The organism is Acidovorax sp. FG48 (assembly GCF_057809085.1).
This window is the reverse complement of record NZ_JBMDJH010000011.1, coordinates 57,672-156,143: the sequence shown is the minus strand read 5'-3', so window position 1 is coordinate 156,143 and position 98,472 is coordinate 57,672. Positions and strand designations below refer to the sequence as shown.

115 protein-coding genes and 2 tRNA genes (1 of these 117 cut by a window edge) are annotated in these 98,472 nt (G+C 63.4%); 73 read left to right on the top strand and 44 right to left on the bottom strand.

Features of this window, described 5'->3' with window-relative positions:
* Positions 1-187: 187 nt before the first annotated feature.
* From ACODSU_RS16745 to ACODSU_RS16705, 9 genes are all read right to left on the bottom strand, one after another.
* Positions 188-619: a hypothetical protein gene (locus ACODSU_RS16745; protein ID WP_488843346.1), complete on the bottom strand. Its 432-nt coding sequence runs from the start codon at positions 617-619 to the stop codon at positions 188-190.
* Between the two features lie 135 nt (positions 620-754).
* Positions 755-1,204 carry a single-stranded DNA-binding protein gene (gene ssb, locus ACODSU_RS16740; RefSeq protein WP_488843344.1) on the bottom strand — a complete coding sequence of 150 codons (450 nt, stop codon included), beginning with the start codon at positions 1,202-1,204 and terminating at the stop codon, positions 755-757.
* A gap of 50 nt (positions 1,205-1,254) precedes the next feature.
* Complete coding sequence (locus ACODSU_RS16735) at positions 1,255-1,872, bottom strand: YqaJ viral recombinase family protein (protein WP_488843342.1); 618 nt, start codon at positions 1,870-1,872, stop codon at positions 1,255-1,257.
* Positions 1,869-2,378, bottom strand: a complete 510-nt coding sequence (locus ACODSU_RS16730) for a hypothetical protein (RefSeq protein WP_488843340.1) — start codon at positions 2,376-2,378, stop codon at positions 1,869-1,871. The genes ACODSU_RS16735 and ACODSU_RS16730 overlap by 4 nt, the downstream gene beginning before the upstream one ends.
* A 121-nt stretch (positions 2,379-2,499) precedes the next feature.
* A complete protein-coding gene (locus tag ACODSU_RS16725) occupies positions 2,500-2,772 on the bottom strand; it encodes a hypothetical protein (protein ID WP_488843338.1) in 273 nt (90 codons plus the stop codon).
* On the bottom strand, positions 2,769-3,056 hold the full coding sequence (locus tag ACODSU_RS16720; RefSeq protein ID WP_488843336.1) for a hypothetical protein: 288 nt from the start codon (positions 3,054-3,056) through the stop codon (positions 2,769-2,771). The genes ACODSU_RS16725 and ACODSU_RS16720 overlap by 4 nt, the downstream gene beginning before the upstream one ends.
* 321 nt (positions 3,057-3,377) lie before the next feature.
* The gene (locus ACODSU_RS16715) at positions 3,378-3,626 is read right to left on the bottom strand and encodes a hypothetical protein (RefSeq protein ID WP_488843334.1); all 249 of its coding nucleotides are present in this window, start codon (positions 3,624-3,626) and stop codon (positions 3,378-3,380) included.
* Positions 3,627-3,927: 301 nt separating this feature from the next.
* Entirely contained in the window at positions 3,928-4,233 is a 306-nt protein-coding gene (locus ACODSU_RS16710; protein ID WP_488843332.1) for a hypothetical protein, read from the bottom strand.
* A 587-nt stretch (positions 4,234-4,820) separates the two neighbouring features.
* A complete protein-coding gene (locus tag ACODSU_RS16705) occupies positions 4,821-5,117 on the bottom strand; it encodes a hypothetical protein (protein WP_488843330.1) in 297 nt (98 codons plus the stop codon).
* 254 nt (positions 5,118-5,371) lie between these two features.
* Between ACODSU_RS16705 and ACODSU_RS16700 the strand changes: the two genes are divergently transcribed.
* Both ACODSU_RS16700 and ACODSU_RS16695 read left to right on the top strand, forming a co-directional pair.
* Positions 5,372-5,545 (top strand): hypothetical protein, encoded by a 174-nt coding sequence (locus tag ACODSU_RS16700; RefSeq protein ID WP_488843328.1) that lies wholly within the window; start codon positions 5,372-5,374, stop codon positions 5,543-5,545.
* 1 nt (position 5,546) lies between these two features.
* A complete protein-coding gene (locus ACODSU_RS16695; RefSeq protein WP_488843326.1) occupies positions 5,547-5,942 on the top strand; it encodes a type II toxin-antitoxin system death-on-curing family toxin in 396 nt (131 codons plus the stop codon).
* A gap of 73 nt (positions 5,943-6,015) precedes the next feature.
* Here the strand turns inward: ACODSU_RS16695 and ACODSU_RS16690 are convergent, their stop codons facing one another.
* Positions 6,016-6,822, bottom strand: a complete 807-nt coding sequence (locus ACODSU_RS16690) for a hypothetical protein (protein ID WP_488843324.1) — start codon at positions 6,820-6,822, stop codon at positions 6,016-6,018.
* Positions 6,823-6,831: 9 nt separating this feature from the next.
* Complete coding sequence (locus tag ACODSU_RS16685; protein WP_488843322.1) at positions 6,832-7,524, bottom strand: S24 family peptidase; 693 nt, start codon at positions 7,522-7,524, stop codon at positions 6,832-6,834.
* A 71-nt stretch (positions 7,525-7,595) separates the two neighbouring features.
* On the opposite strand from ACODSU_RS16685, the gene ACODSU_RS16680 reads away from it, so the two are divergent.
* The 31 genes from ACODSU_RS16680 (at position 7,596) to ACODSU_RS16530 (ending at position 23,902) form a co-directional block, all read left to right on the top strand.
* A complete protein-coding gene (locus ACODSU_RS16680; RefSeq protein ID WP_488843320.1) occupies positions 7,596-7,808 on the top strand; it encodes a hypothetical protein in 213 nt (70 codons plus the stop codon).
* Positions 7,809-7,841: 33 nt separating this feature from the next.
* The gene (locus ACODSU_RS16675; protein WP_488843318.1) at positions 7,842-8,072 is read left to right on the top strand and encodes a hypothetical protein; all 231 of its coding nucleotides are present in this window, start codon (positions 7,842-7,844) and stop codon (positions 8,070-8,072) included.
* Positions 8,073-8,116: 44 nt separating this feature from the next.
* Entirely contained in the window at positions 8,117-8,317 is a 201-nt protein-coding gene (locus ACODSU_RS16670; protein ID WP_488843316.1) for a hypothetical protein, read from the top strand.
* Between the two features lie 27 nt (positions 8,318-8,344).
* Entirely contained in the window at positions 8,345-8,530 is a 186-nt protein-coding gene (locus ACODSU_RS16665; protein ID WP_488843314.1) for a hypothetical protein, read from the top strand.
* Positions 8,531-8,623: 93 nt separating this feature from the next.
* The gene (locus ACODSU_RS16660; RefSeq protein ID WP_488843312.1) at positions 8,624-8,833 is read left to right on the top strand and encodes a helix-turn-helix domain-containing protein; all 210 of its coding nucleotides are present in this window, start codon (positions 8,624-8,626) and stop codon (positions 8,831-8,833) included.
* Between the two features lie 51 nt (positions 8,834-8,884).
* Positions 8,885-9,649 (top strand): hypothetical protein, encoded by a 765-nt coding sequence (locus ACODSU_RS16655; RefSeq protein ID WP_488843310.1) that lies wholly within the window; start codon positions 8,885-8,887, stop codon positions 9,647-9,649.
* A complete protein-coding gene (locus ACODSU_RS16650) occupies positions 9,636-10,295 on the top strand; it encodes a DUF6475 domain-containing protein (protein WP_488843308.1) in 660 nt (219 codons plus the stop codon). The genes ACODSU_RS16655 and ACODSU_RS16650 overlap by 14 nt, the downstream gene beginning before the upstream one ends.
* A gap of 310 nt (positions 10,296-10,605) precedes the next feature.
* On the top strand, positions 10,606-10,896 hold the full coding sequence (locus tag ACODSU_RS16645) for a hypothetical protein (RefSeq protein WP_488843306.1): 291 nt from the start codon (positions 10,606-10,608) through the stop codon (positions 10,894-10,896).
* Positions 10,893-11,153, top strand: a complete 261-nt coding sequence (locus ACODSU_RS16640; RefSeq protein ID WP_488843304.1) for a hypothetical protein — start codon at positions 10,893-10,895, stop codon at positions 11,151-11,153. Before ACODSU_RS16645 ends, ACODSU_RS16640 begins: the two co-directional genes overlap by 4 nt.
* Positions 11,150-11,377 carry a hypothetical protein gene (locus tag ACODSU_RS16635; RefSeq protein WP_488843302.1) on the top strand — a complete coding sequence of 76 codons (228 nt, stop codon included), beginning with the start codon at positions 11,150-11,152 and terminating at the stop codon, positions 11,375-11,377. The genes ACODSU_RS16640 and ACODSU_RS16635 overlap by 4 nt, the downstream gene beginning before the upstream one ends.
* Positions 11,370-11,786 (top strand): recombination protein NinB, encoded by a 417-nt coding sequence (locus ACODSU_RS16630; RefSeq protein WP_488843300.1) that lies wholly within the window; start codon positions 11,370-11,372, stop codon positions 11,784-11,786. The genes ACODSU_RS16635 and ACODSU_RS16630 overlap by 8 nt, the downstream gene beginning before the upstream one ends.
* Before the next feature lie 127 nt (positions 11,787-11,913).
* On the top strand, positions 11,914-12,483 hold the full coding sequence (locus ACODSU_RS16625) for a recombination protein NinG (RefSeq protein ID WP_488843361.1): 570 nt from the start codon (positions 11,914-11,916) through the stop codon (positions 12,481-12,483).
* Positions 12,480-12,797 carry a hypothetical protein gene (locus tag ACODSU_RS16620; protein ID WP_488843298.1) on the top strand — a complete coding sequence of 106 codons (318 nt, stop codon included), beginning with the start codon at positions 12,480-12,482 and terminating at the stop codon, positions 12,795-12,797. Before ACODSU_RS16625 ends, ACODSU_RS16620 begins: the two co-directional genes overlap by 4 nt.
* 15 nt (positions 12,798-12,812) lie before the next feature.
* Positions 12,813-13,193 carry a hypothetical protein gene (locus ACODSU_RS16615; protein WP_488843296.1) on the top strand — a complete coding sequence of 127 codons (381 nt, stop codon included), beginning with the start codon at positions 12,813-12,815 and terminating at the stop codon, positions 13,191-13,193.
* 147 nt (positions 13,194-13,340) lie between these two features.
* Positions 13,341-13,445 (top strand) — tRNA-OTHER (locus tag ACODSU_RS16610).
* Between the two features lie 189 nt (positions 13,446-13,634).
* The gene (locus tag ACODSU_RS16605; protein ID WP_488843294.1) at positions 13,635-13,901 is read left to right on the top strand and encodes a hypothetical protein; all 267 of its coding nucleotides are present in this window, start codon (positions 13,635-13,637) and stop codon (positions 13,899-13,901) included.
* A complete protein-coding gene (locus ACODSU_RS16600) occupies positions 13,898-14,212 on the top strand; it encodes an HNH endonuclease (protein ID WP_488843292.1) in 315 nt (104 codons plus the stop codon). The genes ACODSU_RS16605 and ACODSU_RS16600 overlap by 4 nt, the downstream gene beginning before the upstream one ends.
* 101 nt (positions 14,213-14,313) lie before the next feature.
* Positions 14,314-14,625: a hypothetical protein gene (locus ACODSU_RS16595; RefSeq protein WP_488843290.1), complete on the top strand. Its 312-nt coding sequence runs from the start codon at positions 14,314-14,316 to the stop codon at positions 14,623-14,625.
* Positions 14,622-16,289 (top strand): terminase large subunit, encoded by a 1,668-nt coding sequence (locus ACODSU_RS16590; RefSeq protein ID WP_488843288.1) that lies wholly within the window; start codon positions 14,622-14,624, stop codon positions 16,287-16,289. Before ACODSU_RS16595 ends, ACODSU_RS16590 begins: the two co-directional genes overlap by 4 nt.
* Positions 16,289-17,557: a phage portal protein gene (locus ACODSU_RS16585; protein ID WP_488843286.1), complete on the top strand. Its 1,269-nt coding sequence runs from the start codon at positions 16,289-16,291 to the stop codon at positions 17,555-17,557. Before ACODSU_RS16590 ends, ACODSU_RS16585 begins: the two co-directional genes overlap by 1 nt.
* Positions 17,554-18,312, top strand: coding sequence for a head maturation protease, ClpP-related (locus ACODSU_RS16580; RefSeq protein ID WP_488843284.1), 759 nt, complete (start codon positions 17,554-17,556; stop codon positions 18,310-18,312). Before ACODSU_RS16585 ends, ACODSU_RS16580 begins: the two co-directional genes overlap by 4 nt.
* A gap of 84 nt (positions 18,313-18,396) precedes the next feature.
* Complete coding sequence (locus tag ACODSU_RS16575; RefSeq protein ID WP_488843282.1) at positions 18,397-19,611, top strand: phage major capsid protein; 1,215 nt, start codon at positions 18,397-18,399, stop codon at positions 19,609-19,611.
* A gap of 85 nt (positions 19,612-19,696) precedes the next feature.
* Entirely contained in the window at positions 19,697-19,867 is a 171-nt protein-coding gene (locus ACODSU_RS16570; RefSeq protein ID WP_488843281.1) for a hypothetical protein, read from the top strand.
* Positions 19,867-20,346, top strand: a complete 480-nt coding sequence (locus ACODSU_RS16565) for a head-tail connector protein (protein ID WP_488843279.1) — start codon at positions 19,867-19,869, stop codon at positions 20,344-20,346. The genes ACODSU_RS16570 and ACODSU_RS16565 overlap by 1 nt, the downstream gene beginning before the upstream one ends.
* Positions 20,346-20,663: a phage head closure protein gene (locus tag ACODSU_RS16560; protein ID WP_488843277.1), complete on the top strand. Its 318-nt coding sequence runs from the start codon at positions 20,346-20,348 to the stop codon at positions 20,661-20,663. The genes ACODSU_RS16565 and ACODSU_RS16560 overlap by 1 nt, the downstream gene beginning before the upstream one ends.
* A 7-nt stretch (positions 20,664-20,670) precedes the next feature.
* A complete protein-coding gene (locus ACODSU_RS16555) occupies positions 20,671-21,096 on the top strand; it encodes an HK97-gp10 family putative phage morphogenesis protein (RefSeq protein WP_488843275.1) in 426 nt (141 codons plus the stop codon).
* Entirely contained in the window at positions 21,093-21,446 is a 354-nt protein-coding gene (gene gp17, locus ACODSU_RS16550; RefSeq protein WP_488843273.1) for a tail completion protein gp17, read from the top strand. The genes ACODSU_RS16555 and gp17 overlap by 4 nt, the downstream gene beginning before the upstream one ends.
* 98 nt (positions 21,447-21,544) lie before the next feature.
* Positions 21,545-22,258, top strand: coding sequence for an NUMOD3 domain-containing DNA-binding protein (locus tag ACODSU_RS16545; RefSeq protein WP_488843271.1), 714 nt, complete (start codon positions 21,545-21,547; stop codon positions 22,256-22,258).
* 157 nt (positions 22,259-22,415) lie between these two features.
* Positions 22,416-23,057, top strand: a complete 642-nt coding sequence (locus tag ACODSU_RS16540) for a phage tail tube protein (protein WP_488843269.1) — start codon at positions 22,416-22,418, stop codon at positions 23,055-23,057.
* 141 nt (positions 23,058-23,198) lie between these two features.
* Positions 23,199-23,582, top strand: coding sequence for a phage tail assembly chaperone (locus tag ACODSU_RS16535; RefSeq protein WP_488843267.1), 384 nt, complete (start codon positions 23,199-23,201; stop codon positions 23,580-23,582).
* Entirely contained in the window at positions 23,579-23,902 is a 324-nt protein-coding gene (locus ACODSU_RS16530; protein ID WP_488843359.1) for a DUF1799 domain-containing protein, read from the top strand. Before ACODSU_RS16535 ends, ACODSU_RS16530 begins: the two co-directional genes overlap by 4 nt.
* Here the strand turns inward: ACODSU_RS16530 and ACODSU_RS16525 are convergent.
* Positions 23,899-24,159: an Arc family DNA-binding protein gene (locus ACODSU_RS16525; protein WP_488843265.1), complete on the bottom strand. Its 261-nt coding sequence runs from the start codon at positions 24,157-24,159 to the stop codon at positions 23,899-23,901. The two genes, ACODSU_RS16530 and ACODSU_RS16525, sit on opposite strands and share 4 nt — an antisense overlap.
* Before the next feature lie 97 nt (positions 24,160-24,256).
* Between ACODSU_RS16525 and ACODSU_RS16520 the strand changes: the two genes are divergently transcribed.
* The 13 genes from ACODSU_RS16520 to ACODSU_RS16460 all read left to right on the top strand — a co-directional run bounded on the left by ACODSU_RS16520 (position 24,257) and on the right by ACODSU_RS16460 (position 37,324).
* Positions 24,257-24,445 carry an Arc family DNA-binding protein gene (locus ACODSU_RS16520; protein WP_488843263.1) on the top strand — a complete coding sequence of 63 codons (189 nt, stop codon included), beginning with the start codon at positions 24,257-24,259 and terminating at the stop codon, positions 24,443-24,445.
* Positions 24,429-25,634 (top strand): BRO-N domain-containing protein, encoded by a 1,206-nt coding sequence (locus ACODSU_RS16515; protein WP_488843261.1) that lies wholly within the window; start codon positions 24,429-24,431, stop codon positions 25,632-25,634. The genes ACODSU_RS16520 and ACODSU_RS16515 overlap by 17 nt, the downstream gene beginning before the upstream one ends.
* Complete coding sequence (locus ACODSU_RS16510; protein ID WP_488843259.1) at positions 25,631-26,140, top strand: HNH endonuclease signature motif containing protein; 510 nt, start codon at positions 25,631-25,633, stop codon at positions 26,138-26,140. The genes ACODSU_RS16515 and ACODSU_RS16510 overlap by 4 nt, the downstream gene beginning before the upstream one ends.
* Before the next feature lie 29 nt (positions 26,141-26,169).
* On the top strand, positions 26,170-26,523 hold the full coding sequence (locus ACODSU_RS16505; RefSeq protein ID WP_488843257.1) for a hypothetical protein: 354 nt from the start codon (positions 26,170-26,172) through the stop codon (positions 26,521-26,523).
* Between the two features lie 87 nt (positions 26,524-26,610).
* Positions 26,611-32,607: a phage tail length tape measure family protein gene (locus ACODSU_RS16500; RefSeq protein ID WP_488843255.1), complete on the top strand. Its 5,997-nt coding sequence runs from the start codon at positions 26,611-26,613 to the stop codon at positions 32,605-32,607.
* Positions 32,604-33,533 (top strand): hypothetical protein, encoded by a 930-nt coding sequence (locus ACODSU_RS16495; RefSeq protein WP_488843253.1) that lies wholly within the window; start codon positions 32,604-32,606, stop codon positions 33,531-33,533. Before ACODSU_RS16500 ends, ACODSU_RS16495 begins: the two co-directional genes overlap by 4 nt.
* Positions 33,534-35,030 (top strand): glycine-rich domain-containing protein, encoded by a 1,497-nt coding sequence (locus ACODSU_RS16490; RefSeq protein ID WP_488843251.1) that lies wholly within the window; start codon positions 33,534-33,536, stop codon positions 35,028-35,030. It abuts the gene before it with no gap.
* Between the two features lies 1 nt (position 35,031).
* Complete coding sequence (locus ACODSU_RS16485) at positions 35,032-35,433, top strand: hypothetical protein (protein WP_488843249.1); 402 nt, start codon at positions 35,032-35,034, stop codon at positions 35,431-35,433.
* Positions 35,430-35,891: a hypothetical protein gene (locus ACODSU_RS16480; protein WP_488843247.1), complete on the top strand. Its 462-nt coding sequence runs from the start codon at positions 35,430-35,432 to the stop codon at positions 35,889-35,891. Before ACODSU_RS16485 ends, ACODSU_RS16480 begins: the two co-directional genes overlap by 4 nt.
* Positions 35,891-36,211 (top strand): hypothetical protein, encoded by a 321-nt coding sequence (locus tag ACODSU_RS16475; RefSeq protein ID WP_488843246.1) that lies wholly within the window; start codon positions 35,891-35,893, stop codon positions 36,209-36,211. The genes ACODSU_RS16480 and ACODSU_RS16475 overlap by 1 nt, the downstream gene beginning before the upstream one ends.
* Complete coding sequence (locus tag ACODSU_RS16470; RefSeq protein WP_488843244.1) at positions 36,208-36,678, top strand: lysozyme; 471 nt, start codon at positions 36,208-36,210, stop codon at positions 36,676-36,678. The genes ACODSU_RS16475 and ACODSU_RS16470 overlap by 4 nt, the downstream gene beginning before the upstream one ends.
* Positions 36,675-36,890: a hypothetical protein gene (locus tag ACODSU_RS16465; protein ID WP_488843242.1), complete on the top strand. Its 216-nt coding sequence runs from the start codon at positions 36,675-36,677 to the stop codon at positions 36,888-36,890. Before ACODSU_RS16470 ends, ACODSU_RS16465 begins: the two co-directional genes overlap by 4 nt.
* Positions 36,890-37,324 (top strand): hypothetical protein, encoded by a 435-nt coding sequence (locus ACODSU_RS16460; RefSeq protein WP_488843240.1) that lies wholly within the window; start codon positions 36,890-36,892, stop codon positions 37,322-37,324. The genes ACODSU_RS16465 and ACODSU_RS16460 overlap by 1 nt, the downstream gene beginning before the upstream one ends.
* Positions 37,325-37,435: 111 nt before the next feature.
* Here ACODSU_RS16460 and ACODSU_RS16455 read toward each other — a convergent pair.
* A tRNA-Leu gene (locus tag ACODSU_RS16455) sits at positions 37,436-37,520 on the bottom strand.
* 39 nt (positions 37,521-37,559) lie between these two features.
* Here ACODSU_RS16455 and cysM point away from each other — a divergent pair.
* The 4 genes from cysM to ACODSU_RS16435 all read left to right on the top strand — a co-directional run bounded on the left by cysM (position 37,560) and on the right by ACODSU_RS16435 (position 40,481).
* Positions 37,560-38,462 (top strand): cysteine synthase CysM, encoded by a 903-nt coding sequence (cysM, locus tag ACODSU_RS16450; protein WP_488843238.1) that lies wholly within the window; start codon positions 37,560-37,562, stop codon positions 38,460-38,462.
* Positions 38,463-38,586: 124 nt separating this feature from the next.
* Complete coding sequence (locus tag ACODSU_RS16445; protein WP_488843236.1) at positions 38,587-39,171, top strand: NUDIX domain-containing protein; 585 nt, start codon at positions 38,587-38,589, stop codon at positions 39,169-39,171.
* 5 nt (positions 39,172-39,176) lie between these two features.
* A complete protein-coding gene (locus tag ACODSU_RS16440; RefSeq protein WP_015015339.1) occupies positions 39,177-39,404 on the top strand; it encodes a sulfurtransferase TusA family protein in 228 nt (75 codons plus the stop codon).
* A 108-nt stretch (positions 39,405-39,512) separates the two neighbouring features.
* Entirely contained in the window at positions 39,513-40,481 is a 969-nt protein-coding gene (locus ACODSU_RS16435) for an IS1595 family transposase (RefSeq protein ID WP_488843234.1), read from the top strand.
* 88 nt (positions 40,482-40,569) lie between these two features.
* Here ACODSU_RS16435 and galU read toward each other — a convergent pair whose 3' ends face one another.
* Together galU and ACODSU_RS16425 are read right to left on the bottom strand one after the other, a co-directional pair.
* Positions 40,570-41,457 carry a UTP--glucose-1-phosphate uridylyltransferase GalU gene (gene galU, locus ACODSU_RS16430; RefSeq protein ID WP_309822619.1) on the bottom strand — a complete coding sequence of 296 codons (888 nt, stop codon included), beginning with the start codon at positions 41,455-41,457 and terminating at the stop codon, positions 40,570-40,572.
* A 127-nt stretch (positions 41,458-41,584) separates the two neighbouring features.
* A complete protein-coding gene (locus ACODSU_RS16425; RefSeq protein ID WP_488843232.1) occupies positions 41,585-44,482 on the bottom strand; it encodes a valine--tRNA ligase in 2,898 nt (965 codons plus the stop codon).
* A 634-nt stretch (positions 44,483-45,116) separates the two neighbouring features.
* On the opposite strand from ACODSU_RS16425, the gene ACODSU_RS16420 reads away from it, so the two are divergent.
* Complete coding sequence (locus tag ACODSU_RS16420; protein WP_488843230.1) at positions 45,117-46,976, top strand: M48 family metallopeptidase; 1,860 nt, start codon at positions 45,117-45,119, stop codon at positions 46,974-46,976.
* Positions 46,977-47,410: 434 nt separating this feature from the next.
* Here ACODSU_RS16420 and ACODSU_RS16415 read toward each other — a convergent pair whose 3' ends face one another.
* Positions 47,411-48,034 (bottom strand): VOC family protein, encoded by a 624-nt coding sequence (locus ACODSU_RS16415; RefSeq protein ID WP_060985565.1) that lies wholly within the window; start codon positions 48,032-48,034, stop codon positions 47,411-47,413.
* Positions 48,035-48,343: 309 nt separating this feature from the next.
* On the opposite strand from ACODSU_RS16415, the gene ACODSU_RS16410 reads away from it, so the two are divergent.
* Positions 48,344-50,011 (top strand): ABC-F family ATP-binding cassette domain-containing protein, encoded by a 1,668-nt coding sequence (locus tag ACODSU_RS16410; RefSeq protein ID WP_488843228.1) that lies wholly within the window; start codon positions 48,344-48,346, stop codon positions 50,009-50,011.
* A 93-nt stretch (positions 50,012-50,104) separates the two neighbouring features.
* Here ACODSU_RS16410 and ACODSU_RS16405 read toward each other — a convergent pair whose 3' ends face one another.
* The 7 genes from ACODSU_RS16405 to hemC all read right to left on the bottom strand — a co-directional run bounded on the left by ACODSU_RS16405 (position 50,105) and on the right by hemC (position 56,624).
* Positions 50,105-50,680, bottom strand: a complete 576-nt coding sequence (locus tag ACODSU_RS16405) for a YceI family protein (RefSeq protein ID WP_422847462.1) — start codon at positions 50,678-50,680, stop codon at positions 50,105-50,107.
* Between the two features lie 87 nt (positions 50,681-50,767).
* A complete protein-coding gene (locus ACODSU_RS16400) occupies positions 50,768-51,343 on the bottom strand; it encodes a YceI family protein (protein WP_015015333.1) in 576 nt (191 codons plus the stop codon).
* 123 nt (positions 51,344-51,466) lie between these two features.
* Entirely contained in the window at positions 51,467-52,039 is a 573-nt protein-coding gene (locus ACODSU_RS16395) for a cytochrome b (protein WP_488843225.1), read from the bottom strand.
* Between the two features lie 414 nt (positions 52,040-52,453).
* A complete protein-coding gene (locus ACODSU_RS16390) occupies positions 52,454-53,731 on the bottom strand; it encodes a heme biosynthesis protein HemY (protein ID WP_488843223.1) in 1,278 nt (425 codons plus the stop codon).
* Between the two features lie 4 nt (positions 53,732-53,735).
* Positions 53,736-54,866 carry a uroporphyrinogen-III C-methyltransferase gene (locus ACODSU_RS16385; RefSeq protein ID WP_488843221.1) on the bottom strand — a complete coding sequence of 377 codons (1,131 nt, stop codon included), beginning with the start codon at positions 54,864-54,866 and terminating at the stop codon, positions 53,736-53,738.
* Entirely contained in the window at positions 54,863-55,690 is an 828-nt protein-coding gene (locus tag ACODSU_RS16380) for a uroporphyrinogen-III synthase (RefSeq protein WP_488843219.1), read from the bottom strand. The genes ACODSU_RS16385 and ACODSU_RS16380 overlap by 4 nt, the downstream gene beginning before the upstream one ends.
* 1 nt (position 55,691) lies before the next feature.
* Positions 55,692-56,624, bottom strand: coding sequence for a hydroxymethylbilane synthase (gene hemC / locus ACODSU_RS16375; protein ID WP_488843217.1), 933 nt, complete (start codon positions 56,622-56,624; stop codon positions 55,692-55,694).
* Between the two features lie 128 nt (positions 56,625-56,752).
* Here hemC and ppc point away from each other — a divergent pair, with 128 nt between their 5' ends.
* A complete protein-coding gene (gene ppc, locus ACODSU_RS16370; protein WP_488843215.1) occupies positions 56,753-59,542 on the top strand; it encodes a phosphoenolpyruvate carboxylase in 2,790 nt (929 codons plus the stop codon).
* 208 nt (positions 59,543-59,750) lie between these two features.
* On the opposite strand, the gene ACODSU_RS16365 is transcribed toward ppc, so the two are convergent.
* The 3 genes from ACODSU_RS16365 to ACODSU_RS16355 form a co-directional block, all read right to left on the bottom strand.
* Positions 59,751-60,044 (bottom strand): DUF4148 domain-containing protein, encoded by a 294-nt coding sequence (locus tag ACODSU_RS16365; protein WP_108498094.1) that lies wholly within the window; start codon positions 60,042-60,044, stop codon positions 59,751-59,753.
* A gap of 344 nt (positions 60,045-60,388) precedes the next feature.
* The gene (locus ACODSU_RS16360) at positions 60,389-61,486 is read right to left on the bottom strand and encodes an AI-2E family transporter (RefSeq protein WP_015015325.1); all 1,098 of its coding nucleotides are present in this window, start codon (positions 61,484-61,486) and stop codon (positions 60,389-60,391) included.
* 233 nt (positions 61,487-61,719) lie between these two features.
* The gene (locus ACODSU_RS16355) at positions 61,720-62,961 is read right to left on the bottom strand and encodes a spherulation-specific family 4 protein (RefSeq protein ID WP_488843213.1); all 1,242 of its coding nucleotides are present in this window, start codon (positions 62,959-62,961) and stop codon (positions 61,720-61,722) included.
* A gap of 140 nt (positions 62,962-63,101) precedes the next feature.
* Here ACODSU_RS16355 and ACODSU_RS16350 point away from each other — a divergent pair, with 140 nt between their 5' ends.
* The gene (locus ACODSU_RS16350) at positions 63,102-63,836 is read left to right on the top strand and encodes a hypothetical protein (RefSeq protein ID WP_488843211.1); all 735 of its coding nucleotides are present in this window, start codon (positions 63,102-63,104) and stop codon (positions 63,834-63,836) included.
* Positions 63,833-64,414, top strand: coding sequence for a FlgO family outer membrane protein (locus ACODSU_RS16345; RefSeq protein WP_488843209.1), 582 nt, complete (start codon positions 63,833-63,835; stop codon positions 64,412-64,414). The genes ACODSU_RS16350 and ACODSU_RS16345 overlap by 4 nt, the downstream gene beginning before the upstream one ends.
* Before the next feature lie 176 nt (positions 64,415-64,590).
* Here ACODSU_RS16345 and flhC read toward each other — a convergent pair whose 3' ends face one another.
* From flhC to ACODSU_RS16320, 5 genes are all read right to left on the bottom strand, one after another.
* Positions 64,591-65,151 carry a flagellar transcriptional regulator FlhC gene (gene flhC / locus ACODSU_RS16340; protein ID WP_309822649.1) on the bottom strand — a complete coding sequence of 187 codons (561 nt, stop codon included), beginning with the start codon at positions 65,149-65,151 and terminating at the stop codon, positions 64,591-64,593.
* A 47-nt stretch (positions 65,152-65,198) separates the two neighbouring features.
* The gene (gene flhD / locus ACODSU_RS16335; RefSeq protein ID WP_015015270.1) at positions 65,199-65,525 is read right to left on the bottom strand and encodes a flagellar transcriptional regulator FlhD; all 327 of its coding nucleotides are present in this window, start codon (positions 65,523-65,525) and stop codon (positions 65,199-65,201) included.
* A 327-nt stretch (positions 65,526-65,852) separates the two neighbouring features.
* The gene (locus ACODSU_RS16330) at positions 65,853-66,758 is read right to left on the bottom strand and encodes a sulfurtransferase (protein ID WP_488843206.1); all 906 of its coding nucleotides are present in this window, start codon (positions 66,756-66,758) and stop codon (positions 65,853-65,855) included.
* A 102-nt stretch (positions 66,759-66,860) separates the two neighbouring features.
* Complete coding sequence (locus ACODSU_RS16325; RefSeq protein WP_015015268.1) at positions 66,861-67,772, bottom strand: DMT family transporter; 912 nt, start codon at positions 67,770-67,772, stop codon at positions 66,861-66,863.
* A gap of 140 nt (positions 67,773-67,912) precedes the next feature.
* Positions 67,913-69,067 carry an aromatic ring-hydroxylating oxygenase subunit alpha gene (locus tag ACODSU_RS16320; RefSeq protein WP_209818879.1) on the bottom strand — a complete coding sequence of 385 codons (1,155 nt, stop codon included), beginning with the start codon at positions 69,065-69,067 and terminating at the stop codon, positions 67,913-67,915.
* Positions 69,068-69,343: 276 nt separating this feature from the next.
* On the opposite strand from ACODSU_RS16320, the gene xseB reads away from it, so the two are divergent.
* The 4 genes from xseB (at position 69,344) to ACODSU_RS16300 (ending at position 73,872) form a co-directional block, all read left to right on the top strand.
* Positions 69,344-69,586 (top strand): exodeoxyribonuclease VII small subunit, encoded by a 243-nt coding sequence (gene xseB / locus ACODSU_RS16315; RefSeq protein WP_488805239.1) that lies wholly within the window; start codon positions 69,344-69,346, stop codon positions 69,584-69,586.
* On the top strand, positions 69,583-70,557 hold the full coding sequence (locus ACODSU_RS16310) for a polyprenyl synthetase family protein (RefSeq protein ID WP_488843204.1): 975 nt from the start codon (positions 69,583-69,585) through the stop codon (positions 70,555-70,557). The genes xseB and ACODSU_RS16310 overlap by 4 nt, the downstream gene beginning before the upstream one ends.
* 91 nt (positions 70,558-70,648) lie before the next feature.
* Positions 70,649-72,544 (top strand): 1-deoxy-D-xylulose-5-phosphate synthase, encoded by a 1,896-nt coding sequence (gene dxs / locus ACODSU_RS16305; RefSeq protein WP_488843202.1) that lies wholly within the window; start codon positions 70,649-70,651, stop codon positions 72,542-72,544.
* Between the two features lie 245 nt (positions 72,545-72,789).
* Positions 72,790-73,872 carry a TRAP transporter substrate-binding protein gene (locus tag ACODSU_RS16300; RefSeq protein WP_015015263.1) on the top strand — a complete coding sequence of 361 codons (1,083 nt, stop codon included), beginning with the start codon at positions 72,790-72,792 and terminating at the stop codon, positions 73,870-73,872.
* Positions 73,873-74,345: 473 nt separating this feature from the next.
* On the opposite strand, the gene ACODSU_RS16295 is transcribed toward ACODSU_RS16300, so the two are convergent.
* From ACODSU_RS16295 to ACODSU_RS16285, 3 genes are all read right to left on the bottom strand, one after another.
* Positions 74,346-76,133 (bottom strand): TRAP transporter large permease, encoded by a 1,788-nt coding sequence (locus ACODSU_RS16295; protein WP_488843200.1) that lies wholly within the window; start codon positions 76,131-76,133, stop codon positions 74,346-74,348.
* A 14-nt stretch (positions 76,134-76,147) separates the two neighbouring features.
* A complete protein-coding gene (locus ACODSU_RS16290; RefSeq protein ID WP_043565607.1) occupies positions 76,148-76,768 on the bottom strand; it encodes a TRAP transporter small permease subunit in 621 nt (206 codons plus the stop codon).
* A gap of 182 nt (positions 76,769-76,950) precedes the next feature.
* Positions 76,951-78,078 carry a substrate-binding domain-containing protein gene (locus ACODSU_RS16285; RefSeq protein WP_343736008.1) on the bottom strand — a complete coding sequence of 376 codons (1,128 nt, stop codon included), beginning with the start codon at positions 78,076-78,078 and terminating at the stop codon, positions 76,951-76,953.
* Positions 78,079-78,141: 63 nt separating this feature from the next.
* On the opposite strand from ACODSU_RS16285, the gene ACODSU_RS16280 reads away from it, so the two are divergent.
* From ACODSU_RS16280 to ACODSU_RS16265, 4 genes are all read left to right on the top strand, one after another.
* A complete protein-coding gene (locus tag ACODSU_RS16280; RefSeq protein ID WP_488843197.1) occupies positions 78,142-78,879 on the top strand; it encodes an ABC transporter permease in 738 nt (245 codons plus the stop codon).
* Positions 78,876-79,604, top strand: a complete 729-nt coding sequence (locus ACODSU_RS16275) for an ABC transporter ATP-binding protein (RefSeq protein ID WP_488843195.1) — start codon at positions 78,876-78,878, stop codon at positions 79,602-79,604. The genes ACODSU_RS16280 and ACODSU_RS16275 overlap by 4 nt, the downstream gene beginning before the upstream one ends.
* An 80-nt stretch (positions 79,605-79,684) precedes the next feature.
* Positions 79,685-80,521 carry an ABC transporter substrate-binding protein gene (locus ACODSU_RS16270; RefSeq protein WP_488843193.1) on the top strand — a complete coding sequence of 279 codons (837 nt, stop codon included), beginning with the start codon at positions 79,685-79,687 and terminating at the stop codon, positions 80,519-80,521.
* A 9-nt stretch (positions 80,522-80,530) separates the two neighbouring features.
* Positions 80,531-81,364, top strand: a complete 834-nt coding sequence (locus ACODSU_RS16265; RefSeq protein ID WP_488843191.1) for a molybdate ABC transporter substrate-binding protein — start codon at positions 80,531-80,533, stop codon at positions 81,362-81,364.
* A 100-nt stretch (positions 81,365-81,464) separates the two neighbouring features.
* Here the strand turns inward: ACODSU_RS16265 and ACODSU_RS16260 are convergent, their stop codons facing one another.
* The 6 genes from ACODSU_RS16260 to ACODSU_RS16235 are packed head-to-tail and all read right to left on the bottom strand — an operon-like array spanning position 81,465 to position 87,420.
* Positions 81,465-83,162, bottom strand: a complete 1,698-nt coding sequence (locus ACODSU_RS16260) for an ABC1 kinase family protein (protein ID WP_488843189.1) — start codon at positions 83,160-83,162, stop codon at positions 81,465-81,467.
* 15 nt (positions 83,163-83,177) lie between these two features.
* Positions 83,178-83,672, bottom strand: a complete 495-nt coding sequence (locus tag ACODSU_RS16255) for a DUF2269 family protein (protein ID WP_488843187.1) — start codon at positions 83,670-83,672, stop codon at positions 83,178-83,180.
* Positions 83,669-84,067: a DoxX-like family protein gene (locus ACODSU_RS16250; protein ID WP_488843185.1), complete on the bottom strand. Its 399-nt coding sequence runs from the start codon at positions 84,065-84,067 to the stop codon at positions 83,669-83,671. Before ACODSU_RS16250 ends, ACODSU_RS16255 begins: the two co-directional genes overlap by 4 nt.
* Complete coding sequence (locus tag ACODSU_RS16245) at positions 84,064-84,588, bottom strand: SRPBCC family protein (RefSeq protein ID WP_488843183.1); 525 nt, start codon at positions 84,586-84,588, stop codon at positions 84,064-84,066. The genes ACODSU_RS16250 and ACODSU_RS16245 overlap by 4 nt, the downstream gene beginning before the upstream one ends.
* 4 nt (positions 84,589-84,592) lie before the next feature.
* Positions 84,593-85,717 (bottom strand): saccharopine dehydrogenase NADP-binding domain-containing protein, encoded by a 1,125-nt coding sequence (locus tag ACODSU_RS16240; RefSeq protein ID WP_488843181.1) that lies wholly within the window; start codon positions 85,715-85,717, stop codon positions 84,593-84,595.
* Positions 85,718-85,722: 5 nt separating this feature from the next.
* Positions 85,723-87,420, bottom strand: a complete 1,698-nt coding sequence (locus ACODSU_RS16235) for an EAL domain-containing protein (protein ID WP_488843179.1) — start codon at positions 87,418-87,420, stop codon at positions 85,723-85,725.
* A gap of 196 nt (positions 87,421-87,616) precedes the next feature.
* On the opposite strand from ACODSU_RS16235, the gene ACODSU_RS16230 reads away from it, so the two are divergent.
* From ACODSU_RS16230 to arsB, 4 genes are read left to right on the top strand one after another with little or no spacing between them, the layout of a single operon-like run.
* Positions 87,617-87,943: an ArsR/SmtB family transcription factor gene (locus ACODSU_RS16230; RefSeq protein ID WP_488843177.1), complete on the top strand. Its 327-nt coding sequence runs from the start codon at positions 87,617-87,619 to the stop codon at positions 87,941-87,943.
* Positions 87,944-87,985: 42 nt separating this feature from the next.
* Positions 87,986-88,486 (top strand): ArsI/CadI family heavy metal resistance metalloenzyme, encoded by a 501-nt coding sequence (locus tag ACODSU_RS16225; protein WP_488843175.1) that lies wholly within the window; start codon positions 87,986-87,988, stop codon positions 88,484-88,486.
* Positions 88,487-88,495: 9 nt separating this feature from the next.
* Positions 88,496-89,002, top strand: coding sequence for an arsenate reductase ArsC (locus ACODSU_RS16220; RefSeq protein ID WP_488843173.1), 507 nt, complete (start codon positions 88,496-88,498; stop codon positions 89,000-89,002).
* Complete coding sequence (gene arsB / locus ACODSU_RS16215; RefSeq protein WP_488843171.1) at positions 88,999-90,063, top strand: ACR3 family arsenite efflux transporter; 1,065 nt, start codon at positions 88,999-89,001, stop codon at positions 90,061-90,063. The genes ACODSU_RS16220 and arsB overlap by 4 nt, the downstream gene beginning before the upstream one ends.
* Before the next feature lie 118 nt (positions 90,064-90,181).
* Here arsB and ACODSU_RS16210 read toward each other — a convergent pair whose 3' ends face one another.
* From ACODSU_RS16210 to ACODSU_RS16200, 3 genes are read right to left on the bottom strand one after another with little or no spacing between them, the layout of a single operon-like run.
* Complete coding sequence (locus ACODSU_RS16210; protein WP_488843169.1) at positions 90,182-90,412, bottom strand: DUF2798 domain-containing protein; 231 nt, start codon at positions 90,410-90,412, stop codon at positions 90,182-90,184.
* Positions 90,409-91,017, bottom strand: a complete 609-nt coding sequence (locus tag ACODSU_RS16205) for a flavodoxin family protein (protein ID WP_488843167.1) — start codon at positions 91,015-91,017, stop codon at positions 90,409-90,411. The genes ACODSU_RS16210 and ACODSU_RS16205 overlap by 4 nt, the downstream gene beginning before the upstream one ends.
* A gap of 54 nt (positions 91,018-91,071) precedes the next feature.
* On the bottom strand, positions 91,072-91,536 hold the full coding sequence (locus tag ACODSU_RS16200; protein ID WP_488843357.1) for a DUF2938 domain-containing protein: 465 nt from the start codon (positions 91,534-91,536) through the stop codon (positions 91,072-91,074).
* 116 nt (positions 91,537-91,652) lie between these two features.
* On the opposite strand from ACODSU_RS16200, the gene ACODSU_RS16195 reads away from it, so the two are divergent.
* On the top strand, positions 91,653-92,099 hold the full coding sequence (locus ACODSU_RS16195) for a helix-turn-helix domain-containing protein (RefSeq protein ID WP_488843165.1): 447 nt from the start codon (positions 91,653-91,655) through the stop codon (positions 92,097-92,099).
* A gap of 150 nt (positions 92,100-92,249) precedes the next feature.
* On the opposite strand, the gene ACODSU_RS16190 is transcribed toward ACODSU_RS16195, so the two are convergent.
* Complete coding sequence (locus ACODSU_RS16190; protein ID WP_488843163.1) at positions 92,250-93,398, bottom strand: helix-turn-helix domain-containing protein; 1,149 nt, start codon at positions 93,396-93,398, stop codon at positions 92,250-92,252.
* A gap of 221 nt (positions 93,399-93,619) precedes the next feature.
* Here ACODSU_RS16190 and ACODSU_RS16185 point away from each other — a divergent pair, with 221 nt between their 5' ends.
* The 5 genes from ACODSU_RS16185 to ACODSU_RS16165 all read left to right on the top strand — a co-directional run.
* Positions 93,620-94,090 (top strand): (2Fe-2S)-binding protein, encoded by a 471-nt coding sequence (locus ACODSU_RS16185; RefSeq protein ID WP_488843161.1) that lies wholly within the window; start codon positions 93,620-93,622, stop codon positions 94,088-94,090.
* A 46-nt stretch (positions 94,091-94,136) separates the two neighbouring features.
* On the top strand, positions 94,137-96,524 hold the full coding sequence (locus ACODSU_RS16180) for a xanthine dehydrogenase family protein molybdopterin-binding subunit (protein ID WP_488843159.1): 2,388 nt from the start codon (positions 94,137-94,139) through the stop codon (positions 96,522-96,524).
* An 11-nt stretch (positions 96,525-96,535) separates the two neighbouring features.
* The gene (locus ACODSU_RS16175) at positions 96,536-97,327 is read left to right on the top strand and encodes an FAD binding domain-containing protein (RefSeq protein ID WP_295939593.1); all 792 of its coding nucleotides are present in this window, start codon (positions 96,536-96,538) and stop codon (positions 97,325-97,327) included.
* A gap of 109 nt (positions 97,328-97,436) precedes the next feature.
* Positions 97,437-98,363, top strand: a complete 927-nt coding sequence (locus ACODSU_RS16170; protein WP_343736024.1) for an AAA family ATPase — start codon at positions 97,437-97,439, stop codon at positions 98,361-98,363.
* A gap of 10 nt (positions 98,364-98,373) precedes the next feature.
* Positions 98,374-98,472: the 5' end (the start) of a vWA domain-containing protein gene (locus ACODSU_RS16165; RefSeq protein ID WP_488843355.1), read on the top strand. The gene runs 1,116 nt beyond the window's last position; 99 of the gene's 1,215 nt are visible here — the first part of the coding sequence; it begins with the start codon at positions 98,374-98,376; its stop codon lies off the right edge, out of view.

The window sequence follows — 98,472 nt, the reverse complement described above, 5'->3', positions numbered from 1 at the left end:
CCGGGAACTGCTCCCAGTTAGCAAAAATCCACCGCTCGCAGTCGCCCACGATGTACGTCATCCGGCCCAGGCAGTAGCGGAATGCGGCCATGGCCATCAGTCCATCGCTGCCCCATGCGCCCTGGTCGGATAGTGTGGTTGGCACGTAGCTGGCGCCGCGTTTTGTGTAGAGGGCCATGTCCTGCTCCTATCGGGCGCCAAGGCCCTGAAATGGGTTGCTCGCCCTGGTTGCTCCAAGCCTGCCCCTGCGGTACTGGCTAACCAGCGATCTGCTGATTCCCAGGCGTCGCTCAATCTCAGGGCCTGTTTCGTTGCTGTGGAGAATTTCCTGAATGGTTTCCTCCGTGATCCGGCTCAGCTTCCGTTTGTGCTGAGAAATCTTTGCCGCTCGGATAGCCTCGCCTGCAGCCGTCCTCAGTTCAGGTTGCGCGAGTCTTTTCATATGGTCAGCCTCGGTGTCGCATCGGATGTGCGCAGGGTTGACGCATCCATCCTGTTGACAGATTGCCCGGTAGTACACCTTTGCATCTGGGACCTTCTTGCCAGACAGCTTCCACAGCAAACCCCTTACGCTGGTCATCTTTCCTTCGTGGAAGACATAAGGTGTGTTGTTTGCCATGTAGCCGTTCCAGATCAGGCAGTCCCCAAATTCATCTGCGCGGGCAAGTAGGCTTTCTGTCGTGTGCACTTTTCTTGGCATGGTCATAAAGAAAAAGCCCTCACGGGGAGGGCTTGGGGGTGGGATGCGGGGTGGTTAGAAGGGGATGTCGCTTGGATCGTCCCAGCCGCCCGGGTCGGTTGTAGGCGCCGGTGCGCGCTGCTGCTGTCGTGGCGCCGGTGCCGTGGCTGGTGCGCGGCCTTCGCCTTCTGGTTTGCCGCCTAGCATCTGGAAGTTGCTCACGCGAATCTCGGTGCTGTAGCGCTTCACGCCGTCCTGCTCCCATTCGCGCGTCCGCATCTCGCCGGTTACGAAAATCTGTGAGCCCTTGCGCAGATACTGCGCCGCGATCTCTGCAGACTTCCCGTGGAAGTTGAGACGGACCCATTCAGTCGATTCCTTGGCTTCTCCGGTGTTGCGGTCTTTCCACTTGCTACCCACTGCCAGAGTGCCGTTCGCCACCTGATCGCCAGATGGGAACGTCCGTAGTTCCAAGTCGCGCCCGAGGCGCCCGATGAAGTTGCATTGATTGAGGTCGTTAGCCATGATGGCCCTTTCAAATTGCCCGCCGCCCAGCGCGGCAGGAGTTGATGGGGTTACCCCCGGATGTTTTCCAGCGTTTCTTGCACCAGCCCGAGGAAGTCGGCGCGGCGCTGACGCAGGCGGTTGATTTCGTCGGCGCAGTCGTCCCGGTGCAGCCGATACACCAGCAGTTTTTTGCCTTCTGAGAACTCTGCGCAGTAGCTGGCAAAGTCCACCCAATCGCGCTCAGTGCAGTCCAGATGCCCTACAAGCTGCCAGCGGTAGGCTGGGTCGTATGACTTGCGCATCAGAGTCGCATAGTGCGTCTTTGCCCCGACTGACTTGATCTCCAGCACTCCATCAGAGCCGATCAGCCCATCAGGGGAGTCGCCGTATGTGCCCCAGCAGAAGAACCCGCCGTTCTGCACGGTCACAAAGTTTTCATCTTGGTAGAGCATCTTTGCGACCGGCTCCTGTTCGTGCCCGCGCTCCATGTGCTCATTGCTGAAGCTGTACTCTGCGCGGCGCCCGGTGTCGATTTCCAGAGCCAGTTGCAGTGCGTATGCCTTGGCTGGCTCTCCGAACGCCTTGCCATCGTTTGCCATGAAGCAACCGAAGTTGGAGCCGGTGGCCTTTCCAAGCCGCAGCGCCAGCCAAGCGTCAGAGTTCTGCTCAACGTCATAGAACGTCATTCGGCAGGCTCCTTGCATTCATCGGCGATCTGCTTCTGGTGCTCTGCGCTCATGTCCACGCGGGAGAGCACTTGCGACAGATTCCCGTCGCGCCGGTATGCGGCCTTGGCGTTCTCCCATCCGCGCTTGTTGTCAGGCGTCAGAACGCGCTTTTCTGGAGCGAATGGGCTGATTCGTAGGCCCTCGACCGACTCCTTTCCGAACCGAACGTTCGGGTCAACGTAAACCGTGATCCGCACGTTCTGCCAGTCGTCAATAAAGGCCGAGCCGGTAAGCCCCTTCATGGTCTTGCTGTTGGTCGCGTTCAAGATCATCGGCTTGAGCTTTTCGCCCTGGCGTAATTCTTTCTCCGCGAACCACGCCGTGTTGAACAGGTCTTTCGTTTTCTTGGTGCGGTCAGGCTCCAAGGTGACGCGAGCCACAGTGAGAACAGTGGGTTCAACAATGTCGGCGCTGCTCAGGTATGGCGAATCAAACGCCTTGCGGTAATGGGTTTTTTCTGTCATGGTGTTCTTCCAGTAGTTGTGAATCACCCGCCCGACACAATCCACGCATACCGAGCGGCAGCAATGGGCTTGTGGCACTGGCGATAGATGCGGTACAGAGCGGCGAATTCTTTTAGGCGGTTCATTGCACCCCCGCCACGGTGTAAGCCTTGCCGCGCTTGGGCACGCATTGCAGCTCCTTGTCCGAGAGCCACTGCGCCTGAGCACCAGGCCCACATGCGTATTGCCCAGCAAACTCGCGCGAGGCTTTGGCCTGTTCTTCTTGCTGTACGGCTGTCAGCTCATCGGACTGGGCGAACTCGTCGCGGTAGTCCTGATCGCTCAGGTAGCAGAAGGCCACGATGGTGGCCAGGATCACCAGGCCGAAGCCATAGTTAGGACGGGTGCGGGTCATTCCTTCACCTCTGCGTTGTTGATTGCGTAGGTCTGCGCCAGATGGCGCACCAGTACAGTCGCGTCGTAATTCCCCGCCACATGCGCCCACATCAGGACGCGCATCAGGCGCTTGTCGTGGTCTGCGTAGTCCACCGCTGACCAGAGCTTGTCGGTGTTGCCTTGCATGGCTTCAACCAGCGCCAGGGCCTGCAATCGGCCTTGCTCTCGGTCCAGCGCTTCTGCTTCGCGCTGGCGGCGGTCTTCTTCGTTTGCGCAGTCGCGCATCAGGACTTCAAAGGCCATGCTCTGCTCCAATGAAAAAAGCCGCACTAGGCGGCTTGGGTTGTGTGGGGTTGGTGGCGGCCGGAGGTGATCCCGGCTCACGGGGATTGATCCCGCTATCCGGCTACTCAAGGTAGCGCGCGGAGACAGAGGCCTGCATCCAGCAGGCATTCACCACCATTGAAGCGTCCTGGCGCTGAACCCAGGTCTTAGAAAACCGCGTGTCCCGCTTGTGCTCGGTTCACTCTACGGCCAGACGACAGCCCGTCCAATTCCGCTTCAATGGTGGCCCTGAGCATCACGCCCAGGTGGCTTGCCACGTCTATAGGAAGACAGGGAGGGTTAGAACTTGAGCTTTTCCAGCTTCATGCATTGCTTGCGCAGGCTGCCGAGCTTCTTTTGGCGCAGCGCCTCGGCGGCTTTTACTGCTTCGCCGTAGTCAGCGAAAACATCGCGGCCTAACGCATATATGTTCCATGGCGCGCTTTCAAGAAATACATACTTGTCTGTGCTGTTGGATTTCACGACCTCTTCTGTAACTCCAGCGGTCAGCGCGTACTTGACCAGCCAAACTTTCTGACCTGCTTTCATGCTCTTCTCCTAGTGTTGAACTGGGGGGGATTGCTTTGAAGGGCGGGCAGGGCATCACTCCTGCGTCCGCGTTTACGGCCCAGATGAATCTCCCTCCGTCGAGGGCTCTTTACGTCAATCTGCCGGGTACGTCGTCTGCTGCTGCGCCGTGGCCGCTGTGCTCCACGCTCGCACCTTCCGTACTGCCGCCCATCAAAGCAATCCAGCCCCTGGGGTGTAGGGGCGGGGTGGGGTTGTCATCCAATAGTTGACAGCGGAACAGTCAAGCAATCCTTGTCAATTGCCGAGGATTGCTCGTTAGTTAGCCGCACACGGCCAGCAGCGCTCGCACAACACTGCGTTCGTGCTCCGCTCTTGCGGCTTTCGCCATGCATTCAAAGGTCGGGTGGTAGTACGCCTCAGGCTTGTTCCCGTCTTTCTTCATGTGCCCCAGCTCTCCGCGCTTCACGGCTGCGTTCAGGGCTTTGCGCACCTCCATCGGCATGCGCCCAGCAAGCACAACCCGCTGGATTCGCACCTTTTCGACGTTGGCCTGCTCTGCAGTCATCAGGCCTTGGGCCATTGCGTCTTTAAGCCGCTCCATGTCGTTTTGGCTGATTGGCTTCATGTCTATCTCCTGTTGAATACCAAAGCACCGGCCCGCGATGCTGTGGGATTGCCACTCGTGAGAATGGCTTGCCGACATATCCCCCGAAGGGTTCCGGCTGCGCGACTGGCCCGCGCTTTGCTGATGACTATCAGTGCCCTGTAACCCGGCTTGTTGCGCCCACCTGAGCGCCCGCCTGGGCTTGGTTGCTTGCTGTTCTTGGCGCTACCGCCTCAATTCCCTCTCACGCCGGGAATGCGCGCCTGCTGTCGTCTGCTCCGTAGAGTGCGAACCGCAGGGAAATGATTTTTAAGGGGCTGCTTTCCGTGGTGACCGCCGATCCGCTCACCCTGTCGCTGCGTTTTGCTGCGATGGGTGAATTAAAGCATTCTTTCGCCAAATAAGCAAAGCATTCTTTCACTGATGCTTTATTAAAACTACCTATTCGCATACGTAGTTCGGTGAAGGCGAAAAAAAGCCCACCTCAGTGGGTGGGCTTGAACCCCGCTATTGCAGCGAGGGGAGGGGATGCCGCAAGCGGCTAGCGGCAGAGAAATAGTAGGACCGCTACAGGCCGCCGCATGTCAGACGGCGCCGCATCGCGCAGCTCAGTCCCCAAACCGCAGCCGCCAGGCCTGGGCCACCCAGTCACCCTCGGGCGTCTTTTCAAGGCCGTGGACTTCCAGGGCCCCGGACACCATGTCCACGATGCGCGGCTCGAACAGGCGCTGGGGTTCGTAGCTAGCCAGGTGCAGGGCTGGCACAGTGCCGAATCGTCCCTCCAGGCGCACAACGGTCAGATCCCCGGTGCACTCGTGCATCTTGCTGGCGAACGGCCTCCGGCCGCCCTTGCAGTAGAGCATCAGGATCGTGGCCTTGACGGGGTGGGAAATTTGGAGCGGCACATTTGACACTGGATGAATATACAGTCCCAATGATTTTTCATTGTGCCCAGTGGTATTTTTGCCGCATGAAAAGATGTTGTTTTCTTGTTACCAACTAGTTGATAACAATGCAATCATTGGCGCAATTGCTACAAGATATATAGCTAAAAGTGCGTGCCAAAGAACGCTCTAGGCATCATGGCCTACATGCAAAGAAATAAGGATTAGGCTACTATTAACGCCTATCAATTTGATAGACACATGAAGGAGATCACATGCTGACGTTGGAACAGGTCAAAAGCCAGTCCAGTACGCACAAACGTGTGTTGATTCGCCCAAGAGTGACAGTGCAAGCTAAGACGCCCGAAGAACAGCGGATAGTGCGCGAGGTCACCCGCCGGGTGATCAACACTCACTACCCCGTGCTGGTTGCATTGAAAGACCGCTAATTTGCTCGATGTCGATTTTGTCGTGACTGTGCACGACGAGATAGTAAGAGAGTTCGGAGGCCTCGCCGGTTTTTCTGGTGGAGGCCTTCTTGCCGTCCAGGCTGCGCTAGATCGTGTCGAGAACCACGCTTACTACAACGGGTTGGATGACGTTCTGGGCATTGCTTCGCTGTACGCAGAGGCGATAGCAAGAGGGCATGTCTTCAACGATGCCAATAAGCGCACAGCGCTGACTTGCGCCATTGCCTACATGGAGCAGCAGGGATTGCACGTCCGCAGAGACCCGGTACTTGAAGATGCCACGGTCATGCTCGCCGAGGGCACCTGGACGCGGGATGACTTTGCCTGGGTTCTTGGGCTTCTGTCTGGCGTACACCAGTATGAACCACCGGCTTGATAAGGCTGGCAAAACTACTCATCCCGCCACAATTGCGTAGCTCTGTGAGCTTTAAAGCTTCTGAGCGTCGCGCTTAGTTGAGCCGCTTGCAGGAGCCGTCCACGCACTCAAAGCTCATGGTCTGCCTGTTCGAGCAGTAGACAGAGAAGAGCCTGGTTGCTCCGATCACGCCCGTCTGGCTTGCAGCCGGATCATCACTGCAACTGGCCTGCTTGGCTGCTTCCTCGACCGCCACGACGTTCTGATCTTTGGCCGAATCCGGTTTTGCTGGAGCCTCCAGTTTCTTCCCGTATGCCTTCGCTCCAGCTTCTGCCTTTTCCTTTGCGATGCGCCAGATTTCTGCCCGCGCTGGCTGCACCGGAAGTCCACGCTCCAAACCCCAAATGTCAGATTTCCCGGTCGCCAGGCTGTACTTGGAGACGAGCCAGTCCAGCCCATTCATGGATACCGGCAGGCCTCCGGCGTAGGCAATGTCATTGCCTCTGCGCGCGTAGAACGAAATGGAGCGCTCCCATAGGGCGCCAGCGTCGCTGTACGCCTCGACAGCTGATTCAAACAGTTTCGCGGAGGCGGCCCCCGCCTCGCCCGCGTCCTGCTTGAACGCAGCTACAGCCTTCGCCAGATCCAGCACGGCGAGCTGGTAGTTGTTGTACGAGATGCCAGCATTCAAACTGGCTTCCATGCCAGAGAACGCCCGAGTCACGGCATTCAATGGTTGCGCCTGAGTTGATGGCCCCCCAGCACCAATCGCAGCTTTCAAACATTCGAGCCGCTTGTCAGCGTCCGCAATTGAGTTGCAGGCCTCGATCAGAATGGCTGGCGCTTGGGCATTGGCGTACGCCGACAACGCTAGTACCAATACGGCAAAAATCTTCTTCACTTGTGTCTCCTAGAGCTTCCGCCCATTCCAGCACCAGACCACCCGGCCCAGGATGTCGATACGGTGGTCTCCGTTCAGCACATCCACCGTTTTCACAGTGGCGTTGTCGCTGCTGATCTCCACAACCCCATCCATGCGCTGGCGCACGCGCTTGATGTAGACGCGTTCGTTGGCAGCCATGACATAGACGCCATCAATGATTCTGGGGTCTTTGATCCCGGTGTCCACCAAAAGAATGTCGCCATCCTCAAACGTCGGGCTCATGCTGTCGCCGTAGGCGTGGATGAACCGCAAAGCATTCAGGTTTGACGGCTGCAGGCGCCTGGCCACCCATTGCTCAGACAGGGCGATCTGCCCCACCAGTATGTCGTCGTGCAGGACATCCGTGCCGGGGCCCATGCTGCCCGCGTTGGCCAGTAGCGGGACGTGCACAACCGGTTGCCCAGGCTGTGGCGCAGGCGTCAATTGCTGAACAGGCACTAGCTCGCCTTGCCCCGTAGCTAACCATAGCCCAGAGCACCCCAAGGCCTGCACCGCCTTTTCATGGTTCTCTGCAGTGAGCGCCTTGGTCTTCCCGGCAATCACCTGGCCGATAGCCTGCACCGAAATCTCCAGCTGGTCAGCAAGCCACTGTCGGGCCGCCCTGTCATCAGGCCGCCTCGCCATTAACGCGGCCTCAAGCCGTTCGCCGTATGTATTCATGAAAGAAGTCTTTCACGTGCTGGCCGAATGAGCAAAAAGAATGCTTGCAACATGATTTAAAGAATGCTTTAATGGCAATCATGTTGAAAACCCAAGCCATCGAACTTCTCGGCGGGACAGCCAAGAGCGCCGCTGCCGCAATCGGAGTCACGTCTCAGGCCATTTCCGGATGGCCAGAGCAACTCACGCCCGCTTTGCGCGACCGAGTGCAGGCAGCCCTGTACCGAAAGAAGCAGCAGCGTGCGAAACGCACCAGCAAAGCCAAGCAACCCGCTTCGGCCTGAGCGAACCACCAAAACAACCACCGGGAGTTCCACATGACCTACCGCAATCGCACTCTCTTGCGCAAACCAGTCGCGATGATCCGCGCGAATGAAGAAGAACTGCCAGACCTGGAGTTCTTGGTGGAGTACTACGGCGGCGGCGAGCCTGCTGCTGTGTACCGGGAGGCCTTGAGGGAGTTCGCTCAGATGAAACGTCATGAGCGCAATTCTTTGTCACCTGCGCGGGTTGACAGAAACGCCTTTGGCGCACTCATGGCCGCGTGAGCTTTTTGCCATGCCTTCCGCACCCTCATTTTCCGGAGCTTCACATGGACAAAAAGCAGACAGCCGTCGATCTATCCGGCCTGTCGGAACAAGACATTAGTGCTATCGAAACCGAAGCAACGAAGCGCGGGATTTCATTCGATGAAGCCTGCAAGCAAATCTTGCTCGACCACTCCAAAGAGCTGCAAAAGCGCGGCCGTCTGAGCCCCATTGCACGCCTATTCCGTTTCCAAGTCGCTCATTAAGAGTAACTGCAGAGTAACTCTAAAAACATGACCACCCTCTGGAACCCACGCAGACCGCTTAACCAGCCTCCGCACTTTGGCCGTGTGGCTGCCCGCGATTCAAGCAATCGCGATGACGTGCAAACCGCTGCACGCATGGCCCACCAAGAAGCCCAGTTCTCCCGCTACGAAAAAACCATTCGGCACGGCGACCGGGCGGTGGTCAAGGAATAACGGTGAAGCCTGCGCACCTTCTCGCAGGCAAAAGAAAAGCCGGTCATATGGGCTGCAACCCGACCGGCTTCTCAATCAACTGAGGTGCATTGTATGACCCAACTCACTCAACATCAACTCCTTGCCAAGCTGCTGTCGCGTAAAAGCGGCACTACAGCCATGGAGATCATCAGCCGCGTGGGCACCGTATGCCCTCACCGTCGCATGGCAGACCTCAAGGCCATGGGCTGGACGATCACCAAGCGCCGCATCCCTGGCAAGAACTACCACGCCTATTTCGGCACTGCTCCGAAGGGCTGCTAGTTCATGGCTCGTGCGCGCAACATCAAACCGGGATTTTTCCGGAATGCTGACTTGGCGGAGCTGCCCTACGAAGCCCGCTTGTTGTTCATCGGCCTATGGACGATCGCCGATCGCTCTGGTCGCATGGAAGACCGACCCAAGCAAATCAAGATGGAGCTGTTCCCTGCTGACAGCTTGGATGTTGATGCTTTGCTGGACGAACTTGCTGCTATCGGCATGGTTGCACGGTACTCGCACGATGGAAAACGCTACTTGCAAGTGGTGAATTTCGCGAAGCACCAGAACCCCCACAAGGACGAGAAGGTCAGCACCATCCCAGATCAGGATGGGCACCTTGCAACACCGGAGCCAGACAAGAAGAAGCACCGTGCAAGCACCGTGCAAACACAGTCTAACGACGTGGCGGACACCGTGGCAATCGGGCTGATTCCTGATTCCCTGATTCCTGATTCCCTCATCCTTGATACCACTCCTATCGGAGTGGGCGGCGATGCCGCCAAGCCTGCGGCCGATCTGACCAAGGACGAACTCTGGAAAGCCGGGAAGTCCCTGCTTGAACAGGCTGGCATGCCAAAGGCGCAGTGCGGTTCGTTCGTCGGCAAGCTGGTCAAGGACTACGGCGATCTGATCGTTGTGGACGCAGTGCGGTCCGCTGTTCTGGCCCGGCCTGCCGACCCGGTCGAATACCTCAAGGCAACGTGCATGCGCTCCGTTGGTAAGCGCGCCCCCGTCAACAAGCAAGAAGCCTTGGAGCAGCGCAACCGATCGGTGGCCGATGCCTGGGCGAACGAAGGAGCAGACCATGCAACCGTCTGAGCGCGGCGACTTCGCCCAGCTGGTGACCGATGTGCTGGCCTACTACCGTCAGGATGCCAGCCGGTTCGTGCTGGACCTGTGGTGGAGCGCCTGCCGCCCTTTCGATTTGGAGCAGGTTCGCAAGGCCATGCAGCGCCATGCTACCGACCCAGAGCATGGGCAGTTCGCGCCCAAGGTGGCCGATCTTGTCCGCATCTTGCAGGGCACGACCACCGACCGCGCTTCGCTGGCTTGGGGCAAGGTGCTGGAAGCAATGTCCTCCGTCGGCGCCTACACCGATGTGGTGTTTGATGACCCAGCCATCCATGCCGCTGCGGACGACATGGGCGGTTGGCCCAAGATGTGCCGCACCGAAATCAAGGAGTTGGGACTGCTGCAGCACCGCTTCATGCAGTCTTATCGCGCATACACCGAGCGCGGCCAGTTTGATTACCCGAAGCGTTTGGGCGGCGATCGTAGCCCTGACAGCGAGTATGAAAAAGCCGGGTTGAAGCTGCCACGTCCTGCACTGATTGGTGATCCCGATCGGGCGAAGCTGGTCTATCAAGGCGGCGGCGCAGGCAAGACCGCCATTTCCTTCCAATCCATTCAATCACTTGGTGGCCCGATCGCAGCGGCCATCGAAGGCCCAAGGAGTGCAGCATGACCCGCGCCCAAGCTAACCACCTCCTTGACCTTGTGCGCGCAGGAGGCGCCGTCCCCGAGTCGCAAATCCTGTTTGCACTTTGGGTCACTGGGGATCTTTTCTCGGAGGCCATCAATGCATGACCTGCTCAACCTGTCTCCATTGGTCGCCCAAGCAATCCGGCCAGATGGCCAAGCACCGTCTAGCAATCTGCCTCAAGGGGCCGCGCTACGTCTTTTACGGACCACAGCACTCATGTGGAAGGCACCAAGCAGTTGCACCGGATGTGGCGGCTGTGAGGGTTCAGTGGCTCAACAAGAAGGGGTGAATCATGAACTGTAAGCCTGGGGATATTGCTCGCGTCGTTTCTGGCGGTGCCAACAGGGACAAGCTTTTGCGGGTCTTGGATTCTGACAATTGCGATCCGGGTGAGTGGCGCTGTGAAGCCCTGCAGTCAATGTCGCAGTACGTGTGGGAAAAGATTGTTGGTCAGGTGCCTGCGGGGGCCATTGTTTACGCCATGGATTCCATCCTCCGCCCCATCCGCGACCCAGGCGAAGACGCCCAAGACGAAACCCTGTCCTGGCTCCCAGTGCCAAGCACCGAGAAGGAGGCGGCATGACCCAAGACGAAATCATCGCCATGGCGAAAGAGGCTGGGTTTGGAATGCAGATGGCGTTGCTCGACCACCCATATTGCCAAGCTGATGCGCAACGCCTGTACCAGCAGCTTGAGCGCTTCGCCGCCCTAGTAGCAGCCAAGGAGCGGGAGGCGTGTGCAGACATCGTAGAGAACGCAGATACGCCTGATTGTGGTGGCTGGACGGCTCAAGGCATTGCTGACGCCATCCGCGCCCGAGGCACGAAGGAGGGCGTATGACTATTGGAGTCTTTCTCCCCGAAGGCATAGAAGCCGAAGTCTGCGCAGACATTGCCCGCCGCCAGCAGATGGGAATCAACAAGTACGGCACCACGGTGGCAGAGAACCGGCTTTCTCTGCGTGAGTGGCTGTCGCACCAGTACGAAGAACTGCTGGATGCAGCGATCTACTGCAAGCGCGCGATTGCCGAGATTGACGCGCAGGAGGGGCGACGCCATGGCTGAACGCCTCACGCTCCCCCTCTACAACGCCCAGCAGGCCCACCAAGCCATCCAAACAGCATGGAAGCACGCCAAGGGCTGGCTGATGGCCGGTGACCAGCGCCTGACCCTGGAAATACGCCCCGAGAAGCGCAGCGATGCGCAGAACCGCAGGCTGTGGGCCATGTTGGCCGACATATCCGCCCAGGTGGATTGGTACGGCCACAAGCTCACCAGCGAGGAATGGAAAGACGTTTTCAGTGCGAGCCTCAAGCGCACGAAGGTCGTGCCTGGCTTGGACGGCGGATTTGTGGTGTGCGGTCAGTCAACCAGCAAGATGACCAAGGCCGAAATGTGCGAGATGCAGGAGCTGATGGAAGCATTCGGGGCAGAGAAGGGTGTGCGGTTCACTGCGCCGGAGGGGTGGCAATGAAGAAATCTGATGTTCTGTTTCTGATGGCCGCGATCTACCTAGCGCAAGTGGTTTCCAAAGATGCTGCGTTCGCACTAGGTGTTGGATGCATTTGTTTCGCCTTCATTTTGAAGATGCGGGGGCCTTGATGCTGACCTACAAGAACCCAAAGGCCAAAAGCTGCGTCGTGTGCGACCGGGTGTTTGTGCCTGAGCGAATGGGCCAGGTGGTGTGCCGTGGTTCCTGTGGCCTCAAGAAGGCGCGTGCCGAGCGTGAGGCAGCAGAGAAGGCCGAGCGCGAATCGGTGAAGCGCCGCAAGGAGGCATTGAAGCGCGTGCCTGACCTCATCAAAGAGGCTCAGACGGCATTCAACGCATGGGTGCGTGCCCGCGATGCTGCACAGCCCTGTATATCGTGCGATGCGCCACCGCCTGACATGTCCACCCTGCACGCAGGCCGGGACGCAGGGCACTACCGCAGCACCGGGAGCGCGTCGCATCTGAGATTCCACCCGGACAACTGCCACGCCCAGTGCGTCAAGTGCAACCAGTGGGGCGCAGGGATGGCCGTGGACTACCGCATCCGACTGTTGCAGCGCATCGGCCCCGCCCGCGTGGAAGCGCTGGAGTGCGACAACGCCCCGCACAAGTGGACGCATGAAGAGCTGCGCGCCATCCGCGACACCTACAAGGCAAAGCTCAAGGAATTGAAGAAATGACCCCACGCAACAACCTGGGCGCCCACACCATCGCCATCCTCGCCGCCCTGGAAGAACGGGGCACAAGCACGGCCCGCCAGGTCACAGACGCGACCGGCCTGGAGTACGACACCGCCCGCCAGTACCTGCGCCGTTGCGCATTCCGTGGGCTGGTGACGGTGGATCACGTTGGCCGGGTGCCTGCCTACACAGTCAAGCCCACATGGCGCGAGCGGCTGGAGCCGAAGAAGCCACCGGCCAAGCCGAAGCCTGAAACCACAGTGGCAAAGGCAATCGCCCGCGCTCCGGCTTTGCACACGATCTGGATGAACTGAAAGGAACCCATGCTAATGCGCGTCACTGAAGCCGTCGATTACAACCACATCGCCGCCCACCATGAAGCCATCCATGCGCGGCTGGTGAACTGGGAGCGCTGGGTAAGGGTTCGCCCGCATGGGTGGTTCACTCACCCGATGTTCCGCAACTTCCGCGCATCCAAGCAATGGGAAGCATCCCCGCACATCGGCACACCAGTGGACACCCTAGACGCCGCATTGATGGAGAAGGCTGTCTATGCGCTCCCCGAGAAGCACCGCGAGGCCGTGCGGTGGTGGTACGTGTACCGGCGCGACCCGGTGGCAATGGCGCGCAATCTCGGCGTGAGCAAGCAGGGGCTGGCTGATCTGGTGGAGGCTGGCAGGACGATGCTGAATAACAGGCTGCAAAAATAAATGTTGCACGCATGGTTTTTCTGTGGCATATTGCGCGCCATCAGTCAGCATCGGCATTAGGACTACCCTGCTTGCGCAGGGTTAACCGCCTGAGAAATAAGCTGATTCAAGCCCCGCCCGGTTCGCCGCGTGGGGCTTTTTCGTTTCAGCCGTGTGCCCGAGTGGCCGAAGGGTGACCAAGCTAAAGGGATTGGCGTGGCGCTTGGGCTGATACGCTGGTCTCCCTGGGTTCGAATCCCAGCACGGCAACCACGTTCGCGGGCCGCTGCACACCCATAGCAGGACACGTTCCACTAGGCAGCGCGCCCGCAACACACAACCACCCCGGAAGCTGGACGGGGTCTCCTACGGCTGCCCAGCCGTCACCAGTAGAGGCGCGAACGGCGGCAGCCAGCAGGGCAAGCCCTGTAGTCCGATGGCAGGCAGAACACAATGAGCGACATGAACTATCCAAAGCGCGAAGTGTGGATGTCCTACGACTGCCCGCATAGCTTCGACTTCGATCTGCATGACGAACGCTTGGTCTACAAGGGCCAGCGCTTCGACTGCTCAGGCTGCGGCGGTGAGCACGTCGCCGGGGTGGATGTGCAGATTCAAGTGGGCGTGGATGTTCAGACCGCACCCAACGAATACGACTACGAGCAGCGCCAGTTTGTGGAACTGCCGGAATCGGCTGAATCGCTTCGGGCGCTGGTGGCTGGGCAATGAAGCTCCAGCGCATCCCCAACAGGCTGGCATCGGTAGTAACCACCCGCCTGCCCACGCTGCAAACGAAGGCAGGCAGCACCAAGCGCATACAAGGCAGCTCATGGATGGCGACAAGGCGCAGGATCATGCAGCGCGACAAGTTCACATGCGCAGGCTGTGGACTGATCCGCATGGATCACGATTGCGACCATGTGATTCCGCTGGAACAAGGCGGCAGCAACGAGGATGACAACCTTCAGTTGCTTTGCTCAGGCCCGGATGGGTGTCACGCCCGCAAATCCAAGGCCGAGGCGAAGGAAAGAGCAGGATGACGCGAAAGGGTGGGGGGAGTCAAAAGTCTGGAAGGCTGATCGGCTCGACACCCCGCAGTTCCCCACGCGCAAAAAAATCCCCGTATTCAAAAGGAAATCAAATGGCCGGAGCTAAAGGACGGAGCGGCGGCGCCCGGCCTGGGGCTGGCCGCAAGCCAAAAGACCCAGCGGAAGAGCAGACGATTGCCACCAGTGGCAACCAGACCCCGCTGGAATTCTTGCTGGCGGTGATGAACGACAACGCCCTGGCCGACAAGCTGCGGCTGGAAGCGGCGAAGACTGCGGCGCAGTACGTCCACCCAAAGAAAGGCGAGGGCGGCAAGAAGGATGATGCTGCAGAACGGGCCAAAGCGGCGGCTGGCGGCAAGTTTGGCGTGCGTCAAGGTCCGCGCCTGGTGGCGAACAACAAATGAAGGATTGGAGCACCGCCTGCCCTGATTGGGAGCGGCGGATTGTTGCGCGCGAGTCTCTGATCGTGTGCCCGCCACTGTTCCCCGAGGTGGCCCAGGACGCCTGGGAGATGTGCAGCAAGTTCGAAATGGTCGATGTGGTCGGCCAGCCGCTTTTGGGTGATGTGTCGCTGCCATGGTTGCGCGACTTCGTACTGGCGGTGTTCGGCGCGGAAGACCCAGAGTCTGGACGGCGCCACATCAACGAGTTCTTCCTGATGGTCAGCAAGAAGAACGCCAAGAGCACGATTGCGGCGGCCATCATGCTCACGGCTCTGCTGATGAACTGGCGCCAGTCGGCCGAGCTGCTGATCCTGAGCCCGACCAAGGAAATCGCGGACAACAGCTACAAGCCGATCCGCGACTTCATCAAGGCTGATCCGGAGCTGACGGCGCTGCTGAAGGTGCAGGACTACTTCCGGCTGATCACGCACAACGAGACGGGCGCCACGCTGAAGGTGGTCGCTGCGGACAGCGACACGGTGTCGGGCAAGAAGGCCTCCTTCGTCTTCGTGGACGAGTTGCACGAGTTCGGCAAGCAGGCCAAGGCCTCGAACATGCTGCTGGAGGCCACCGGTGGCCTGGCATCGCGGCCCGAGGGTTTCGTGATCTACGCCACCACGCAGTCGGCAGAGCCGCCCGCCGGGGTGTTTAAGCAGAAGCTGGACTATGCGCGCAAGGTGCGCGATGGCAAGGTAAAGGACCGCAAGTTCCTGCCGCTGATCTACGAGTTCCCGGACTCCATGCTGCAGAGCAAGGATTACGAGAACCTGGAAAACGCCTACGTGACCAACCCCAATTGGGGCGCGTCGGTGGACATCGAGCGCATCACGCAGCTGCACAGCCAGGCGAAAGAGGGCGGTGCACAGGAGTTCAAGGAGTTCCTTGCAAAACACCTGAACGTAGAGATAGGCCTGAACCTCCGCAGCGACCGCTGGGCCGGTGCCGATTGGTGGGAATCGCAGGCCAAGCGCCCCGGCTTAACCCTTGACGAGCTGCTCGACCGCTCCGAGGTGGTGGACGTTGGGATCGACGGCGGCGGCCTGGACGACTTGCTAGGCCTGGCTGTGGTGGGCAGGGACAAAGACACGCGCGAGTGGCTGACCTGGACGCACGCATGGGCGCACCCCTCTGTGCTGGAGCGCCGCAAGTCTGAGGCGGCCCGGTTTCAGGACTTCGCCAAGGACGGGAACCTCACGCTGGTGCAAAACATCGGCGAGGACGTGGAAGACGTGGCCAGCATCTGTGCGCTGATCTATGCGCGCGGCCTGCTGGACAAGATCGGGTGTGACCCGGCTGGGCTGGGAGGCATCGTGGATGCCCTGGCAGAGGCTGGAATCCCCGAGGAAAAGCTGATTGGCGTGTCCCAGGGCTGGAAGCTCACCGGGGCCATAAAAACGGCAGAGCGCAAGCTGGCCGAAGGCGTGCTAGTTCACGGTGGACAGCCGCTGATGGCCTGGTGCGTAGGCAATGCAAAGGTGGAGCCGCGAGGCAACGCCGTGATCATCACGAAACAGGCGGCAGGGTCCGCCAAGATCGACCCGCTGATGGCGCTGTTTAACGCCGTCACTCTCATGTCACTGAACCCCACCACCGGGGCCATCACACAAGGCTTTGTAGCACTCTGATGAGCATCTTTTCTAAATTGGCTGACTTGTTCAAGTCGGGCCAGGGAGAGGTGCGCCCGGAAAAAGCCACCAGCGTGCAGAACGTGACCTACAGCCAAGACGTGCTGGATGCATTTGGCGCTACCGCCGCGTCTGCCGGTGTGAGCGTGACGCCGCTGTCTGCGCAGCGGGTAGCCGCGGTGTCGGCCTGCCGCCAGAAAATCGCCGGGTCCATCTCCACACTCCGGCTCGATGTGCTTCGGATCACCGATGACACCGAGGTCAAACTCCCGCGTGATTCCCTCTGGTACTTGCTGAACGAGCAGCCGCACAGCCAATTCACGGCCACCAGCCACTGGGACAACAAGGTCAGCGAGCAGCTTCTCCGAGGCGACGGGTTCACATGGATTCGCCGCCGCCCGAATGGCAGCATTGCAGAGTTGTTCCCGCTGCCATGGGGCGCCGTGCAGCCCTGGCGCATGCCTGACGGCTCGATCCGTTACTACATCATCCTGCCCGATTGGAACATCACCACCTGGCTGGATCCTTCGGAAGTCCTGCACTTCCCAGGCCACGGCTTTGATGGCCTTCGCTCCATGAGCGTGATTGCCTACGGCGCGCAGAACGCCATCGGCAACGCCCTGGCGATGGATGACTACAGCGGCAAGTTCTTTGCCAATGGCGCCCATCCGTCCATCATCCTCAAGACCGACAAGGCCATGACGGAGACGCAGAAGAACGAGTTGCGTGCTGCGTTCGTCGCCAAGTATTCCGGCGCAAACAACGCGCACAAGCACCCGTTGGTGCTGACCGAAGGATTGGCCGCCCAGGAAATCAGCCTGTCCGCAGAGGACGCCCAGCTGCTGGAGGCCCGCAAGTTCCAAGTCGTGGACATTGCCCGCGCCTTCGGCGTCCCCCCGCACATGATTGGCGAAACCACCGGCTCATCCGCCGTGGGTGCTGGTTATGAGCAGCAGGCACGCGACTTTGTGATGCACACCCTGCGCCTGCACTTGAAGCGCCTGGAACAAGAGCTAAACCGCAAGCTGTTCCCGCGCGACACCGGCAAGTTCGTGCGCTTCGACCTCTCCGACCTGATCGAAGGCGATGCCAAGGCCCAGGCCGAATACAACCGCGCCGCCCTTGGTGGGCCGGGTACTGGCTTCGGCTGGATGACCATCAACGAAGTGCGCAAGGGAAAAGGTCTTCCGCCTGTTGCTGGCGGCGATGTCATCTTCGACCCAAACAAGGCGCAAGCCGCACCACAGCCTGAAGGGGCGACACCATGAACCAGCTGATGCAGCTCTACCTGGACAACCGGTCCATTCCAAAAGTGCCGGTTTCGGTAGTCCGTAACGGCGATGTCGCCAGCATTTCCATGCGCGGCATCGTCATCCCAGAAGAGGGAATCAACGCCGAGGAAGTGGCGCAGGCCATCGCTCAGGCCGGTGATGCGTCCACCATCGTGTTCAACATCAACACGCCAGGCGGTTCGGTGTTCGAAGCGCGCGAGATCATGGACATCATCCGCAACACCTCTGCAAAGACTGTTGCCCACATCGGGAGCCTTTGCGCCAGTGCTGGCACCAGCATCGCCCTCGCTTGCGACGAAGTAGAGATGGCAGACGGTGCCCACTTCATGATCCACAACGCCCAGGCCGTGATCGGCGGCGACAAGACGGCGTTGCGCAAGGCGGCCGACACGATGGAGAAGATCGAGCAAGCCATCGTGAACGACTACACCACCAAGACCGGCAAGGATGCCGCCGAGATCATCCAGATGATGGATGCCACCACATGGATGACGGCGCAAGAGGCGCTTGCCGGTGGATTTATCGACCGCATCGCCGAGGCCGCCAAGACCAGAAACACCTGGAATCTCGCATCACTGGAGAAGGTTCCTGATGAACTGAAGGGGCCTGCGCCAGACCCCGAGCCGCCTGATCCAGAACCCAAGAACGAAAGCACTGAACCCGCCCCCGAGGCGGGTTTTTTTATGTCCGCAGCAAACGCCAACCGCCTGCGACTTGCCCAGATTGCATAGCGCTTCTCGCGCAGCAAACCGCTAGGGCCGGATGCCCTGACCAACCCGCCATCGAGCGGGTTTTTTCATTTTGAAAGGGTCACTATGACCGAAATCACCGCACTGCGCGAGAAGATTGCCGAACTCGCACGTACCGCCAACCACCAGCTTGCCGAAAAGGGCTCGCAGACCTGGACGAAGGAAGAACAAGCCTCGTTCGACAACATCGCCGATGAGATCGAGCGCACGCAAGCGCAGATCAAGAGCATCGAGCGCATGCGCAACCTTGACGCCGAGAAGTTTTTCGAGAACGCGGCACACCAGGGCGGCAAGAAGGGCGCCGACGACACCATAGACGCTGTGACCGCTGTTGCGCTGTACCTGCGTCATGGCAACAACGTGACTGCCGAACAAGCCGTGGCCATCCGTAACGCCATGAGCACCACAACCCCGGCAGAGGGCGGCTACACCGTCCCATCGGAAATCGCCGCGATGGTGGTGGATTCGCTCAAGGCTTTTGGCGGTATGCGCGAAGTGGCCCAGGTCATCACGACCGCAGGTGGTAATGCACTGAACTGGCCCACCAGCGACGGCACCTCCGAAGTGGGCGAAATCGTGGCGGAAAACGCCGCTGCGACTGGTGCAGACATCACCTTCGGCACGGTTGCTGTGAACCCCTACAAGTACAGCTCCAAGAAGATCGCCCTGCCTGTGGAATTGATCCAAGACAGCGCGATTGATGTGGTGCAGTTCGTGGTGAACCGCCTGGCGCAGCGTTTGGGCCGCATCACCAACCAGCACTACACGACCGGCACCGGTTCCAGCCAGCCATTCGGCGTGATGGCTCGCGCTGCCACCGGCAAGACCGGCACTACCGGCCAAACCCTGACCGTCACCTATGACGATCTGATCGACCTGATCCACAGCGTGAACAGCGCCTACCGCTCGCGCGGCGCCCGCTTCATGCTGCGCGACACGTCCGTGGCCGTCATCCGCAAGCTGAAGGACACCTCGGGCCGTCCCATCTGGAATCCCGGCGACAACGAAAGCATCAGCGGCGGCACGCCTTCCACCATCTGCGGCTATCCCTACACCGTGAACGATGACGTGGCAGCCATGGCCGCGAATGCCAAGTCCATCGCCTTCGGTGACTTCTCGCAGTTCGTCATCCGTGACGTGGCAGGTTCCACCAGCCTGCGCCGCTTCGACGATTCGGCCTTCGCGCTGAACGGCCAAGTCGGCTTCTGCGGCTGGATGCGTACCGGCTCGAACCTGCTGGACACCGCCGCCGTCAAGGTGTACGTGAACAGCGCCACCTGAAGCGTAAACCTTCACAGTCCCACGCAAAAGCCGCCCAGTCTCACCGCTGGGCGGCTTTTTCATTGCGATTCCACAAGGAACAACCATGGCAACCAAAAAGCAGACCACCGCCACCAAGCTGCGCGTGCTGGTCGAAGGCGCGTTCGGCAAGCCTGATGACGTGATCGAGTTGGAAGGCGAAGAGCTGGCCCAGGCGCTGGCATCCGGCCAGGTTGACGCGAACCCCGAAGCCGTCGCCTACGCTGAAAGCCTGTAATGAGCTTCTTGACGCTGGCCGAGGCAAAGCTGCACCTACGGGTTGACGGCACCGATGAAGACGCCCTGATCGGCATCTACATCAACGCCGCAGAGCAGGCCGCTATCAAGGCCATGGACAGGGGCGTGTATGCCGATGGCACCGCACTGCAGACCGCGATGACTGCCGCCCCTGCTGCACTCACTGCCGCCACTGCCGCAAAAGAAGCCGCCATCGTCGCAGCCGAAGCCATGACCGATGCAGACGAGCGGGCCGCAGCCCTGCAAGTGGCAGAAGCCGCCTACCTGCGCGCCCTGGTGGCGTATCGCCAGGTGTTCGATGGCATCGTCGTCAACGACCAGATCAAGGCCGCCGTGCTGCTGACTGTTGGGCACCTGTACGCCAATCGTGAGGATGTGGTTGTGGTAGGGGCGGCGTCAGTGTCAGTTCTGCCAAACGGCGCAGACTACCTGCTGCAGCCCTTCAAGGTGTACGCCTGATGCAAGCCGGACGCCTAAACCGCCGCTGCACGTTGCAGGCCCCCGGCACAACCACCGACGAGCTAGGCCAGCCAATCCCCGGCTGGACGGATGTAGCCACGCTGTGGGCTGACATTCGCATGAAATCGGGCATGGAAGCCATCAAAGCAGGCGCGCCGGTATCTGTGGTGCAGGCATCCATTCGCGTGCGCTACAGGGCCGGTATTACGGCTGGAATGCGCGTTGTTCACAACCTGCAGGCGTACAACATCACCGCAGTCATGCCTGATGTGGGCGGGCGGGAATATGTGGACCTCATTGCTGAGGTGGTGAACTGAAATGGGCATGGCTGTACGGATGAACGTCGCGGCCTTCAAAGAAGGGCTGCGCGCCAAGGTGGACAAGCTCCATGCCGCCACACGCCCAGCGGCGCAGGCAGGAGCGCAGATCATCTACGAGCGCGCCCGCCTTGAGGCACCTGTGTCCGACGCATCGCACTACTTCTACATACGTGGGAAGAAGTACGGCCCCTACGCGCCCGGAACATTAAAGAACAGCATCTATCAGGTGTTCAGCAAGGACAACAGCTACAAGGACGTGAGCACGTACCACATCAGCTTTAACAAGAGCGAGGCTCCTTACGGGTTCATCGTCCACAACGGCACCAGCCGCACCGCAGCCCACCCGTTCATCAGCAAGGCGGTTGTCGAAACCCGCACACAAGTTCGCGCAGCCATCAAGGCGCGCTATCTGGAAGAGGTCAACAAATGAGCATGGAAAGCGACCTCTCGACGTTGCTCAAGACCATTTGCCCGCGCACGTTCCCGGACATTGCGCCATCCGGCACCGTCGCGCCGTTCATCGCATGGCAGGGCCTGGGCGGGGAGTCCTTGCGTTTCGTGGACAACACCGCGCCAGACAAGCGCAACACCTACATGCAGGTCAGCGCGTACAGCACGACTAGGGCCGAAGCACTGGCGCTTATCCGCGCTGCAGAGGCCGCGCTGTGCGCGTCGCCCGCCTTTGTGTGCAAGCCGCAGGGAGAGCCAATCTCGACCTACGAAGAAGACACCAAGCTTTACGGCGCCATCCAGCGCCATTCGATTTGGGCCGCTAGATAGCCGTAGGAAGTTTGAGGGGTAGAAATTAAAATAGGCGAGCCCGCAAGGTGCGTCAACACCGTGCGAGCTCTAACCAATCAGACTGTTGAGGAGTCGTCATGGCTGAGGCCAAATTCTACGTATATGTCCACCGTCGGGCTGATACCGGCGAAGTTTTTTATATCGGCAAAGGCTCGGGCCGTCGTGCGTGGGCTACGCAATACCGCACCGATTACTGGAGGCGAGTTAGAGACAAGTACGGGATCGTCATAGAAATTCTGGAATGGTTCGACAAAGAGGAAGACGCCTTTCGGAATGAGAAAGTTTTGATTGCGCACCATCGCGCAATGGGCGCCCGAATCTGCAACATCACAGACGGCGGGGAGGGAGCGACCGGCAATGTGATGCCAGAGTCTGCGAAGCTAGCGATCTCACGGTCGAAGACCGGAAGGAAGCGACCTCCAGAGTCCGTTGAGACACGGCGCCGTAAATCTGAGTCAGCCAAAGGTAGGCGCATGAGTCAGGATGCAATTGCAAAGACTGCTGCATTTCACACAGGGCGCAAGCGCACTGCGGAGACGTTGGCGAAGATGTCTGCCGCCCTTAAGGGCAAAGGTGTTGGGCGCGTGGTTTCGGAAGAGACGCGAGCAAAGTTGTCTGCACTTAAAAAGGGCAAGCCTGTTTCGGAAAAAGCACGGGCTGCCATCTCATCGGGGCACGAGAAGCGCACACACTACGCGCGCATGACACCTGAGCACAAGGCAAGGATCCTTGCGGGGCAGGCAGCATATTGGGAGAGACGCAGAGCCGACAAGGCGACTGCGCAGAACTAGATCGGCCATACGGCCACATAACAACTGAACCGCCCTAGAGGCGGTTTTTTTGTGCCCGCAAGGGCTTAGCAGCACCCCGCTACGAGCAATCGCAGCGGGTTTTTTTACGCCCATTGCGGGCAATTTCTCGGGGGAAAACCCCCAGAAAGGAACTATTTTGGCCTTATATTTTCCCGAAGGTTCGGCGCAACAGTTCTCGCAAACTTTTGCCGCCACAAAGACGATCACTGCTGTCACCAATGCCAATCCGGCAGTGGCAACCAGCACCGCCCACGGCTACGCAACCGGCGACGAAATCCTGTTCACATCGGGCTGGGAAGACGCGACGGACAGCGTTTACAAGATCGAAGTCGTTGACGCCAACAGCTTCAAGATTCTTGGCCTGGATACCAGCAACACCGGCTTTTTCCCTGCGGGAACTGGCACCGGTACTGCGCAGAAGATCAGCGGTTGGGCTTCGATTCCCCAAGTGCTGACCATCTCCGGCTCCGGCGGCGATGCGCGTTTCACTGATGTGCAACTTCTGGCAAAGCGCAACAGCCTGAAGATTCCCACCGGCTTCAACGCTACGAGCATCACGATGTCGCTGGCCCACGATGCCGCCAATGCCAACTACATCACGATGGTTGGTATCTCGCGCAACCTGTCAAAAGTGGCCTTCAAACAGGTTATCTCTGGCGGTGCTGTGACCTACGGCTACGGCTATCTGTCCGTGTCCGAAATGCCCAAGCTCAACAGCAATCAGGTTAACAGCGTTGATGCAGCCCTGACGGTCATTGGCCGCTCCATCAGCTACTGATCCCACAAGCCCTCTCCGCGAGGGCTTTTCTGTTTCCGGCGCAAGCCATCCCCCGCACCTACGCATCCATGTTCTTCCTTTCGCAGAGGAAGGCATGGGTGCGCAAGGGCATTTTTTAACCTCTGCGAAAGAACCTAAATCATGGCAAAAATCAAGCTCGGTAATAGGCCCAAATCGTTCAAGCGCGTTGTCACATTCGACATGCTCGAAGGCGGCAAAGGCTCCATCGAATGCACGTTCCGTTACCGCACCCGCAGCGAGTTCGGTGTTTTCATTGACAAGCTGATGGAGGCCGCTGGTGCCAAGGCCCAGCCAGAAGGCGAGAAGTTCAGCATGGCCGAGTTGATGGAAAAGACCGCAGGCCAAAACGCTGAATACATCCTCGATGTTCTGGAAAGCTGGAACCTCGACGAAGACCTGACAAAGCCCAATGTGCAGCAACTGGCTGACGAGCTGCCTGCAGCTACTGCAGCCATCATGGAAACTTACCGCACCGCCTGCATTGAGGGGCGCTTGGGAAACTGAGAGAAGCCGGGGCCGCTCTTTACGCCAAAGAAGATGCCGCCCCGGCCAATGCTTTTCTCGCGGCGGTAGCAGCGCATCAGAGCGACCAGAGCATAGAGGTCTGGCCCGATAACTGGGACTCCTTTGTCCTGTTTTCCCGGCTCGGCACTCAGTGGAATGTAGGCATGGGCGGCGCGACCGGCTTGCGCTACGAGGCTGCTTACCCTTTGATCGACCGTGCTGCGAAGTCCCCCGAAGAGTGGGATCAGTTGTTTGAAGACCTGCAAGTCTTGGAGGGCGCGGCCCTCAAGCAAATGAGCGATAACCGGGCGGAGGGCTAAGAGCGCTTCTTCTCGATGAGTTCCAGGCGCTTCGCAAGCGTCTCGGCGTGGGTGATGGTCATTTTGAGGCTCTTGAGCATGGCCCCAACGGTGTCTTGGGCTATGTCTGTATCCCTGGTTTCGAAGCTACGGTGTAGACGAGCCACTATCTCAGCGTTGAATGTCCGGTTGTTCTTCTTGGCCGACTCGTGGATATGCGCGTGCAGGTCGGGAGGGACGCGCAAGGCGGTGCGGATGTAGTCGTCTTGTGTGGCCATGGGTCTAGTTTATTGGATGGCTTCAATCTGGTGTTGACTTCAATTTGAAGCCGTGCATAATTGGACTCAGCTTCACAGTGAAGCCGAAAGGAAAGAGATGAAAGTCGAAGGCAAGCAAGATGAATGGGTGCGGACAGCGCTCCGTCTGCCGCGCGAGCTACATGCAATCGTGCATGAGGCGGCAAAAGTGAACGACCGCACTTTCAACGGTCAGATCGTTGCAGCGCTGCGCAAAAGCGTGGCCGAGCCACAGCACCAAGGGCCGCAGCATGCAAACGCAGCCTGAAAAAGGAAACGCCCCGGAAGTTGCAGCAACCGGGGCGTCGAGTGTGAAAACCCAAGACGTCAATCAAGGATTCAACATGAGCGATTCTAAAGCAGTTCAAGTCAGCAGCCAACCCGTCTTCAACTTCGGCGCGCACTCGGTGCGTGTGGTGGTGCGTGATGGTGAGCCATGGTTTGTGGCAAGCGACGTTTGCGCCGCCCTGGACTACAAGAACACCAGCAAGGCAGTGGCTGACCATTTGGATGAAGACGAGCGAATGACTCTAACGTCTGGTTATGGTCAATCGGAAGGCGGTCTAACGACTGGTTCGACCGGTGCAGGGAAGCGGGGCGGAGCACGGTTTACCGTGGTCATCAACGAATCCGGCCTATACGCCCTGGTGCTGCGCAGCCGCAAACCAGAGGCCCGCAAGTTTGCCAAGTGGGTGACAAGCGAAGTTCTGCCAGCCATCCGCAAAACGGGTGTCTATGTGGGCAAGCCCTTCACGGTCAACCCCGGCGATGTGCTGACGGCGGAAGAGCAGAATACGTTGCGCCTGATGCTCAAGTCGGCGGTGGAGCGACTGCCAAAGGAAAAGCAGGCGGGCGCGATGGTGAAGGGATGGAGCAAGCTCAAGGCCCACTTCGGCGTGCCGTACCGGGAAATTCCCCGGCAGGAGTTCAGCGAAGCGGTTTCTATCATTGCCCGCCACACCGCCGAATGGGAGGTGGTGGACGAAGTGCCGGAGATTGAGACATCAAGCCTGCGCGCCAGGGTTCAGTCGGTCGGTCGTAGCTCCAACGGCGATTGGGTGATGTCGGTCGTGTGCGGTGAATGCGGGTTCGGTGTTTGTGTGCCAGCCAAGGTGATGAGGAATGGCGGCGTGAAGGCCGGAGACTTGATCCGCATGGAGTACGCCAAAGATTCCAGCCCGTTCGACAATGAATTTGTCCGTGTATCGCTGTGGGATGAGTTTCCTTCCAAGCCTTCAAAGTGGATGCTCCCGGAAGAGCAGGCGCACGACATTGCAGAACGGCTGGACCGGCTGTGCAAACTGTTCAACCCGCTGAGCTCGCCATACAACGATGTCCTTGGTGTCATCCGCGCGTTGAAAGGGGCTGATTCAAAGACGGGTTTTGCGCGTGCTGGATTCCGGCAATTAATGCCTTCCATCGCCATGCCGTCGCAATCGATGGGAGTACCTGCATGAAGGCGGCACTCACTGCAGAGCGCCTGCGCGAGGTGCTGCACTACGACCCGGAGACGGGTGTGTTCACTTGGAAGGTGCGCACCTCCAATCGGGTGAAGGTCGGTGATGAGGTGGGGTTTTGGCTGACGCATGGATACATTGGAACGACCATAGACGGTAGGCGGCTGAAGCTCCACCGCTTGGCATGGCTCTATGTGCACGGTGTGTGGCCTGATGGTGATATCGACCACATCAACGGCGTGAAAAACGACAACCGAATAAGGAACCTGCGGATCGTGGATATGTCACGCAACCAGCAGAACCTGAAGAAGGCCCGCTCGCAAAACACCTCAGGTTTTTTGGGTGTGCATAAAACAGCGGCCAGTCGGCAGGGCAAGAAGATTTGGATGGCGCGTATCAAGGCCAATGGCAAGACAAGGTGTCTTGGCTATTTTGAAGACCCGAGAGAGGCGCACGCTGTGTACTTGGCCGCCAAGCGCAAGCTGCACGAAGGCTGCACTATTTAGTACCATGGCGCCTTCTATTTGGAGGTGCCATGGTCCGCGTGCTTGCTCTTTTTCTGGCTGGTGTTCTTGCCCTTCCTGCGGCCGCTCAGGACAAGGGCTATTCGGCGCTGGTGGCGAAGGCTAAAAAGTCGATCAGCCGTGATCTCAAAGACCCAGACGCAGCCAAGTTTCGGGACGTGGGAATTTACAAATCGACCACCGGGAAAGGTGGCGTATCGGTCTGCGGAGAAATCAACGCCAAGAACTCCTACGGCGCATACATTGGTTTCCGCAAGTTTTTGGTATCTGGCGACATCGCGATCATTGAAGGGGAAGAGGGCGGACTGTCATACGACATTCTTGGGCCGGCTCTTTGTCATGAGCGAACAGCAAGCGTGAAGTAGTCGCGCAAAACACAGCGAGCCACCCCCGGGTGGCTTTTTTCATTTCTGGGCTCGCCATCGGCGGGCCTTTTTCATTTGGGCTCACCAATGGCATCTGACCTGCAAATACAGGGCGAGGTAGTCGTCAACTCGGAACAGGCGGAAGGCGCCTTTAACCGTGTTGGCGACAAGGCCCAGCAGATGGCGAATGAGGTAGCCACGTCTGCGACCAAGGCAGGCCAGGCCGTTGACAAAATCGGTGACGGCGCGGGTGCCAGCGCGGAAAAGTTCACCCGCGCAGAAAGCCGCATTTCGGCATCCATCAAGCGCGCCACGACCGAGCTTGAATTGCTGGGCAAGACGGCATCGCAGCGCCTGGAGTTCAACATTGCCGACAAGGGCCTCGATCCCAAGAAGTTTGAGCCCATGTTGCAGCGTCTGCGCGAGGTGGAGGCCCAGGCGCAGCAAGCCCAGCGCGCGGCCTCTGGCTCACTGGACAAGATGGGCATCAGCGCAGCCCAGACCGCTGCCGCATTGCGTGGCGTGCCAGCGCAGTTCACCGACATCATCACCAGCCTGCAAGGTGGGCAAGCCCCGCTCACCGTGTTCTTGCAGCAGGGCGGGCAGCTCAAGGATATGTTTGGCGGTGCGGGAAATGCCGCGCGCGCATTGGGCGGCTATGTCGTAGGTCTGATCAGCCCGCTCACCGTAGCGGCTGCGGCTGGTGTTGCTCTGGCGCTGGCATACAAGCAAGGCAGCGCGGAGGCTGACGCCTACAACAAGGCTTTGATCACCACCGGAAACGCCGCCGGGACCAACGCATCCCAGCTCAAGGCCTACGCGCTGGAAATCAGTGGCGTTGTGGGGACGCAAGGAAAGGCCGCCGAGTCGCTGGCCGCGCTGGCATCCACCGGCAAGATCGGCGCCGAATTGCTGAAAGAAGCTGCTCAGGCCGCCGTGCAGTACGAGCGCGCCACCGGTCAAGCATTGGACAAGACGGCAGATCAATTTGCGTCGTTGCGCAGCGAGCCTCTGGCCGCAGTGCTGAAGCTCAACGATGGCATGAACTTCCTGACAGACAGCACGTACAAGCAGATCAAGAGCTTGGAAGAGCAGGGCAAGACTGCCGAAGCCGCGAACGTTGCGCAGCGCGCCTTTGCGGACACGCTAGCAGGCCGCGCCGGGGAGATGGAGCGCAACCTTGGCACTGTGGAGCGCGGCTGGCTCGCAGTGAAGGATGCGGCAAAGAGCGCGTGGGATGCCATCCTGAATGTGGGCCGCGCATCGACCAACTCCGATCAGTTGGCAGCGGTGCGTAAGCAAATTGCCGACCGCGAAAACCAGCTTGCAAACGGCGGCTTTGGCGCAAATGGCGGCGGCGCCGCATTTGGGCGGCCAAGCCAAGCAGCAACGGAGCGCCTGCGGGCAGAGCTTTCCGCGCTGCAGGCCCAGGCAGCGGCGCTGGAGGGGATCGCCAATCAAACCAGAGTTGCCGCAGAGGAAGAGCGCCAAAGGGGAGAGGCCGTCAAGGCGACAGCAGCCTTTGACAAGGCGGGCGAGAAGTTCCTGACCGACAAGGTGAAGATGGAGCGCGAGCTCGCAGCAGCGCGCGTGCAGGGCGCAGAAGCTGGCAAGAGCCAAGCCGAGATTGAGCAGCGCCTCGCACAGATACGCGAGAGCTATTCCAAGAAGGGCGGCAGCGGCAGCAACAGCGCCGACCGGGAGGCCAACCGAGAACTTGAGCGTCAAGCGAAATTGCTTGCTGAGCTGAGCGGCTTGTCCGGTTCGTTCGCCCAGGATTGGGAGTCACTGAACAAGGCATTCGCGGCCGGTGGCCTCTCTGTCGAGCAGCTCGCGGAGGCGCAAGCCAAGCTGCTGGAAAAGCAGCCCTTTGCCGTGGCGCTCGCCAAGCAACAAACAGACGCCACGAAGGCCCAGGCCAAGGCCGCAGAAGAGGGCGCCCGCGCGCACGCAAAGTACATCGAGGAACTGAGCCGAGGCGCCGTAGCTGTTGAGCAGCAGATCGACAAGATGCGGCTGGAGGAAGAAGCCGCCGCTATCGCTTCGCAGGGCTACGTCTCCTTGGAAGAGGCCATCGAGCTGGTGACCATCGCCCGCCTCAAAGAAAAGCGTGACGGGCTGCTGGGCAACGAAGACGCCTACCTCGCAGTGCAAAAGGAAATCGAGGCCCGCCAAAAGCTGCTGGGCGTCATCCGCTCCACCGAAGCGCGCAAGGCGTCTGAGGATGCAGCAAAGCAGGCCCAGGCCGATTGGCAGCGAACCGCAGAGAACATCGAGCGTTCGCTGACCGATAGCTTGATGCGCGGGTTTGAGTCGGGGAAAGGGTTTGTGCAAAACCTCCGCGATGTTGCCGTCAACATGTTCAAAACGCTGATCCTGCGCCCAACCATCAGCGCGATCATCAGCCCGGTGGCGGGGGCTATTACCGGGGCGCTGGGGCTGGCGGGCGCCGCGAACGCTGGCACGTCCGCTCTTGGCGCCATCGGCAGCGCGGCCAGCGGGGCTTCGTTCCTGGGTAACGCTGCTGGACTGCTGGGTGGTGCTGGCACTGCTGCGGGCTACGGCTTCTCCGCGCTCATGTCTGGCAACGGCCTTGGCGCTCTGAGTGGTGGCCTGAGCATGCTCACATCTGGAGGCCCAGCGGCCATCATGGCCCAAGGTGCCGGGATGATCGCCGGGGTGTTGGGCCCCCTCGCGCTTGGCATCGGTGCCCTCACGGCCATCATCGGCAAGACTAAAGGCGAAACCCGCACCGGCGGCCAGTTCGGCGTTGCGTTCGACGGCAGCGTGACCAACCAGCGCCGGGGGCAAACCTACGTCATCGAAGGCCAGCAGTTCGACCGCGACTTCACGAACGGCATGAAAACCGCTCTCAAGGACGGCATTGCCTACCGCCTGGAGGGCGACCCTGTTGCGCAAGAGCAGGCCATTCGGAATGCAGTGTCTGGCACTGCTGCTAGCATCAACAGCATCTTGAAGTCGCTGGGCAGCGCTGCAGTCTTGACGGGCTTTTCGGCGGGCCTGGAAACATCCAGCAAGGGCCGGGGCGGTGTGTTTGCGGGCGGTACGCTCAGCGGTGGTTTGCAGTTCGGCGAATCCGGCAAGGGCGACAACTACGACGGCACGCTGTACGAAAAATTCAGCACCAACAGCCCCGACTTCAAGACAGCGCTGGAGAACTTCACACTCGATCTGAAGCAGTCGACAGTGCAGGCGCTGCAGACGGTTTCTGATATCCCGAAGACCGTCCAGATGATGCTGGCGGGTGTCGATGCAGAGTCGCTGACCGAAGAAGCCGCAAACCAGCTATTGGAGGCCATCAACTCGCAGGTTGTGGGGGTAAACACCCTGCGCGCGGCCATCAGCCCTATGGGCGGCATTTTCTCCAGCATTGCGGCGGCGTCTTTCGATGCGCAGAGCCGATTGATCAGCCTTTCCGGTGGTGTGGACCAGTTCCTGCAAAACGCGGGCCAGTTCGTGTCGCAGTATTACAGCGAGACAGAGCAGGCAGGCGTCGCTGCGGTGCAGCTGGCAACGGTGCTGGAGGGCGTTGGGATCGACCTGACTGCGTTGGGCGTGGACACCAAGGGTGAGTTCCGCGCGCTGGTCGAAAGCCTGGATGTGAACACAGACGCGGGGCAGGAGCAAATCGCTGCGCTGCTGCAGGTGGCGCCTCAGTTTGCCGAGTTGGCCGACTTCCTGCAGAAGAACAACATGACACTGGAGCAGCTAGCTGATTCTGCGCCGCAGGTATCGGCGCTGGAAAAGTTGCTATCGCCGCAGGAGCAGACAGCAGCGTCCACGGCAGAGTCTGCCGAGTTGCTCGGGAATCTGGTGAGCGAGACATCGCGCGTTTCCTCTGCGATCAGCGGCCTGGCGGCATCTATCGAGAGCAGCACCGTCAATATCGTTGTTCAAAACCAAGCGTCGTCCAATGTCACCGTTCCTCGCTTCGCTGCTGGCGGCGCGCACCAGGGCGGCATGCGCCTTGTCGGCGAAAACGGCCCCGAGTTTGAATTCACTGGTCCCAGCGCGATTTACTCCACCAGCAACAGTACCGACATGCTTGCGGCTGCGGTGGAGCGTGGGTTCATTGCGGGGGCCGCTAAGTCCACCTTGAGCGTGAAGTCCATGGCGCCGATGGCCGCAGGGCCAAAGACTGCCGAGGACATTTTCCTGACCAAGTTCAAAGACTGGTATCCAGAGTTCGCGGACCGGTTGAACAAAGACACTATCAAGCAATTGATGGGCTTTGACTTCCTGCAGTTCAGCGCTTACCAATCATCGGTAACGCCTGAGCTGCTGGACACCGTTTTGAAGCTGCTGGAGTCTGGGTTCTCGTCCGGCAAGGTCAATCAGTACATCGACTTGATCCGTGGTCCCAACACCGACTCGCCGATCATGAACCCCAATCTTTATCTGGACCAGTTCAAGGCGCGGACGGAATGGGGGTGGACGCCTGAGCAAATCAAGGCAGAAATCCAGAGCGGTTCTACAACGGCACTTGATAGCACGCTTAAGTCGCTGTACTACGGCATCTTTTCCAAGAAGGAGCTGGACCAGGTGCGGCTGGTGGTGGGCGATGCAGGTAACTCTATGGGCATCACCCAAGACAACCTTGCAAAGCTCTCCGAAGCTGGGTTGCTGCAGGACTACATCACGAAAGATGCGCAGGGCAAGTACAGCCTGCGTGCATCAGAGCTGTTCTCGCAAAGCGGCGCAGGTGGTGCGGCAGATGCCGAGCAGCAGCGCATGAATGATCTGCTTGCCGAGCGGCGCCAGCTTGAAATCCGACTGCTACAAGCGCAGGGCAAACAACAGGAGGCGACAAACCTCATTCGCGAGGATGCAATCAAAGGTCTGAGCGCGGAAGCAATCGCCATCTATGACAGCAACCGTGCGCTGGAAGAGCAAATCCGCGTCCAAGAGTCTCTGAATGGCTTTGCCAAGGAGGCCAAGCAACTGCAGGCCCAACTATTGCAATTGGGTGGAAATGCTGCAGGCGCGAAGGAGATTTTGCGTGCGCTTGCCATCGAAGGACTCAGCGAGGTGGAGGTGGCGGCATACGACGCCAACGAGGCTCTGCGTGCTCAGATCGAGGCACTGAATGGCGCTAAATCTGCCGCACAGGCTGCGCTGTCCACCGTTGAAGAGTCTGTACGCGCTGAGCAGGACCGACTGCGCGAAAAGTTCCAAGCTGAATCAGCAGCGCTGCGGGAAAGAATCCAAGGCATCAGCGATGTGATCAGGACCGTGGACGCCGCATTGCAAAGCATTCGCGGCACGGTTGCCGATACAGGCATTGCGGCCCAAACGGCGGCGCGTTTGACGCTGCAATCCACGCTCACTGCGGTGCAGGGTGGTGCCGACATCAAGGGCTTTGAGTCCGTGATCGAGCAAGCATCGGCAACGCTTACACGCAACGATCCCAATCTGTACGCAACGCGGGAACAGTACGTGCGCTCGCAGGCTCAGGCCGCTGGGTTGCTGCAGGGTTTGAGCGAAGTTGGCGGCGCGCAGTTGTCGGCGGCAGAGCAGCAGCTACGTGCTTTGGAAAATGGTTTCAACGCGCAGATCAAGCTGCTGGATCAAGTCGTGGAAAACGCAAGAAAGCAACTGGAGTCAATGCTCGGTATCGAGAAGACGGCGCTATCGATTGATGCAGCCGTCAAGCAGTTGGACGCGACCATGGCGGCATTGGCGTCAGCGATCGCATCAGCTGCAGCTGGCAATAACAATAACACTACCCCCATCATTGCTGACGAAGGTCCTAACGGTAATTTGCCCTGGGGATGGGGCACTGCGCCGCCGGTCATGGGAGTTATAAACCAGCGCGCCATGGGCGGCTACACCCCAGCAGGTCTCACCCTTGTGGGGGAGCAGGGGCCGGAAATCATCAACTTCCGAAGCCCAGGCATGGTCTACAACGCGGGCCAGACATCGAGCATTCTGGGCAACCAAGAGCTGGTCGAAGAAATCCGCTCGCTGCGGGCCGAGGTGATTGAGTTGCGCATACAGGCGCAGCGCACGGCGAACGCAACCAACGGCAACCCTGAAAGCCCGATGCTGGTGGAGGTGGCATGAATTTCATCAAACCGATCACCATCACCAGCGCAATGATTGCGGCAGGTACAAGCATTGCGGAGCCTGCATCGGGGGAAACGGCCTGGGTATCCGGCGCCACTTACGCGCTGGACGCCGAGGTCATCAGAGCCACAACGCACCGCCGCTACGTCGCAAAGCAGGCCCACACGGGACGCTCCCAGTTGCCCGAACAAGACGGCGCGTACTGGGCTGATGTGGGGCCGACACAGCGATGGGCGCCGTTTGACCAGTACGTGAGCACTGGTGCTAGCGCCGCCACAAGCCTGACCTATGTGTTGAGGCCGGGGTATGTCAACGCCATGAGTTTGTATGGCCTTGTCGGCTCGTCCATCAGCATCACGCTCAAGGATGAGCCTGGGGGCACAACGATCTATTCGCAAAGCGGCCCACTGTTTGATGACCCGGCTGGCTGGTATGAGTACCTGTTCATCCCGCCGTCACCGATCACCAAACTGTCCCGCTCCAACCTGCCGATCAGGCCCGATGCGGAGATCACCATCACCGTGTCGGCGGCCAGCGGGCAGCCGGTGGGTATCGGAATGATTGTGTTGGGCGACCTTGTGGACCTGGTGGGTGACCTGTCAGAGTTTGGCGGGACGGAGTATGGGGCGCAGGCCGAGCCTGTGACCTTCAGCTACATCAAAACCGATGAATTCGGCGAAACAACCATCGTGCGCCGTCATCGCTCCACGAATTTGAGCGCAAAGATCATTTTGCCAAGTGCCAAAACTGACGAGGCGCTCAGACAAATACAGGATGTCTTAGACGTCCCGGTTGCGTGGATTGCAAAACCCAACATACGCGGATTCGGCGGCCTGAACGTGTTCGGCCTGGGCTCTGCGCGCGTGACATACGAAGGACCGGGCTTGTCCCGCATTGATCTCAGTGTGAAAGGAATGATCTAAATGGCTATCACAGCACCACCAGACATCGATGCTCTTCCGGCCCCTCCGGACCCGAATGACCGCAGTACGTTTAACCAGCGTGCATATCCATGGAGCGTTGCTCAACAGACCCTGGCTACCCAGCTAGGTGCGGTTGCCGAAAACGTTTTCGACAATGCGACAGAGGCCGCCACGGCTGCAACGACTGCCACCACTCAGGCGGGAATCGCAACGTCGGGAGCCAGCACGGCAACGACACAAGCAGGCATCGCCACTACTGCAGCAAGCTCGGTAACCACACAAGCCGGGATTGCAACGACACAGGCAGGCATTGCAACGACACAGGCGGGGATTGCAACCACAAAAGCAGCAGAGGCTGCGGCCAGTGCGGCATCTATATCTGGCGGCCCAGTGACTTCGGTCAATACAAAAACCGGAGTCGTCACGCTGGTGCCTGCAGACATTGGATTGAACTCTGCGAGCCAAGTGGAAATGGAAGCGGGCACAGAAACGGCTTTGCGTGCCATGTCGCCTTTGCGTGTAGCGCAGGCGATTGCAACCCTCGGAAAAGGGAAGATTACAAGGTCCGCACGCACAAGCAACACGGCACTCACTGCTGCCGATATTGGAAAACTGATCGACATAACCAGCGGCACATTCACGCAGACATTTGACGCCTGCGCCACTTTGGGTAGCGGCTGGTTTGTCTATCTACGCAATGCCGGGACTGGCGACATCACCCTAGACCCCAACGCATCAGAAACTATCGACGGGCTCACAAGCTATGTAATGTATCCCGGTGAGGTTCGAATCATTCAGTGTGATGGGACTGCGCTGCGAACGATCGTCCTGAATGCTTTTTATAAAGTATTCGACACATCTGGAACGTTCATCAAGCCGCCAGGTTACGCACTGGTAGAGGGGGTGGCATGGGGGGGTGGGGCATCCGGCTCAAAGAATTCCGCTGGTAGTAGTGGTGGTGGTGGTGGTGCTGGCTGTCCATTTAGATTTGTGACAGCGAGCCTCGCGTCCAGCGTATCAGTCACTATAGGTTCAGGCGGCAATCCAGTCACCGGGGCTACTGCAACCGGATTAGCGGGCGGCAGTACCACATTTGGCTCCCTTTTTACGGCCCCCGGAGCGCCTGCCGTCGTTTCAAGCGGCAACGGTGGCGATGGCGGTTCTGTAGTTGCGGGAGTGGCAGGGTGGACTGGCCCGACCGGTCTCAGCGGCGCTGGCGCTGCATCTGTATATGCCGGGGGTGCTGGTGCTGGAGAGAATTCCGGCGCAGCAGCAAGCGGCGGGCCATCGATCTACGGTGCGGGCGGTGGCGGTAACGGTGTTGCTACGCCTGGTAATGGGGGTGCTAGCGTTTTTGCCGGTGCTGGTGGCGCAGGTGGTAATGCTTCCAGTGGTTCGCCGGGGTCCGCGCCGGGTGGTGGTGGAGGTGGCACAAAAACTGGCGCGCAGTCAGGTGCTGGCGCTAGAGGTGAGCTGCGTATTTGGGGGGTGATCTAACATGGCACGCTTTGCAATCATTGACGCAGGGCGCGTCATTAATCACGCCGAAGCTGATTCAGCCTTTGCTGCATCCCAGGGTTGGATTCCAGCCGCAGATTCGCGCATCGGGGACTTGTGGGATGGGCAGGTGTTCACCCCCGCACCACCCCCGCCTACACCTGTTCCCGCCGCTGTCACCATGCGACAAGCCAGACTTGCTCTGCTTGGCGCTGGTTTGCTTGATGACATTGACGCCGCTATCAACGCTCTCCCAAGCCCGCAGAAAGAAGCTGCGCGCATCGAGTGGGAGTACAGCCAAGAGGTGCAGCGGCACAACGGGTTTGTGTCTGTGCTCGCGCCTGCTCTCGGGCTCACCGCGGAGCAGACAGATGCGCTTTTTGTGCAGGCAGCAAAGCTGTGAAAGCCGCGTTCTACAAAGGCACCCGCCCCGGCCTGCAGGGCATCTACAGCCGTGCTGTCAGATGGATTGACCGTGGCCCGTACTCGCACTCTGAATTGGTTTTCAGCGACGGCCTGAGCGCATCGGCAAGCTACATCGATGGCGGTGTGCGATTCAAGCGCATCGACTACAACCCCGCGCACTGGGACTTCATCGAACTGCCCGATGCCGCCGAACCCTTCGCCCGCGAGTGGTTCCGCGCCAACGAGGGCGCGCCGTATGACCTGATGGGCAACGTGCGGTTTGTGTTGCCCTGGCTGGCAGACAGCGAGCGCGGCTGGTTCTGCAGCGAAGCCATGGCGGCGGCGCTGAAGCTCAAAGAGCCCTGGCGCTTTGGCCCGAATGGGCTGGCAGCGGTGCTGCTCACCATCCACCAACAACCCGCATCGGCGGGTTTTTCTTTGCCCGGGAGGGGCTGATGAACGATGAAAACTTGCAGCAAATTCACGAGGAACTCGCGCAAGGAGACAAACGCATGGACTCCCTTACGGATGAAGTGACAGCGATCAAACTGGAGCAAGCGCAGTTCAGGGTGGAGCTTGCGGAGAACACCAACGCTACCAAACGCATCGAGGCCAACACGGCGGAAATGCTGGACGTTTTCGAGAGCTGGAAAGGCGCCATGAAGGTGCTGAACTGGATCGGCAAGGCGGCCAAGCCCATCGGGTATGTCGTTGGGTTGGGGGCGTCCATTGCAGCGTTCTGGGCAGCGCTCAAAGCCGGGGTGCAGCCAAAGTGACCCCGCGCCAAAGACTCGCGGCCAAGATCGGCGCTGGGGCTATTGCGCTCGCGGTTCCTTTGGTTGCGCACTTCGAAGGCTATGTGCCCTGGGTCTATCGCGATCCGATAGGCCGTCTGGCGGCCTGCTACGGGCACGACGATCAAACGATGACGCCAGGCAAGCGCTTCACCGCCGCTGAGTGCCAAGCCATGCTGGAGGAGGACCTGCTCAAGCACGCAGAGGCCATCGACTGCATCAAGCGTCCGCTGAGCGATGGGCAGAAAGCCGCATTCCTGTCGTTCGCCTTCAACGTTGGAAACAACGCATTCTGCGGCTCGACCCTGGTGCGCAAGGCCAACGCTGGGGACATGGCCGGGGCATGTGCAGAGTTGTCCCGCTGGACCCTGGCGGGCGGGAAAGAGCTCCCCGGCCTGGTTCGTCGTCGTGCGGCTGAAAGAGCCGTCTGTGAAGGATCTACCTCATGAAACTCACCGTACTCATTTCAGCCATTTTGATCAGCGCAAGTCTCACCGGCTGCGCAACGACAAAGGGCCTGGAAGTCTCCGCAGAGGATGCGCAGGAATGCGCCGAGGTGGGCTGTACTCCGTGGTCTGAGCGGCAGCTTGAGCAGATGGCGCGGCACTTTTACGGCCTGGGCGTGAAGGCTGGGATTCAGCGGCAGAAGGGGGCAATCTGATGTGGGCCTATGTTGGCGTTGCCGTGGCCGCTGGGCTGATCGGCTGGACCGCACAAGGGTGGAAGTTGGGCGAGGAGATCGCAGAGCTTCAAGCTGATTACGCCGCCGAATCAGCCAAGGCCCAGGAAGACACCCGGACCAAGGAACTCGCCTTCAACCAGAAACTGCAGGACGCCCAAAATGAAGCCACGAAACGCGAAACCAAGCTCCGCGCTGATGCTGCTGCTGCCCGTCGCACTGCTGACAGCCTGCGCGGCGCCCTCTACGAATTCCGTGCAAGTCTCCCCAACGCTTCCACAAGCGCCCTCATTGCGCGAGCCGATACCGCAGCAGAGCTACTCGGAGCGTGCGTCAGCGAATATCGAGCAGTGGCAGAGTCGGCTGACCGACATGCTGGGGACGCGCTGATGCTGCAGCAGGCATGGCCGAAGTGACAAAGAAAAAGGCCCCGCCACGCGATGTGACAGGGCCTTGATGTCGGTAAAACCGGAACGTGCACCGGAACAAAAGCCGGAACACATTCAAAAACCATAGCTAGAAATCTATGGTGCCCGGGGCCGGAATCGAACCGGCACGCCTTGCGGCGGGGGATTTTGAGTCCCCTGCGTCTACCAATTTCACCACCCGGGCGGAATATGTGAAGCCCTGAATTATGGCACAGTAGGGCGTATGAAATATCCGACGATTGAAGACGCGGTAGGCAACACGCCGCTGGTGGCGCTGCAGCGCATTGGGGCCCAGGACAACGCGGCGCGGGGCAATGTGGTGCTTGGCAAGCTGGAAGGCAACAACCCGGCGGGGTCCGTCAAGGACCGGCCTGCACTGTCGATGATCCGCCGCGCCGAAGAGCGTGGCGACATCCGCCCTGGCGACACGCTGATCGAGGCCACGTCGGGCAATACCGGCATCGCTTTGGCGATGGCCGCGGCCATCAAGGGCTACCGCATGGTGCTGGTGATGCCTGAGGACTTGTCCATCGAACGCGCCCAGACCATGAAGGCCTTTGGCGCAGAATTGGTGCTCACGCCCAAGAGCGGCGGCATGGAGCACGCCCGCGACCTGGCCGAGGCCATGCAAAAGCGTGGTGAGGGCAAGGTGCTGGACCAATTTGGCAACCCCGACAACCCCCGCATTCACTACGAAACCACGGGCCCCGAGATCTGGGAGCAGACCGGCGGGCGCATCACCCACTTTGTGAGCGCGATGGGCACCACGGGCACCATCACGGGCGTGTCGCGGTTTCTCAAGGAGAAGAACCCCGGCATTCAGATCATTGGTGCACAGCCCGAAGAAGGCTCGCGCATCCCGGGCATCCGCAAGTGGCCGCAGGAGTACCTGCCCAAGATTTATGACGCCAGCACGGTCGATGAGCTGGTGTATGTGAGCCAGGACAACGCCGAAGACATGTGCCGCCGCCTCGCGCGCGAAGAGGGCATTTTTGCCGGCATCTCGGCTGCAGGCGCGTGCTGGGTGGCGCAGCAGATCGCTGCGCGCGACAGCAATGCCACCATCGTCTTCATCGTGTGCGATCGGGGCGACCGGTATTTGTCGACCGGGGTGTTTCCTGCGTGACCTGTGAAACGGCCTGCGCAGTGGGCTCCAGGGGCATTGCCGGGTGCCTCTTCGCAGGTTTTTGAATCAGAATGGCTGCTTGTGCTAGTTGAACATGCCTCAGCAGCTACATAAAAGATAGCATATGCCCTACGAAGTTCGTTTTTGCCCCCACTGTGCCACCGAGTTGCAGCCCATCACGCTGGCCGAAGACGGCGGCGACAAGGAGCGGCTGCGCTGCCCCGCCTGCGGCTGGACGCACTGGAACAATCCCACGCCCGTGCTGGCTGCCATTGTGGAGATCGACGGCAAGGTGCTGCTGGCGCGCAATGCGGCGTGGCCGGGCAAGATGTTTGCCCTGATCACCGGCTTCATGGAGGCGGGCGAGTCGCCCCAGGAAGGCATTGCGCGCGAGGTCAAGGAAGAGACCAACCTCGATGTGCAGTCCACCACCCTGGTGGGTGCCTACGAGTTCTTGCGCATGAACCAGGTCATCATTGCCTACCACGTGGTGGCCACGGGGCAGGTCAAACTGTCGCCCGAGCTGGTGGACTACCGGCTGTACGATCTGCCAGATCTCAAATGCTGGCCTGCGGGCACGGGCTACGCGCTGGCCGACTGGCTGCGCACGCGCGGCCATAAGCCCGTGTTTTTCACGGCCGAAGAAAATGCAGAACGCCGCCGTGGGCTGGACGAACAAGCCCCGGCCGCGACGCCGCCTAAGGATTGATGACCATGGACATTCACAAAGAAATCGACACGCGGGGCCTGAACTGCCCCCTGCCCATCCTCAAGGCCAAGAAGGCGCTGTCGGACATGGCGAGCGGCCAGCTACTGAAGGTGGTGGCCACCGACAACGGATCGCTGCGCGACTTTCAGGCGTTTGCCAAGCAGACCGGCAACGAGCTGGTGGAGCAGCAGACGGTGGGCGAAGAGTACATCCACGTCCTGCGCCGTCGTTGAATGCAAAAACAGGCTCTTCTAGCGAATGCTAGTGATGAGTCTTTAACCGTAGCGCTACGCCCCCATCTCCCTAGCATGACGCGCTTGCGTCTGCCCCAGGAGAAGGCCATGCGACAGCAACAGATGACGCGCTTGATCCACAGCCTGCCCCAGCTGACGCACCACCAGCGCCAGCAACTGGCAAGCTGCCTGCAGGCGCTGCTCGATCACAGTCACGCCATCGCCGTTGTAGAAGCACATGGCAGCGCCCACCGAACCTGTCCGCACTGCGGCAGCCCGCAGCTTGTCAAGAATGGCTCGGCCAATGGGCTGCAACGCTTCAAGTGCCGCCAATGCGCGCGCACCTTCAACGCCTTGACTGGAACACCGCTGGCACGCCTGCATCTGCGGGATAAGTGGATGGGCCAGGCGCAGGTCTTGAGCGAAGGACTCTCACTCAACCAGGTGGCCTTGCGCCTGGGTGTGGCGCAAAGCACCGCCTTTCGCTGGCGCCACCGCTTCCTGGCCTGCCCCAAGAGCGTGCAGGCACGCCAGCTTGTGGGCATCGCCGAGGCCGATGAGTCTTACTTCCTGGCCTCCTGCAAGGGGCACAGAGGCTTGCTGCGTCGTCCTCGCCGACGCGGCGGTAAGGCGCTGGCTGGCTGCAAGGGCTCGGAATACCCCCCGGTGCTGATGGCGCGAGACCGGGCCGGAGCAACGGCCAACCTCATCCTGCAGACGAACCAAGCGGTGAGTGTGCAAACTGCACTCAAACCCTTGCTGCCACCAGACACCATCCTATGCACCGACGGCAGCGTCACACTGGCCAGCGCTGCGCGGGCCCTGGGCGTGCAGCACCAGGCGGTGAACGTGAGCCGGGGTAGGCGTGTGAGAGGCCCCTGGCATGTTCAAAACGTCAATGCCTATGTCAGCAGGCTGCGCGGGTCGATGCAGCACTTCAAGGGCGTTGCAACGAAATATCTTGATTCGTATCTGGGCTGGTTCAGGATGCTGGACCGATCAGGCCCCACGGGGCTGCAGCCCGCGCTGGTGCTGGAGGCGGCCATGGGGAGTCAAGGCGTCACTAGCATTCGCTAGAAGAGCCCAAAAATAGCTGCTAGCGCTTGTTGCATCAGCGCTGGCAGCTATCAATTTTGATCTCAATCGAGAGCTTGGACGGCCGGGTTTACAGCGCCAGGTTCTTCAGGTAGCCCCGGAAGTGCGCCCCCACCTGCGGGTGTTGCAGGGCCAGTTCCACTGTCGCTTCCAGAAATCCTTCCTTGCTGCCGCAGTCGTAGCGCTTGCCTTCGTACTGAAACGCATACACCGCCTCGCTGTGCATCAGGCGGGCGATGCCGTCGGTGAGCTGGATCTCGCCTCCCACGCCGCGTGGCTGGTTGCGTATCTCGTCAAACACGCCGGGCGTGAGGATGTAGCGGCCCGCCACGCCCATGCGCGAGGGGGCCTCGGCGGCCTTGGGCTTTTCGACAATGCGCTGGATGCGGATCAGCGGGCCGCCGGCGGGCTCGCCCGCCACGATGCCGTACTTGTGCACCTGGTCCTCGGGCACCTCTTGCACGGCGATCACCGAGCGGCCTTGCTGGCGGAAGGCGGTTGCCATCTGCGCCAGCACCGGCTGCCCACCCTGGGGGCCGACCATCAAATCGTCGGCCAGCAGCACGGCAAACGGCTCCTTGCCCACCAGCGGCTCGGCGCACAGCACGGCGTGGCCCAGGCCCAGCGAGCGGGGCTGGCGCACAAAGGCGCAGTCCATGTCGCTGGGCTGGATGGAGCGCACCAGCTCCAGCAACTCCTTCTTGCCGGCCGCTTCCAGCTCGGCCTCCAGTTCGTAGGCGGTGTCGAAGTGGTCTTCAATGGCGCGCTTGCTGCGGCCCGTCACAAAAATCATGTGGCGGATGCCAGCGGCGTAGGCCTCTTCGACGGCGTACTGGATCAGCGGCTTGTCCACCACGGGCAGCATCTCTTTGGGGCTGGCCTTGGTGGCGGGCAGAAAGCGTGTGCCCAGTCCGGCAACGGGGAAAACGGCTTTGCGAACGGTAGTGGCAACAGTCATGGGGCTCCTCTGGACGGATGGGGCGGTGTGTGGGCTGCAAGGCAGCCGCACGCACACCGGCAGAACATGAAAACAAGGCAATCGGCCCGCACAGTGCGGGCCGCCATGGCGCAGTATGGCCCGGGTTTTAGCCCAGCCGTGTCAGCTGATCGCGCAATCTGCCCAGCGTGGCGCCGAAGTCGGCAATGCGCTTTTTCTCCTGCTCGATCACCGCCGCAGGCGCCTTGGCCACAAAGGCTTCGTTGGACAGCTTGTTGTTCGCCTTGGTGATCTCGCCGTCGATGCGGGCGATTTCCTTGGACAGGCGGGCCTTCTCGGCCGCCACGTCGATCTCCATGTACAGGCATATGCGGGCGTCGCCCACCACGGCCACGGGTGCAGCCTGGGCGGCGGCGGCCCAGGCGGCCTCGTCGTCAAACACCTTGACCTCGCTGAGCTTGGCCAGCGCCTGCAGCACCGGGCCCACGCCACGCATGAACTCGGTGTCGCCCACCACGTACAGGGGCAGGCGGGTGGAGGGAGACACGTTCATCTCGCCGCGCAGCGCGCGGCACGCGTCCACGAGACCCTTCACGCGGCCCATGTGGGCAATCGCAGCTTCGTCGATCTTGGCCGGTTGGGCTTCGGGATAGCGCGCGATGCTGACCGACTCGCCAGGGATGCCCGCCACGGGTGCCACCACCTGCCACAGGGCTTCGGTGATGAACGGGATGATGGGGTGGGCCAGGCGCAGGATGGCTTCGAGCGTGCGGATCAGCGTGCGGCGCGTGGCGCGCTGCTGCGCTTCGGTGCCGTTCTGGATCTGCACCTTGGCGATTTCCAGGTACCAGTCGCAGTACTCATTCCAGACAAAGTCATAGATCGTGTTGGCCACGTTGTCGAGGCGGTACTCTTCAAAGCCCTTGGCGACTTCGGCCTCGGTCTTTTGCAGCAGCGAGGTGATCCAGCGGTCGGCCTGGCTGAACTCCATGTAGCCGTGGGCGCTGCCGCCGGGCTGGCATTCTTCCTTGGTGTGCTCTTTCAGGCCGCAGTCCTGGCCTTCGCAGTTCATTAGCACGAAGCGGCTGGCGTTCCAGAGCTTGTTGCAGAAGTTGCGGTAGCCCTCGCAGCGCTTGCTGTCGAAGTTGATGCTGCGGCCCAGCGATGCCAGCGCGGCAAAGGTAAAGCGCAGCGCATCGGCGCCATAGGCCGGAATGCCTTCGGGGAATTCCTTTTGCGTGTTCTTGCGCACGGTGGGCGCGGTCTCGGGCTTGCGCAGGCCGGTGGTTCGCTTGTCAAGCAGCGGTTCCAGCGCAATGCCGTCGATCAGGTCCACGGGGTCGAGCACGTTGCCCTCGGACTTGCTCATCTTCTTGCCCTGCGCGTCGCGCACCAGGCCGTGGATGTACACGTGCTTGAACGGCACGCGGCCCGTGAAGTGCGTGGTCATCATGATCATCCGGGCGACCCAGAAGAAGATGATGTCGTAGCCCGTGACCAGCACGGTGCTGGGCAGGTACAGGTTGAAGTCGTCGGTTTCGGCGGTGCCTTGGTTCGGCCAGCCCATGGTGCTGAAGGGCACGAGAGCGGACGAGTACCAGGTGTCCAGCACGTCCTCGTCGCGGCGCAGCTTTTTGCCCGGGGCCTTGGCCTGCGCCTCGGCTTCGTTGCGCGCCACGATCACGTTGCCGTCTTCGTCGTACCAGGCCGGGATCTGGTGGCCCCACCACAGCTGTCGGCTGATGCACCAGTCCTGGATGTTGTTCATCCACTGGTTGTAGGTGTTCACCCAGTTTTCGGGCACGAACTTCACATCACCGCTGGCTACGGCATCAATGGCCTTTTGCGCAATGCTCTTGCCGGTGGGGTCCTGCTCGGACACCTTGCTCATGGCCACGAACCACTGGTCGGTCAGCATGGGCTCGATCACCTGGCCGGTGCGGGTGCAGATCGGCACCATGAGCTTGTGCTTCTTCACCTCGACCAGAGCGCCGATGGCTTCCAGGTCGGCCACCACGGCCTTGCGGGCCACGAAGCGGTCCATGCCCTGGTACTTGGCGGGGGCGTTCTCGTTGATGGTGGCTTGCAGCGTCAGCACCACGATCATGGGCAGCTTGTGGCGCTGGCCCACGGCGTAGTCGTTCTGGTCGTGCGCGGGGGTGACCTTGACCACGCCCGTGCCGAACTCCTTGTCCACGTACTCGTCGGCGATCACCGGGATCTGGCGGTCGCACAGAGGCAGGTTGACCATCTTGCCGATGAGGTGCGTGTAGCGCGCGTCCTCGGGGTGCACCATCAGTGCCACGTCACCCAGCATGGTCTCGGGGCGGGTGGTGGCCACCGTCAGGCTGCCCGAGCCATCGGCCAGCGGGTAGGCGATGTGCCAGAGCGAGCCGTCTTTCTCTTCGCTCTCGACTTCCAGGTCGGACACGGCGGACTGCAGCTTCGGGTCCCAGTTCACCAGGCGCTTGCCGCGGTAGATCAGGCCCTGTTCGTACAGCTTCACGAAGGTGTCGGTCACCACGGCGCTGAGCTTGTCGTCCATGGTGAAGTATTCGCGGCTCCAGTCCACGCTGTCGCCCATGCGGCGCATCTGCGTGGTGATGGTGTTGCCGGACTTTTCCTTCCACTCCCACACCTTGCTCACAAAGTTCTTGCGCGCCTCGGGCGGGGTGGGGCCCATGTCGTAGCGGCTGATGCCTTGTTCCTGCAGCTGGCGCTCCACCACGATCTGCGTGGCGATGCCTGCGTGGTCGGTGCCCGGCACCCAGACGGTGTTGAAGCCCTTCATGCGGTGGTAGCGCGTCAGGCTGTCCATGATCGTCTGGTTGAACGCATGGCCCATGTGCAGCGTGCCCGTCACGTTGGGGGGCGGCAGCTGGATGGAGAAGGCGGGCTCGCCCGCCTGGGGCTGGCCTGTGCCACGGTGGCCTGCGGTGCCATACCCGCGCTTTTCCCATTCGGGGCCCCAGTGGGCTTCCAGTGCAGCGGGTTCAAACGACTTGGACAGGCTTTCGAGGCCGGGTTGTGGTTGGGGCGTGCTCATGGGTCTGGCAGTGGGGTGTGGCAGTGGGGGCCGTGGGGCGGAGCAGCCGCAGGGAGCGCTCCGACGAACAAGAGGGTGAACCGCACATTTTAAGGGACCGCCACCCCGGCGCTGGCCCCGCAGGGCCTTCGCCCGTTCGGGGGCGGCGCACCGTTTGTCGGCCGATTCTTTCCAATGGTTACCTTGTGGCTGGGTGCGCGGGTGAATGGGTCCTGATAATCCCGGCCGATAGAGCGAGGAGGGCGCGGCAACGCGAACAAGGCTCTAAGAACCTGCTCAAGGTCTTTTCGGGGATCGCATTGGAGTGCAATCGGGATGAGTGGATGCTTCGGGTGCGCCGCATGGGCTCATGCCCATGCAAGCAGCCGGGGCGTCCAATCGCCCGATTTCACTCCAACCCTTCGGGCAAGTGCCTTGCCGGGCGGTCTGCGGCGTTCCGGCGCTTGCCAATAGCCGAGCTATTGGCTGCGCCCCGCGCCTTGCATCCCATCCCGGCAAGGTACTTGTGCGACCCCGAAAAGACCTTGAGCAGGTTCTACGGATCACGATCTACAACAAGGACTGGTGCAGTGGCTTGCGGGGGCGTTCAGCCCTCTGGCGCCACGGAGCCGGGCCGTCACAACCATCCGAACCTATGACGTTTCAATCTGCCTGGCGCCTGGGCCTGGTCAAGGTCTTTGCCTATGCGCTGCTTGCGCTGTTCCTGGTGCCTGCGGTGACCTACGTGTTCACCCGCCATGCCCAGACCGACCAGGACGCCCGTTTTGTGGCCGGCATCAGCCAGCGCATCGATGCCGAAAAGGGCCTGCCCGCCGACGAGAAGCAGGCGCGCAAGGACTATTACCGCAGCAACCCGCCGTCCACCATCTGCAGCAATGCAGACCCCGACGCCCGCGAATACCGCGAGGCGCTGTGCGACACCTTCTCGGATGTCTGGCAGTTCCACATGGCGCGCAAGCTGTCGCTGTGGACGCTGGTGGCCAGCGCGGCGCTGCTGCTGGCGGTGCTGGGGCTGGGGGCGCTGGCGTTTGCCGACCGCAAGCTGCAGTACGCGAGCTTTGTGGCGGGCTGGCGCCTGACGTCCTGGGCCAGCGCCACGGCGCTGGTGGTGCAAGGGACGATGGCGGTGTGGCTGTCGTTCTGGGTCACTGCGTTTTTCTTCCACAAGTACTCGCCCAAGCTGGTGCTGTTTGTAGGCTTTGCCGTGGGGGCCGGGGTGCTGGTGGCCGTGGCGGGCATCTTCAAGCGCGTGCAGTCCAGCAACCAGGTGGTGGGCGAGCTGGTGGCCGAGGCCGATGCGCCGCTGCTGTGGCAGCGCATTCGCCACCTGGCGCAACGCCTGAAGACCGAGCCACCCCGGCATATCGTGGCTGGCATCGATGCCAACTTCTTTGTGACCGAGGCCCCGATCACCGTGGGCCAGCAAACCCTCACGGGCCGCACGCTGTTTGTGAGCCTGCCGCTGCTGCGCATCCTGGACCAGACCGAGGCCGACGCCGTGCTGGGCCATGAGCTGGCCCACCTGCGCGGGGGCGACACGCGTCGCAGCGCGCAGCTGGGGCCCAAGCTGGTGCAGTTTGACCACTACCGCCACGCCATCCGCACGGGCGGGCTGTCGGCCATGGCGTCGCCGCTGCTGGACCTGTACCGCACCATCTTCGAAATCGCCCTGGCCAGTGACAGCCGCGAGCGCGAGTTCAAGGCCGACCGCCTGGCGGCCAAGCTGGTGAGCCCGGCGGCGATTGCACAGTCGCTGGTCAAGATTGCCGCCTACGCCCAGTACCGCTACCGCATCGAGGACGAACTGTTCGGCCGCAACGAGCGGCACGACAACAGCACGCTGGGCATTGCCAGTTTTGTGGCCCAGGGCCTGGCGCCGTACGCAGCATCGCCCGACTTTGTGGATGCGATGAAGACGGCCAATGTGCCGCACCCCTTCGACTCGCACCCCGCAATGCCCGAGCGCCTGCGCAACGTGGGCATGGCCCTGAAAGAGCGCGACTACGGCGCGATTGCCGTGCGTGCGCCCGCCACCACCTGGGTGCAGGAGATATTGACCGCCGACGCGATTGAGCAGCGGCTGTGGAGCGCTTACGAGCAGCAGTTTGCGCAAGACCACGAGCGCAGCCTGGCCTACCGCTACGAGCCCGCCAACGAGCAGGAGCGGGCCCTGCTGTTGCAGTACTTTCCGCCCGTGGTGTTTGCCCTCAAGGGCGACGCGACGGTGGAGGTGAGCATCGACGGCATCCGCACCTCGGCCGATGAGACCACAGTGTTCTGGGACGCCATCAAGGGGCTGGAATTCAAGGAAAGCAGCTTTGGCAACGCGCTGATCGTGACCCACCCCGAGAAGAACGCCCTGGGCCTGGGCGCCAAGACCAGCAAGATCAAGCTGCCCGGCCTCAAGAAGGACAAGGACCAGTTCAACGCCGTGGTCAGCCACTACTGGCAGCGCCACCAGATCATGCGGGCGCAGCAACAGGCAGCGGGATAGTTGCTATCTTTTGTATAGCTGCTCGGGCAATGGGATGTAGCGCTTCAGCGCTATAAGAACCTGTTCAAGATCTTTTAGGGAATCGCATCGGAGTGCAATCGGGATGAGTGGATGCTTCGGATGCGCCGCATGGGCACGTGCCCATGCAAGCAGCCGGGGCGTCCAATCGCCCGATTTCACGCCAACCCTGCGGGCAAGTGCCTTGCCGGGCGGTCTGCGGCGTTGCGGCGCTCGCGGATAGCCGGGCTATCCACTGCGCCCCGCGCCTTGCATCCCATCCCGGCAAGGTACTTGTGCGACCCCGAAAAGATCTTGAAAAGGTTCTAAGGCCCAAAATTCCATCGCAAAGCGGTGGGAGGGCCGTTTGACGGGGCTGCGCACCCCCTCCAGCGCAGCCAGCCCCGTGGACCGTGGAGGTCTGGGGGCAGGTTGGCTTACTTGCGCACAAACTCCGGCCGGTCGTTCTGCTGGGGCTTGAGCGGCGCATCCACCTTGCCTTCGGCGCGTTCCTTGCGCCATTGCTCCTTGCGCGCCGTCCACTCGCGCAGGCGGGCGTGGGCCACAGTGCTGTCTTTTTCCATTTGCTCGTCGTTGGCCAGTTGGGCCGACAGCTCCAGGCGGATGCCGTTGGGGTCGAAGAAATAGATGCTCTTGAAGATGTGGTGGTCCGTCACGCCCAGCACTTCCACGCCGTGCGCTTCCAGGCGGCGCTTGGTGTTCTCCAGCTCCTGCACGGTGTTCACGCGGAACGCAATGTGGTTGACCCACAGGGGGGTGTTGGGCGAGGGCTCGGCCTTCACGTCGTCGCCCAGGTCGAAAAAGGCGATGAACGAGCCGTCCTGTAGGCGAAAGAAGAAATGGGTGTAGGGGCAGTACTCGCCGGTGCTGGGCACATAGTCGCTCTGGATGATGTGGTACAGCGGCAGGCCCAGGATGTCTTCATAGAACTGGCGCGTTTCCTCGGCGTCGCGGGCCTTGTAGGCGTAGTGGTGCAACTGCTGGATGGGGGCGGGTGCCGGCAGGCTGGCCAGGTCGGTCGGGTTCAGAACGGCGTTCATGCAGAGTCTCCTCAAATCGGTGAACGCAATTCTACTATTCGTAATTGATTTACGTTAAGTTAATTTTCGTCTGTCCGCCGGTGGATTACACTGCGCGTCCCTTTGGTTATTTCCGCCGTCGCGGAGGCCCGACTCCCATGCGCCTGTAAGCCCCTTCCAAGCAGTTCCCCCTGATCGCCCGCACCGGGCGGGGGGTTGTATGTCTTGTACGGAGCGCAGGCTATGCCGACATCCAAGCGAGGGGCTGGGGCCCCTGGCAACCGCCGTGTTGCCGATTCTTTTCCTTTTCCATCGTTTTCTTCTTCGTCCGTGGTACCTGCGCATCCCGATGCGGCAGGCTCCCCGACGGGGCTGCTGCATCTGAGGTTTCAGGATGTCCGCTGGCATCTGCCAGATGGGCAGGCGCTGTGGGACCGCCCGCTGAACGTGGCCGTGGGCCCTGGCCTGACCGGTGTGGTGGGCGCCAATGGCAGCGGCAAAAGTGTTTTTCTGCGGTTGGCGATGGGGCTCTGCCAACCCCATGGCGGGAGCGTTTGGCGTTGCGACGCAATCTTTGCCGTGGCGCAGGATGTCCCGGCAGACCCCGGCTCGACCGTGGCCGATCTCGCAGGCCTGGGACCGGTGTTGCAGGCAATGGCGCGGCTGGATACGGGGCAAGGCACTGCGGACGACCTGGTGCTTGCCGAAGGCCGTTGGGACTTGCCGGTGCGCTGGGCGCGGGCGTTGTCGGCCCTGGGCCTGGCGGGCTTGTCGCCAGGGCATGCGGCGCACCAGCTCAGTGGCGGCGAGCGCATGCGCGTGGCGCTGGCCGGGGCCTTTTTGTCCGGCGCCGACTTGCTGCTGCTGGACGAGCCCACCAATCATCTCGATCGCCCGGCCCGGCGATGGCTCCTGGACGCCCTTGCTCAGTGGGGCGGCGGCGCATTGGTGGCCAGCCACGACCGGGAACTGCTGGCCGGCGTGGGCAGCATCCTGGCGCTGTCACCCGCGGGGCTGCATCGCTACGGCGGAAACTGGGCCCTGTACCAGGACCAGCGCGCGGCCGAAGCCGCAGCGGCCCGCGCTGCACTGGAGCACGCCCGCACCGAGCGCAGCCGGGGTTTGCGGTCGCTGCAGCGTGAGCACGACGCCCAGTCGCGCCGCGCGGCCCGGGGGCGCGAGGAGGGGCGCACTGCCAACCAGGCGTCTGTGCTGCTGGACCGAAAGAAGAACAATGCCCAAGCCCATGCGGGCCGCGAACATGAACGCCAGCAACAGGAGCGCCAGCGGTTAAACGACGCGGTACGCGAAGCGGCCGCCCGCGTGCCGCCGCAGGACTTGCCCACGCTGGTGTTGCCACAGAGCAGGGTGCCAGCGGGCAAGCTGGTGCTCGCGTTCGAGGACGTGCAGGTGCCCCACGCGCCACCGGGCCAGCCACGGCTGGACGGCACCTGGAGCGGCCCCCTGCGCATTGCCGTCACAGGGCCCAACGGTTGCGGCAAAAGCAGCCTGCTGCGGTTGATCGCTTCGCCCGATGAACCGGCGGCTGGCCGCGTTCGTCGCCCCGTGCGTGCGGCCTGGCTCGACCAGCACCATGCGGCGCTGCGGTCTTCGCAGCACGGGGTGCTGCACCACCTGCAATCGCTCCACACGCCGCTGCCCGAGGCCGTGTTGCGCACGCATCTGGCGCAGCTGGGGCTGGGGGCCGACCGGGTGCTGCGTCCCGCCTGCGCGCTCAGTGGCGGTGAGCGCATGAAGGCTGCGCTGGCCTGCGCGCTGTGGTCGGGCGAGCCCGCGCAGATGCTGCTGCTCGACGAGCCCACCAACCATCTGGATGTGGAGGCCACGCAGGCGTTGCAGTCCGCGTTGTTGGCCTTTACTGGCGCGGTGATTGTGGTGTCACACGACTTGGCGTTCCTGCAGGCCGTGCGCCCTGACAGGGTGTGGGCCTGGCGTCCTACCGGCTGGGATCTGGACGGATCGCTCGGCGATGTCTGAGCGCGCATAAAAAAGCCGCCCGCTGCGCCATGGCAGGGGCGGCTGTGCAGCGCCATGCCGCCGTGGGGCGGCGGCTGTGTTGCTGCGTGTTGTTTACTGCTTCACGGCTTCGATCTGCACCACCAGGCGCACGTTCTTGGGGAAGCCCCATTCCACGCCGTAGTTCATGCCCCACTGGGTGCGGTCGATGGTGGCTTCAAAGTCGCCGCCGCACACTTCGCGCTTGAGCATGGGGCTGTCGTAGCAGTTGAACTGGTTGGCCTTCAGGGTCAGGGGGCCGGTCTTGCCCAGCAGCGTGAGCTGGCCTTCCACGCTGGCGACCTTGTCACCGTTGAAGACGAACTTGCTGGAGACAAACTTCATCGTGGGGTGCTTGGCCGCGTCGAACAGGTCGGCGCTTTGCAGGTGCTTGTCAAACGCAGGGGTGCCCGTGTTCACTGAGGTCACGTCGAACGTGATCTCTGCCTTGCCCGACTTGCCGGCCTTGTCGAACTGGACAGTGCCTTCCTTCTTGTCGAAGCGGCCACGGTTCACGGCAGCGCCAAAGTGGCTGATTTCGAACGAGGCGAAGGTGTGCGTCGGGTCGATGGCGTAGTTGGCCGATTGGGCTTGGGCAGCACCGGCGAACAGGGTGGCAGCGGCGGCCAGGGCGAAGAGGGACTTGCGCATGGAAACTCCTGATGGGTCAAAAAGGAAAGGACAAAGGGAAAGGGGAGGCCGCTGGCAGCAGCGGCCAAATGCAGAAGGGCGCAGCGCTCAGAGCTTGCCGATGCCGGTCAGCGCGAGCTTGAATTTGACCTGTACGTCGTCGGCCACCATGGAGGTGTCGGCCCACTCGTTTTCGCCGATCTTGAAGGCCAGCCGCTTGATGGGCAGCGCGCCTGTGGCGGTGGTGGTGGTGCCGTTCTGGGTCAGCGTTACGGGCACCACCACGTTCTGGCTGTTGCCCTTGATGGTGAGCGCGCCTGCCACTTCAAACTTGCCGCCGCCCAGGGCCTTGATGCTGGACGACACGAACTGGGCTTGCGGGAACTTGGGCACGTTGAACCATGCGGGCTTGGGCAGCTCCGCATCGGTCTCGCGCGAGCCCAGCGTGGCGCTGCCGGTGTCCACCGTGAAGGCGATCTTGCTGGTGGCCAGCTTGGCGGGGTCAAACGCGACCTGTGCGCTGAACTTCTTGAACTGGCCTTCGAGCGGCACACCCATCTGGCGGGCGGTGAACTGCACCTCGCTTTGTGCGGGCACCAGTTGCTGCTGGGCCAGGGCGGCCTGCGCGCCAGCGGCGAGCGCAGCGCCGATCACGATGCGGGACAGGGTAGTGGACAGTTGCATGCAGAAACTCCGTTCAAATCTCAAAAGGTGAAAGCGGCGGCCGGGGCGCGGATGGGTGCGTGGCCTTTGGGCTGGCAAGGCGCCCGCCTGGCGGGGCGGCGGCGCATGAAGGGCGGAAGCGGGTTATTTCCCCGGCAGCATGCGGTGCAGCAGGCCGTCCCGGTCCACCAGATGGTGCTTGAGCGCGGCGGCGATGTGCAGCACGGCCAGTGCAGCCAGTGCAAACGCGGTGTACTGGTGCCAGGGCTTGATAGCCTCGGCCAGGTCCTTGCTCACCGGCACAAAGTCGGGTAGCTGCCACAGGCCCAGGAACACGATGGGGAACCCCGCTGCCGAGCTGTAGGCCCAGCCAATCAAGGGCACTGCAAAGAACAGCACGTACAGCAGATGGTGGGTGCCGTGGTGCGCCAGCTTCTGCCAGCCGGGCATGGTCTTCTCAACCGCCTTGGGCAGCGCCGGGGGGCGGTGCGTGACGCGCCACAGCAGGCGCAGGGCTGACAGCACCAGGATCGTCACGCCGGCCCATTTGTGCCAGTTGTAGAGCTTGAGCCGCTGGGGCGAAAAAGGCAGGTCGGCCATGTAGACGCCGACGCCAAACAGCGCGATCAGCGCCAGGCCCAGCACCCAGTGCAACAGCATGGCCGTGCGCGTGTAGCGGCGGGGGGTGTTGAGGGTCGTGGTGGCAGTGGCTGTCATCAGCGAATCAAAAAAGGGCGTGTGAAAAAGAGAGGGGGCGCGGGCTGCGAAGGCCATCCCGTGGGGTACCGCCACAGTGCGGCGATGGGGCAGTGTAGGAAGCGCTGGCGACAATCTGCTTCAGGCAGATTGACGCTTTAGTTCAAATTTATTGAACCGATAGGCCTTGAGCGCTCAAAGTTCCCCAATGCTGTGCAAATTTTGTAGCGCAGCGATGGAGCACGTTGGCCCTGCACCGGGGTGGAGCCTGCAGCGCACGCGCTGGTGCACGCGCACGGCCGATGAATGCAAGGGGCGGCGGTTGAAAAAGCACAGCGGTGAAGACCACTGTGCAGGTGCGGAAGGCGCTACAGCGCCCCTGCGGTGCCTGCCTGGGTAATGCCTAGGTAATGCCTCGGTAAGGGGCTTGTCGGCTTATCGGGCCAGCGCAGCCTGCTTCCAGGCGCTGGCAGCGGTGGTGTCGTCGCCGCGTTGCTCGGCCAGCGCGGCCAGGTGGCGCCAGGCGCTGGCACGCAACTGAGGATCGCTGAGCTGCTGCGTTGCCTGTGTCAGCAACTGCTGGGCCTTGCCCCACAGCTGGCGCTTGAGGCAAGCCATGCCCGCCAGGTACTGCAGGCGCGCGTCGCGCGGATTGGCCTGCTGGGCCGACTCGATGCGGGCCAGCCAGGGGGCATCAAGCGCGTCCAGCCCCGCCTCCAGTGCGCGCACCAGCTTGAGGGCGTGTTGCTCGGCCAGGGCATCGGGCAGCTCGACCATGCGGTCCCACACGGGCAGCAGCCAGGCCCGCACCTGCGTGGCATCACCGCCCAGGGCTGCCAGCCGCTGGGCAGCGTGGATGGCCAGTTCGGGCATGTTGCGCTCGCTGGTTTCCAGCGACAGCCAGATCTGCTGCAGCTGGGCCGTGTCGTGCGCGCTGTTGATGAGTTCGGTGGCCAGGCCGCGCACGATGCTCTGCGCCGCATTGGGCGAGAACGCGCGGTGTTTGCCCAGCAGGCGTGCGGTGTCCAGCGCCTCTTGGGTCTGGCGTGCCAGGCGGGTGGCCTTGAGCTTGATGCGCAGGGCCAGGGTGCGGCGGGCTGCGCCCTGGGGCAGGGCAGCCAGGCGGTCGAGCGCTGCAGGGGCATCGCGGTCGTCCAGCGACCAGCGGGCGGCGCGCATCTGGGCGCCTTCGTGCATTTCCTGCTCGTTGACGGAGCCGCGCATGGGGGCTTCCTGCAGTGCGTCCTGCAAGTGGCTTTCGCGCGTGGCGCGGTCTTGCAGCGCGTGGGACGCTTCTGCCGCAATCATGTGGGCCAGCGCGCGCAGCTGCTTGCCGTGGGGCACGGCCTCGCCGCTGGCCTCCAGGGCGTGTTCTTGCGACAGCGCCGCCACAGCGGCCTTGCGCGATCGGATGAACCGACCGCCCAGCATGTGGGTCAGCGCGTCGAGCAGCGCGCCATGCATGGCGCGCTCTTTTTGTTGCACGCGCCAGCGGCGTGCCTGGTGCGGAAGTTCCAGCAGTGCCGCCAGGGCCCGCAGCGCCGCGTACACGGTGACAAAGCCGCCGACCAGCAGCAACACCACCATGTTGAGCGACAGATCGATGCGGTAGGGCGGCCAGTACAGGGTGACCGTCCCCTGGTTGTTGCCTGCAAACAGCGCGGCCGCCACCGCCACCCCGAACAAGCCCAGAAGCCAAAGTGCTGCGCGCATGGTGTCAACGTCCGGCAGCGGCAGTGGCCAGGGCCGCCAGGGTTTCGTCCAGGCGCGGCAGTTCGGCCGCCTTCATGCTGGCCTGGGCCTGCTGCAGGGTCGAAGCCACGTTCTGCGTGCGGCGCGATGCGGGGTCGAAATATTTGTTGAGGGCTGCGGTGGCCGCCGCCAGGTCCGAACGGGCGGACTCGAACTGCCGGGCCAGGATGCCCAGGCGCGCGTTGAGCAGCTTGAACTTGAGGTTTTCGCGCAGGAAGAAGGTCTGCTCGGGGGCCAGCAAGATGGCCTCGGGCTGGTCGATGCGGCTCACGCGCACCAGGCTGCGGGCCTCGTCGCGCACCACCTCCCAGCTGCGCTGCAGGGCCGCCTGCCACCACGCCAGGCCCTCAGTGGGTGCGGGGGCGCTGCCGGGCATTGCGGGGCCGGTGGACAGGCGCTTGGTCGAGGCAGCCTGGGCCACGGCATTGAGCACGGGCAAATCGTCCACCTGGCGCACCAGCTCGTCCAGGCGGGCCAGCAGGCCGGCGGTGTCGGTCACGGTGGCGCGGATCAGGCGGTCCAGGTCGCGGCCGATGGCGCGTTGCACAGGGGCCAGGCGGGGTTGGGCAGAGCGCTCGATGCGCTGGTTGGCGCTTTTGAGGGCAGCCACCAGGGGCTCCAGGCTGCCGGTCAGCTGGGCCTGCTGTTGCGCCAGACGGATGGCCGACTCAATGTCCACCACCAGGTTTTCATCGCGCGAGCGCGACAGGCTTTGCATGAGTTCTTCGAGCTGGCTGCGCTGCAGGGCGACTTCGCTCACGCGGGCCTCGGCCACCGACAGGCGTGCGGCCGTGTCGCGCACCAGTTCTTCGGCTTGGCGGGCCATGGTACGGGCCTCGATGGCCAGGGCGCCCGAGTCGGCGGACTGCCGGGCCAGTTGTTCCTGGATGGCGCTGAGCTTTTGCCACAGCAGGCCGCTGCTGACCAGTGCAGCCACCGCCACGGTGCCCAGCAGCAAGGTCATGGCGCCGCTCCGGCCGGTGGCGGCGGGGGTAGCGGCCGAGGGGGCCGGGCTCACTGCCGGCGCGCCCACGGCGGCAGCCACAGGGGCTGGAGGGGGCGTGGAGGGCAGATCGTCAGGGGGCGCAGAACTCATGCGGCCGATTCTATCGAGGCCACCACGTCTTCCAGCGCCGGACGGCATTCCCGCACGGTGCCAAAGCCCGCTGCGCGAGCCGCTTCGGCGATGCGCGGGTGGGTGGCCAGCGCATGGGCAGCGCCCCAGTGCTGGCCCGGCAGGGCCTCGGCCAGGTGGGCCACCGCCTCGGAGCTGCTCAGCAGCCAGACGGAGCCATCGCGCGCCGCCTGTTGCGCCAGCGCCACCTCTTGTGCCGTGAAGTGGGGGGCGCCGCGTTGGTAGGCCACCACAAACTCCACCTGGCCACCCCGCGCCTCGATCTGCTGGGCCAGCCACTCGCGGCCGTTGCCCTGGGGTGATTCGTGTGCGCCCTCGGGCGTGGCGGAGCGGCCGCGCACGATCAGCACGCGGTCGCCGGGCTGCACCTGGGGGGCCACCTGCTGCCACAGTGCCTCCGAGTCGAACTGGGGCGCGTCGGGCGCAGGCCCGTCGATGGCGCTGCGCGGTACGCCCGCCTGCTCCAGCGCGCGGGCTGTGCCCGGACCGGGTGCCCATACTCTTGTTTTTGTAGCTGCCAAGGCTTGAATATCTAGCGCTACAGGGCGTTTTGGCTCAAAGAAGTGCACCACGGCATTGCCGCTGACGAACATCAGGGCGCGGTAGGTGCCGATATCGGCGCGGGCCGTGTCCAGCGCCTGCTGCATGGCGGTGTCCGTGCAGGGGCCAATCGCAATCAGGGGCAGCGCCACAGCCTGTATACCGTGTGCGCCCAGTTGCGCCACCCAGTGCGTCGCTTCGCGGGCAGGGCGTGTGACGATCACCCGGGGCGCTGAGGTGCCCATCTCAGGCCGGGGTGATGCCGCGCGCACCCCCAGCACGCAGGCGCTGCGCAATCGCGTCGCCCAGGGCTTCTGCCTGCGCCAGCGTGGTGACCGGGGCGGAGGCCTGGGCGCGCACCAGCGGGGCTTTGTCCTCGGGGTCGCCCCAGGCGGCGTCCAGCTGCAGCACGCCCTGGGTGAAGGTGCCGTGCGCTGCCAGGGGCATCGAGCAGCTGCCGCCCATGGCGCGGCTCACAGCGCGTTCGGCGGCCACGGTCAGCCAGGTGGTCTGGTGCGCCAGCGGCGCCAGCGCGTCAATCAGGTCTTGCCGGTCGCTGCGCACCTCGATGCCCAGCGCGCCCTGGCCTGCAGCGGGCAGCATCGCATTGGGTTCGAAGGTGGTGCGGATCCGGGCTTCCAGCCCCAGGCGCTTCAGGCCCGCGGCGGCCAGCACGATCGCGTCGTACTGGCCTTCATCCAGCTTGCGAAGGCGGGTGTCGAGGTTGCCGCGCAAGGGCTGGATCTTCAGGTCGGGCCGCAGGGCCTGCAGCAGCACCTGGCGGCGCAGGCTCGATGTGCCCACCACGGCACCCTGCGGCAGCGCGTCCAGGTTCTCATAGCGGGGGGAGACAAAGGCATCGCGCGGGTCTTCACGCTCCATCACGCAGGCCAGGGCAAAGCCCTCGGGCAGCTCCATGGGCACGTCCTTGAGCGAATGGACGGCAATGTGGGCACGCCCTTCTTCCAGTGCCACTTCCAGCTCTTTCACAAACAGGCCCTTGCCACCCACCTTGCTGAGGGACTTGTCCAGAATCTGGTCGCCCTTGGTGGTCATGCCCAGCAATTGCACGCTGTGGCCCCGGGCTTCGAGCAGCGCTTTGACATGCTCGGCCTGCCACAGTGCAAGGCGACTTTCGCGCGTGGCGATGACGATGGGATGCGTTGGCGAGGGGCTCAAGTTCGTAACCTGTTTGTAATTATTCAGCGGCGCAGGATGCTAGCATGCGCCCGCACTGGGGCTGGTGCGGCCTGCGGCCATGCGGGCTCCACGCGCCAGGCCATCCCACCCATCCCGGAGACTCCCGCATGAAACGATCCGACAAGGACCAGCCCCTGATTGACGACATCCGCCTGCTGGGCCGCATTCTGGGAGACGTGATCCGTGAACAGGAGGGGGTGGAGGCCTACGAGCTGGTCGAGCAGGTGCGCAAGCTCTCTGTGGCCTTCCGCCGCGACGCCGACCAGGAGGCCGACCGCGCGCTCAAGAAGCTGCTCAAGTCCCTGTCGGGCGACCAGACGGTGAGCGTGATCCGCGCCTTCACCTACTTCAGCCACCTGGCCAACCTGGCCGAAGACCGCCACCATATCCGCCGCCGCGCCGTGCATGAGCGTGCGGGCGATACGCAGGAGGGCAGCATCGAGGTCGCCCTCTCGCGCCTGCGCTGGGCCGGCATCGCGCCCAAGACCATTTCGCAAACGCTGGCCGGTAGCTATGTGGCGCCCGTGCTGACCGCCCACCCTACCGAAGTGCAGCGCAAGAGCATTCTGGACGCCGAGCGCGACATCGCCCAGTTGCTCGCCACGCGCGACGACATCCAGGTGCGCGCCCAGCTCTACAACAGTGCCAAGGATGCGCTCACCCCGCGCGAGCTGGCCGCCAACGAAGCCCTGCTGCGTGCCCGCGTGGCCCAGCTGTGGCAGACGCGCCTGCTGCGCTACAGCAAGCTCACCGTGGCCGACGAAATCGAAAACGCGCTGTCGTATTACGAAGCCACCTTTCTGCGCGAGATCCCCAAGATCTACGCGGACCTGGAAAACGAGCTGGGCCAGTACCCGGTGCACAGCTTCTTGCGCATGGGCCAGTGGATTGGTGGGGACCGCGACGGCAACCCCAATGTGACGGCGCAAACCCTGCAATACGCCCTGAGCCGCCAGGCCGAAGTGGCCCTGCGCCACTACCTGACCGAGGTGCACTACCTGGGCGGCGAGCTGTCGCTGTCGGCCCGCCTGGTGCAGGTGTCGGCCGAGATGGAGGCCCTGGCCCAGCGCTCGCCCGACACCAACGAGCACCGCGTGGACGAGCCCTATCGCCGCGCGCTCACTGGCATCTATGCGCGCCTGGCAGCATCGCTGAAAGACCTGACCGGTGGCGAAGCCGCGCGCCATGCTGTAGCGCCACAAAACGCCTACGCCAGCGCCGAAGAGTTCCTGGCCGACCTGCGCGTGATCGAAGCGTCACTGAAGTCCCACCACGGCGAAGCGCTGGCCGCAGAGCGCCTGCACCCGCTGATCCGCGCCGTGCAGGTGTTTGGCTTTCACCTGGCCACGGTGGACTTGCGCCAGAGCTCCGACAAACACGAAGAAGTGGTGGCCGAGCTGCTGGCCAAGGCGCGCATCGAACCCAACTACGCCAGCCTGCAAGAAGCCGCCAAGCGCGCCCTGTTGATCAAGCTGCTGAACGACGCGCGCCCCCTGCGCGTGGTGGGTGCCGAATACTCTGCCCATGCAAAGGGCGAGCTGGCCATCTTCGAAACCGCCCGCGTCATGCGCGAGCGCTTCGGCCACGAAGCCATCCGCCACTACATCATCAGCCACACCGAAACCGTGAGCGACCTGCTGGAAGTGCTGCTGCTGCAAAAGGAAGTGGGCCTGATGAATGGCACCTTGGACACTGAGTCCAAGAACCACCTCATCGTGGTGCCGCTGTTCGAAACGATCGAAGACCTGCGCAATGCCGCGCCCATCATGCGCGAGTTCTACGCACTGCCCGGCGTGGCTGCCCTGGTGCAGCGCAGCGGTGGCGAGCAGGACATCATGCTCGGCTACAGCGACAGCAACAAAGACGGCGGCATCTTCACCAGCAACTGGGAGCTGTACCGCGCCGAGATCGCTCTGGTCGAACTCTTCGACGAACTCGCCACCAGCCACGGCATTCAGCTGCGCATGTTCCACGGCCGGGGCGGCACCGTGGGCCGGGGCGGCGGCCCCAGCTACCAGGCCATCCTGGCGCAACCGCCCGGCACCGTGCGCGGCCAGATCCGCCTGACCGAGCAGGGCGAGGTCATCGCCTCCAAATACGCCAACCCCGAGATCGGCCGCCGCAACCTCGAAACCCTGGTGGCCGCCACGCTCGAAGCCACGCTGCTGCAGCCCACCAAGCCCGCCACCAAGGCGTTTCTGGACGCCGCCGCCCAGCTCTCGCTGGCCAGCATGGGCAGCTACCGCGCGCTGGTGTACGAGACGCCCGGTTTTACCGACTACTTCTTCAACTCCACCCCCATCCGCGAGATTGCCGAACTCAACATCGGCTCCCGCCCCGCCAGCCGCAAGGCCAGCCAGAAGATCGAAGACCTGCGCGCCATCCCCTGGGGCTTCAGCTGGGGCCAGTGCCGCCTCACGCTGCCCGGCTGGTACGGCTTTGGCTCGGCGGTAGACGCCTTTGTGAACACCGAGGGCAGAGACCCCAAGACCCAGCTCGCCCTGCTGCAAAAGATGTACCGCCAGTGGCCGTTCTTCCGCACCCTGCTGTCCAACATGGACATGGTGCTGGCCAAGAGCGACCTGGCCCTGGCCTCGCGCTACAGCGAACTCGTCACCGACGCCCGCTTGCGCAAAAAGGTGTTCACCAGCATTGAGGCCGAGTGGCACCGCACGGCCGACGCGCTCACCCGCATCACGGGCGACAAGCAGCGCCTGACGCACAACGCGGCGCTGGCGCGGTCCATCAAGCACCGTTTCCCCTACATCGATCCGCTGCACCACTTGCAGGTCGAGCTGGTGCGCCGCTGGCGTGCAGGGCAGGGCGACGAGCGGGTGCAGACCGGGATTCACATCTCCATCAACGGGATTGCGGCGGGGCTGCGCAATACGGGCTGATCGAACCGCAAAGCAGTCCAGTCTTCGCCTCTGGACCTGCTGCCTGCGCGGCGCGATCCCATAACAAAAAGGGCTCCCCATGGGAGCCCCGTTTGTTTGGCCAGTGCGAGAGCGTGTGTCTAAAACACCTCCCATGGCAGCAGCACCCGCACCGCGCGAAGTGCCACCACCATGGGAAGTCCCGCAACTGCGTCAATCGGTCATGCGATTACATCGCGCTGAATTCGCCCGAAGGGATCTGGCCGGTGCGCACAGCTTCAGCAGCCTGGGCACGTACGGCAGCACGGTCGGCGGTGGACTTGTAAGTCACCACACGCGAGCCAGCAGGCTCGATGCTGCGTGTTTGCGCCACGGTAGCGGCTTCGGCAGCCACTTCAGCGCGGGTGCGGTTCGTGTCGAACTTCAGGGCGAATTGCGAGCCATCGGCTTCGTCCGCATGGGCGCCAAAAGCGGCGAAAGCGGCAACAGCAGCGACGGAGAGGAAACGGGCGGTCTTGTTCATGATGAAAATCCTTGAAAGTTAAAAAGCGTCTCAAAAAAGCCGGGTCAAAAACCATTCCTGAACCGGGTTCGGTGAGTCGCCTTGCGGGTTCGGCTCATCGATGGGATGAACTGTACGCCGACGTTGTTCAGGGAAAAACCACGCAGTCGCGAACTAACTGTTCCAGTATTGGAAACAATCACCAAGAACGGTGGGAGGGCTTTGATGCGCCCTGATATTCAGCAATGTTTGGCGCTGCATCTCTGGGGCAAAGCCAGAGACTGCTCTTGCAGCAGGCGCAAAGACACTCGCCGCGCGAGCCGCCAGAGACGGCATGCGTGGCAGCTGCCGCGTTGCTTGGGGGCTCAGTCGCCCAGCAATTCGCCCACGGCCTTCAGGTCTTCCACCCGGTCGCACACGGCCTTCACGGCCATCATCACCGGGATGCCCAGCAGCAGGCCCCACAGGCCCCACAGCCAGCCCCAGGCCAGCACGCTGATGAACACGGCCACGGGGCTCATGCTGCTGGTGCGGCTGGTCAGCCACGGAGTAAGCAGGTTGCCGATCAGCGTGTGGATGACCAGCGAGGCACCGCCAATGGCCATGGCCATGTCGAGCGTGCCGAACTGCAAGAACGCCACCAGGGCCGAGGCCCCTGTGACCAGGGCCGAGCCGATGTACGGCGCGAGGTTGAGCACCGCGGCCACCACGCCCCACACGGCCGCGTTTTCCAGACCCAGTGCCCAATAGGCCGCGCCAGTGGCCAGGCCGACAAGTACGCTGGTGAACACCTGCAGCAGCAGATAACGCTGTATCTGCTGCGTGATGTCCTGCAGCACATGGATGGTGACCTTGCGCCGCTCCAGGCTGGTGCCCGCAATGCGCAGCAGCTTGTCACGAAACAGGTTGCCCGAGGCGAGGGCAAAGTAGGTCAGAAACACCACCACCATCAGCTGCCCCAGGGCCGACATCAGGCCCATGGTGCCGCTCCATAGGTAGTCGCGGATGTTGAAAGGTGGGCGCTCCACGATCACCCGCTGCACGCCCCGGCGGGGCGCTGTGGTGGCGGTGCTATTTTCGTTGGCGGCCTGCTCGATCTGGGTGGCCGCCTTCTGCACGGTGTCCAGCGGGCTGCTGCCACCCGCGCGCGCCTTGAGGTTGTCGCGCACCTTTTTGGCGGCGACGGGTACCGAGTCCACCAGTTGCGCCGCCCCGTCACTGAGCGACCAGGCCGTGCTGGCCAGCCCGGCAACGATGGCCACCAGCAACACCCCCGCCCCCAGCGCCCGCGGCACATGCCACCTGGCCATCATCTCCACGGCAGGCCGCAGCGCAATGGTCAGCAGCAGGCTCAGCATGATCGGGATGAACACTGCACTGGCCCAGTGCAGCAGCGCCACGCTGGCGAACAGTGCCAGCAAGGCGAGCGAGAGGTTACGCACGTCCACGGGCATGTGGAGCATGAGGGGCGCTGCGTGGGGCGCTGGGTCGACTGCCGGGCAGGGGGCTGCAGCAGCAGGGGCGTTGGAGTCCTCAGGGAGAGCAGCGTCCCTCACCTGCGCAGCTGTTGCTTGACCCTCCCCATGGGGGGATTCCGGGGAGTGCGTGGTGGTGGGCTCAGTCGTCATGCGCCGATTGTGGGGGAGCCTTTAGAAAAAGCATGTAGGCGTTCAGCGCTTGGCAGGGCCCCCGGCCTTCAGCACAGTGGCAACGTGCGCTGCTTGTTGAGGGCGTCCACCGTGCCCAGCAACTGTGGCCAATAGGTGGGCAGGGCTGACCAGGGAGCGCCGATGGCGAGGTTGGTGGCGTAGACCATGCCTGTGTTCAGGCGTGGGCGGTTCGCATTCTTCACGGCCGCCTGCATTTCCGTGCAGGTGCTGGCCGAGTGCACCAGCATGGCCTGTGCAGTGTTGGCCTTGGCATAGACCCAGGTGCTTGACGGTTGGGGGTCCACGTTCTGGTAGGCGGCTGCATTGCCTGCGTAAGTCACCAGCGTATCGGCGACCGCTGCATAGGCAGTGACAGGGTACGTACCCGGATTTCCGATGACAAGAGGCTTCGAGGGCGCAGTCGCTTTGGCACTCATGCCTGAGGTTAATCCCTTAATGTAGCTGTAGATTTCCTGAAAGTAGGCTAGGCGTGTACTGTCGGTCGACATGCTATCCACAAAGAACCCGTCCAGTTGACCGGGGTACAGGCGAACATAGCTATCCACTGTGGTTTTGATGTCGGCCACGGAGCGAATCCCTGTAGTGGAAGCAGTGGCTACGTAGCCAAGGACCATATTGTTGGTACCTGGTGCGGCTTTGAAAGCCTTGATGGCTTTGGTCAGATCAGTATCCTCTTTGCTGGCCGACGTCAGAATGCCGCCCGAGCTGCTGGCGACGACAGCGATCGGGACCTCTGGGTAGCTTGCAGCCCCGCTCGTGAGTGTGATCCAGGGCGACGATGTACCTGCCGCTGTGAAATATGCGGGAACCAATACCTGCATTGGCTCATGTTTTGAGCGCACGTAATAGGTCAGCCGATCGGTCGCGGTGTTTGCACTGCTGGTCGCTGTTGCTGTTACCTGAAATGTGGCAGTAGCAGGGAGGCTGCTTACGGTAAGCGTAGTACTTGCTATGCCTGCTGTGGCGGACGGTGCCACAGGTGCCAACGTTCCTGCTGCACTGGGGTTTACGCTAAATGTAGCCACAGTTCCATCTGGAGCCCGGTTGCCATTGACGAATACGTTTACCGAGAGGGATTCGGTCGCATTGGGTTCAAGCACGTTGTTAGCCGGTTGTACGAAATCGAGACCTATGGGCGCGGTGGGAGGAGGAGGTGGTGGTGGCGGTGGCGGTGGTGCGGCCGTGTCTGCCCCACCACCGCAGCCAGCGAGCGCGGCGGTTAAGGCCAGCAGGGCCGCGAGGCGGTATGTCGTGTTCGTGGTATGCATGTTCTTCCGAGGATTGTTGGGTGTTAGGCTATTGTGAGTGCTTGTAGTGCGGTCACCAAGCGCGGAAATCGTGGCTTAAGGTGGGGAAAGACGGCTTTGTTGTGCCGATCACGGATGGCTGGCGCCACTAACATGGCTCCATGCGATCCTCCTTCCTGCGCATTTCGACCGTTGTGCCGTTGCTGGCCGCAACGTTGCTGGCTGGCTGCGGCACCCTGGACGTGCCGCGTGCCGACAACTATCCCGCCACCGGCCAGAAAAAGGCCCGTGCCGTGCACCATTGGGATGTGCTGGCTGGCGATGTGGCTGCACGCGTTGCCGAGAAGATCGCGTCCTGGCCTGCAGGCGAGTACCCCATTCACGTGATGGTGGCAGACAAATCCAGCTTCAACGCGGGTTTCCTCAAACTGCTGACAGTGCATTTGTTGAACCGCGGCGTGGTCCTCTCCACCGTCCCCACGGCGGTGGAACTGGAGGTGGAGACCCAGGTGGTTCAGCACCAGGCTGGCGTACCGCCCAACTTTCCTGTCCCGATCGCAGGGACCCTCATCGGGACCGGCGTGGGGGTGTGGCGTGACTGGAAGGTGCACTATTCGGACCGCACTTTGCTGCCAGGCGTGGCGACAGCCTTGGGGGTCGGGGCCGGTCTCGCATTGGACATGGCCCATCTGTACACGCAGGGTGCTGCAGCGGGCGGACCCACGCGGACGGAAGTTCTGATCACCACCACGCTCAAGACCCGTGACCGGTACTTGGCGGGCTCTGCAGACCTGTATTACATCGAGCGGGAAGATGCTGCGCTGTACCAGCCACAGGTCCCGGTGCCTGCGCCTGCACCCACCCCCGTAAAAACTTGGCAGGTGGTTGCGCCATGACGCGCCGTTTACAACCCGGCAAGCTCAAGTCCATGTGGTGCCTGGGCATGGTCGCTGTGTCGGCCCTGGCGCTGCAGGGCTGCACGACCAACCCGGTCCACAGCTACTACTACGGCAGCAGTGCGGGCGGCATGTCGCGCACCGACCTGATTGAGGTCAACGAGCGGGCGACAGATGCCTTGCTGCTCAGCGTGCCGTTGGATGCGAGCCAGCCGGTGTTGGTGGCCACCTTGGTGAATGTGGACCGGCTCAACGAGTCGTCGCGGCTGGGGCGCATCTTTTCGGAGCAGATCGCGGGGCGCATGGTGCAGCGCGGCCTGCGCGTGACGGAGGTGAAGCTGCGCGACAACCTGGTGCTGCACCGCGAACAGGGCGAGCTGTTGCTGTCGCGCGAGGTGCGGGAAGTCAGCCGGGCGCAGAACGCACAGGCCGTGGTGGTGGGCACGTACGCGGTATCGGCCTCGGTGGTGTACATCAGCCTCAAGCTGGTGAACCCGGTGGGCAACCAGGTGATTGCGGCGCACAACTACGCGGTGCCTGCGGACGAGAACGTGCGCACCTTGCTTGCGGGGCGTTGATGGGTGGCTCGGCGTTCTGCCTTGCACCACCTTCCATCGGCAGACAGCAGACAGCAGACAGCAGAAAGCACAAAGGCCCCGAAGAGGGCCTTGTTTTTTGCTATCTAATTGATAGCTATCGTGGCAATATTCACTAGCGCATCGGGCGCTTTGGGTTCAAAAATAACGCCCAGGTGTCAATGCAGCATCAACGCGCCGGCGGTCTTGCTCTTGCCAGCACGGGCAGGTGGGTTGCACAGGCCGCAGGTGAAGTGGCGGTTCTCGTACAGCTCGGTCACGAACTGGCCGCTGCACTGGCTGCACTTGGTGCGGGTCAACATGCCGGCGTCCACAAATTTCACCAGGCGCCAGGCGCGGGTGAAGGACAGCAGGGGCTCGATCTCGGCCGTGGCGACTTGTTCGTTGTACAGGCGGTAGGCCTTGGTCAGCAGTTCCACCGAGTCCAGGTCCACGCCCTTGGACAGGTATTCGTAGATGTTCAGGAACAGCGAGCTGTGGATGTTCTCTTGCCAGGTCAGGAACCAGTCGGTGGAGAAGGGCAGCTGGCCTTTGGAGGGCGACTTGCCGGCGATCTCCTTGTACAGGCGGATCAGGCGTTCATACGACAGCGTGGTCTCGGACTCCAGCACCTGCATGCGGGCGCCCATCTGGATCAGCATGGCGGCGCGTTCGATCTGCTTGGATTCGTTCAGAACGCTTTTGGCAGGGGCTTTGGCGGCGGTGGCGGTGGAGGACATGGCGGGCTTTCGGTGAGAACGGGGCAACTACGCTGCGGGCAACTGCTTCAGAGCACTTCCGACACGCGGCTGGCCATCAGGATGTTGGCGTGCAGGGTGTTGGTGGCGTCGTTGCCCACCTTCTTGGCCGAGTGGTTGGTCAGCAAGCTCCACACCAGGTTGTCGTCCACACGGAAGCTGCAAAGTAGCGTGTTGCGGGAGGCCAGTTTCATCACTTGCGCAGCCGACAGCGAAGCGAGAATATCGGCAGACTCTTCGTTCATGCCCAGACGGAAAACTGCTTCGGCCTTGTCCTGACGGATCAGGGTTTGGGCCAGCATCAGGTAGGTGAGGTTGGCTTCGCGGATTTCAGCGAGGATTTGTTCGTTGGTCATGGCGGCTTCCTTTTTTCCATTACTGGGTCTTGCGTTGCCTGCTGACTGCAGGTTTTGCGTGATCCGTTGAAATGGATTGTGAAACCGCCCCAATCAGAAATTAAGTCGGGGTTTGGCTGTGCTGCGTGTCTGGTTTCGCGGTGAGCTGTGTAGGAATTTGCCCTACAAGCAGATCAGGCGTCTGCTGGCTTTCAAGAGGGGTGCATCTGCTGCACTGGCAGGCACCGAGCCCCGAATTCTGCTCATGGTTTTGATAGCGCCTGCAAAACCATCTTTTTTGCGCTTTTGCAACCTGCGGCGTTCGTTAGGCGCCGCAGTCAGCGCTGTTCAGCCTTTTTCGACTGGGCGAGTTGGGTCTGAACACCATTCGCTCCAGCTGCCCGCGAACAGTGCGGTGTGCCCCAGGCCGGCAATCTCCATGGCCAGTAGATTGGGCACCGCGCTCACGCCGCTGCCGCACTGGTGCACCACGGTTGCAGGATTGCGGCCTGCCAACAAGGCGTCGAACTCTGCGCGCAGTGTGGCTGCGGGTTTGAAGCGGCCATCGGCTCCGATGTTTTCGGCAAACGGTCGGTTGAGTGCGCCCGGAATGTGGCCGGCCACCGGGTCCAGCGGCTCCACCTCGCCCCGGTAGCGGGCACCGGCGCGGGCGTCGATCACGGTCTGGTCATTGGGGCGTTGCAGACGGGCCAGGACATCGCTGGCCGTGGCCAGTTGGCGCAAGGGCTCGTTCAGTGCAAAGTGGGACTGGAAGTGCGAGGGCTCTTCGCCGCTGTTGACTGCGCCCCCTGCGGCCTGCCAGGCCTGTAGCCCGCCGTCGAGCACGGCCACGGCGTCATGGCCCGCCCACTTGAGCATCCACCACAGGCGACCGCAGTAGTTGGCGCCCTGCCGGTCGTAGACCACGGCCTGCATGTTGTTGGCAAAACCCACGCTGGACAGCCACATGGCAAAACGTTCGCGGCTGGGCAGCGGGTGGCGGCCGCCCGATGCGGGCTGGTCGGCCTCCTGCGCCGTCACAGTGCCGGTGGCGCCGGGCGCGCCGTGTTTGGCGCTCAGGTCGTTGTCCAGGTTGGCATACACGGCGCCGGGGATATGGGCCTGTGCATATTGCTGCGCGCCGGCGGTCGGTTGCATGAGTTCGAAGCTGCAGTCAAACACCATCAACGGCGCACCGCTGGCGATGAGGGCTTGCAAATCGGGGGCGGAGATGAGCGTGGTGTAGGTGGTCATCGGCAGATCAGGTGCAAAGCAACCGGTAGGACGGGGAGGCCTCCATTGTGGCCATCCCGATAGGCTTTGTCCTCGCCAGCGCGCATGGGTTTTTTGTATCGGTCAGTGTTCTTCGGCCGGTGCGCCGGGTGCAGCCCGGGCCCGCAAGATGGTGGCCACAATGCCGCTGCCCACGATGAGGACCATGCCGATCCAGCCGATGGGCGGAATCTTGTCGCCAAACAGCGCCACGCTGTAGATGCCCGCAAACACGATGCCTGAATACTGCAGGTTGGCCACCACCAGCGTGCCGCGCTGGGTCTTGGCGCTGGCATAGGCGCGCGTCATGCACAGCTGCCCGCCCGCCGCCAGCACGCCGATGGGCAGCAGCCACAGCGCTTGCCAGCCCGGCCAGTCCGACATGCCGGTGAACAACATGGCCACGCCGCCCGCGACTGCAGAGCCCACCGCAAAGTAGAAGACGGTGCGCGATTCGGGCTCGCCCAGGCGCGACAGCGCCACTACCTGCATGTAGGCAAAGGCGGCCGACAGGCCAGACATCAGGCCGATCATCCCGGCAAAAGCTTGGTTCTGGTCCAGGCTGGGGCGCAGCATCAGCACCACGCCCACGAAGCCGGTGAGCACCGTCAGCACCAGCGGGCCTTGCAGGGCGGGCCGGGGCGTGGCGGCAGAGGGCCGCCAGGCCAGCAACGTGCCGCCGACCAGGAAGGCCGCGATCCACACGCTGCTCATGTAGTTGAGCGTCATGGCGGTGGCCAGCGGCAGGTGCGCAATGGCGTAGAACCACGCACCCAGCGACGCCACCCCCACCAGGCTGCGCCAGGCGTGCATGCCGGGGTACCGCGTGGCGAGCGTCACGTTTTGTGAGCGTGACAGCAGCCAGAGGATGAACATGCCGATCAGCCCCCGGTAACACACCAGCTCCGCCGAGTTGAAGAAGTCCGAGGCGATCTTGACGCACACACCCATGCTGGCAAAAAGGAACGCGGCCAACACCATCCAAAGGGCTTGCATCGGGTTGTGATCTCTTGAGGGGCGCCGTGAAGCGCACAAATGAAAATAGCTGCCAGCGCTTATTTTTTAAGCACTGGCAGCTATTGTAATGAGAGCAAGCCCAGGCGGGCCTGCAGATTGGCGGGGTTTTGCCTCTGTATTCAGCGTTTTGCCGCAGCCGGGTCGATGGTGCCGCTCCCCATGGCCTCGCGGTACCACTCGTGGAAGTGCTGCATGCCATCTTCCATGGGGCTCTGGTAAGGGCCCACTTCGTTGTCGCCGCGCGCGAGCAGGGCCTTGCGGCCGGCATCCATGCGCTCGCCGATTTCGTCGTCCTCGATGCAGGTCTCCATGTAGGCGGCCTTCTGTGCCTCGACGAATTCACGCTCGAACGCGGCGATTTCCTCGGGGTAGTAGAACTCCACCATGTTCAGCGTCTTGGTCGGGCTGATGGGGTGCAGCGTGGATACGGTGAGCACATGCGGGTACCACTCGATCATGATGTGCGGGTACAGCGTGAGCCAGATGGCGCCGTACTTCGGCGGCTTGCCTTCGCGGTAGTCCAGCAGCGCCTTGTGCCAGCGCTCGTACACCGGGCTGCCTGCCTTGCCCAGGCGGTTGGCCACGCCCACGGTCTGCACCGAATAGTTCTTGCCAAACTCCCAGCGCAAGTCGTCACAGGTAACGAATTGCCCCAAGCCCGGGTGAAACGGGCCGACGTGGTAGTCCTCCAGATAGACCTCGATGAAGGTCTTCCAGTTGTAGTTGCACTCGTGCAGCTCCACGTGGTCGAGCACGTAGCCATCAAAGTCCAGGTCGGCGCGGGGTCCCATCTCGGCCAGATCGGCAGCTACGTCATAGCCGTTGTCTTCAAACAGAAGACCGTTCCACTCGCGCAGCTGGTAGTTGTTGAGGTTCAGGCACGGGTCGTGCGCGAAGTGTGGCGCGCCCAGCAACTCGCCCTTGGGGTTGTACGTCCAGCGGTGCAAAGGGCACACGATGTTGCCGCCCGCGCTGCCCTTTTGCTGGGTGTTCAGCGATCCCTTGCCCTTGAGCATGACCGCTTGCCGATGGCGGCACACGTTGGAGATCAGCTCGATGCCGCCCTGGGCGTTGCGCACCAGGGCGCGGCCCTCGCCCTCCTGGGGCAGTGCGTAGTAATCGCCCGCGTGGGGCACAGCCAATTGATGCCCCACGTAGCGGGGCCCGCGCTGGAAGATGGTCTCCAGCTCGCGCTGGAACAGCGCATTGTCAAAGTAGCTCGAAACTGGTAGTTGGCTTGCGGCCTGCTGCAGTTGAAGACTTAAATCAGACATGGGTGACCTGACCTAAAGACTCCCCACAGAGAGAGTGCGGGAGGTGCGCCGGCGAAGGCGCATCTGGAAAAAGAAAACCGGCTAGGGTGGGTAGCCGGCTCGACGGGAATGGGATTATAGGCGGTGGGGTTATTCCCGCACCCCCGCTACGTGAATAGGAAACACCGGTTCCATCAAAAATAGAGGCCTCCCACGGATCGGCCGCTGTCCGACACGGGCGTCACAGCGCTGCGCCTAAAATCACCGGTTTTTCACCCGCGCACTGCCGCACCCTCCATGCCCAAGGCCCCCGCAACCCCTGCTTCTCCTGCCGAACCTGCCAGCTACGAGGCGGCCCTGGAGGAGCTGGAGCAACTCGTGGCCCGTATCGAATCGGGCCAGCTGCCGCTGGACCAGATGCTGGCGGGCTACCAGCGCGGCGCCACCCTGCTGGCGTTTTGCCGCCACCGGCTCGACGCCGTGCAGGACCAGATCAAGGTGCTGGACGACGGCCAGCTGCAACCATGGAACCAGGAATGAGCGCATTGCCGATGACCTCCTCGACGGCGTTGAACCCGCCCCTGGACACGAATCTCTGGAGCCAGAATCACCTCGCCCGTGTGGAGCAGGCGCTGACCTTGTGGGTGGGCGACGGCGCCCCGGCAGGGCTGGGCGACGCCATGCGTTACGCCGTGCTGGATGGCGGCAAGCGCCTGCGGCCCCTGCTGGTTTTGGCCGCGTACGAGGCGGCACGCAGCGGTTCTTCGGATTCCGCCGCACCTGAGGGCGCGGCGGTTCATGCAGCCCTGGACGAAGCCGCACTGCGTGCAGCGTGCGCGGTGGAGCTGATCCACGCCTATTCGCTGGTCCACGACGACATGCCCTGCATGGACAACGATGTGCTGCGCCGTGGCAAGCCCACCGTGCATGTGCAGTTTGGCGAAGCCCAGGCCCTGCTGGCGGGCGACGCACTGCAGGCCTTCGCGTTTGAACTGCTGACCCCCGACAACACGTTGATCCCCGCCGCCACGCAGACGGCCCTGTGCAGGCTGCTCGCGCGGGCTGCAGGTTCGGCCGGCATGGCGGGTGGCCAGGCAATTGACCTGGCCAGCGTGGGCGTGGCGCTGACCGAGGCGCAGCTGCGCCAGATGCACCGCCTCAAGACGGGCGCCTTGCTCCAGGGCAGCGTGCTCATGGGGGCCCTGTGTGGCCATGCGGCGCCCGCTGCCTACCAGGCGCTGTCCGACTATGGCGCCGCCATGGGGCTGGCGTTTCAGGTGGTGGACGACATCTTGGACGTGGTGGCGGACTCGGCTACGCTGGGGAAAACGGCTGGCAAGGACGCGGCCGCAGACAAACCCACCTACGTCTCGTTGCTCGGTCTGGAACGTGCGCAGGCTTACGCGCAGGAGCTGCTGGCCGAGGCCCATGCAGCGCTGGGGCGCAGTGGCCTGCCCGACACCCGTGCCCTGGCAGCCCTTGCGGACATGGTCGTGCGCCGCTCGCACTGAACCCGGCCCTGGTCCTTGGCGACTCCATGAATGTCCAAATGCCTGCTAGTGCTTGAATCTCTTGCGCTGGTAGCTATCAAAAGAATAGTCAATGTCCACGACACCCTTTCCCTTGCTGCAGACCATCAATGACCCGGCAGACCTGCGTCGGCTCTCGCGCGCAGACCTCAAGGTGCTGGCGACCGAGTTGCGCGAGTTCGTGCTGCAGAGCGTATCGCAGACCGGTGGCCACCTCAGCTCCAACTTGGGCACGGTGGAGCTGACCGTGGCCTTGCACCATGTCTTCAACACCCCGGAAGACCGCCTGGTGTGGGACGTGGGCCACCAAACCTATCCGCACAAAATCCTGACCGGCCGCCGCGACCGCATGCACACGCTGCGCCAGCTGGGCGGTATATCGGGCTTTCCGCAGCGCGCCGAGAGCGCCTACGACACCTTTGGCACGGCGCATTCCAGCACCAGCATCTCGGCAGCCTTGGGCATGGCACTGGCCGCCAAGCGCAAGGGCGACAACCGCCATGCGGTGGCCATCATTGGTGATGGCGCGATGAGCGCCGGCATGGCGTTTGAGGCGCTCAACAACGCGGGCGTGGCCGACTGCAACCTGCTGGTGGTGCTGAACGACAACGACATGAGCATCAGCCCCCCTGTGGGCGCGCTCAACCGCTACCTTGCGCAGCTGATGAGCGGGCAGTTCTATGCCGCCGCCAAGAATGTGGGCAAAACCGTGCTGCGCCCGGTGCCGCCCCTGCTCGAATTTGCCAAGCGCTTCGAGCAGCAGGCCAAGGGCATGGTGGTCCCCGCCACGCTGTTCGAAAAATTCGGCTTTAACTACATCGGCCCCATCGACGGGCACGACCTCGATTCGCTGATCCCTACGCTGGAGAACATCAAGAGCCTGAAGGGCCCGCAGTTCCTGCACGTGGTCACCAAGAAGGGCCAGGGCTACAAGCTGGCCGAGGCCGACCCCGTGGCCTACCACGGCCCCGGCAAGTTCGACCCCAGCGTGGGCCTGACCAAGCCCGCCACGCCGCCCAAGCAGACGTTTACCCAGGTGTTTGGCCAGTGGTTGTGCGACATGGCAGCGCAAGACCCGCGCCTGGTGGGCATCACCCCGGCCATGCGCGAGGGCTCGGGCATGGTCGAGTTTGAAAAGCGCTTTCCCGATCGCTACTACGACGTGGGCATTGCCGAGCAGCATGCCGTCACATTTGCCGCAGGCATGGCCTGCGAAGGCGTGAAGCCGATCGTGGCCATCTACTCCACCTTCTTGCAGCGCGGCTACGACCAGTTGATTCACGACGTGGCCCTGCAGAACCTGCCCGTGGTGTTTGCGCTGGACCGTGCGGGCCTGGTGGGCGCTGACGGTGCCACGCATGCAGGCGCTTACGACATCCCGTTCGTGCGCTGCATTCCGAACATGAGCATGGCCTGTCCCGCCGACGAGCGCGAGTGCCGACAGTTGCTGAGTAGTGCGTTTGAGCAGGACCACCCCGTGGCCGTGCGCTACCCGCGCGGCAGCGGCGCAGGTGTGGCGCCGCTCGCAGCGCTCGACGGCCTGCCGTTCGGCAAGGGCGAGATCCGCCGCAAGCGCAAGGGCGAGGCCGACAGCAAGGCGCCCCGCATTGCCATCCTGGCATTTGGCACCTTGCTGTATCCCGCGCTCGAAGTGGGCGAGGCGATCGATGCCACCGTGGTCAACATGCGCTGGGCCAAGCCCATCGACGAAGCCTTGCTGCGCGAGGTGGCGGAGCGCCACGATGCGCTTGTGACGGTTGAAGAGGGCGCCATCATGGGTGGTGCGGGCAGTGCGGTGACCGAGGCGCTCAACGCCATGGGCATCGTGCGCCCCGTGCTGCAACTGGGGCTGCCCGATGTCTTCATCGAGCATGGCGACCCGGCCAAATTGCTGGCGTTGCAGGGGCTGGATGCGGCAGGTATTCGCGCATCGATTAGCGCCCGGTTTTTGCCTGGCAACGCGGGCTGAAACGGAGGTCGGCTGCGGTCATCGCCCCGCGCTGGCCGTGGGTGCCGTGAGGGTTTTCGCACTGCTGTCGCGCAGATGCTTGCAGAACCCTGAAGGTGTGTGTTGAGGCCGGAATTTCGCGGGAAAACCCGCAAAAGTCCTGGGGGTCATGTTCCTACAATGGTCCCGGCTGAAACATGTCCTTGGTGAGCCGTGCACAACGCGTGCGCACCAAGTTTTGCAATCAATATATCGGAGAGAACCTCATGGATCGTCGTTCAATCATCAAGCACGCTGGCATCGCCGGTGTGCTGGCTGCAGGCGCTGCGCCCGCCGTCCACGCCCAGGCTGCCATTCGCTGGCGTCTGGCCTCCAGCTTCCCCAAGTCGCTGGACACCATCTATGGCGGCGCTGATGTGTTCTCCAAGGCCGTCAAGGCCATGTCGGGCGGCAAGTTTGAAATCTCCGTGCACGCTGGTGGCGAGCTGATGCCTCCCTTCGGCGTGGTGGACGGCGTGCAGCAAGGCACCGTGGAAATGGCACACACCGTGCCTTACTACTTCTACGGCAAGAACCCCGCTTTCGCGCTGGGCTCGGCAGTGCCTTTCGGCTTCAATGCCCGCCAGATGAACGCCTGGATGCTGCACGGCAATGGCCGCAAGCTCATGAACGAGTTCTACGGCGGCTTCAACATGATCAGCTTTGCAGGTGGCAACACCGGCACGCAGATGGGTGGCTGGTTCCGCAAGGAAATCAAGTCGCCTGCCGACTTCAAGGGCATGAAGATGCGCCTGGGCGGCGGCCTGATCGGTGAAGTGATGCAGAAGCTGGGTGCAGTGCCCCAGAGCATCCCTGGCGGCGAAATCTACCAAGCCCTCGAAAAGGGCACGCTGGACGCTGCCGAGTGGGTGGGTCCTTACGACGACCAGAAGCTGGGCTTCAACAAGGTCGCTCCGTTCTACTACTATCCCGGCTGGTGGGAAGGTGGTCCTGAAGTGGACTTCTTCGTCAACCAGAAGGCGTTTGACGGCCTGTCGGCTGAGAACAAGGCCATCATCGAAGCCGCTACCAACGTGGCCCACGTGGACATGCTGGCCAAGTACGACGCGCTGAACCCCACCGCCCTGAAGCAGCTCGTGGCTGCCAAGACCAAGGTGCTGCCTTTCTCGCAAGCCGTGATGGACGCTTCGTTCAAGGCTTCGATGGAAGTGTTCGCCGAGAACGACGCCAAGAGCCCCGAGTGGAAGAAGATCTACGCCGACATGCGTGCCTTCCAGCGCGACCAGATCCTCTGGTTCCGCTTTGCCGAAGCCCGCTACGACACCTTCATGTCCGCACAGAAGATCTGATGGCCCCGCTGCGGCGCAAGCCGCAGGGCATGTCGATCAGAAAACCCGCCTGGTTCACCTGGCGGGTTTTTTTGCGTCTGGTGTATGGGGTTGGATGCTCGATCCCGAGGTGCTGCGGGGCAGGAGACGCTGCTGGGTCTCACGCGATATTCGGTCGGCTGGGGCTCAAGGTGTCGCCTCTGTTGCTGTGATCGGCACGTTTGCGCGATCGCTCGGTAGACGCTTGCCAGCGGGTTCAGTGGTCCGCTGAGGGCAACACCTCAAGGCGTAGCGGCCTGTGTGCTGTGAGACCGGTCGGATCAGCGTGAATTGGCTCCTTGGGTTGTGAGTAGGACGATGGGCCACCTGTTGGCAGCGTTGCCTTCGGCCACGCGCTGCGCGAGACACGCCCATGAAAAAAGCCCCGGCAGACGCTATCTGCCGGGGCTTCTTTTATCTCCAGGGCTGGTCAACAGCCCTGAGGGTTCATCCGATCACTTCTTCTCGTTGGCCATCGAGTCTTGCAGGGCCTTGAGCGGGTCGTCTGCAGCTGGGGCCGCAGCGTCGCCAGGGGCCGAGCTGGCGCCTTCCATGCCTGCGGTGGGGTCGGTGGCCTCGGGGGCTCCGGCCGCGTCGGGCATGGTGGCTTCCATTTCCATGCGGACCTTGTCCAAGTCGTAGACCTCGGCCTTGTCCAGGCCGCTGGAGACGATGCCAGGGAAGGCGATGATCAGGCCCACCATCATCAGCTGGATGACCAGGAACGGAATCGCACCCCAGTAGATCTGCGGTGTCGTCACCGGCGCAATCATCTTCTTGGTGACCTTGTCGAGGTACTCCTTCGCCGGGGCCACGCTGCGCAGGTAGAACAGCGCGAAGCCGAACGGTGGGTGCATGAACGAGGTCTGCATGTTCACGGCCAGCAGCACGCCGAACCAGATCAAGTCGATGCCCAGCTTGTTGGCCACCGGGGCCAGCAGGGGCACCACGATGAAGGACAGCTCAAAGAAGTCCAGGAAGAACGCCAGGAAGAACACCATGATGTTCACGACGATCAGGAAGCCCAACTGGCCACCGGGCAGGCCGGTCAGCAGGTGTTCCACCCACAGTGGGCCGTCCACGCCCTGGAAGGTCAGGCCGAACATGGTCGCGCCCACCAGAATGAACACCACAAAACACGACAGCTTGGTGGTGGTGGTGACTGCCTGCTTGAGCAGCGAGAAGCTCAGGCGACCACGGATGATGGCCATGATGCCCGCGCCCAGTGCGCCCATGGCGCCGCCTTCGGTGGGGGTTGCAACGCCCAGGAAGATGGTGCCCAGCACCAGGAAGATCAGCAGCAGCGGGGGGATCAGCACGAACGTCACGCGTTCTGCCGCCTTGGACAGCAGGCCCAGGCGGGTGATCTTGTTGACGCTGGCGACCACGAAGGCCAGGGCCACGCCAAAGCACATGGCCACGACGATGGTCTCGTCCAGCGCCACGCGTTCCACCGTCTCGCCCGACCACCAGGTGTGCAGGGCGGCCATGTTCTTGGCCACATACATCGAGGCGGCCACGCAGATGCCGGTCAGCACCAGCAGGGAGGTCACGCCACTCTTGCCGTTTTCGTCACGCAGCGTACGGGCTTCGGGCGGGATGGCAGGCACCCATTGGGGCTTGAAGATCGCCAGCAGAATGACGTAGCCTGCGTAGAAACCGGTGAGCATCAGGCCGGGCAGGAAGGCGCCCTTGTACATGTCGCCCACGCTGCGGCCCATCTGGTCGGCAATGATGATCAGCACCAGCGACGGCGGAATGATCTGCGCGAGTGTGCCGGAGGCCGCAATCACGCCCGCAGCCAGCCGGCGGTCATAGCCATAGCGCAGCATGATGGGCAGCGAGATCAGGCCCATCGAGATCACCGATGCAGCCACCACGCCCGTGGTGGCTGCCAGCAGCGCGCCCACGAAGATCACGGCCAGAGCCAGGCCACCGCGGATGGGGCCAAACAGCTGGCCAATGGTGTCCAGCAGGTCTTCCGCCATCCCGCTTCGCTCCAATATGAGCCCCATGAGCGTGAAGAATGGAATGGCCAGCAGGGTGTCGTTCTGCATGATGCCGAAGATGCGCAGCGGCACGGCTTGCAGCAGGGCTTCGGGCAGCACGTTGAGTTCGATGCCGATGAAGGCGAAGAACAGTCCGCAGGCGCCCAGGCTGAATGCGACGGGGAAGCCGACCAGCAAGAAGCAGATGAGCCCCGCGAACATGATCGGGGCGAGGTTGTGGGCAATAAATTCCATGGTGTGTGCTCCGCTCAGTGGGCCTCGGCCTTGTTCTTGCCATTGCCCTTGGCCGCTTCGGCCAGGTTGCGGATGGATTCAGCCAGTTCTTCCTCGGCCGTCTTTTCGACCTTCTTGACCGTCGGATCTTCGATCAGGCCTTGCAGGAAGCCCAGGCGCTTGATGAGTTCAGAGATGCCTTGCAGCCACAGCAGCGTGAAGCCCAGGGGCATCATCAGGTACACAGGCCAGCGGATCAGGCCGCCTGCGTTGTTGGACATTTCGCCCGATGCCAGGGCACGCGTGAAGAACGGAACCCCGTACCAGAGCACGGCCAGGCACATGGGCGTGAGGAAGACGATGTAGCCGAACACGTCGATCCAGATCTGCGTGCGCTTGGAAAATCGGCTCGAGATCACGTCCACCTTCACGTGCTCGCCCTGCAGCAGCGTGTAGCCAGCTGCCAGCAGGAACGACGCAGCAAACAGGTACCACTGCACTTCCAGGAAGGCGTTGGAACTGATGTTGAACGCCTTGCGCACCACGGCGTTCACGCCGCTGATGACCGTGGAGGCCAGGATCAGCCAGACCACGTACTTGCCGACCTGGGTGTTAAGCCAGTCGATCCCTCTTGATAACTTCAATAGAGCCTGCATGGTGTCTCCAATAAAAAGGCTGTGTGTGCGAGATACCCAGCCCCCGCGCGGGTAGGCACTGGGGCTGGGCATGCTTTGACGACGGCGCGATTCTACGGAGCACTGTAGGCGGAGTCTGACAGCAGCGTGACGGTGTTATCCCGCAGCGGCTGCTTATTCTTTAGCTATCAAAATTGCAGCAATTAGGGTTTCTTCCTAGGCGCTGAAGCGCGCTTTTTCCGCGCGAATTGCCACCATGGCAGCACGGTGCTCATGGCCAGCACCTCGCCGCAGTGCCAGGCGCTGTAGCCCGGCAGCGTGGCCATGTGCGCCAGCCACTCGGGGGTTTGCAGCAGGTTGCGCAGTGCCAGCGTGGCAGGCTGGTCCAGGCTGTCTTTCAGGCACGCCAGGTGGTAGCGCTCGTGCACCAGGGGGACAAAGTCCAGTCCCCGCGCGCGGGCAGCCAGCTCGATGCCCATGCCCACATCGGCCGCCCCTGCGGCCACGGCCTGGGCTATGGCGGTGTGGGAGGGTTCGTTGAGGGCGTAGCCCACGATGCTTTCTGGGTCCATGCCGGCTTGGGCCAGCAGGTCGTCCAGCAGCACTCGCGTGCCAGAGCCCAGCGGGCGGTTGATGAACCGGGCGCCGGTACGGGCCACATCGACCAGGCTGTGCAGGCCCAGCGGGTTGCCGGGCGCCACCATAAGCCCCTGGGTGCGCTGCGCAAAGCCAATGATCTTGTGCAGACCGGGCTGCAGCAGTGGCTGGTAGGTGCGTGCGGTGAGCGACTGTGCGGCCGCGTCGGCCACGGTGTGAAAACCCGCCAGGGTGCAGCGGCCCTCGTTCAGTGCACGGATGGCGTCCACGCTGCCAGTGAACCGGATGTCGAGGTGCAGGGCGCCCACATCGGTCTGCGTGGCGGCATGGGCGCGCAGCGCTGCCAGTGCGTCGTCGTGACTGGCATAAAGGGTGAGCACGTGGGCATTGGGGTCGAAGGCCACGGCGAATGCGCGCTCCAGGTCAGCGTGCAGCGCGGCTATCTGCGGCGCCAAGCGCGCCTGGGCCTGGCGTTCGGCCCACAGCAGCTTGCTGCCGAACTCGCTGAGCTGTGCCGACTGGCCCTTGCCCCAGATGATCAATTCGCCGCCCAGCTGGTCTTCCCAGCGCTTGAGGGCACCCCAGACATGGCGGTAGGACAGGTCCAGCGCGCGCGCGGCGCCTGAGATGGAGCCGCGCTCGGCCACGGCCTGCAGCAGCTCGGGCAGCGGGTTGCGGATGAGCGCAGTGCCCGCGTCCCGGCTGAGTGTGTAATGAAGTTGGACCCTATGCACGGGAGTTCATATCGCTGGATATTGGATGGGTGCCTACGATAGCCCAAACCGATCCTCTGGCCCATGTCCACCCTCACCGAAAGCGCGACCACAGCGCTTGAACTTACCCTCTCGTCCGACCCCGTCCTCTGGACCATCGTGGGCCGCTCCTTGTCCGTCAGCGCCACCGCCTGTGTGATGGCCTGTGGGGTGGGCCTGGTGCTGGGCGCGTGGCTGGGCGTCGCCCGCTTCGCAGGCCGTGGCGCCGTGCTGGCCTTGCTCAACACCTTGCTGGCTGTGCCGTCGGTGGTGGTGGGACTGGTGGTGTACCTGGTGCTGTCGCGCAGCGGGCCACTGGGCTCGCTGGGCTGGCTGTTCAGCTTCAAGGCCATGGTGCTGGCGCAGGCTATCTTGGTGCTGCCGGTGGTCACCGCGCTCACTCGCCAGACGGTGGAAGATGCCGAGCGCGCGCATGGCGAGCAGCTGCGCTCCATGGGCGCCGGCCCGCTGCTGCGCAGCCTGCTGCTGGCGTGGGACGAGCGCTATGCGCTGCTCACCGTACTGCTGGCATCGTTTGGCCGTGCCATCTCCGAGGTGGGCGCGGTGATGATCGTGGGCGGCAACATCGACGGCTTCACGCGGGTGATGACCACCGCCATCGCGCTGGAGACCAGCAAGGGCGACCTGCCGCTGGCGCTGGCGCTGGGCATGATCCTGCTGGCCGTGGTGCTGGCGCTGAATGTGCTGATTGCGTTGCTGCGGCGCTGGCGCGAGCGGGTGGATGGCGCGGCTTCCAGCACGCCGGTGGGGGTGGCCGCATGAGCGGACCGGTGCCAAACCCCTGGGTGGATCTGCGCCAGGTGACCGTGCGCTACGGCCGTGTGCAGGCGCTCGACCATGTCACGCTGCGCATCGCGCCCGGCGAGCGCGTGGCGCTGGTGGGCGCCAACGGCAGTGGCAAGAGCACCCTGCTGCGTGTGCTGCATGGCCTGGCCGACACGCATGGGGGGGGGCTGCAGTGCGATGCATCGCTGCGCCAGGCCATGCTGTTCCAGCGCCCGCACATGCTGCGCACCAGCGCCCAGAACAATGTGGCCCTGGCCCTGTGGCTGCGCGGCACCCGTTGGCGCGATGCGGGCCCGCTGGCCCTGACGGCCTTGCAGCGGGTGGGCCTGCAGGGCATTGCTGCGCAGAACGCGCGCACCCTGTCGGGCGGCCAGCAGCAGCGGGTGGCGCTGGCCCGCGCGTGGGCCCTGCGGCCCGACGTGCTGCTGCTGGACGAGCCCACCGCCAGCCTCGACCCCCACGCCAAGCGCGAGGTCGAGGCCCTGATGGCCGACTTTGCGGCCAGCCATGGCGCTGCGGGCCCAGCGCACCCCGTGACCATGGTGTTCAGCAGCCACAACCTGGGCCAGGTCAAGCGCCTGGCCAGCCGCGTGATCTACATGGAGCACGGCCGCCTGGTGGCGGACTTGCCGGTGCACGATTTTTTCAATGGCCCCTTGCCGGAGGCCGCCCGTTTGTTTGTCAAAGGAGAGCTGGTATGACGCGAATTGACCCCCACGCTTCCCACTTCGTGTGGTCGCTGCCCCCCAAGGGGGCCTTTTCATCTTGGGGCGGCCCGGCGATGAAAAATTTCAAACCTTTTCGCGCGGTAGCGCTAGTGTCCAAAGCGGTGGCAGCTATCGTTTTGGTAGCGTCTGGTTCTGCATTCGCGCAGAGCATCACCATGGCGTCCACCACCTCCACCGAGCAGTCGGGCCTGTTTGGCTACCTGCTGCCCGAGTTCAAGAAGGCCAGTGGCCTCGACATCAAGGTGGTGGCGCTGGGCACCGGCCAGGCGCTCGACATGGCACGCCGGGGCGACGCCGACGTGCTGTTTGTGCACGACCAGGTGGCCGAAGAAAAGTTTGTGGCCGATGGCTGGGGCGTGAAGCGCTACCCCGTGATGTACAACGACTTCATCCTCATCGGCCCCAAGAACGACCCGGCCGGCACCAAAGGCAAGGACATCGTGCAGGCCCTGCAGAAGCTGGCCGCCACCAACGGCAACTTCATCTCGCGCGGCGACAAGAGCGGCACCCACGCGGCCGAGCTGCGCTACTGGAAGCTGGCCGGTGCCGAGGCCGCAAATACATCAAAAGGCAGCGGCTACAAGGAGTGTGGCTGCGGCATGGGGCCCGCGCTGAACATCGCAGCATCGAGCGGCGCCTACGTGCTGGCCGACCGGGGCACCTGGCTCAATTTCAAGAACCGTGCGGACTTGGCCATTCTGGTCGAGGGCGACACCAAGCTCTTCAACCAGTACGGAGTGATGGTCGTGAACCCCGCCAAGCACCCGCATGTGAAGTCGCAGGACGCGCAGAAGTTTGTGGACTGGGTGGTGTCGCCCGCCGGCCAGCGAGCCATTGCGGGCTACAAGATCGGCGGCGAACAACTGTTCTTCCCCAACGCCACGCAGTGAGCGGTCTGCATGGCATCGCGTTCACAGGCGGCACTCGCCGCTGCAGCCGCTGGTCTGACCTGGGCCCTGGCCGGTTGTTCGGCGGGCCCTGCCAAGGTGCCCATGGCTGATGTGGCCCCCGTGCAGGTGTATGCCGCTGGCAGCTTGCGCGAGGCGTTCACCGAGATCGCGCGCGACCACGAGGCCCGCACGGGCCAGAAGGTGGCGCTGACCTTCGGCGCCTCGGGCCTGCTGCGCGAGCGCATCGAAAAGGGTGAGCCCGCACAGGTCTTTGCCTCGGCCGACACCGACCACCCGCAGCGCCTGGCGGCCCGGGGTGGCTGGCAGGCGCCCGTGGTGTTCACGCGCAATGCGCTGTGTGTGCTGACCAGCGAGCAGATCAGTGCCACCCCCGATACTTTGCTGGCCACCTTGCTGCGCAGTGACGTGCGCGTGGGCACCTCCACGCCCAAGGCCGACCCGTCGGGCGACTACGCCTGGGCGCTGTTCCGCCAGGCCGACCAGGTTCAACCCGGTGCCTACGCGCAGCTGGAAGCCAAGGCCTTGAAGCTCACGGGCGGTGCGGATTCGCCCAAGCCACCTGCGGGCCGGGGCACCTATGCCTGGGTGATGGACCAGCGCCAGGCTGATGTGTTTCTGACCTACTGCACCAACGCCGTGGCCGCTCAGGCCGAGGTGACGCGCCTGCGTGTGGTGCAACTGCCTGCCGCATTGCAGGTGGGCGCTGCCTATGGGCTGACCGTCCGTGCCGATGCGCCGGCTGCCGCGCAGGCGTTTGCCAGTGCGCTGCGCCAACCGCCTGCCCAGGCGGTGTTGCAACGCCTGGGGTTTGGGCAACCCTGAACGCGGGCTGCCGACTGGCTGTGAGTGTGTGCACACGCCGCGTCTGTCTGCCTGGTGGGGTGGCGCGGCGTGTGTCGTTTAGAACTGCTGTCTGCCGCGCTCAGTCGTCATCACGGTGATGGCTGCTGCGCCAGATGGCGCGCACGAGCCACAGGCCACACACCACCGCGCCGCAGAACCCCAGGAAGCCAAACGCGGGCAGACCGAACAGCGTGGGCCCGCCTTTCACGGTCATCACGATGGACGAGCCGATGATCAGCGCCGCAATCACCAGCGCCATTGCCAAACGGTTGGCTGACCGGTCGATCTGGTCGCCCACACGCTTGAGGTGCGCCAGCTCGATGCCCACCTGCAGGTGCCCGCGCCGCGCGTTGCGCAGCAGCCGCCCGATGTCGTCCGGCAACTGCTCCACAGTGGCCAACGCGCGCCGCAAGGTGCTCCAGGCGCGCCCGGCCAGCACCTTGGGCTCGTAGCGCGCGCGCACCACCTGCTTGAGCAAGGGCAGGGCTTCGGTCGCCATGTGAAAGTCCGGGTCGAGGTTGCGACCCATGCCTTCAAGCGAGATGAAAGCCTTGATCAGCAGTGCGAGGTCGGACGGCAGCCCCAGGTGGTGTTCACGCAGGATGGCCGTCACATCGGCCAGCATCTGCCCCAGGCTCAGCTGCGCCAGGGGAACGCCGTGGTACTGGTCCACAAAGGCCTCGATCTCGGTTTCGAGCTGGCCCAGGTTCAGGCCCTGCGCGTCGCCCGTCCAGTCCAGCAGCACATCGGCCACGGCCTGGGGCTGGTGCTCCACTAGGCCCAGCAGCAGCTGCAGCAACTCGTCGCGCCGGCGCTGCGACAGGCGGCCCACCATGCCAAAGTCAATGAAGGCAATGCGGTTGCCGGACAGGTAAAACACATTGCCCGGGTGCGGGTCGGCGTGGAAGACGCCGTCCTTTACGATCATCTGCAGCACCGCCTGCGCGCCGCGCTGCGCCAGCACCGTGCGGTCAAAGCCGGCCTCGGGCGTCAGTGCGGCCAGGGCGCCGCCGGGCGTGCCGTCGATGAAGTCCTGCACATTGATGCGTTCGCGGGTGTAGGCCCAGTGCACGCGCGGGATCACGATGTGGGGCAGCACGGCCATGTTGGTGGCAATCCGCTCGGCCTGGCGGCATTCGCCCGCCAGGTCCAGCTCGCGGCGGAGCGAGCGGGCGAACTCGCGCACCAGCTGCTGGGGCCGGTAGGGCTTGAGTGCGGGCAGCTCGGCCTCGGCCAGCGCGGCCAGGCGCTGCAGCAGGCGCAGGTCGGCCTGGATGGTGTCCGCAATGCCGGGACGGCGGATCTTGACAATGACCTCGCTGCCATCCTGCAGACGGGCGCGGTGCACTTGCGCAATCGATGCGGCGGCCAGCGGCGTGGTGTCGAACCAGGCAAACACGGCTTCGGGCTCGGCACCCAGGTCTTCGCGCAGTTGCGGGCGCAAGGCGTCGATGGGCAAAGCGGGCACATTGCTGTGCAGCTTCTCGAACTCGGCAATCCATTCCGGGCCAAACAGGTCGGCCCGTCCCGCGAGGATCTGGCCAAACTTGACGAACGCGGGGCCCAGCTCTTCGAGCGCCAGCCGCACCTGCACCGGCGGCTCCACGCGGGCCAGGTCGGCAGCGTGGGTCCAGTTCAGCGCCTGGCCCGCGCGCTCCAGGCGGTCGGTCAGGCCCAGGCGGCGCACGGTGTCGCCAAACCCGTGGCGCACCATCACGCCCAGGATTTCCTTCAGGCGCCCCAGGTCGCGGGCGGTGTCCAGGGTCTCGATCAGCATGGGGCGATCATAGGTTCAGAAGGTCAGGGCGGGTTTGTTCACCATCAGGTAGAACACCACGACCATGGCCACAAAGGCCGGGTAGCCCAGGGCCTCCCACCAGCGGGCGTAGCGCCAGTACAGCGGGGGCAGCACGCCGTCACCCTGTGCGGACTGCGCCGCCTCTGCCGCCTCTATCGCCATGTCGCGCATGCGCAGCTGCAGCCACACCACGGGCAGCCAGCAGGCACCGGCCACCAGGTACAGCGCGATGGAGATGGCGAGCCACGGCGTGCTCCAGGGCAGGCCCGCCATGGCAGCCATGGCCAGCCCCGTGGCGGGCTGGATGAACACCGTGGGCGTGGTGAACCACCAGTCCGCCCGCACCACCAGGCGTGTGACCACCGCCTGCGCCTGCACATTGCCGCTGCGGTTGGTAAAGAACATGTAGAACGCCGAGCCCAGCCCGGTGCCCACCAGCAGCACGCTGGAGATGATGTGTAGCCATTTGAGGGTGAGATACAGGCTCATGGCTTTTGCGGAGAAGTGGCCTCGTCTTGCAGCAGCACCCACAGGATGGCGGCAATGGGCAGGTTTTTGGTCAGCGGCCCGAAGGGGTGCAGCCACCAGGCGGGGTGTATGGCCGTGGCCAGCAGTGTCATGATCAGCATCATCAGCAAAGCAGCGCCATACGCTTTGCGGCCCGGGCGGAGCGCCAGCCACAGCCCCAGCACCGCATCGGCCGCCGCCCCGGCCAGGATGATGGCGGTGGGCAGCCATGGGGCGTGGCCCCCGGCCCAGGCTGTGGGCAGCCCTGCCAGCAACTCGCGGCTTTGGCCGTGCAGCTCCCACACGCTGACCACGGCGGTGGCCAGCCAGACGACCACGAGGCTGGCGCGCAGCAGCTGAGCCGACGCGCGGTTCATGGGGTGACCTTCTGTGCTGCGGCTTTCGCGACACCCTGCGTCTGTTGCCAGTCTGCAATGTCGGCAGCACGGACCGCCAGGAACTGCGCCAGGCGCTGGAACCGCTGGCGCGTCTTGTGGACAAAGACCCAGTCCACCACAGGCTCCATCACCGTCCGCAAGGCTGCCGGGCCGACTTGAAAGGTGTAGGTGTAGATCAGCAGGGACTGGTGGGGGCCCTGCGCCTGGTGGCGCATGGAGGCGGCCCACTGGGTGAAGGGAAACGACTGGCCCACCATGGCCGCAGCCGCAACCACAGGGCGGTCATAGCTGACGAACTGCGTGCGCATGGACAGCGCCCGCAATGCACCGGCGCCCAGGTTCTCGGTGGTGGCGCCCACACTGGGGCAGGGCGCACCGCTTTCCACGCTGGTGCGGCGCACCAGCGAATCCCATTGGCACCGCCACTCGTGGTAGTGAAAGGCATCGAACACAACGTCGGCCCGCGCTGGCATGGGGAAGGTCAATTTCCGGTGGGCCATCGGCTCATTCCTCCACCACATCGGTCACCATGCCCCACTTCGCAAACTCAGGGGCAAAGGCCTCCAGGGGCAGAAGGCTGGTGCTGGTGTGTGCCCCGGTGGGTAGCGGCTGCCCGGCTGCCAGCTGGCGGGCCAGCAGGATGGCGGCCATGCAGGGGATTTCGGGGCCGTGGTCGTTATCGGCCGCAATGTGCCATGCGCGGCGCCGGGGCTGGCCTTGTGCGTCGGCACCCGCCACACGCACCACCATGCCGCCCAGCGGCGTGCCCAGAAAGTCCAGCGCGCCGCCCGCGTGGTGCATCAGCCAGGCCAGCTTCTCGGGGTGGGGCAGTACGCCCCAGCGGCGCAGCGTTGCCAGGGTGGCAAAGGCTCTCTGCGCCAGGCCAACCTCCAGGGCCGCGCGGAAGGTGACGCGGTCGCGCGCCCGGTAGTGGGCGGGAAAGATCTCCAGGTCCGGGATGTCGCAGACCGCCCCCAGGCGAGGGCGCAGCCGCTGGAACTGGACGGGGCTGGGCCGCGCCCAGCCGCTGTGCGGCTGCCACCGGCCACCATCCCACACATCAATAGGCAGGCCGCAGTAGCTCAGCACCGCCGCCAGCGTGGCCTGGCCCCGGGGCGCCCGTTGCGCAGGGGCAATGCAGATGTCGATGCTGTCAATGCGCTGCCAGCCCGCGCACAGGTGGTCGATAACAGCCGAGGACAGCGCTGGCACCGTGCTGGCGCCAGCAACGGCCGTGCGCCCGGCGGCAGCGAATGCAGCCTGCATGGCGGCGGGAAAGTCGCACACAAACCGGCGGCCGTCGGCCAGGTCGATGTAGTGCGCGCCCGCCTCGGCCGCCGCCTGGGCCACGTTGTAGGCCTGTGCCTGAAAAGGGCCCGCCGTATGGATGACCAGACCCACACCCCATTCGCGCAAGGTGGCGACCAGGCCGGGCGCCTGGTGGTCCAGCGCCACGCCCTGGGCGCCGTGGCCCAGCGCGTCCGCCAGGGCCTTCGCTTGCAATGCGTCCCGGCCCGCCACCAGCAGGGCCATGTGTTGGCGGGTGGCCTCATCGCTCACCAGCGCGCGGCAGATGCGCGCCCCAAAGTTGCCGTAGCCGCCCAGGATCAGGGTTTTCATCGCAGCCATGGGGGTCATGCGCCCGAGGCCCAATGCATGCTGGGCTGCGTGGGCACAAAGGAGGCATCGCTGCCCCTGCCACTGCCCGGCGTGTGCAGCAAGGCCTGGAGGGCGGCACGCTGCGACTGCAGTTGCGTGCGGTGCCAGGTGGGTACGTCAGGCGCTGCAATGGGGCGGCTGAACAGGTAGCCCTGGATGTGGTGCAGCCCGGCGGCGGCCAGGGCCCGCAGCTCCTCCGGCGTCTCTACCCCCTCGACCACCACCGACAGGCCCAGGTCCCGCGCCAGCGCGCAGATGTGCCGCAGCAGCTTCTGGCGTCGGCGGTCTTGCGGCAATTGGCGCACGAACAGGCGGTCGCACTTGATGCCCGCAATGGGGAGCTCCGCCAGCAAGCCCAGCGACGAATAACCGGCGCCAAAGTCGTCCATCAGCACGGCCACGCCCAGGGCGCTCAGCGCGCTGATGGCCGCCACCATCTGGGGGCCCAGCGCAATGACGGCATGCTCGGTCATTTCGAGCTTCAGGGTGCGCGGGGGCAGGCCGCGCTGCGCCAGCTGCAGGCCCAGCCAGGGCGCAAAGCTCTCGTGCATCAGTGTGACCGGTGCCACATTGACGCTGATGGCCACTGCATCCAGCCCCTGCGCCCGCCAGTTGCACAGATGGTCGAGCGCATTGCACACAATCATGCGGTCCACCTCCGCCGTCTTGCCCTGCAGCTCGCACACCAGCAAGAAGGTTTCGGGGTTGATGCGGCCCAGGGTGGTGTCGGTCAGCCGCAGCAGTGCCTCCAGCTGCACCCCGCTGCGCTGGGTGTGGATGATGGGCTGGAAATGCAGGGCCAGGTTGTCGGGGTGCAGCAGCCGGTCCAGGTGGTCGGCAATCAGCGACTGCTGAATGTCGCTGTGGGCGTTGTGGGCCAGCGCCGAGGTGCGCATCATCGACAACCCGCGCCGCAGCAGCTGCTGGCGCCCCGCGTCCGAGCGCAGGTTGCTCAGATGTTCCATGGCCACCGCCAGCGCAAACACCAGCATCACAACGAGCAAGGCGGCGCCATCTGACGCCGCATCGTGGTTGCCCTGGTGCATGGGAAAGGTGTTGACCAACAGCCAGTGCAGCACCAGGATCGCGCCGCCGCACAGCAGCTTGTCTAACCAGTTCTGGGCGCGGTAGCGGGGGGTGAGCACACTGAGCTTGGCGGCGCGATGGCGGATGGCGCAGTAGCACGAAATGCCGGTGGCAATGCCCAGCGACAGCACAGTGGCCAGCAGGTTGATCTGCCCGAAACTCTGCACATGGCTGCTGGTGATGGTGAAGTGCCCGGCCAGCGTGCCCACCGCCAGCCACAGGCTGGCCAGTGCAATGCGGCGTTTGCTGGCGCCGGTGCTGAGGGTGGGGATGGTGAGCCGCGCACTCACCACCATGATGACCAGGCCGCTGAGCGCGGGGACCAGCTCCAGCACGTGGTGCGACAGCTCGTTGTACAGGAACAGGCCGACCACATCCAGCGCCCACACAATGGAGCCAATGCACAGCGATGCGTGGGATGCGCTGATGCGGCGGCTGGACGGGTCCACCGAATACGCGGTGTGCTCCACCAACTGCTGGCACACGTGCACGACCAGTGCTGCAAACACCCAGAACAGCAGGCTCTGCAGCAGTGGCGGAAACCCCACCACAAACACCTGCATGGCGCCCTGCCAGATTGAAACCATATCGTCCACGTGCTCCCGCCCATTTTTGTATGCGGGTCATCATACGACCGTGGGACGGGGCCCACGCGTAACAGCCTGTGGCGGGTGCGTGCACTGGGGCGCCAGGCGGCCATCTAGGAAGGAGGAAGGGCGTGGGTTTCCCGCAATTTTTGGATGCCATTTTCCAATAATTCAATAATCGTTGTATTATTGATCCATGCAAGAAATCGATGTTGTCCGTGCCCTCGCAGCCCTGGCCCAGGAGGTCCGCCTGCGGGTCTTCCGTGCGCTAGTGGTGGCGGGCCCTGCAGGGTTGACGCCCAGCGATCTGGCCGCCCAGCTGGAGGTGGCGCCCAACACCCTGTCTTTTCACCTCAAGGAGCTGTCGCATGCCGGGCTCATCAGCCAGGAGCGACAGGGCCGCAACCTGATCTACCGCGCCGCGTTCGACACCATGAACGCACTGCTGGCCTACCTCACCGAAAACTGCTGCGAAGGCCAGGGCTGCGCGCCTGCCGACGCGGCCGCGTCCTGCCATTGCTAACCGTTGCTGACCGTCTCTGTCCACCCCCCCGAGGAGAACCCCATGAAACGCTTCCACGCCCATGTGCATGTCGATGACCTGGCCCAGAGCATCGCTTTCTATTCCAAGCTGTTTGCTGCGGCGCCCACGCGGGTGGAGGCTGACTACGCCAAGTGGATGCTGGAGGACCCGCGCGTCAACTTCGCCATCTCCACGCGGGGCACCACGCCAGGCCTGGACCACTTTGGCCTGCAGACCGACGACGCTGCGGAGCTGGCCGAACTCAAGGCCCGTGCCGAGGCCGCCGACATGGCCTTGCTCGACGAGGGCAGCACCACCTGCTGCTATGCCCGCAGCGAAAAGCACTGGGTGACCGACCCGCAGGGCATTGCGTGGGAGCACTTTCACACCCTGGGGGACATCCCGGTCTTCAACGAAGCCGCGCTGTCTTCCGCAGCGGGTGCCTGCTGCACGCCTTCGGCGGCAGCCCCTGCGCCAGCGGCGCCTCGGGCGGCGTGCTGCGCCCCTGCCACGGCCACAACCACCAAAACCAGCTGCTGCTGAGCGCGCCGCATGACCGCCTTGAACGTTCTCTTTCTCTGCACCCACAACTCGGCCCGCAGCATCCTGGCCGAGGCGTTGCTCAACGACATGGCGCCGGGCCGGTTCCACGCGTATTCGGCGGGCAGCAGCCCGCGCGACAACCAGCAGCCGAACCCTCTGGGCCTGGAGGTGCTGCGAGCCGCAGGTATCTCGACCGCAGGCCTGCGCAGCAAAAGCTGGGACGAGTTTGCCGCCCCGGGCGCGCCGGTGATGGATCTCATCATCACCGTCTGCGACAACGCGGCGGGCGAGGTCTGCCCCATCTGGCCCGGCCACCCGGCCACGGCCCACTGGGGTTACGCCGACCCGTCCGCAGGGGAGGGCTCGGACGATGAAAAGCGCGAGGCTTTCCGCAAGACCTTGCACGCTATCCACCAGCGGCTGGAGCTGCTCATCAACCTGCCCGCCGACAAGCTCGAAAAGACCCTGCTGCAGCACACCGCACGCGAACTGTCGCGTGCCGCTGCCACGCCATGACGGCGCGGTGCGAACCGGCCGACGCGCGCGTGCCGGCCCCCATGAGCGTGTTTGAGCGCTACCTCACGGTGTGGGTGTTGCTGTGCATCGTGGTGGGCATTGCGCTCGGGCAGTTCTTGCCGTCGATGTTCCAGGCCGTCGGCCGCATGGAGATCGCCAAGGTCAACCTGCCCGTGGGCCTGCTGATCTGGGTGATGGTGATCCCCATGCTGGTGAAGGTGGACTTCGGTGCCTTGGGCGAAGTGCGCAAGCATGCCCGGGGCATTGGCGTGACGCTGGTGGTGAACTGGCTGGTCAAGCCGTTTTCGATGGCGCTGCTGGGCTGGCTGTTCATCCGCCACTGGTTTGCGCCTTACCTGCCTGCCGATCAGCTGGACAGCTACATCGCAGGCCTCATCCTGCTGGCGGCCGCGCCCTGCACGGCCATGGTGTTCGTGTGGAGCCGCCTCACCGGCGGCGACCCGCTGTTCACGCTGTCGCAGGTGGCACTGAACGACAGCATCATGGTGGTCGCGTTTGCGCCGCTGGTGGCGTTCTTGCTGGGCATCTCGGCCATCACCGTGCCGTGGGACACCTTGCTGACTTCGGTGGTGCTCTACATCGTGATCCCGGTGGTGCTGGCCCAGTGGCTGCGCCGGTCGTTGCTGGCCCAGGGGCAGGCGGTGTTCGATGCCGTCATGGCGCGCATGGGGCCCTGGTCCATCGCCGCATTGCTGGCCACGCTGGTGCTGCTGTTTGCGTTCCAGGGCCAGGCCATCCTGCAGCAGCCGCTGGTGATTGCGCTGCTGGCCGTGCCCATCCTGATCCAGGTGTTCTTCAACGCGGGGCTGGCCTACTGGCTCAACCGCGCGGTGGGGGAGAAGCACAGCGTGGCCTGTCCATCGGCACTGATCGGTGCTTCCAACTTTTTCGAGCTAGCGGTGGCCGCCGCCATCAGCCTGTTCGGCTTTCACTCGGGTGCCGCGCTGGCCACCGTGGTGGGCGTGTTGATCGAGGTGCCGGTGATGCTGCTGGTGGTGCACCTCGTCAACCGAAGCAAGGGCTGGTACGAGCGGGCGTGAGCGACTGACAAAACTCCCCTGGCGTCGTTGTTTCGCCTTGTCGTACTGCTTGTATTGCCTGCGGCGAAACGGCTAGCCAGGGCCGCTTCGCTGAGTTTTGTCAGCCGCTCGCAGGTGCTCAGCCCTTTGCGGTGGTGAGCAGCGCCACCGCCTTGCGCGCCATTGGCGCTGCCAGCATCACCGCCGGAAAGGCAAACAGCCACCCAGTCAGCCACGCGCCCGCCCAGAGGCTCACAAAGTCCTGCTGCGGCTGCAGTGCGCGAAAGGTGGAGATGCCCGACACCAGCAGCGACATCACGCCCGACAAGATCAGGCTGAACAGCACCGGGCCATAGCGGGCGGGAATCATGCCGCCACCTCTTCGCCAGTCTGGCGTGCGGCTGCACCGCCAACACCGCCCAGGCGCTGCAGCGTCTCGGCAAAGTGCTGGCCGAACATGCGGGCGGTTTTGGTGTCGCCGGGCACAAACGCATCGGCGGCCGCCCCATGGCCCGCCTGCGCCATCAGGCCCGACCAGGAGCCGAGGCGGTTGGCCGCTTCGTCGTACGGCACCCCGGTGTGCTGCTCGGGCAGGATGGGGTTGCCCACCCACACCATGCCGTGCTGCATGGCAAACACCCACATCGACATCAGCGTGGACTGTTTGTCGCCCGCTGGCAGTGACGACACGGTAAAGCCCGCCGCCAGCTTGTTCTTGAGCTGATGCGTCTTCCAAAGGCGACCTGTGGAATCCATGAAGGTCTTGAACGGCCCCGAGACCCCGCCCAGGTAGGTGGGCGAGCCCAGGATGATGCCGTCGTAGCGCAGCAGGCGGTCGGGCGCCTGCGCAAGGTCTTCGGCCCGGACCAGTTCAGCGAGGACGCCCGGCACGGCGCGGGCGCCGTCCAGCACGTGGTGGGCAATGTGCGCGGTGTGGCCGTGGGCGCTGTGATAAACGATGGCAATGTGTTGCATGGTGTGGTTTCCTTGAGTGTGATTTCGGGGGGGGGGGAGAAGGCGCGGTACAGGTCAGCGTGAAATCAATGCGATGACCAGCGCGGAGAGATACAGGCCCAGGCCAAACACGGTGTGGTTGGCGAGGCTGCGCAGGCAGTTCTTGAGCGGGGTGGGCGTGCGCGATGCCGCAAAGCCCGAGTCCATGGCGGGCTGCATGACCAAGAGGGGCGCCGCCACGGTGCCTATGCCCACGGCCAGCGCGGGCAGCAGGGTGGGGCTGTGGACCCAGGCGGCGCCCTGCAAAGACAGCAGTACCCCGGCAAAGGCCACGCCCACGGCGTAATGCGTGAGCCAGCCCCAGGCCAGCTCGCCGCGCACCGGAGCCGCCTTGGCGATGGCCGCGTGGGCCACCTGCCCGCGCAACAGGTGGCCCACCCAGCGGCCGATGAAAGCGAAGTTGAGCGTGGGCACGCCCAGCCTTTTTAGCAGCAACAGCCACACATCCATGACGGCGGTGGCGCCGATGCCCAGGAGCATGGCGAGGGGAATGTCTTGCAGTGAGAGAGTCATGAAAACACCTCGAAAAGTTGACGGAAGAAGGTTTTGAACGGAATATAGAAGTTCAAGTCAACTTGAGGTCAAGAGGTTTTTTCATGGACATTGCCGAAGTCGCCAAACGCTCCGGTCTGCGGGCGTCCACGCTGCGGTATTACGAGGAGAAGGGGCTGATCCAGTCGGTAGGGCAACCGGGTGAGCGCCGCCGGTTTGCGCCCGGCGTGATGGACCAGCTGGCGCTGATTGCGCTGGGGCAGTCGGCCGGGTTCTCGCTGGACGACATCCGGTCCATGTTCTTGCCCAGTGGCGAGCCCAACATTGACCGGCAGCTGCTGTCAAGCAAGGCCGACGAGCTCGACGCCATGGTCAAGCGCCTCAAGGCCATGAGCAACGGCCTGCGGCATGCGGCCGCCTGCCCTGCCGAGAGCCATGCCCAGTGCCCGTCCTTCCAGCGGCTGCTGAAAGCCGCCGCTGACGGAGCGCTGGAGCGCCAGCAGCGGCGCAGCGCGCAGCCCGTGGTGGGCCTGCGCCGGCCGCGTGCCTGAGCTAGCCGAGGCGCCTCGGTTGATGGGGTGATTGAATTGCTATCTATTTGATAGCTTCTCGGGCATGTTGCACTAGCGCTTTCGGCCCAAAAAGCTTGAAATGACGTCGCCGGACGCTTGCAGGGCGGTGTGGGCCGCAGCGCAGGCCCGTCACCCGCCTTTGGGGGCGCCTAGCTTGCGGTACACCGTGGCGCGGCTGATGCCCAGCGCACGCGCCGCCTCGGCCACGTTGCCGCGCGCCTCCTGCACGGCGCGGCGGATCATTGCGACCTCGGCCTCGCGCAGCGGGGCGGGCGCCGATGCAATGCCTGGCACCGCTGCTGTGTGGGTGTCGCCCACGGTGCGGGCGTGCGCAGGCAGCTGCGCCAGGGCGTGCAGCCGCAGGCCCGACCACAGCGGCAAATCCAGCGGCTCTCTGCGCTGCTGGCGGGCCGCGTCGAACAGCATGGTCCAGGGCATGGCCAGCAGGTCGCTGCAGTGGGTGCGGGTGCCGGGCAGGCCGGGCGCGCGCAGGGGTTGGGGCACCAGCTGGCGGGCCATGCTGTTGGCGCCCACCACGCAGCCGTCGGCGTCCAGTGTCAGCAAGCCGTCGCCTTCGCCGCCCAGCGGGCAGCCCGGCCAGTTCAGGCGCAGCAGCAGGGCGTGGGGCAGCTGCAGCAGCAATGCGTCTTCCATGGCGCGGGCCGACCGGGCCACCAAGTGGCGCAGCTCGGGCCGCTCGGGCACATCCACACCCGTCAGGTCCAGCATGCCCATGCAGCGGCCCTGGGGGTCGAACAGCGGGGCCCCGGCGCAGCTGTAGCTGGCGTTGTCGTCAAAAAAATGCTCGCCCCGGTGCAGCCACACAGGCTGCAGCTCTTCCAGCGCGGCGCCGATGGCGGTGGTGCCCACGGCGGCTTCGGACAGGTCAATGCCCACACGGCCGATGGCGCTGGCGCGCGGGTCGCTCCGGTCGCAATGGCCCTGCACATCGACCACGATGCCGCGTGCATCGGTCAGCATGGCGAAGTAGCGCATGCCCGCAATGGCCCGGGTCAGCTGCTCCAGCACCGGCCGGGCCGCGCGCAGCAGGTGGTGGTTCTGCTCCTGGCTGTGGCGCAGCGCCGTGGCGCTGACGGCGTCAAACGCCACGCGCCGCGTGGGCTCCAGGCCCCTCGCCAGGCAGCGTTGCCAGGACCGCGCAATCCACGGCTCCACCTCGGCGCGCACGGGCGCTGCACCGTCGGACAGCAAGCTCTGGCGCGCCTGCGCAATCAGCGCGTGGCGGTCAGCAGCGGGGTGGGGCGCGGAGATCAGCATGTGAATGGGCTCCTGAAGGACCGCATGATGCGCCGGTGTGCACTGCAGCATGTTTCATTTTGAGAATATCCAGCCAGGGGCCCTGGAAATCTAGGGTTGTCCCTAGGGATGGTCGTTGGGGCGCGGCAGAAGATGCGCGAGCGATGAGCGTGATCCTGATCCCCTCCGCGAGGTCGTGAGCGCGCTCCTATCCAGCCAGAACCACTCCAGGAGACAGCCAGATGCAAGTCCAGTTCACGGTCAACGGGCGCGCCGCCAGTGTTGACGTCCCTCCCAATACCCTGCTTGTCCATGCGCTGCGAGAGCACCTGATGCTCACCGGCACCCATGTGGGTTGCGACACCAGCCAGTGCGGGGCGTGTACGGTGCATGTGAACGGCCGGGCCGTCAAATCCTGCGCCATGCTGGCGGTGCAGGCGCAGGGTGCCGAGGTGACGACCATCGAAGGCATGGCGACTGCAGACGGCACCATGCACCCCATGCAGGCGGCGTTCAAGGAGTGCCATGGCCTGCAGTGCGGCTTCTGCACGCCCGGCATGGTGATGAGTGCGGTGGACCTGTGCAAGAACCACCCCAACGCCAACGAAGGCGAGATCCGCGAGCTGCTCGAAGGCAACATCTGCCGCTGCACCGGCTACCAGAATATCGTGCGCGCAGTGCAGGTCGGCCAGAAGGCCATGGCCGGCGCCTGAGCGCGCCCGCCGTTCCCACGCCAGAACAATCCAAGGAGACAAGACCATGGGTGCATCCGACTTTTCCAAGCTGCCGCACATCGGCGAATCGCTCAAGCGCAAGGAAGACTACCGCTTCCTGACCGGTGCAGGCCAGTACACCGACGACGTGGTGCTGGCTGCGCAGAGCCATGCGGTATTCGTGCGCTCGCCGCACGCCCACGCCAAGATCAACAGCATCAACATCGACGCCGCCAAGGCCGCGCCCGGCGTGCTGGGCGTGTTCACCGGCGCCGATGTGGCCGCCGACAACATCAACGGCCTGCCCTGCGGCTGGCTCATCACCAGCACCAACGGCGAACCCATGAAGGAGCCGCCGCACCCCATCCTGGCCCAGGGCAAGGTGCGCTACGTAGGCGACCACGTGGCCATGGTGGTGGCGCTGACCCAGCAGCAGGCGCGCGATGCGGCGGAGCTGGTGGAGGTGGACTACGACGTGCTGCCCGCCGTGGTGAATGTGGCCGACGCCGCATCGGGTGCCGTGGCAGGTGCTGCGCTGCACGACATTGCGCCCGACAACCACTGCTTCAAGTGGGCCATCGGCGACAAGGGCGCCGTGGATGCCGCATTTGCCAACGCGGCGCACGTCACCAAGCTCGACCTGATCAACAACCGCCTGATCCCCAACGCCATGGAACCGCGTGCGGCCATCGGCAGCTACAACCGCGCGAGCGACGAATACACGCTGTATGTCAGCAACCAGAACCCGCACGTCGAGCGCCTGCTGATGACGGCGTTTGTGATGGGCCTGCCCGAGCACAAGGTGCGCGTGATTGCGCCCGACGTGGGCGGTGGCTTCGGCTCCAAGATCTATCTGTACGCCGAGGACGTGTGCCTGACCTGGGCCGCCAAGAAGCTCAACCGCAACATCAAGTGGGTGGCCGACCGCAGCGAGGCGTTCCTCTCCGACGCGCATGGCCGCGACCACGTGAGCCATGCCGAAATGGCGATGGACAAGGACGGCAAGTTCCTGGCCATGCGGGTACACACCCATGCCAACCTGGGCGCGTATCTGAGCACCTTTGCCAGCGCCGTGCCCACCATCCTGTACGCCACGCTGCTCGCAGGCCAGTACACCACACCGCAGGTGTATGTGGAGGTGGATTCGTGGTTCACCAACACCGCCCCAGTGGATGCCTACCGGGGCGCGGGCCGGCCCGAGGCGACCTACCTGCTGGAGCGTCTGGTGACGCGTTGCGGCTGGGAGATGGGCCTGGGCCAGGACGAGATCCGCAAGCGCAACTTCATCACCAGCTGGCCCTACCAGACGCCGGTGGCACTGCAGTACGACGTGGGGGACTACCACGCGTGCATGACGCAGGCGCAGCAGCTGGCAGACGTGGCGGGCTTTGCCGCGCGCAAGGCCGCCAGCGAGGCCAAGGGTCTCAAGCGCGGCATTGGCTACAGCAGCTACATCGAAGCCTGCGGCATTGCGCCGTCCAACATCGCAGGTGCTTTGGGCGCACGCGCAGGCCTTTTTGAATGCGGCGAGGTCCGCGTGCACCCCACCGGCAGCGTGACGGTGTTCACCGGCTCGCACAGCCACGGCCAAGGGCATGAGACCACCTTTGCTCAGGTGGTGGCCGCGCGCCTGGGCATTCCGGTGGAGAACGTGGACATCGTGCACGGCGACACGGGCCGTGTGCCGTTCGGCATGGGCACCTATGGTTCGCGTTCCATCAGCGTGGGCGGGGCGGCCATCATGAAGGCGCTGGACAAGATCGAGGCCAAGGCCAAGAAGATTGCTGCGCATTTGATGGAGGCCAGCGACGCCGACATCGACTTCAGCGGCGGCGAATTCACCGTGCGGGGCACCGACAAGAAGATCCCGTTCGGTCAGGTGGCACTCACGGCCTATGTGCCGCACAACTACCCGCTGGACAAGCTGGAACCCGGCCTGAACGAAACCGCGTTCTACGACCCCACCAACTTCACATTCCCCGCAGGCACCTACATCTGCGAGGTGGAAATCGACCCGCAGACCGGCGTGACGCGCGTGGAAAAGTTCACCGCCGTGGACGACTTCGGCACCATCATCAACCCCATGATCGTGGAAGGCCAGGTCCACGGTGGCTTGGTGCAGGGCATTGGTCAGGCGCTGCTGGAAAACTGCGTGTACGACCGCGAAACCGGCCAGCTGCTCACAGGCAGCTTCATGGACTACGCCATGCCGCGCGCTGACGACTTCCCCGAGTTCAAGCTGGGCCATGTGTGCACGCCCTGCACCCACAACCCGCTGGGCACCAAGGGCTGCGGCGAGGCTGGGGCCATCGGCTCGCCCCCGGCGGTGATCAATGCTGTGCTGGACGCGCTGCGGCCTCTGGGCGTGAAGGACTTCGACATGCCCGCGTCGCCGCATCGCGTGTGGGAAGCCATTCAGTCCGCCAAGGCATAAGGAGATCAACCATGTACGCATTCACCTTTGAGGCTCCTTCCTCCACCGCCGCTGCCGCGCAGCTCATCGCCCAGGGCGGCAAGCTGCTTGCGGGCGGGCAAAGCCTGCTCCCGTCCATGCGGCTGCGCCTGGCCAACCCCGAAAAAATCGTGGACCTGAACGGCATTGCCGAGCTGGCGGGTATCCGCCGTGAAGGCAACGCGCTGGTCATCGGTGCGATGACGCGCCACATGGACGTGGCGGCCAGCAGCGAGGTCAAGTCGGCCATCCCGGCCCTGGCCGACCTGGCTGCCCACATCGGCGACCGCCAGGTGCGCGCACGTGGCACGCTGGGCGGCTCCGTGGCCAACAACGACCCCGCTGCCTGCTACCCCAGCGCGGTACTGGGCCTGGGTGCCACGGTCATCACCAACCGCCGCGAGATCCAAGCCGACGACTTCTTCGTGGGCATGTACACCACGGCGCTGGAGGAGGGCGAGATCATCACCGCCATCCGCTTCCCCATCCCCAAGCGCGCCGCGTACATGAAGTTCAAGCAGGCGGCATCGCGCTTTTCGCTGGTGGGGGTGTTTGTGGCGCAGACCGACAGCGGTGTGCGCGTGGCCGTCACCGGTGCGGCCAGCAGCGTGTTCCGCCATGCGGGGTTGGAGGCGGCGCTCAACCAGAGCTTCACGCCGCAGTCGGCGGCCAGTGTGAAGATCGATGCGAGCGATTTGAACGCCGACATCCACGCCAGCGCTGCCTACCGCGCCAACCTCATCAGCGTGCAAACCCAGCGCGCTGTGCAGCAGATGCTGGGATGACGTGAGGGCAACCCCGCCACCGTGGTACGGCACCCGGTGGCGGGTTTTTGAGTGAAATGGGCCGCTGGCGCTAGAACCATATGCGCTGGCAGCTATGAATTGGATAGCAATGAACTCGTTGAACGCCGCGCCGGTTCCGGCTTCCATCGACGCCCTGGTGCAGGCCCTGCAGAGCGTGGGCTATTTTGCCGACCGTCGTTTAGCCACGGCGGTGTTTCTGGCGCTCCAGCTGCAGCGGCCTCTGCTGCTGGAGGGCGAGCCTGGCGTGGGCAAGACGGCGCTGGCCAAGGCCCTCTCAGAAGTGCTGTCGCGCAGCCTGATCCGCCTGCAGTGCTACGACGGCCTGGAACAGCGCGAGGCGCTGTACGAGTGGAACTACGCCGCTCAGTTGCTGCACATGCGGGCTGCGGAAGGGCAGGGCGGTGCCGACATGGCGCAGGTGGAGCGCGAGGTGTACCAAGACCGTTACCTCATCCGCCGCCCTTTGTTGCAGGCGCTGCAGGCGCCAGCACCGGGCGCCGTGCTGCTGATCGACGAGGTGGACCGCGCCGACGAACCGTTCGAGGCCTTCTTGCTGGAGTACCTGGGCGAGTACCAGGTGAGCATTCCCGAGATCGGCACCGTGCGTGCAACGGCCACGCCGATCACCATCCTCACCAGCAACCGCACGCGCGATCTGCACGACGCCGTCAAGCGCCGCTGCCTGTACCACTGGCTGGACTACCCCGAGCGCGAGCGTGAGCTGGCCATTGTGCGCGCCCAGGTGCCGGGTGCGAGCGAGGCGCTGGCCCTGCAGGTGGCAGAGTTTGTGGGCCGGCTGCGCAGCCAGCCATTTGCCAACGCCTTCCAGCGCGCACCGGGCATTGCCGAGAGCGTGGAATGGGCCAAGGCGCTGGTCGCGCTGGACACCCTCGTGGTGGACCCCGAGGTGGTGTCCGACACCGCAGGCATCCTGTTCAAGCAGCGCGAGGATGTCGCGGCGCTCACCCGCGACATGGCGGTGCAGTTGCTGCAACCCGCCGATGCCGATGCATGAAAGCCGTCCCATGGCCGAGGGCGCGATGTTCTCTCAACTCGGTGATGCCCGCACCGGCAAGCTGGCCGACAACCTGAGCGGCTTTGGCCGCACGCTGCGCCGCGCGGGC

What these genes read in the sequence shown, in the direction of transcription:
- ACODSU_RS16745 (WP_488843346.1), bottom strand. Translation starts at nt 619, where the DNA reads ATGGCAAACAACACACCTTATGTCTTCCACGAAGGAAAGATGACCAGC.
- ssb (WP_488843344.1), bottom strand. Translation starts at nt 1,204, where the DNA reads ATGGCTAACGACCTCAATCAATGCAACTTCATCGGGCGCCTCGGGCGC.
- ACODSU_RS16735 (WP_488843342.1), bottom strand. Translation starts at nt 1,872, where the DNA reads ATGACGTTCTATGACGTTGAGCAGAACTCTGACGCTTGGCTGGCGCTG.
- ACODSU_RS16730 (WP_488843340.1), bottom strand. Translation starts at nt 2,378, where the DNA reads ATGACAGAAAAAACCCATTACCGCAAGGCGTTTGATTCGCCATACCTG.
- ACODSU_RS16725 (WP_488843338.1), bottom strand. Translation starts at nt 2,772, where the DNA reads ATGACCCGCACCCGTCCTAACTATGGCTTCGGCCTGGTGATCCTGGCC.
- ACODSU_RS16720 (WP_488843336.1), bottom strand. Translation starts at nt 3,056, where the DNA reads ATGGCCTTTGAAGTCCTGATGCGCGACTGCGCAAACGAAGAAGACCGC.
- ACODSU_RS16715 (WP_488843334.1), bottom strand. Translation starts at nt 3,626, where the DNA reads ATGAAAGCAGGTCAGAAAGTTTGGCTGGTCAAGTACGCGCTGACCGCT.
- ACODSU_RS16710 (WP_488843332.1), bottom strand. Translation starts at nt 4,233, where the DNA reads ATGAAGCCAATCAGCCAAAACGACATGGAGCGGCTTAAAGACGCAATG.
- ACODSU_RS16700 (WP_488843328.1), top strand. Translation starts at nt 5,372, where the DNA reads ATGCTGACGTTGGAACAGGTCAAAAGCCAGTCCAGTACGCACAAACGT.
- ACODSU_RS16685 (WP_488843322.1), bottom strand. Translation starts at nt 7,524, where the DNA reads ATGAATACATACGGCGAACGGCTTGAGGCCGCGTTAATGGCGAGGCGG.
- ACODSU_RS16680 (WP_488843320.1), top strand. Translation starts at nt 7,596, where the DNA reads ATGGCAATCATGTTGAAAACCCAAGCCATCGAACTTCTCGGCGGGACA.
- ACODSU_RS16675 (WP_488843318.1), top strand. Translation starts at nt 7,842, where the DNA reads ATGACCTACCGCAATCGCACTCTCTTGCGCAAACCAGTCGCGATGATC.
- ACODSU_RS16670 (WP_488843316.1), top strand. Translation starts at nt 8,117, where the DNA reads ATGGACAAAAAGCAGACAGCCGTCGATCTATCCGGCCTGTCGGAACAA.
- ACODSU_RS16665 (WP_488843314.1), top strand. Translation starts at nt 8,345, where the DNA reads ATGACCACCCTCTGGAACCCACGCAGACCGCTTAACCAGCCTCCGCAC.
- ACODSU_RS16660 (WP_488843312.1), top strand. Translation starts at nt 8,624, where the DNA reads ATGACCCAACTCACTCAACATCAACTCCTTGCCAAGCTGCTGTCGCGT.
- ACODSU_RS16650 (WP_488843308.1), top strand. Translation starts at nt 9,636, where the DNA reads ATGCAACCGTCTGAGCGCGGCGACTTCGCCCAGCTGGTGACCGATGTG.
- ACODSU_RS16645 (WP_488843306.1), top strand. Translation starts at nt 10,606, where the DNA reads ATGAACTGTAAGCCTGGGGATATTGCTCGCGTCGTTTCTGGCGGTGCC.
- ACODSU_RS16640 (WP_488843304.1), top strand. Translation starts at nt 10,893, where the DNA reads ATGACCCAAGACGAAATCATCGCCATGGCGAAAGAGGCTGGGTTTGGA.
- ACODSU_RS16635 (WP_488843302.1), top strand. Translation starts at nt 11,150, where the DNA reads ATGACTATTGGAGTCTTTCTCCCCGAAGGCATAGAAGCCGAAGTCTGC.
- ACODSU_RS16630 (WP_488843300.1), top strand. Translation starts at nt 11,370, where the DNA reads ATGGCTGAACGCCTCACGCTCCCCCTCTACAACGCCCAGCAGGCCCAC.
- ACODSU_RS16625 (WP_488843361.1), top strand. Translation starts at nt 11,914, where the DNA reads ATGCTGACCTACAAGAACCCAAAGGCCAAAAGCTGCGTCGTGTGCGAC.
- ACODSU_RS16620 (WP_488843298.1), top strand. Translation starts at nt 12,480, where the DNA reads ATGACCCCACGCAACAACCTGGGCGCCCACACCATCGCCATCCTCGCC.
- ACODSU_RS16615 (WP_488843296.1), top strand. Translation starts at nt 12,813, where the DNA reads ATGCGCGTCACTGAAGCCGTCGATTACAACCACATCGCCGCCCACCAT.
- ACODSU_RS16605 (WP_488843294.1), top strand. Translation starts at nt 13,635, where the DNA reads ATGAACTATCCAAAGCGCGAAGTGTGGATGTCCTACGACTGCCCGCAT.
- ACODSU_RS16600 (WP_488843292.1), top strand. Translation starts at nt 13,898, where the DNA reads ATGAAGCTCCAGCGCATCCCCAACAGGCTGGCATCGGTAGTAACCACC.
- ACODSU_RS16595 (WP_488843290.1), top strand. Translation starts at nt 14,314, where the DNA reads ATGGCCGGAGCTAAAGGACGGAGCGGCGGCGCCCGGCCTGGGGCTGGC.
- ACODSU_RS16590 (WP_488843288.1), top strand. Translation starts at nt 14,622, where the DNA reads ATGAAGGATTGGAGCACCGCCTGCCCTGATTGGGAGCGGCGGATTGTT.
- ACODSU_RS16585 (WP_488843286.1), top strand. Translation starts at nt 16,289, where the DNA reads ATGAGCATCTTTTCTAAATTGGCTGACTTGTTCAAGTCGGGCCAGGGA.
- ACODSU_RS16580 (WP_488843284.1), top strand. Translation starts at nt 17,554, where the DNA reads ATGAACCAGCTGATGCAGCTCTACCTGGACAACCGGTCCATTCCAAAA.
- ACODSU_RS16575 (WP_488843282.1), top strand. Translation starts at nt 18,397, where the DNA reads ATGACCGAAATCACCGCACTGCGCGAGAAGATTGCCGAACTCGCACGT.
- ACODSU_RS16570 (WP_488843281.1), top strand. Translation starts at nt 19,697, where the DNA reads ATGGCAACCAAAAAGCAGACCACCGCCACCAAGCTGCGCGTGCTGGTC.
- ACODSU_RS16565 (WP_488843279.1), top strand. Translation starts at nt 19,867, where the DNA reads ATGAGCTTCTTGACGCTGGCCGAGGCAAAGCTGCACCTACGGGTTGAC.
- ACODSU_RS16560 (WP_488843277.1), top strand. Translation starts at nt 20,346, where the DNA reads ATGCAAGCCGGACGCCTAAACCGCCGCTGCACGTTGCAGGCCCCCGGC.
- ACODSU_RS16555 (WP_488843275.1), top strand. Translation starts at nt 20,671, where the DNA reads ATGGCTGTACGGATGAACGTCGCGGCCTTCAAAGAAGGGCTGCGCGCC.
- gp17 (WP_488843273.1), top strand. Translation starts at nt 21,093, where the DNA reads ATGAGCATGGAAAGCGACCTCTCGACGTTGCTCAAGACCATTTGCCCG.
- ACODSU_RS16545 (WP_488843271.1), top strand. Translation starts at nt 21,545, where the DNA reads ATGGCTGAGGCCAAATTCTACGTATATGTCCACCGTCGGGCTGATACC.
- ACODSU_RS16535 (WP_488843267.1), top strand. Translation starts at nt 23,199, where the DNA reads ATGGCAAAAATCAAGCTCGGTAATAGGCCCAAATCGTTCAAGCGCGTT.
- ACODSU_RS16525 (WP_488843265.1), bottom strand. Translation starts at nt 24,159, where the DNA reads ATGGCCACACAAGACGACTACATCCGCACCGCCTTGCGCGTCCCTCCC.
- ACODSU_RS16520 (WP_488843263.1), top strand. Translation starts at nt 24,257, where the DNA reads ATGAAAGTCGAAGGCAAGCAAGATGAATGGGTGCGGACAGCGCTCCGT.
- ACODSU_RS16515 (WP_488843261.1), top strand. Translation starts at nt 24,429, where the DNA reads ATGCAAACGCAGCCTGAAAAAGGAAACGCCCCGGAAGTTGCAGCAACC.
- ACODSU_RS16510 (WP_488843259.1), top strand. Translation starts at nt 25,631, where the DNA reads ATGAAGGCGGCACTCACTGCAGAGCGCCTGCGCGAGGTGCTGCACTAC.
- ACODSU_RS16505 (WP_488843257.1), top strand. Translation starts at nt 26,170, where the DNA reads ATGGTCCGCGTGCTTGCTCTTTTTCTGGCTGGTGTTCTTGCCCTTCCT.
- ACODSU_RS16500 (WP_488843255.1), top strand. Translation starts at nt 26,611, where the DNA reads ATGGCATCTGACCTGCAAATACAGGGCGAGGTAGTCGTCAACTCGGAA.
- ACODSU_RS16495 (WP_488843253.1), top strand. Translation starts at nt 32,604, where the DNA reads ATGAATTTCATCAAACCGATCACCATCACCAGCGCAATGATTGCGGCA.
- ACODSU_RS16490 (WP_488843251.1), top strand. Translation starts at nt 33,534, where the DNA reads ATGGCTATCACAGCACCACCAGACATCGATGCTCTTCCGGCCCCTCCG.
- ACODSU_RS16485 (WP_488843249.1), top strand. Translation starts at nt 35,032, where the DNA reads ATGGCACGCTTTGCAATCATTGACGCAGGGCGCGTCATTAATCACGCC.
- ACODSU_RS16475 (WP_488843246.1), top strand. Translation starts at nt 35,891, where the DNA reads ATGAACGATGAAAACTTGCAGCAAATTCACGAGGAACTCGCGCAAGGA.
- ACODSU_RS16465 (WP_488843242.1), top strand. Translation starts at nt 36,675, where the DNA reads ATGAAACTCACCGTACTCATTTCAGCCATTTTGATCAGCGCAAGTCTC.
- ACODSU_RS16460 (WP_488843240.1), top strand. Translation starts at nt 36,890, where the DNA reads ATGTGGGCCTATGTTGGCGTTGCCGTGGCCGCTGGGCTGATCGGCTGG.
- cysM (WP_488843238.1), top strand. Translation starts at nt 37,560, where the DNA reads ATGAAATATCCGACGATTGAAGACGCGGTAGGCAACACGCCGCTGGTG.
- ACODSU_RS16445 (WP_488843236.1), top strand. Translation starts at nt 38,587, where the DNA reads ATGCCCTACGAAGTTCGTTTTTGCCCCCACTGTGCCACCGAGTTGCAG.
- ACODSU_RS16440 (WP_015015339.1), top strand. Translation starts at nt 39,177, where the DNA reads ATGGACATTCACAAAGAAATCGACACGCGGGGCCTGAACTGCCCCCTG.
- ACODSU_RS16435 (WP_488843234.1), top strand. Translation starts at nt 39,513, where the DNA reads ATGCGACAGCAACAGATGACGCGCTTGATCCACAGCCTGCCCCAGCTG.
- galU (WP_309822619.1), bottom strand. Translation starts at nt 41,457, where the DNA reads ATGACTGTTGCCACTACCGTTCGCAAAGCCGTTTTCCCCGTTGCCGGA.
- ACODSU_RS16425 (WP_488843232.1), bottom strand. Translation starts at nt 44,482, where the DNA reads ATGAGCACGCCCCAACCACAACCCGGCCTCGAAAGCCTGTCCAAGTCG.
- ACODSU_RS16420 (WP_488843230.1), top strand. Translation starts at nt 45,117, where the DNA reads ATGACGTTTCAATCTGCCTGGCGCCTGGGCCTGGTCAAGGTCTTTGCC.
- ACODSU_RS16415 (WP_060985565.1), bottom strand. Translation starts at nt 48,034, where the DNA reads ATGAACGCCGTTCTGAACCCGACCGACCTGGCCAGCCTGCCGGCACCC.
- ACODSU_RS16405 (WP_422847462.1), bottom strand. Translation starts at nt 50,680, where the DNA reads ATGCGCAAGTCCCTCTTCGCCCTGGCCGCCGCTGCCACCCTGTTCGCC.
- ACODSU_RS16400 (WP_015015333.1), bottom strand. Translation starts at nt 51,343, where the DNA reads ATGCAACTGTCCACTACCCTGTCCCGCATCGTGATCGGCGCTGCGCTC.
- ACODSU_RS16395 (WP_488843225.1), bottom strand. Translation starts at nt 52,039, where the DNA reads ATGACAGCCACTGCCACCACGACCCTCAACACCCCCCGCCGCTACACG.
- ACODSU_RS16390 (WP_488843223.1), bottom strand. Translation starts at nt 53,731, where the DNA reads ATGCGCGCAGCACTTTGGCTTCTGGGCTTGTTCGGGGTGGCGGTGGCG.
- ACODSU_RS16385 (WP_488843221.1), bottom strand. Translation starts at nt 54,866, where the DNA reads ATGAGTTCTGCGCCCCCTGACGATCTGCCCTCCACGCCCCCTCCAGCC.
- ACODSU_RS16380 (WP_488843219.1), bottom strand. Translation starts at nt 55,690, where the DNA reads ATGGGCACCTCAGCGCCCCGGGTGATCGTCACACGCCCTGCCCGCGAA.
- ppc (WP_488843215.1), top strand. Translation starts at nt 56,753, where the DNA reads ATGAAACGATCCGACAAGGACCAGCCCCTGATTGACGACATCCGCCTG.
- ACODSU_RS16365 (WP_108498094.1), bottom strand. Translation starts at nt 60,044, where the DNA reads ATGAACAAGACCGCCCGTTTCCTCTCCGTCGCTGCTGTTGCCGCTTTC.
- ACODSU_RS16360 (WP_015015325.1), bottom strand. Translation starts at nt 61,486, where the DNA reads ATGCTCCACATGCCCGTGGACGTGCGTAACCTCTCGCTCGCCTTGCTG.
- ACODSU_RS16355 (WP_488843213.1), bottom strand. Translation starts at nt 62,961, where the DNA reads ATGCATACCACGAACACGACATACCGCCTCGCGGCCCTGCTGGCCTTA.
- ACODSU_RS16350 (WP_488843211.1), top strand. Translation starts at nt 63,102, where the DNA reads ATGCGATCCTCCTTCCTGCGCATTTCGACCGTTGTGCCGTTGCTGGCC.
- ACODSU_RS16345 (WP_488843209.1), top strand. Translation starts at nt 63,833, where the DNA reads ATGACGCGCCGTTTACAACCCGGCAAGCTCAAGTCCATGTGGTGCCTG.
- flhC (WP_309822649.1), bottom strand. Translation starts at nt 65,151, where the DNA reads ATGTCCTCCACCGCCACCGCCGCCAAAGCCCCTGCCAAAAGCGTTCTG.
- flhD (WP_015015270.1), bottom strand. Translation starts at nt 65,525, where the DNA reads ATGACCAACGAACAAATCCTCGCTGAAATCCGCGAAGCCAACCTCACC.
- ACODSU_RS16330 (WP_488843206.1), bottom strand. Translation starts at nt 66,758, where the DNA reads ATGACCACCTACACCACGCTCATCTCCGCCCCCGATTTGCAAGCCCTC.
- ACODSU_RS16325 (WP_015015268.1), bottom strand. Translation starts at nt 67,772, where the DNA reads ATGCAAGCCCTTTGGATGGTGTTGGCCGCGTTCCTTTTTGCCAGCATG.
- ACODSU_RS16320 (WP_209818879.1), bottom strand. Translation starts at nt 69,067, where the DNA reads ATGTCTGATTTAAGTCTTCAACTGCAGCAGGCCGCAAGCCAACTACCA.
- xseB (WP_488805239.1), top strand. Translation starts at nt 69,344, where the DNA reads ATGCCCAAGGCCCCCGCAACCCCTGCTTCTCCTGCCGAACCTGCCAGC.
- ACODSU_RS16310 (WP_488843204.1), top strand. Translation starts at nt 69,583, where the DNA reads ATGAGCGCATTGCCGATGACCTCCTCGACGGCGTTGAACCCGCCCCTG.
- dxs (WP_488843202.1), top strand. Translation starts at nt 70,649, where the DNA reads ATGTCCACGACACCCTTTCCCTTGCTGCAGACCATCAATGACCCGGCA.
- ACODSU_RS16300 (WP_015015263.1), top strand. Translation starts at nt 72,790, where the DNA reads ATGGATCGTCGTTCAATCATCAAGCACGCTGGCATCGCCGGTGTGCTG.
- ACODSU_RS16295 (WP_488843200.1), bottom strand. Translation starts at nt 76,133, where the DNA reads ATGGAATTTATTGCCCACAACCTCGCCCCGATCATGTTCGCGGGGCTC.
- ACODSU_RS16290 (WP_043565607.1), bottom strand. Translation starts at nt 76,768, where the DNA reads ATGCAGGCTCTATTGAAGTTATCAAGAGGGATCGACTGGCTTAACACC.
- ACODSU_RS16280 (WP_488843197.1), top strand. Translation starts at nt 78,142, where the DNA reads ATGTCCACCCTCACCGAAAGCGCGACCACAGCGCTTGAACTTACCCTC.
- ACODSU_RS16275 (WP_488843195.1), top strand. Translation starts at nt 78,876, where the DNA reads ATGAGCGGACCGGTGCCAAACCCCTGGGTGGATCTGCGCCAGGTGACC.
- ACODSU_RS16270 (WP_488843193.1), top strand. Translation starts at nt 79,685, where the DNA reads ATGAAAAATTTCAAACCTTTTCGCGCGGTAGCGCTAGTGTCCAAAGCG.
- ACODSU_RS16265 (WP_488843191.1), top strand. Translation starts at nt 80,531, where the DNA reads ATGGCATCGCGTTCACAGGCGGCACTCGCCGCTGCAGCCGCTGGTCTG.
- ACODSU_RS16260 (WP_488843189.1), bottom strand. Translation starts at nt 83,162, where the DNA reads ATGCTGATCGAGACCCTGGACACCGCCCGCGACCTGGGGCGCCTGAAG.
- ACODSU_RS16255 (WP_488843187.1), bottom strand. Translation starts at nt 83,672, where the DNA reads ATGAGCCTGTATCTCACCCTCAAATGGCTACACATCATCTCCAGCGTG.
- ACODSU_RS16250 (WP_488843185.1), bottom strand. Translation starts at nt 84,067, where the DNA reads ATGAACCGCGCGTCGGCTCAGCTGCTGCGCGCCAGCCTCGTGGTCGTC.
- ACODSU_RS16245 (WP_488843183.1), bottom strand. Translation starts at nt 84,588, where the DNA reads ATGGCCCACCGGAAATTGACCTTCCCCATGCCAGCGCGGGCCGACGTT.
- ACODSU_RS16240 (WP_488843181.1), bottom strand. Translation starts at nt 85,717, where the DNA reads ATGGCTGCGATGAAAACCCTGATCCTGGGCGGCTACGGCAACTTTGGG.
- ACODSU_RS16235 (WP_488843179.1), bottom strand. Translation starts at nt 87,420, where the DNA reads ATGGTTTCAATCTGGCAGGGCGCCATGCAGGTGTTTGTGGTGGGGTTT.
- ACODSU_RS16230 (WP_488843177.1), top strand. Translation starts at nt 87,617, where the DNA reads ATGCAAGAAATCGATGTTGTCCGTGCCCTCGCAGCCCTGGCCCAGGAG.
- ACODSU_RS16225 (WP_488843175.1), top strand. Translation starts at nt 87,986, where the DNA reads ATGAAACGCTTCCACGCCCATGTGCATGTCGATGACCTGGCCCAGAGC.
- ACODSU_RS16220 (WP_488843173.1), top strand. Translation starts at nt 88,496, where the DNA reads ATGACCGCCTTGAACGTTCTCTTTCTCTGCACCCACAACTCGGCCCGC.
- arsB (WP_488843171.1), top strand. Translation starts at nt 88,999, where the DNA reads ATGACGGCGCGGTGCGAACCGGCCGACGCGCGCGTGCCGGCCCCCATG.
- ACODSU_RS16210 (WP_488843169.1), bottom strand. Translation starts at nt 90,412, where the DNA reads ATGATTCCCGCCCGCTATGGCCCGGTGCTGTTCAGCCTGATCTTGTCG.
- ACODSU_RS16205 (WP_488843167.1), bottom strand. Translation starts at nt 91,017, where the DNA reads ATGCAACACATTGCCATCGTTTATCACAGCGCCCACGGCCACACCGCG.
- ACODSU_RS16200 (WP_488843357.1), bottom strand. Translation starts at nt 91,536, where the DNA reads ATGCTCCTGGGCATCGGCGCCACCGCCGTCATGGATGTGTGGCTGTTG.
- ACODSU_RS16195 (WP_488843165.1), top strand. Translation starts at nt 91,653, where the DNA reads ATGGACATTGCCGAAGTCGCCAAACGCTCCGGTCTGCGGGCGTCCACG.
- ACODSU_RS16190 (WP_488843163.1), bottom strand. Translation starts at nt 93,398, where the DNA reads ATGCTGATCTCCGCGCCCCACCCCGCTGCTGACCGCCACGCGCTGATT.
- ACODSU_RS16185 (WP_488843161.1), top strand. Translation starts at nt 93,620, where the DNA reads ATGCAAGTCCAGTTCACGGTCAACGGGCGCGCCGCCAGTGTTGACGTC.
- ACODSU_RS16180 (WP_488843159.1), top strand. Translation starts at nt 94,137, where the DNA reads ATGGGTGCATCCGACTTTTCCAAGCTGCCGCACATCGGCGAATCGCTC.
- ACODSU_RS16175 (WP_295939593.1), top strand. Translation starts at nt 96,536, where the DNA reads ATGTACGCATTCACCTTTGAGGCTCCTTCCTCCACCGCCGCTGCCGCG.
- ACODSU_RS16170 (WP_343736024.1), top strand. Translation starts at nt 97,437, where the DNA reads ATGAACTCGTTGAACGCCGCGCCGGTTCCGGCTTCCATCGACGCCCTG.